This window comes from Pseudoalteromonas luteoviolacea (genome assembly GCF_018100925.1).
In the GTDB taxonomy this organism is placed as follows: Bacteria; Pseudomonadota; Gammaproteobacteria; order Enterobacterales; family Alteromonadaceae; genus Pseudoalteromonas; species Pseudoalteromonas obscura.
Genome location: NZ_JAGJEH010000009.1, coordinates 1 through 115,343 on the forward strand (window position 1 = coordinate 1; position 115,343 = coordinate 115,343).

General features: G+C 40.0%; 105 protein-coding genes and 1 pseudogene (1 of these 106 running past the window's edge). 43 read left to right on the plus strand and 63 right to left on the minus strand.

Annotation, left to right across the window (positions count from 1 at the left end):
- Window positions 1-263: 263 nt before the first annotated feature.
- From J8M00_RS19210 to J8M00_RS19225, 4 genes are read right to left on the minus strand one after another with little or no spacing between them, the layout of a single operon-like run.
- Window positions 264-1,904 carry a hypothetical protein gene (locus J8M00_RS19210; RefSeq protein WP_247687477.1) on the minus strand — a complete coding sequence of 547 codons (1,641 nt, stop codon included), beginning with the start codon at window positions 1,902-1,904 and terminating at the stop codon, window positions 264-266.
- Entirely contained in the window at window positions 1,904-2,404 is a 501-nt protein-coding gene (locus J8M00_RS19215) for a DUF1804 family protein (RefSeq protein WP_211012118.1), read from the minus strand. The genes J8M00_RS19210 and J8M00_RS19215 overlap by 1 nt, the downstream gene beginning before the upstream one ends.
- Window positions 2,404-2,655: a hypothetical protein gene (locus J8M00_RS19220; RefSeq protein ID WP_211012119.1), complete on the minus strand. Its 252-nt coding sequence runs from the start codon at window positions 2,653-2,655 to the stop codon at window positions 2,404-2,406. Before J8M00_RS19220 ends, J8M00_RS19215 begins: the two co-directional genes overlap by 1 nt.
- Complete coding sequence (locus J8M00_RS19225) at window positions 2,645-3,061, minus strand: glycoside hydrolase family protein (RefSeq protein WP_211012120.1); 417 nt, start codon at window positions 3,059-3,061, stop codon at window positions 2,645-2,647. Before J8M00_RS19225 ends, J8M00_RS19220 begins: the two co-directional genes overlap by 11 nt.
- Before the next feature lie 203 nt (window positions 3,062-3,264).
- Here J8M00_RS19225 and J8M00_RS19230 point away from each other — a divergent pair, with 203 nt between their 5' ends.
- The 3 genes from J8M00_RS19230 (at window position 3,265) to J8M00_RS19240 (ending at window position 4,607) form a co-directional block, all read left to right on the plus strand.
- Window positions 3,265-3,669, plus strand: a complete 405-nt coding sequence (locus J8M00_RS19230; protein WP_211012121.1) for a type II secretion system protein GspG — start codon at window positions 3,265-3,267, stop codon at window positions 3,667-3,669.
- A 112-nt stretch (window positions 3,670-3,781) separates the two neighbouring features.
- Window positions 3,782-4,267 carry a hypothetical protein gene (locus J8M00_RS19235; protein ID WP_211012122.1) on the plus strand — a complete coding sequence of 162 codons (486 nt, stop codon included), beginning with the start codon at window positions 3,782-3,784 and terminating at the stop codon, window positions 4,265-4,267.
- Window positions 4,268-4,271: 4 nt separating this feature from the next.
- A complete protein-coding gene (locus tag J8M00_RS19240; RefSeq protein WP_211012123.1) occupies window positions 4,272-4,607 on the plus strand; it encodes a hypothetical protein in 336 nt (111 codons plus the stop codon).
- 49 nt (window positions 4,608-4,656) lie between these two features.
- Here J8M00_RS19240 and J8M00_RS19245 read toward each other — a convergent pair.
- Window positions 4,657-4,848, minus strand: a pseudogene (locus J8M00_RS19245) (hypothetical protein); the annotation flags it as partial.
- A 135-nt stretch (window positions 4,849-4,983) separates the two neighbouring features.
- On the opposite strand from J8M00_RS19245, the gene J8M00_RS19250 reads away from it, so the two are divergent.
- Window positions 4,984-5,415, plus strand: coding sequence for a hypothetical protein (locus J8M00_RS19250; RefSeq protein ID WP_211012125.1), 432 nt, complete (start codon window positions 4,984-4,986; stop codon window positions 5,413-5,415).
- Window positions 5,416-5,541: 126 nt separating this feature from the next.
- Window positions 5,542-5,904 (plus strand): hypothetical protein, encoded by a 363-nt coding sequence (locus tag J8M00_RS19255; RefSeq protein WP_211012126.1) that lies wholly within the window; start codon window positions 5,542-5,544, stop codon window positions 5,902-5,904.
- A gap of 204 nt (window positions 5,905-6,108) precedes the next feature.
- Here the strand turns inward: J8M00_RS19255 and J8M00_RS19260 are convergent, their stop codons facing one another.
- Window positions 6,109-6,525, minus strand: coding sequence for a Mor transcription activator family protein (locus J8M00_RS19260; protein ID WP_211012127.1), 417 nt, complete (start codon window positions 6,523-6,525; stop codon window positions 6,109-6,111).
- A complete protein-coding gene (locus tag J8M00_RS19265; RefSeq protein ID WP_211012128.1) occupies window positions 6,518-6,709 on the minus strand; it encodes a hypothetical protein in 192 nt (63 codons plus the stop codon). Before J8M00_RS19265 ends, J8M00_RS19260 begins: the two co-directional genes overlap by 8 nt.
- A gap of 97 nt (window positions 6,710-6,806) precedes the next feature.
- Between J8M00_RS19265 and J8M00_RS19270 the strand changes: the two genes are divergently transcribed.
- A protein-coding gene (locus J8M00_RS19270; RefSeq protein ID WP_211012129.1) for an IS3 family transposase occupies window positions 6,807-7,885 on the plus strand; the annotation gives its coding sequence in 2 pieces (ribosomal slippage) (window positions 6,807-7,059 and window positions 7,059-7,885; 1,080 coding nt in all).
- A gap of 105 nt (window positions 7,886-7,990) precedes the next feature.
- Here J8M00_RS19270 and J8M00_RS19275 read toward each other — a convergent pair.
- On the minus strand, window positions 7,991-8,707 hold the full coding sequence (locus tag J8M00_RS19275; RefSeq protein WP_211012130.1) for a hypothetical protein: 717 nt from the start codon (window positions 8,705-8,707) through the stop codon (window positions 7,991-7,993).
- 171 nt (window positions 8,708-8,878) lie between these two features.
- Complete coding sequence (locus J8M00_RS19280; RefSeq protein ID WP_211012131.1) at window positions 8,879-9,331, minus strand: hypothetical protein; 453 nt, start codon at window positions 9,329-9,331, stop codon at window positions 8,879-8,881.
- Window positions 9,332-9,478: 147 nt separating this feature from the next.
- On the opposite strand from J8M00_RS19280, the gene J8M00_RS19285 reads away from it, so the two are divergent.
- From J8M00_RS19285 to J8M00_RS19300, 5 genes are all read left to right on the plus strand, one after another.
- Complete coding sequence (locus J8M00_RS19285; RefSeq protein ID WP_211012132.1) at window positions 9,479-9,976, plus strand: hypothetical protein; 498 nt, start codon at window positions 9,479-9,481, stop codon at window positions 9,974-9,976.
- Between the two features lie 225 nt (window positions 9,977-10,201).
- Window positions 10,202-10,702: a type II secretion system protein GspG gene (locus tag J8M00_RS19290; protein WP_211012133.1), complete on the plus strand. Its 501-nt coding sequence runs from the start codon at window positions 10,202-10,204 to the stop codon at window positions 10,700-10,702.
- Between the two features lie 371 nt (window positions 10,703-11,073).
- A complete protein-coding gene (locus tag J8M00_RS28495; protein ID WP_282099831.1) occupies window positions 11,074-11,208 on the plus strand; it encodes a hypothetical protein in 135 nt (44 codons plus the stop codon).
- Window positions 11,209-11,384: 176 nt separating this feature from the next.
- A complete protein-coding gene (locus J8M00_RS19295) occupies window positions 11,385-11,711 on the plus strand; it encodes a hypothetical protein (RefSeq protein ID WP_211012134.1) in 327 nt (108 codons plus the stop codon).
- Window positions 11,712-12,132: 421 nt separating this feature from the next.
- Entirely contained in the window at window positions 12,133-12,654 is a 522-nt protein-coding gene (locus tag J8M00_RS19300) for a YcxB family protein (RefSeq protein ID WP_211012135.1), read from the plus strand.
- On the opposite strand, the gene J8M00_RS19305 is transcribed toward J8M00_RS19300, so the two are convergent.
- Together J8M00_RS19305 and J8M00_RS19310 are read right to left on the minus strand one after the other, a co-directional pair.
- The gene (locus J8M00_RS19305; protein WP_211012136.1) at window positions 12,625-12,996 is read right to left on the minus strand and encodes a hypothetical protein; all 372 of its coding nucleotides are present in this window, start codon (window positions 12,994-12,996) and stop codon (window positions 12,625-12,627) included. The genes J8M00_RS19300 and J8M00_RS19305 overlap by 30 nt on opposite strands.
- Entirely contained in the window at window positions 12,993-13,232 is a 240-nt protein-coding gene (locus tag J8M00_RS19310; protein ID WP_211012137.1) for a hypothetical protein, read from the minus strand. Before J8M00_RS19310 ends, J8M00_RS19305 begins: the two co-directional genes overlap by 4 nt.
- 62 nt (window positions 13,233-13,294) lie before the next feature.
- On the opposite strand from J8M00_RS19310, the gene J8M00_RS19315 reads away from it, so the two are divergent.
- The gene (locus J8M00_RS19315; RefSeq protein ID WP_211012138.1) at window positions 13,295-13,630 is read left to right on the plus strand and encodes a hypothetical protein; all 336 of its coding nucleotides are present in this window, start codon (window positions 13,295-13,297) and stop codon (window positions 13,628-13,630) included.
- Window positions 13,631-13,663: 33 nt separating this feature from the next.
- Here the strand turns inward: J8M00_RS19315 and J8M00_RS19320 are convergent, their stop codons facing one another.
- The 4 genes from J8M00_RS19320 to J8M00_RS19335 form a co-directional block, all read right to left on the minus strand.
- Window positions 13,664-13,873, minus strand: coding sequence for a hypothetical protein (locus J8M00_RS19320; protein WP_211012139.1), 210 nt, complete (start codon window positions 13,871-13,873; stop codon window positions 13,664-13,666).
- Entirely contained in the window at window positions 13,866-15,476 is a 1,611-nt protein-coding gene (locus tag J8M00_RS19325; RefSeq protein WP_211012140.1) for a tetratricopeptide repeat protein, read from the minus strand. Before J8M00_RS19325 ends, J8M00_RS19320 begins: the two co-directional genes overlap by 8 nt.
- Before the next feature lie 328 nt (window positions 15,477-15,804).
- Window positions 15,805-16,728, minus strand: coding sequence for a GGDEF domain-containing protein (locus tag J8M00_RS19330; protein WP_211012141.1), 924 nt, complete (start codon window positions 16,726-16,728; stop codon window positions 15,805-15,807).
- 464 nt (window positions 16,729-17,192) lie between these two features.
- Window positions 17,193-17,393 carry a DUF1737 domain-containing protein gene (locus J8M00_RS19335; RefSeq protein WP_211012142.1) on the minus strand — a complete coding sequence of 67 codons (201 nt, stop codon included), beginning with the start codon at window positions 17,391-17,393 and terminating at the stop codon, window positions 17,193-17,195.
- A 348-nt stretch (window positions 17,394-17,741) separates the two neighbouring features.
- Here J8M00_RS19335 and J8M00_RS19340 point away from each other — a divergent pair, with 348 nt between their 5' ends.
- The 3 genes from J8M00_RS19340 (at window position 17,742) to J8M00_RS19350 (ending at window position 20,500) form a co-directional block, all read left to right on the plus strand.
- Entirely contained in the window at window positions 17,742-19,439 is a 1,698-nt protein-coding gene (locus J8M00_RS19340; protein ID WP_211012143.1) for a BBE domain-containing protein, read from the plus strand.
- Between the two features lie 215 nt (window positions 19,440-19,654).
- Complete coding sequence (locus J8M00_RS19345; RefSeq protein WP_211012144.1) at window positions 19,655-19,870, plus strand: hypothetical protein; 216 nt, start codon at window positions 19,655-19,657, stop codon at window positions 19,868-19,870.
- A 273-nt stretch (window positions 19,871-20,143) separates the two neighbouring features.
- Window positions 20,144-20,500, plus strand: coding sequence for a DUF1428 domain-containing protein (locus tag J8M00_RS19350; RefSeq protein ID WP_211012145.1), 357 nt, complete (start codon window positions 20,144-20,146; stop codon window positions 20,498-20,500).
- 64 nt (window positions 20,501-20,564) lie between these two features.
- Here the strand turns inward: J8M00_RS19350 and J8M00_RS19355 are convergent, their stop codons facing one another.
- The 4 genes from J8M00_RS19355 to J8M00_RS19370 all read right to left on the minus strand — a co-directional run bounded on the left by J8M00_RS19355 (window position 20,565) and on the right by J8M00_RS19370 (window position 24,737).
- The gene (locus tag J8M00_RS19355; RefSeq protein ID WP_211012146.1) at window positions 20,565-20,960 is read right to left on the minus strand and encodes a hypothetical protein; all 396 of its coding nucleotides are present in this window, start codon (window positions 20,958-20,960) and stop codon (window positions 20,565-20,567) included.
- Between the two features lie 499 nt (window positions 20,961-21,459).
- Window positions 21,460-22,008, minus strand: coding sequence for a DinB family protein (locus tag J8M00_RS19360; RefSeq protein ID WP_211012147.1), 549 nt, complete (start codon window positions 22,006-22,008; stop codon window positions 21,460-21,462).
- Between the two features lie 250 nt (window positions 22,009-22,258).
- Window positions 22,259-24,259 (minus strand): hypothetical protein, encoded by a 2,001-nt coding sequence (locus tag J8M00_RS19365; protein ID WP_211012148.1) that lies wholly within the window; start codon window positions 24,257-24,259, stop codon window positions 22,259-22,261.
- Between the two features lie 139 nt (window positions 24,260-24,398).
- Window positions 24,399-24,737 (minus strand): hypothetical protein, encoded by a 339-nt coding sequence (locus J8M00_RS19370; RefSeq protein WP_023398774.1) that lies wholly within the window; start codon window positions 24,735-24,737, stop codon window positions 24,399-24,401.
- A 700-nt stretch (window positions 24,738-25,437) separates the two neighbouring features.
- Between J8M00_RS19370 and J8M00_RS19375 the strand changes: the two genes are divergently transcribed.
- Entirely contained in the window at window positions 25,438-25,755 is a 318-nt protein-coding gene (locus J8M00_RS19375) for a hypothetical protein (RefSeq protein ID WP_211012149.1), read from the plus strand.
- A 555-nt stretch (window positions 25,756-26,310) separates the two neighbouring features.
- Window positions 26,311-26,652 (plus strand): hypothetical protein, encoded by a 342-nt coding sequence (locus tag J8M00_RS19380; protein WP_211012150.1) that lies wholly within the window; start codon window positions 26,311-26,313, stop codon window positions 26,650-26,652.
- A gap of 289 nt (window positions 26,653-26,941) precedes the next feature.
- Here the strand turns inward: J8M00_RS19380 and J8M00_RS19385 are convergent, their stop codons facing one another.
- On the minus strand, window positions 26,942-27,454 hold the full coding sequence (locus J8M00_RS19385; RefSeq protein WP_284136005.1) for a peptide-methionine (S)-S-oxide reductase: 513 nt from the start codon (window positions 27,452-27,454) through the stop codon (window positions 26,942-26,944).
- A gap of 173 nt (window positions 27,455-27,627) precedes the next feature.
- On the opposite strand from J8M00_RS19385, the gene yddG reads away from it, so the two are divergent.
- Window positions 27,628-28,563: an aromatic amino acid DMT transporter YddG gene (gene yddG, locus J8M00_RS19390; protein ID WP_211012151.1), complete on the plus strand. Its 936-nt coding sequence runs from the start codon at window positions 27,628-27,630 to the stop codon at window positions 28,561-28,563.
- Window positions 28,564-28,609: 46 nt separating this feature from the next.
- Window positions 28,610-29,818: a tyrosine-type recombinase/integrase gene (locus J8M00_RS19395; protein ID WP_211012152.1), complete on the plus strand. Its 1,209-nt coding sequence runs from the start codon at window positions 28,610-28,612 to the stop codon at window positions 29,816-29,818.
- A 291-nt stretch (window positions 29,819-30,109) separates the two neighbouring features.
- On the opposite strand, the gene J8M00_RS19400 is transcribed toward J8M00_RS19395, so the two are convergent.
- Window positions 30,110-31,660 (minus strand): methyl-accepting chemotaxis protein, encoded by a 1,551-nt coding sequence (locus J8M00_RS19400; protein ID WP_211012153.1) that lies wholly within the window; start codon window positions 31,658-31,660, stop codon window positions 30,110-30,112.
- A gap of 226 nt (window positions 31,661-31,886) precedes the next feature.
- Here J8M00_RS19400 and hemH point away from each other — a divergent pair, with 226 nt between their 5' ends.
- Window positions 31,887-32,906, plus strand: a complete 1,020-nt coding sequence (gene hemH, locus J8M00_RS19405) for a ferrochelatase (protein WP_211012154.1) — start codon at window positions 31,887-31,889, stop codon at window positions 32,904-32,906.
- Window positions 32,907-32,942: 36 nt separating this feature from the next.
- On the opposite strand, the gene J8M00_RS19410 is transcribed toward hemH, so the two are convergent.
- The 3 genes from J8M00_RS19410 to J8M00_RS19420 form a co-directional block, all read right to left on the minus strand.
- A complete protein-coding gene (locus J8M00_RS19410; RefSeq protein ID WP_211012155.1) occupies window positions 32,943-35,507 on the minus strand; it encodes a putative bifunctional diguanylate cyclase/phosphodiesterase in 2,565 nt (854 codons plus the stop codon).
- A gap of 273 nt (window positions 35,508-35,780) precedes the next feature.
- Window positions 35,781-37,187, minus strand: a complete 1,407-nt coding sequence (locus J8M00_RS19415; RefSeq protein WP_211012156.1) for a YfcC family protein — start codon at window positions 37,185-37,187, stop codon at window positions 35,781-35,783.
- Window positions 37,188-37,308: 121 nt separating this feature from the next.
- Window positions 37,309-38,823: a diguanylate cyclase gene (locus tag J8M00_RS19420; RefSeq protein ID WP_211012157.1), complete on the minus strand. Its 1,515-nt coding sequence runs from the start codon at window positions 38,821-38,823 to the stop codon at window positions 37,309-37,311.
- A 187-nt stretch (window positions 38,824-39,010) separates the two neighbouring features.
- On the opposite strand from J8M00_RS19420, the gene J8M00_RS28355 reads away from it, so the two are divergent.
- From J8M00_RS28355 to yfaE, 5 genes are all read left to right on the plus strand, one after another.
- Window positions 39,011-39,316, plus strand: a complete 306-nt coding sequence (locus tag J8M00_RS28355; protein ID WP_247687479.1) for a hypothetical protein — start codon at window positions 39,011-39,013, stop codon at window positions 39,314-39,316.
- A 41-nt stretch (window positions 39,317-39,357) separates the two neighbouring features.
- On the plus strand, window positions 39,358-39,825 hold the full coding sequence (locus J8M00_RS19430) for a nuclear transport factor 2 family protein (protein WP_211012158.1): 468 nt from the start codon (window positions 39,358-39,360) through the stop codon (window positions 39,823-39,825).
- A gap of 182 nt (window positions 39,826-40,007) precedes the next feature.
- Window positions 40,008-41,987: a hypothetical protein gene (locus J8M00_RS19435; RefSeq protein WP_211012159.1), complete on the plus strand. Its 1,980-nt coding sequence runs from the start codon at window positions 40,008-40,010 to the stop codon at window positions 41,985-41,987.
- Between the two features lie 631 nt (window positions 41,988-42,618).
- Complete coding sequence (nrdB, locus tag J8M00_RS19440; protein ID WP_211012160.1) at window positions 42,619-43,749, plus strand: class Ia ribonucleoside-diphosphate reductase subunit beta; 1,131 nt, start codon at window positions 42,619-42,621, stop codon at window positions 43,747-43,749.
- Window positions 43,749-44,021, plus strand: coding sequence for a class I ribonucleotide reductase maintenance protein YfaE (gene yfaE, locus J8M00_RS19445; RefSeq protein WP_211012161.1), 273 nt, complete (start codon window positions 43,749-43,751; stop codon window positions 44,019-44,021). Before nrdB ends, yfaE begins: the two co-directional genes overlap by 1 nt.
- Here the strand turns inward: yfaE and J8M00_RS19450 are convergent.
- Window positions 44,013-44,537 (minus strand): YaeQ family protein, encoded by a 525-nt coding sequence (locus J8M00_RS19450; RefSeq protein WP_211012162.1) that lies wholly within the window; start codon window positions 44,535-44,537, stop codon window positions 44,013-44,015. The two genes, yfaE and J8M00_RS19450, sit on opposite strands and share 9 nt — an antisense overlap.
- A 149-nt stretch (window positions 44,538-44,686) precedes the next feature.
- Between J8M00_RS19450 and J8M00_RS19455 the strand changes: the two genes are divergently transcribed.
- Window positions 44,687-47,251, plus strand: coding sequence for a TonB-dependent receptor (locus J8M00_RS19455; RefSeq protein ID WP_211012163.1), 2,565 nt, complete (start codon window positions 44,687-44,689; stop codon window positions 47,249-47,251).
- 259 nt (window positions 47,252-47,510) lie between these two features.
- On the opposite strand, the gene J8M00_RS19460 is transcribed toward J8M00_RS19455, so the two are convergent.
- The 4 genes from J8M00_RS19460 to J8M00_RS19475 form a co-directional block, all read right to left on the minus strand.
- The gene (locus J8M00_RS19460) at window positions 47,511-47,696 is read right to left on the minus strand and encodes a YqaE/Pmp3 family membrane protein (RefSeq protein WP_211012164.1); all 186 of its coding nucleotides are present in this window, start codon (window positions 47,694-47,696) and stop codon (window positions 47,511-47,513) included.
- A 316-nt stretch (window positions 47,697-48,012) separates the two neighbouring features.
- Window positions 48,013-48,906 carry a hypothetical protein gene (locus J8M00_RS19465; RefSeq protein ID WP_211012165.1) on the minus strand — a complete coding sequence of 298 codons (894 nt, stop codon included), beginning with the start codon at window positions 48,904-48,906 and terminating at the stop codon, window positions 48,013-48,015.
- A 174-nt stretch (window positions 48,907-49,080) separates the two neighbouring features.
- A complete protein-coding gene (locus tag J8M00_RS19470; RefSeq protein ID WP_247687480.1) occupies window positions 49,081-50,010 on the minus strand; it encodes an alpha/beta hydrolase in 930 nt (309 codons plus the stop codon).
- Window positions 50,011-50,270: 260 nt separating this feature from the next.
- Window positions 50,271-52,736 carry an FAD-dependent oxidoreductase gene (locus J8M00_RS19475; RefSeq protein WP_211012166.1) on the minus strand — a complete coding sequence of 822 codons (2,466 nt, stop codon included), beginning with the start codon at window positions 52,734-52,736 and terminating at the stop codon, window positions 50,271-50,273.
- A 408-nt stretch (window positions 52,737-53,144) separates the two neighbouring features.
- Here J8M00_RS19475 and J8M00_RS19480 point away from each other — a divergent pair, with 408 nt between their 5' ends.
- Window positions 53,145-54,356 (plus strand): serine hydrolase domain-containing protein, encoded by a 1,212-nt coding sequence (locus tag J8M00_RS19480; protein WP_211012167.1) that lies wholly within the window; start codon window positions 53,145-53,147, stop codon window positions 54,354-54,356.
- Window positions 54,357-54,480: 124 nt separating this feature from the next.
- On the opposite strand, the gene J8M00_RS19485 is transcribed toward J8M00_RS19480, so the two are convergent.
- From J8M00_RS19485 to J8M00_RS19555, 15 genes are all read right to left on the minus strand, one after another.
- Complete coding sequence (locus J8M00_RS19485) at window positions 54,481-54,804, minus strand: DUF5992 family protein (protein ID WP_211012168.1); 324 nt, start codon at window positions 54,802-54,804, stop codon at window positions 54,481-54,483.
- Between the two features lie 516 nt (window positions 54,805-55,320).
- Entirely contained in the window at window positions 55,321-56,097 is a 777-nt protein-coding gene (locus J8M00_RS19490) for an HTH domain-containing protein (RefSeq protein ID WP_211012169.1), read from the minus strand.
- Between the two features lie 853 nt (window positions 56,098-56,950).
- Window positions 56,951-57,124 (minus strand): hypothetical protein, encoded by a 174-nt coding sequence (locus tag J8M00_RS19495; protein WP_211012170.1) that lies wholly within the window; start codon window positions 57,122-57,124, stop codon window positions 56,951-56,953.
- 243 nt (window positions 57,125-57,367) lie between these two features.
- Window positions 57,368-58,384 carry a hypothetical protein gene (locus J8M00_RS19500; protein WP_211012171.1) on the minus strand — a complete coding sequence of 339 codons (1,017 nt, stop codon included), beginning with the start codon at window positions 58,382-58,384 and terminating at the stop codon, window positions 57,368-57,370.
- A 5-nt stretch (window positions 58,385-58,389) separates the two neighbouring features.
- On the minus strand, window positions 58,390-59,316 hold the full coding sequence (locus J8M00_RS19505) for a hypothetical protein (RefSeq protein ID WP_211012172.1): 927 nt from the start codon (window positions 59,314-59,316) through the stop codon (window positions 58,390-58,392).
- A gap of 54 nt (window positions 59,317-59,370) precedes the next feature.
- On the minus strand, window positions 59,371-61,065 hold the full coding sequence (locus J8M00_RS19510) for a thiamine pyrophosphate-binding protein (protein ID WP_211012173.1): 1,695 nt from the start codon (window positions 61,063-61,065) through the stop codon (window positions 59,371-59,373).
- A gap of 36 nt (window positions 61,066-61,101) precedes the next feature.
- Window positions 61,102-62,595, minus strand: coding sequence for a flavin monoamine oxidase family protein (locus tag J8M00_RS19515; protein ID WP_211012174.1), 1,494 nt, complete (start codon window positions 62,593-62,595; stop codon window positions 61,102-61,104).
- Window positions 62,596-62,635: 40 nt separating this feature from the next.
- Window positions 62,636-63,478 carry an alpha/beta hydrolase gene (locus tag J8M00_RS19520; RefSeq protein ID WP_211012175.1) on the minus strand — a complete coding sequence of 281 codons (843 nt, stop codon included), beginning with the start codon at window positions 63,476-63,478 and terminating at the stop codon, window positions 62,636-62,638.
- A gap of 794 nt (window positions 63,479-64,272) precedes the next feature.
- A complete protein-coding gene (locus tag J8M00_RS19525; RefSeq protein ID WP_211012176.1) occupies window positions 64,273-65,265 on the minus strand; it encodes a transposase in 993 nt (330 codons plus the stop codon).
- A 99-nt stretch (window positions 65,266-65,364) separates the two neighbouring features.
- A complete protein-coding gene (locus tag J8M00_RS19530; RefSeq protein ID WP_211012177.1) occupies window positions 65,365-65,781 on the minus strand; it encodes a DoxX family membrane protein in 417 nt (138 codons plus the stop codon).
- Window positions 65,782-65,847: 66 nt separating this feature from the next.
- A complete protein-coding gene (locus J8M00_RS19535; RefSeq protein ID WP_211012178.1) occupies window positions 65,848-66,345 on the minus strand; it encodes an RrF2 family transcriptional regulator in 498 nt (165 codons plus the stop codon).
- Window positions 66,346-66,783: 438 nt separating this feature from the next.
- Window positions 66,784-66,954: a hypothetical protein gene (locus tag J8M00_RS19540; protein WP_211012179.1), complete on the minus strand. Its 171-nt coding sequence runs from the start codon at window positions 66,952-66,954 to the stop codon at window positions 66,784-66,786.
- 134 nt (window positions 66,955-67,088) lie between these two features.
- On the minus strand, window positions 67,089-67,571 hold the full coding sequence (locus J8M00_RS19545; protein ID WP_211012180.1) for a hypothetical protein: 483 nt from the start codon (window positions 67,569-67,571) through the stop codon (window positions 67,089-67,091).
- Between the two features lie 126 nt (window positions 67,572-67,697).
- Window positions 67,698-68,210 carry a hypothetical protein gene (locus J8M00_RS19550; RefSeq protein WP_211012181.1) on the minus strand — a complete coding sequence of 171 codons (513 nt, stop codon included), beginning with the start codon at window positions 68,208-68,210 and terminating at the stop codon, window positions 67,698-67,700.
- Window positions 68,211-68,827: 617 nt separating this feature from the next.
- Window positions 68,828-69,916: a S1 family peptidase gene (locus J8M00_RS19555; RefSeq protein WP_211012182.1), complete on the minus strand. Its 1,089-nt coding sequence runs from the start codon at window positions 69,914-69,916 to the stop codon at window positions 68,828-68,830.
- Between the two features lie 335 nt (window positions 69,917-70,251).
- Between J8M00_RS19555 and J8M00_RS19560 the strand changes: the two genes are divergently transcribed.
- The gene (locus J8M00_RS19560; RefSeq protein WP_211012183.1) at window positions 70,252-71,190 is read left to right on the plus strand and encodes an integron integrase; all 939 of its coding nucleotides are present in this window, start codon (window positions 70,252-70,254) and stop codon (window positions 71,188-71,190) included.
- A 1-nt stretch (window position 71,191) separates the two neighbouring features.
- On the opposite strand, the gene J8M00_RS19565 is transcribed toward J8M00_RS19560, so the two are convergent.
- Window positions 71,192-71,401 (minus strand): hypothetical protein, encoded by a 210-nt coding sequence (locus J8M00_RS19565; RefSeq protein ID WP_282099833.1) that lies wholly within the window; start codon window positions 71,399-71,401, stop codon window positions 71,192-71,194.
- Window positions 71,402-71,962: 561 nt separating this feature from the next.
- Here J8M00_RS19565 and J8M00_RS19570 point away from each other — a divergent pair.
- Window positions 71,963-72,484 carry a flagellar protein FlhE gene (locus J8M00_RS19570; protein WP_211012184.1) on the plus strand — a complete coding sequence of 174 codons (522 nt, stop codon included), beginning with the start codon at window positions 71,963-71,965 and terminating at the stop codon, window positions 72,482-72,484.
- 41 nt (window positions 72,485-72,525) lie between these two features.
- On the opposite strand, the gene J8M00_RS19575 is transcribed toward J8M00_RS19570, so the two are convergent.
- The 5 genes from J8M00_RS19575 to J8M00_RS19595 form a co-directional block, all read right to left on the minus strand.
- Window positions 72,526-72,993: a hypothetical protein gene (locus J8M00_RS19575; protein ID WP_211012185.1), complete on the minus strand. Its 468-nt coding sequence runs from the start codon at window positions 72,991-72,993 to the stop codon at window positions 72,526-72,528.
- A gap of 522 nt (window positions 72,994-73,515) precedes the next feature.
- Window positions 73,516-74,430, minus strand: coding sequence for a phosphatidylinositol-specific phospholipase C (locus J8M00_RS19580; RefSeq protein ID WP_211012186.1), 915 nt, complete (start codon window positions 74,428-74,430; stop codon window positions 73,516-73,518).
- A 111-nt stretch (window positions 74,431-74,541) separates the two neighbouring features.
- A complete protein-coding gene (locus J8M00_RS19585) occupies window positions 74,542-75,192 on the minus strand; it encodes a hypothetical protein (protein WP_211012187.1) in 651 nt (216 codons plus the stop codon).
- A 1,153-nt stretch (window positions 75,193-76,345) separates the two neighbouring features.
- Entirely contained in the window at window positions 76,346-76,657 is a 312-nt protein-coding gene (locus J8M00_RS19590) for a hypothetical protein (protein ID WP_211012188.1), read from the minus strand.
- A 496-nt stretch (window positions 76,658-77,153) separates the two neighbouring features.
- Window positions 77,154-77,672, minus strand: a complete 519-nt coding sequence (locus J8M00_RS19595; RefSeq protein WP_211012189.1) for a Crp/Fnr family transcriptional regulator — start codon at window positions 77,670-77,672, stop codon at window positions 77,154-77,156.
- A 193-nt stretch (window positions 77,673-77,865) separates the two neighbouring features.
- Between J8M00_RS19595 and J8M00_RS19600 the strand changes: the two genes are divergently transcribed.
- Genes J8M00_RS19600 through J8M00_RS19610 form a run of 3 tightly spaced genes read left to right on the plus strand, consistent with a single transcriptional unit; the run spans window position 77,866 to window position 79,725 of the window.
- A complete protein-coding gene (locus J8M00_RS19600) occupies window positions 77,866-78,600 on the plus strand; it encodes an SDR family oxidoreductase (protein WP_211012190.1) in 735 nt (244 codons plus the stop codon).
- Between the two features lie 47 nt (window positions 78,601-78,647).
- Window positions 78,648-79,043 (plus strand): DUF2141 domain-containing protein, encoded by a 396-nt coding sequence (locus J8M00_RS19605; RefSeq protein ID WP_211012191.1) that lies wholly within the window; start codon window positions 78,648-78,650, stop codon window positions 79,041-79,043.
- Between the two features lie 22 nt (window positions 79,044-79,065).
- Entirely contained in the window at window positions 79,066-79,725 is a 660-nt protein-coding gene (locus tag J8M00_RS19610; RefSeq protein WP_211012192.1) for a TVP38/TMEM64 family protein, read from the plus strand.
- A gap of 54 nt (window positions 79,726-79,779) precedes the next feature.
- Here J8M00_RS19610 and upp read toward each other — a convergent pair whose 3' ends face one another.
- The 4 genes from upp to J8M00_RS19630 all read right to left on the minus strand — a co-directional run bounded on the left by upp (window position 79,780) and on the right by J8M00_RS19630 (window position 83,827).
- Entirely contained in the window at window positions 79,780-80,412 is a 633-nt protein-coding gene (gene upp, locus J8M00_RS19615; protein WP_211012193.1) for a uracil phosphoribosyltransferase, read from the minus strand.
- 19 nt (window positions 80,413-80,431) lie between these two features.
- Entirely contained in the window at window positions 80,432-80,980 is a 549-nt protein-coding gene (locus J8M00_RS19620) for an NAD(P)H nitroreductase (protein ID WP_211012194.1), read from the minus strand.
- A gap of 81 nt (window positions 80,981-81,061) precedes the next feature.
- Entirely contained in the window at window positions 81,062-81,751 is a 690-nt protein-coding gene (locus J8M00_RS19625) for an HvfX family Cu-binding RiPP maturation protein (RefSeq protein ID WP_211012195.1), read from the minus strand.
- Between the two features lie 114 nt (window positions 81,752-81,865).
- Window positions 81,866-83,827: an NADPH-dependent 2,4-dienoyl-CoA reductase gene (locus J8M00_RS19630; protein WP_211012196.1), complete on the minus strand. Its 1,962-nt coding sequence runs from the start codon at window positions 83,825-83,827 to the stop codon at window positions 81,866-81,868.
- Window positions 83,828-84,066: 239 nt separating this feature from the next.
- On the opposite strand from J8M00_RS19630, the gene sppA reads away from it, so the two are divergent.
- Together sppA and ansA are read left to right on the plus strand one after the other, a co-directional pair.
- Complete coding sequence (sppA, locus tag J8M00_RS19635) at window positions 84,067-85,935, plus strand: signal peptide peptidase SppA (protein ID WP_211012312.1); 1,869 nt, start codon at window positions 84,067-84,069, stop codon at window positions 85,933-85,935.
- Window positions 85,936-86,019: 84 nt separating this feature from the next.
- A complete protein-coding gene (gene ansA / locus J8M00_RS19640) occupies window positions 86,020-87,030 on the plus strand; it encodes an asparaginase (protein WP_036975831.1) in 1,011 nt (336 codons plus the stop codon).
- A 41-nt stretch (window positions 87,031-87,071) separates the two neighbouring features.
- Here the strand turns inward: ansA and gndA are convergent, their stop codons facing one another.
- Window positions 87,072-88,445 carry an NADP-dependent phosphogluconate dehydrogenase gene (gene gndA, locus J8M00_RS19645; RefSeq protein ID WP_211012197.1) on the minus strand — a complete coding sequence of 458 codons (1,374 nt, stop codon included), beginning with the start codon at window positions 88,443-88,445 and terminating at the stop codon, window positions 87,072-87,074.
- 436 nt (window positions 88,446-88,881) lie between these two features.
- On the opposite strand from gndA, the gene pyk reads away from it, so the two are divergent.
- Window positions 88,882-90,315, plus strand: a complete 1,434-nt coding sequence (gene pyk / locus J8M00_RS19650) for a pyruvate kinase (protein WP_211012198.1) — start codon at window positions 88,882-88,884, stop codon at window positions 90,313-90,315.
- Between the two features lie 90 nt (window positions 90,316-90,405).
- Here the strand turns inward: pyk and J8M00_RS19655 are convergent, their stop codons facing one another.
- Both J8M00_RS19655 and J8M00_RS19660 read right to left on the minus strand, forming a co-directional pair.
- The gene (locus J8M00_RS19655) at window positions 90,406-91,230 is read right to left on the minus strand and encodes a LytR/AlgR family response regulator transcription factor (protein WP_211012199.1); all 825 of its coding nucleotides are present in this window, start codon (window positions 91,228-91,230) and stop codon (window positions 90,406-90,408) included.
- Window positions 91,231-91,234: 4 nt separating this feature from the next.
- A complete protein-coding gene (locus J8M00_RS19660) occupies window positions 91,235-92,305 on the minus strand; it encodes a sensor histidine kinase (protein WP_211012200.1) in 1,071 nt (356 codons plus the stop codon).
- A gap of 380 nt (window positions 92,306-92,685) precedes the next feature.
- Here J8M00_RS19660 and J8M00_RS19665 point away from each other — a divergent pair, with 380 nt between their 5' ends.
- Entirely contained in the window at window positions 92,686-94,923 is a 2,238-nt protein-coding gene (locus J8M00_RS19665; RefSeq protein ID WP_211012201.1) for a TonB-dependent siderophore receptor, read from the plus strand.
- On the opposite strand, the gene J8M00_RS19670 is transcribed toward J8M00_RS19665, so the two are convergent.
- The gene (locus J8M00_RS19670) at window positions 94,920-98,081 is read right to left on the minus strand and encodes a PAS domain S-box protein (protein WP_211012202.1); all 3,162 of its coding nucleotides are present in this window, start codon (window positions 98,079-98,081) and stop codon (window positions 94,920-94,922) included. The two genes, J8M00_RS19665 and J8M00_RS19670, sit on opposite strands and share 4 nt — an antisense overlap.
- Entirely contained in the window at window positions 98,078-99,028 is a 951-nt protein-coding gene (locus tag J8M00_RS19675) for an ABC transporter substrate-binding protein (protein ID WP_211012203.1), read from the minus strand. Before J8M00_RS19675 ends, J8M00_RS19670 begins: the two co-directional genes overlap by 4 nt.
- A 230-nt stretch (window positions 99,029-99,258) precedes the next feature.
- Here J8M00_RS19675 and J8M00_RS19680 point away from each other — a divergent pair, with 230 nt between their 5' ends.
- Window positions 99,259-100,461, plus strand: a complete 1,203-nt coding sequence (locus J8M00_RS19680) for an EAL domain-containing response regulator (RefSeq protein WP_211012204.1) — start codon at window positions 99,259-99,261, stop codon at window positions 100,459-100,461.
- Window positions 100,462-100,465: 4 nt separating this feature from the next.
- Window positions 100,466-101,533, plus strand: coding sequence for a response regulator (locus tag J8M00_RS19685; protein ID WP_211012205.1), 1,068 nt, complete (start codon window positions 100,466-100,468; stop codon window positions 101,531-101,533).
- A 131-nt stretch (window positions 101,534-101,664) separates the two neighbouring features.
- Here J8M00_RS19685 and J8M00_RS19690 read toward each other — a convergent pair whose 3' ends face one another.
- Together J8M00_RS19690 and J8M00_RS28630 are read right to left on the minus strand one after the other, a co-directional pair.
- A complete protein-coding gene (locus tag J8M00_RS19690) occupies window positions 101,665-102,654 on the minus strand; it encodes a CHASE3 domain-containing protein (RefSeq protein ID WP_247687484.1) in 990 nt (329 codons plus the stop codon).
- 246 nt (window positions 102,655-102,900) lie between these two features.
- Window positions 102,901-103,596 (minus strand): response regulator transcription factor, encoded by a 696-nt coding sequence (locus J8M00_RS28630; protein WP_211012207.1) that lies wholly within the window; start codon window positions 103,594-103,596, stop codon window positions 102,901-102,903.
- A 152-nt stretch (window positions 103,597-103,748) separates the two neighbouring features.
- Here J8M00_RS28630 and J8M00_RS19700 point away from each other — a divergent pair, with 152 nt between their 5' ends.
- Together J8M00_RS19700 and J8M00_RS19705 are read left to right on the plus strand one after the other, a co-directional pair.
- On the plus strand, window positions 103,749-104,843 hold the full coding sequence (locus J8M00_RS19700) for a response regulator (RefSeq protein WP_211012208.1): 1,095 nt from the start codon (window positions 103,749-103,751) through the stop codon (window positions 104,841-104,843).
- 203 nt (window positions 104,844-105,046) lie between these two features.
- The gene (locus J8M00_RS19705) at window positions 105,047-108,415 is read left to right on the plus strand and encodes a hybrid sensor histidine kinase/response regulator (RefSeq protein ID WP_211012209.1); all 3,369 of its coding nucleotides are present in this window, start codon (window positions 105,047-105,049) and stop codon (window positions 108,413-108,415) included.
- A 61-nt stretch (window positions 108,416-108,476) separates the two neighbouring features.
- Here J8M00_RS19705 and J8M00_RS28510 read toward each other — a convergent pair whose 3' ends face one another.
- Entirely contained in the window at window positions 108,477-110,477 is a 2,001-nt protein-coding gene (locus J8M00_RS28510; protein ID WP_211012210.1) for a S8 family serine peptidase, read from the minus strand.
- A 676-nt stretch (window positions 110,478-111,153) separates the two neighbouring features.
- On the opposite strand from J8M00_RS28510, the gene azu reads away from it, so the two are divergent.
- The 3 genes from azu (at window position 111,154) to J8M00_RS19725 (ending at window position 114,226) form a co-directional block, all read left to right on the plus strand.
- A complete protein-coding gene (azu, locus tag J8M00_RS19715; RefSeq protein ID WP_211012211.1) occupies window positions 111,154-111,603 on the plus strand; it encodes an azurin in 450 nt (149 codons plus the stop codon).
- 183 nt (window positions 111,604-111,786) lie between these two features.
- Window positions 111,787-113,730, plus strand: coding sequence for a S41 family peptidase (locus J8M00_RS19720; RefSeq protein ID WP_211012212.1), 1,944 nt, complete (start codon window positions 111,787-111,789; stop codon window positions 113,728-113,730).
- A 145-nt stretch (window positions 113,731-113,875) separates the two neighbouring features.
- Complete coding sequence (locus tag J8M00_RS19725; protein WP_211012213.1) at window positions 113,876-114,226, plus strand: hypothetical protein; 351 nt, start codon at window positions 113,876-113,878, stop codon at window positions 114,224-114,226.
- Window positions 114,227-114,347: 121 nt separating this feature from the next.
- Here J8M00_RS19725 and J8M00_RS19730 read toward each other — a convergent pair whose 3' ends face one another.
- Window positions 114,348-115,343, minus strand: the 3' portion of a protein-coding gene (locus J8M00_RS19730) for a CHASE3 domain-containing protein (protein ID WP_211012214.1). Its footprint extends 48 nt past the window's final position; 996 of the gene's 1,044 nt are visible here — the last part of the coding sequence; its start codon lies beyond the right edge, outside the window; it ends in the stop codon at window positions 114,348-114,350.

Sequence of the window (115,343 nt, forward strand, 5' to 3'; positions counted from 1 at the left end):
ATCATTGATGACAATATCACCCGAATTATCCCCTGCAATTTGAATCACAGTTGAGTTATCAGTGCGTGCTGTTTGGAATACGCCGCTTAATTTTTTGAATAGAGATACTATCAACGTTATATCCTTGTATTGCTTTACAATACAACTCTACTCAACTGGATACTAAAAGCAATGCAAACATGAAAGATTTAATGCGGAAAGGTTTCAACTCACTTTGGAATGTCTAAAAGCAAATGTATTTTTGTCCAAATACGAAACGCGCGTTACATTAAATCGTAATGGTGGTTGCTTTGTTTCTCGGGCCAGTTTTCTAACTCATCCATAAGTAATCGACTTCGACGGGTATGAAAAAGAATCTGTGAGGGTTCGTTGATCACAAAGGGCTCTAAGCCCTCGATGCGCTCTTCTTGTGGTACGGTTGCCGTGATACCTCTCAGCGGTAGCGCCACGCCCTCGTCTAGTGCATCTTTGATGTAGGTTTGGCGCATAAAATCAAAGGCGTTGTTGTTCTCAAAGCCCCACACCAAACAGTTGTATTCAAGCTGCAGCTTAATCAAATCTTTCAACAGGCGGCTTGGGCCGCGAACTTTTCGGCTTTCATATTCTAGGTGCAATTGCCCTAACTCTTTGGCCCAAAAACCAACGAGTAAAGCACTGGGGTCGGCGCTGGCTGTTTTGCCCATACTCGGGTCACATGCCCCATACGGTGTCCACAGATTTAAACGGTTAACCCAAGTCTCAAAGCGATAAAAGATCTGCTCTTCGTCAGACTTGGCTATGCCTTGCATCTCGCGGTTAAATTCACGTTTGTTCGATGCTCGCATCGCCATCAAATCATAGAGAGAACGCACGCTTGGCCAGCTGGTTTTTGCGCCTTTAGACATGCGCTTTTTGTTCTTAATCCAAAATTTAAAGCTGGGTTTATCTTCAAGGGCGACTGCTCTCCCTTTACCTGCGGCTTGCTTCTCAAACTCTTTGTCTTTATACAGCATGAGCTCACGACATTGCTCCCATAGCTCCATGTTTTCAGGGAGCTGTGATATGGCTTTAAAGCGATGCACGATATGGCCTGCGGCGTGCTCAGCTCTTGATATTGGGTCATCATTGTTAAGTACGGTATTTACGCCAAGGAATTTAACCCCTTTACCTGGCGGGCCAAGGTATTGCACGGCAGCTTCTAAAAATGCCCAGCGATTGTCCCTTTCGGTTGCAGATTTGGCCTCTTTATCGGTGATGATGTCATCAGACAAAAGTAACTTTGGACGGCTTGCACCGTGGAATGCGCCTCGAACTGATTGTTCCGACCCACGGCTTTCAAAGCGCACGCCTTGAGGTGTCGCAAATTCACCTATTTTCCAAAGTGGTGACTTTGCGCAGACTTCAGGAAAGTCCAACATCAGGTTGCCATTGCTCAATAACTCAGTTTTAACCACTTCTAGTGTCTTGGCGGGCATCTTTGCTTCAGCACCAAACAGAATGACAAAGTCGATGTAAATATTGGGTTTGGTCATGCCCAGTTCTTCACATACGGCTTCATCCTGTAGCAGTGCCAAAACCGCGATATATACCGGTGCGATTTTTACAGCTAGAGTGGATTTACCTTCACCACGGGGGGCAACAAACCAATGCTTCCAGTAGTTGTCGAGGTCAATGGCCTGAGGAAACCAATCCATAAAATACTGCTGGAATTCACTTGGCTTTTGTCCTTCATCAAGCCACATATGATGGGGGAAATAGGTATAAACAAAGAACTCAAAGTCGCCGCCTAATACGCGTTGTCTTCGCTCTAATATGGCCTCGGGGCTTGGGTCAATATCACGTTGCTTGGCTTCGATATCAATTCTCAGCGCTGACGTGATTTGCTCTAATTCTTCTAAGAACTCTTTGTTACTGATATCAGCCATTAGTCATCCAGCATGCTGCTTAATTGAGGGCCGAAGGCGGTTAGAATCTCTACTAACTGCGGTGCATAGTCAGGGTGATATTTAGATACAAAGGCCGCTAGTTTTTTCATGACATCAGCGGCAATGGCACGCTTTTCAATGGACTTATTACCGCCACTGAGCTTCATGATTTTTGTGTACATATCGCTAAGTTGATTGAGTACTTTGATACGACCATCAATAGATAGCCCTTCGTCTTGTTTGATGAGCTCAAAGGCCGCATTGGTCTGTATGGTAAATTCTTCTATAAAGTCTTGGGTAAATTCACCTGCCGGGCCAGTCGCTTTGCGTGCGGCTGCCCGGGCTAAATCCCAATCATCGCCGGTCGCTTTGGCTTCGCTTTTCCAGCGCCTCGCTGTGCTGTCTGCGACTGTGTGTTTAATAGCAGCTACAGACAGTGCCAAAAGCTCAATCACATAGCTGTGCCGCACCGCGTTCTTTTTATCTTCCGGGTGTGCCATTAAGCGCCTCCACCCAGTTTTAGCACTTCAGCAGCCATAGCTACAATGAGTCCCGCGCCACCACCCAAAGTCGCGATTTTAATTCGGTTATGTGTGACCTTTTCTTCAACCTTTTCGACACGCACTTCAATGCTATCGACGCGCTTTGTCAGGTCGGTTTTGATATCTGTCACTTCTTTTAAAATCGCAGCTTGGGTCGCTTGAATTTGACCTATGGACTGAAACAACTGATTCTCTTGTTCAGGCGTCATACCATTCCCCCGTCTTCATCTGCTCAGCCAACTGGTCTGCGCGTTCACCAACTTGCACAGCCCAGCGGCTATCAAACATTTCAATTGCAGCGGTATCCCAATGTCCTCGCTCTACGGCGGCTAGTGTCTTCTTGAAGTTGAGCAGTCCATGAATACCGAGGTTAAAGGCCATATTGATGAGTACGGCTTTGCGGGCGGGGTTACATTTTGAGGTATCGATATGCTTTTCAACTTGGTCAGTAAAATAAGCGATGTCGTTGTTGAGTAAATATTGGATCTCGTCGTCAGTCAGGCCTCTTTGCTCAAGGTTCCTGCCAACGCCTATCGATTGGTAGCCACCAGGGCAAACATACACTTTATGCTCGCAACCTTCATGGCCAATCAGTTGTTGTTTTAGTTTTTCCATGCCATTTCCACATGTGGTTAATCACATGGCTAGTCTGGCAAATTAGGAGTGGGAAATTAGGTGTAAAATGTTTTACGGTGCTTCATTATCGAAGCGATATATTAGGCTAAATCAAAACTTAGTTTTGTTCAATCACTTCATTTTCAGTTCAGGAGGCTCTAATTAATGTACCGTTGGCTTTTAACTAGGAGTAACAGGTACTCATGAAAGTACTACTGATAGGATTCTTTATATTTATTTTTTGGTTTTTATTTTCGATTATTTACTCAGGAAGGTGTGCCCACCATACATCAGCTGTGTACAAGACCTCTCTAGATATTACAATTTTATCTGAGGCGGTTAAGTTATACAGGCTTGAAAATAACTCGCTACCAAAATCTCTCCAAGACCTTGCGCCAAAGTACGCTTCAGAAATACCAATTGATGTCTGGGATCAAGACTACATTTATGAATCCACTTCTGATGACTACAAAATATCTTCACTTGGGTCAGACGCTGTTAAAGGTGGAATAGGTGCATCTACAGATATCCATTCAGATATGACAGAGGAAGAACTTGAAAAAATAGTAGAGAGTATAGACAGACCAATTTGGGGCTGTAATGATTAACTTGTTACGGTGAATTGTGCAGGGAAATTAGGTGTCTTTATTTTTTTAATCCTTTATCGTACTTTAAATCGGTAAAACACCAACAAAGGACATATTTTAAATGAGGTTTAAAATGCTTAGATTAGTTAGCTTTTTTCTACTATTTTCATGCAGTTTAAGTGCTAAGGAATCGAAGCTGATAGGTTCGGGCTCTAGCTCATATCATGTACAGCACTATATTGCCAGCCCGATTAGTTTAAATGATCTACTTTTAAATGAAAGTGAAGGTGGTTTGCATAGTGTACGACTATTGTGTTGTTTCGGTGAGGAGAGTTTTATTGGTGAAGTGGTTAAGTATTATGAAGATCACATTCCCAGTGAACTAGAAGTAGCATTAAAATCCTCAGGTAATTTGCACAACCCAGCTCTATCCCCCTTAAAAGAACACTTCAAAAATGCAATTAGGTCTACTTCAGAGTACCGTCTAATAGATAAAGCCTTAAAACAATACAAATATGAAATAAAGTCGATATGGTTTGAGAAGTTTACTTTTCGCAAGGGCGAACTGTATGCAGATATTAACTTTGAAATTTTATATGTCGACAGTAAGGAAGATTAAACTTGTGATCAACTTAAGCCGCGACTACCCCGTGCTACCACTGATTATTTTGCTAAGTATCGTATTCGTAATTAGCTTTTCAGAATTTTGGGCCATTGCCATAATTCAAAGCCCTGAAGTTTTAAAAAACTATAATTTTGGTTCAGAAGCGATGGTATATTATGGAGGTGAAAAATATCGTTCAGCTTCTACCTATTCTGAACATCATCTCGCACTTGCTTTGATTACTCTATCGTGTATTGCAGCAATAGTGGGTGTAATGGAAAAGTGTAATTCTCACAAAGTATTCAAGTCTTACTTATTGGTAGCTGTATTTTCAGCTATTTGGTTATTGGTATGATAACAATGAAACCAGCCCCCACACCTAACAACGAAGGCTGATCACAAACCTACAACGTCAACTCCATTTGCTTATGCGCATCGCCAACTAATATCGGTGCGCCGTTCGCTTCGGAGGTCACTATTATGTTGATCATTTGTCTGGTCAACTTATAGCGGCGAACCAAATCTTGGACAGAAGCGCCCTGCTTAAATTCCTCTCTCAATTTAATGTTCCGCAGCTGAATCATTATTTTGTCTAGCTTTGGGAAATGGTGATATGTAGCAACATGTTATTATTTATGTTAAAACTGGACCAATCAGATAAACGACCCAGCTAGTGTAGAAAAACGACCAATTGGGTCGATATTAAATTGTTGTGCTCTTCGGGAATTCGGATGAAATATTTAAAAGGGTTTTTTCTACTTGTTATTATTAATCTTGCTTACGCAGGTGAGCTAGATGAAAACAACGGACCATCGGAATATTATCATCAGAAGCTTCATGCGGCTGAAGAAGCTTATCTAGTTCGATATGAGCGAGTTAATTACACACCCAGTGTAAGTAATGGTATTTATCATTCTAAAGATAAGCTAGAAATATCGGCAGTCATTGAACTGGTTTTCAAAGGACAGAAGGCAAAAAATGAAAAAATTCAGTTTTATCGGATTTATGACTCAGATGCCAGTAAAAACTTACCAGCTAAAGGTCAACGGTTTATAGTGTTTTTTGATAAATTCAATGGAAAATCATCAATAAACCCACAGGATCCAGCTTCGGTATGGGTTCACTCAAAAAAGATAATTAAGTTCCTAAGTGAACATAAATAGAATAAGAACATAACAAGTACCTAAACCAAGGGACGCAAAACAGCAGGCTTGCGCTCCTTCGTCGCTAATTTTAGCCTGCTATTTTGCGCCGGCTAGGCAAGCGTTATATGCTTTTTAAGGGCTAGGATGATAAACAAAAGTTCCGTGGTTGCTTTCTTGTCTACAATGATTGTTAGCTTATCTGTAAATGCTAAACAGGTTGAGCAAGAAATGCAGTTAAAAAGGTCAAGCGAAAATAAAAATGAGTTTATATTTAGTTGCGGTGCTCCTGGCCTGTGTAAAGCTTGCTTCGAATTTGACGACGATTCCTCTAAGTTGCTATCTGAACTCACGGATACAAAAGTTAAAACTACAATTGATGTAAGTTACACTTTTGGGTTTGCATCAGGGGCAATGCTAACGCACGTAAATGGAAATAAAGTAAAAATTGTTAAGCCCGTTTGTATTTCCAAATATTGTGACGTTGCCTTATTGTGTAAAAAAACATGACAATCGCATCAAGTGCGGACGTAAATAACTACCGTTTCTGGTACACAGCTGCCCTTCATCTCTAACGCGTTTATGTCCAAAATGAGTTAGAGCGGGAGTTTGCTTTCGAACATTTTTATCTACGCGAAAATAAGATCTGATAGGCCATATTCAAGAATCAATAAAACCAGCCCCCACACCTAACAACGAAGGCTGATCACAAACCTACAACTTCAACTCCATTTGCTTATGCGCATCGCCTACTAATATCGGTGCACCATTGGCTTCGGAGGTCACTATTAAGTTGATCATTTGTCTGGTCAACTTATAGCGGCGAACCAAATCTTGGACTGAAGCGCCCTGCTTAAATTCCTCTCTCAATTTAATGTTCCGCAGCTGAATCATTATTTTATCTAGCTTTGGGATTTGGTAAGTACTGCCAGCATGATTACTAAGCGCCCTTGCCATATCCACGCTAAACCGCTTACAAAATTCGTGATTAGGCGTTGGTTTGTCGGGAATAAAAAACAAGTTGCCCTGCTCTTCACTTAAGGCGTTTACTGCGTCATCCAGCCCCATAATTTCCACAAACAACCGCAAACCATGTGGTAGCAAAGATGCATCCAATTCATCCTCAGCCATCGTCTAATTCCTCTAAAAGTTGCTCAATGCTGAACTCATTTGATGCGGCCTGCATTTCTCTTGTTTCATCCCATTTAGTCCTAAGCTTGCCAATACGCTTAATACTTGGCGGTAAGTTGTCGTACTCGGCCTCTTCATATAGCGGTCTGTCGGGGTTGATCACGATAGATTCACCTCTAGGCATGATTCGTCTCCTTACGATGTAGCCATTGTGTAACTCCCCCATAAACTGAAACAGTTCATAAGTAGAATTTCTCTTAATATAAGAAGGAAATTTTACGATGCGAAAAAGTAAGTTCACCGAAACACAGATAGTCAGCATGATCAAAGAAGCTGAATCAGGTGTGCCTGTACCGGAAATATGCCGTAAACATGGCGTTGGTCAAAGTACATTTTATAAGTGGCGTTCTAAATATGGCGGGATGGAAGCTTCTGATGTGAAACGTTTAAAAGAGCTTGAAGATGAAAATCGCAAGCTAAAAGATATGTTTGCGACTCTCAGTTTAAAACACTCAATGCTCGAGGAAATCATCTCAAAAAAGCTGTGAAAACAAGCAGACGCAGAGCTTGGGTCGAACACTTACGAGCGCGGTTTGAGGTTAGCGTAGCATTTGCTTATGACGTAGCGGGTTTAGGTCGAAGCGTTTATTACTATAAATGTAAGCGACCATCAGATGATGATGTGATTGATGCTTTGTTAGCGCTTGTTGAGCGGCACCCTAGGTGGGGCATGCCAAAACTGTTTAAACGACATAGGCATCAAGGCAAAGTATGGAATAAAAAGCGCGTTGAGCGAGTGTATAACATGCTTAAACTTAACCTTAGACGAAAAGGAAAGCGCCGTGTACCAACACGTACACCGGAGCCATTAAGCGCACCGAGCAAACACAATGACTCGTGGTCGATGGATTTTATGAGCGATGCGCTCAACTATGGACTTCGCTTTAGAACACTGAATATACTGGATGATTACAACCGCCAAGCGTTAGCGATTGAGGTCGATACAAGCCTCACGGCTGAACGCGTTATTCGAGTGTTGGAACGGGTCATTGCATGGCGCGGAAAACCGAAACAAATTCGAGTGGATAATGGTCCTGAATTTACATCGAGCGTTTTGGAAAATTGGGCTGCTGAAAAGTGCATAAAACTTGAGTTTATTAAACCTGGTAGTCCATATCAGAACGGTTTTGTTGAGCGATTTAATCGCAGCTATCGAGAAGAAGTATTGGATTTATATCTGTTTGAATCACTTCAGCAAGTTCGTGACATTACAGATGAATGGTTAGATATTTATAATTATGAACGGCCTCACGATGCACTAGGAGATCAAACTACAATGAGCTATCTTAAGGCAGCATAATTCTACTAATGAGCTGTACTAAAACTGGGGTAGTTACATATTTTTAATACTCTATTATAACGTGAAATGTAACGAATGTTCGTATTTACAATAGGAGTTAGAAGTTCATAAAATGCTCTTGATTATATCGCCAAGCTCTTCGAGCTCAATATTTGCAACTAAGTTTCGCCCTAGGAATGGACAGATTATGAGAGTAGGTAACCTCCTAGCTTTAAAGATATAGATTTCGTTTTTACCTTTAGATAACTTAAAACGCTCATCACTGAGCATTTCAGGCTCGCCGTTACCCCAAAACGCCATCTTGTACTCTTCTAGAAAGCGGGTTCCAAAACATACGATTACACTAGGTTTATATTGTTTAACTAGTGAAGCAAAAAGCTTAAATCGATTGTTCGAGCAATGAGTCTGGTAATGGTACTTTATTTTGGTATTTGTAATTGCTATGTGCTCTTTGTCCCAACTTTGAAGGTCATTGCAGGGTAGAGGAAATAAATTCAGCTTAAACTCATTAGAGTTACTATTACAATAATGGTCTTGCATGTATTCTTTGTAAGCCCCTTTGTAGTCTAAGACTCTACAAATTATCTTCGCAATTTTTTGGTCGAACTGCCATTTATAAAAGTTAGGGTTTTTCCTTTTCCAATCTGGAGATAAGTAAGGTACTGATAAAGTGTTCTCACTATATGTTGGACGAGTTACCTCTAAAGTTATAGCTTCATCTTTACCTGCCCATTCTAACCCTGAAAACCACAGTTTTGCGTTTATGTTTCCGCCATCCATACCTGCTAGAGACGTTTCTAACCGTTTATAAAAGCAGTTCATTTTTCATCCATTCTTATTTTGTCTTCATGTGTACTTTTGTGATTGATAAAACCATAAAGCGCCTCTAGGAGCATAAGGCTTATGTTAGGCTGCTGTTTGTTTAAACAAACTTCGTGATTTTTAAAACGCTCTCAACCTGCTTTAAAGCCATAGTAAAAGTTACCAACACAATTACTTTAGGCCCTGAAGGAGTTGATGTGATAAGGCTTCCAGTTCGTCGATTTCCCAAGTCTGTTTTTCGTTAAGACCAAAATGTTTGCAGGTTGTATTAAGCTCTTTGATCACTTGTTGCTCCCTGTCGTTTAGGTTGTCCTTTTCTACATTTTCAATTGGGTAATGTTTTATTTCCCAGTTTTGTTTGTGTGCTAGGGCTAACACTAGGTGCACGTATCGATAGCGCAAATTGCTAGGCGATTGAGGTTCACCATTGCGTTTTGTCTTTGGTCGCCTAGCTTTGCCATCTAAGATTTTGGCGACATTTCTGCGATACTCATTTAAGCGAGACTTTTTAGATGCTTTACCAATGTAATTAAACTCTGCTTGTCCAGTATTGATACAAATATGGTAAAGAAATGGGTGCTGAAGATTGACTTTTTTGGGGTTAGTCCATTTGTAGATTTTCATATCACGTATTGAATTCTTATTTGTGCTAAGCATAATAGTTACACAAGTTAGAAGCTTTAACCAACTAATATGTAAAACCTTTTACGCCTAATTTTCTACTCCTCCCCCGCTATTCTGAGCTCATTGATTCAACGATGAGCACCCACAATGGAAAACACTGAGTTTGACTGGTACGAGATTTTTACTGCTGGCACCCACACCGACTCAAATGGCAATACACAGGAGTTTACTGCCGCAGATTTAGACTCTGTGGTCACAAACTTTATACCTAAGACTAGCCCTTTGGTGATTGGCCACCCTAAAACCAATGACCCTGCTTGGGGTTGGGTCAGTGACCTAAAAGTCGAAGACGGTAAGTTGTTTGCCAAAGCCGAATATGTTGCCACTGAGTTTGCAGAAGCTGTCGAAGCAAAGCGCTACCCAAACCGCAGCGTGCGTTTAGAAGGCGAACCAGGTAACTACTTTTTAGGTCATGTTGGCTATTTGGGCGGCAAGCCCCCTGCTGTTGCTGGCATGCCTTGGCAATTCAATGAAGAGTCCAAAGGCGCAGTTTTTGAGTTTGCTGCCAGTAAACGACGTGTATACCTATCGATTAACCACCAGGGCACATATAAACTTTTCGTTCATACCCTTCATGGCCAATGAACTGTTGTTTTAGTTTTTCCATGCCATTTCTACATTTGGTTGATCACGTGGCTAGTTTGGCAAATTAAGGTCGGGAAATTAGGTGTAAAATGTTTTACGTGGCTTCATTATTGAGGCGATACATTAGGCTAAATCAAAACTTGGTTTTGTTCAATCACTTCATTTTCAGTTCAGGGGGCCCTAATTAATGTACCGTTGGCTTTTAACTAGGAGTAACAGGTACTCATGAAAGTACTACTGATAGGATTCTTTATATTTATTTTTTGGTTTTTATTTTCGATTATTTACCCAGGAAGATGTGCCTACCATACATCAGCTGTGTACAAGACCTCTCTAGATATTACAATTTTATCTGAGGCGGTTAAGTTATACAGGCTTGAAAATAACTCGCTACCAAAATCTCTCCAAGACCTTGTGCCAAAGTACGCTTCAGAAATACCAATTGATGTCTGGGATCAAGACTACATTTATGAATCCACTTCTGATGACTACAAAATATCTTCATTTGGGTCAGACGCTGTTAAAGGTGGAATAGGAGCATCTGCAGATATCCATTCAGATATGACAGAGGAAGAACTTGAAAAAATAGTAGAGAGTATAGAAAGACCAATTTGGGGCTGTAATGATTATTTTGTTACGGTGATCAAGGTTGCTGCAAACGCCTATCGATTTATAGCCTCCAGGGCAAACATAAACTGTATGCTCGCATCCTTCATGCCCGATTAGTTGTTGTTTTAGATTTTCCATGCCATTTCCACATGTGGTTGATCACATGGCTAGTTTGGAAAATTAGGGGGAGGAAATTAGGTGTAAAATGTTTTACGGTGCTTTGAAGTAAAGCCGATATATTAGGCTAAAGTAAAAATCTGGCAGCCGCAACCCTCGTTTTTTGAGAACGTTGCTTTCCAGCTCCCCCTGTAGTCATGGAAACGACCAAATGGGTCGTTTTATATATTTAGTAAAACACCATGACCATAAAATGGTGATATATAGCAACATGTTATTATTTATGTTAAAACTGGACCAATCAGATAAACGACCCATAGGGTCGATATTAAATTGTTATGTCCACCGTATAATCAAATAAAGGAAGTATTATGAAAGCAAAAACTAAAAAAATAGTGGCATACGCAGCCGTAGTTGTCGTACTAGGAAGTTTGGGGTTCTATGCGTCAATGGAAGACTACCAAAAACAGAATATGGCTAAACTATTCAGCCAAACGTTTTCTTAAATTCGAAATTGATAGTTGTTGAAAATGATAGTTTCAACTTCATTCAGAAGGTTCTCTTTTGAAGTGAGTGAACATAACAAGGCGCTAAACTCGCTCACTTCGTTCGCTGGTGCAATAACACTGCGGTGCTTCGCACTTTACCGCAGTATTATTGCCCGTTAGCTGTACAGGGAAACATGGTTAATTCATCGAACTTCAGAGACAAAATCATTACTGAAATCTCAATTAAATATGATTGGGATGGAGCATTGCATTCGGCAATGATCACAGTAAGAGAACGAAACGGTCTCGAAGAAACTTATAGATTAAATGGCCTACTTGAGTTCAATATATATGACGACTTTGGCACCATGGATATTTCTCAAGTAAAAATAATTAATCTTGGTGAACAAATCTATCTTTCTCTAGATCCATTTGATGAATTAAGTAGAAATGCTGATTACGATAAAGACAATATGTGGTACCTTTTTACAAGTATCGAAATTTGTGAAAGGTACAGCTAACAAGTCAATCAAGTCGGACGCCTAACAGTTGGCTTTGTTCATGCCTCACAAATTTTAGCCAACTATAGCCAGCAATTTTACGCCGCTTAGCAATGCGTTAAGAGCGACCGCTTCAGGCACACAGCTGTCCTTCATCTTTCAAGAATGAAAGAAACCAGCCCCAACACCATCGCAAACCTACAACTTCAACTCCATTTGCTTCTGCGCATCGCGTACTAAAATCGGTGCGCCATTGGCTTCAGAGGTTACTATTAAGTTGATCATTTGTCTGGTCAACTCCATTGCAAACTAAAATTCAGAGTAAATGCAAATAACAAGTTAATTGAGGCATAAAATAATAGGCTTGCCGCAAGGCGGCAGTGTAGCCTATAATTTTATGCCTATTATTAAAGCGATATACATATATGGATATTCTCTGCTAATGATTAAAACTGTAACTATTACAAAGCAAGATTACTTAGGTTACTCAGACTTTGTTGTAAAGAGGCTTTGCACTCCTAAAAATCAAAAAAGCTCTGGCTTTCTCAGAAATATGATTATTTGGTTTCTTTTGACTGTAATTTTTTTAGCAGTTTTCCAAATCAAGTCAGTTAGCTTTTCTGATTTTCATTGGCAATCTGCATTGATCACAGCGATTCCATTTTCAATATTCCTTGTTGTGTTTCTCTACAACATTAATAAAATAAAAAAACTCTCAATCCCAAATGAAAATGGCGTAATGATTGGTGAAAAAACAATAGAGTTCCAATCAGGTGGCATAAATGAAATACACCATCTAGGTAGTTGCTTCTATAAGTGGGATGCAGTTGAGGCAATTGAAGAAAATAAAGGTGACCTATACATCTTTGTTGATAAATTGATGGCCCTAATTATTCCGGCAAATTCATTTGAAAGTGAAGCCGAAAAAGACGAATTAAAGGCTCTTGTTCAAAAATATGTATAACAAGTTGCTCAATTTCGTTCGTCTACTCACTTGGACGCTTCGCGCAAGTAGCGTTACCATTGTCCGATTTCTGGCACTTCGGCGACTGTCAGATGAAAACTCATTCAAGTAAGAATCAAAGAAAACAGCCCCCGCACCTAACAACGAAGGCTGAGCACAAACCTGCAACTTCAACTCCATTTGCTTGTGCGCATCGCCAACTACTATCGGTGCGCCATTGGCTTCGGAGGTCACGATTAAGTTGATCAATTGTCTGGTCAACTTATAGCGTCGAACCAAATCTTGGATAGAAGCGCCTTGCTTAAATTCCTCTCTTAGTTTAATGTTCCGCAGCTGAATCAAATCTTGTCTAGCTTCGGGGTTTGGCAAGTACTGCCAGCATGGTGACTAAGTGCCCTTTCAATATCAACGCTAAACCGCTTACAAAATTCGTGATTAGGCGTTGGCTTGTCGGGAATAAAAAACAAGTTGCCCTGCTCTTCGCTTAGTGCTTTTACCGCGTCATCCAGTCCCATAATTTCTACAAACAACCGCACACCATGTGGTAGCAAAGATGCATCCAATTCATACTCAGCCATCGTCTAATTCCTCTAATGACTCTCATTCTGGGCGCTACTTACTGTATTCGCTGACGAATTCAGTGGGCACATCTACAACGGCGCATAATAAAGCGATTGATTATGCCATTACCTGCATGCCTCTAGGCCCCTCATCTAGTATCACCCACACTACGATTAGCCATACCGCGCCGAGCAATAACAGCAAAGGCGTCAAAGCGCTCCTCTACTTTGTGGTGCGAAACAATCAGGTGTTTATCAACTTTGCGTACACCCAACTCATTCACAACGGTTCTAATTGGGGCGACGACAACACGGTTCTTATGATTGATGGCCAACAAACACGGTTAGATGCTAATGGCCAAGAGGTTTTATATGGTACAGCTCAGTTAGTAGAGCCATTAGGCTGGATTAAGTGAAAAACAGTTTGATTTAACATAAAATGGTGGCTGCTACTTTTTCGGCAGCCCACCTTTATTATCCCCACCTATTTGTACGACGTTTTTAATATTGTTACCCGATATGCTCTGGTTAACGGATTTTTGCGGCTCAATGCGCCCTGACTTTTTAAAAATAGCGACAAGTACCCCGATAATTGTCACTAACAGCGTCAAGGCACCAATTTGCTCTCCAATACCTAGTGAGGTAAACCATTCAATCATTATTCTCTTCCTTTATTTCCTCTAGTTTTGTAAGCCAGTTAGACACTTGCGCTATTTGAGGTTTCGCGCCCACTTGCTCGTACAATGCCAAGGATTGTTTCAAATGTGCTTTTGCTTGATTGAGTTCATCCTGTTGTTCAGATAATACGCCCATATTGGCATACTGATTTGCCATGCCTTGTTTACTGCCTAGAGACTTATTGAGTTCGAGGCTCCTTTGGTAATACTCAAGCGCCTTATCCAATTCGCCTTTTATTTGGTAAACACTTCCCATATAACCATACTGGTTTGCCATGCCTTCTTTGCTTCCTAGAGATTCATTAATCTCTAGGCTCTTTTGGAAATACTCAAGCGCCTTATCCAGCTCACCTTTTATTTGGTAAACGTTCCCTATATTGCCATAATCACTGGCTATACCTTCTTTGCGACCAAGAGATTCATTGATTTCAAGGCTATTTTGGTAATACTCAAGCGCCTTATCCAGCTCGCCTTGTATTTGGTGTACATTCCCTATACTTCCATACTGGATCGCCATACCTTCTTTGCGACCAAGAGATTCATTAATTTCAAGGCTCTTTTGGTAATATTCAAGCGCTTTATCCAGCTCGCCTTGTATGTGGTAAACATTCCCCATATTGCCATACTGATTGGCCATACCTTCTTTGCGACCTAGAGATTCATTGATTTTTAAGCTCTTTTGGTAATATTCAAGCGCCTTATCTAGCTTGCCTTGTGTTTGATAAACGTTCCCCATATTGCCATACTGATTGGCCATACCTTCTTTGCGACCTAGAGACTCTTCAATTTCAAGGCTTTTTTGACAATACTCAAGTGTCTTATCTAGCTCGCCTTGTGTGTTGTAAACAATCCCCATATTGCCATACTGATTGGCCATACCTTCTTTGCAACCTAGAGATTCATTAATTTCAAGGCTTTTTTGGTAATATTCAAGCGCCTTATCTAGCTCGCCTTGTATTTGGTAAACATTCCCCATATTTCCATACGATACAGATTTACCGTCATCATTACCGACCTTTTCAGCCAAGCTTAAAACATGTTGATAAGCTTGCAATGCGCTGCTTAACTCACCAATGCGCTTATATATATGCCCAGCCCTAGTCCAAGCATTTATATGCTCAGGGTTTAATTGCGTCGCCCTGACAAAATCCTTAAGTGTTTGTGTAGACTCGTGAAGATAAGACAACGAACCGCGCTGATAATAATATTCTGCCTGTTTGAGAATGATGTCTTCGTTTTCATCAATCAGCTGTGATAGTAGCGCGCGTGCTTTATCGACGTCGCCACTATCTATGATTGCTTGTAATGCGGCATCTACATCTTCGGCGGGCAATTCGTTATTTTGTTTGCTTTCACTCAAATTCAAGATGATATGTCGGTAAGTTTGAAGCTGCTGCTTGTATTCAGAAATTTCAATTTGCTTTTTATCTAATTCAGCTTTTAAAGCCTCGAATGCTTTCACTGCTATCGGATCATTGATGACAATATCACCCGAATTATCCCCTGCAATTTGGATCACAGTTGAGTTATCAGTGCGTGCTGTTTGGAATACGCCGCTTAATTTTTTGAATAGAGATGCTATCAACGTTATATCCTTGTATTGCTTCACAATACAACTCTACTTAACTGGATACTAAAAGCAATGTAAACATTAAAGATTTAATGCAGAAATGAAATGGTAAATGGGAGAAGACTTTAACTCACTTTGGGATGTCTAAAAACAAATGTATTTCTATCCAAACTCAAAACGCGCGTTACCATAAAAATTACTCTGCGGCATTTGAATCTGAGTATCTACTTCCTGATGAATGCCAATGATAATTAATTTAACATAACTTTAATTTAGTGAGTTGCGCACAGCTTTACTGGCTCACTATGTACAGCAAATAGCAAGGCATTAAACAACCGACGAATCAATCAGGTTTGTTGAATGGTGACAAAAATCGCGAATAGAAACAGTTTTTGCCCAAATACTTTGCTTCCTCCAAGCATTTATTCGCACACTCTAAGAGAGTATACTCACTGATGGTTTTGTAGCACGACAAAGTTACAATACCGACGCTTATGGTAATTTTTCTATAACTTGAGTTGGTATTGCGTATATCAAGCCGCTCTACTTTATTTAATATTTCATCACCACACAACTCCGCCTCTTCTATTCCACTTTCAGTAAGAAGAGCGACAAGTTGGGCTCCTGAATATCTATATATATCCCCTGCCATTCCAATCATCGATAACTGCGTACAGCGCGCAACTTTTCTAATAACTTGATCTCCTTCACGGTATCCATATGTATAGTTAAATGCCATAAAGTCATCAATATCAATGAGCAAAAGAGAAAATGGATCATCGAAAGTTTCAGACTGTTTAATCAGTTTTCCTAATTCAATTTTCAGTACATCTTTGTTGTTAAGAGATGTGAGTGTATCAATATAGTCACTTTGTGTAGGTAATGCTCGCGTGTTACTTGAAGATAAATACCTCCCAACCATTTTATTCAAAGATTTGAAGCATAAAGGGTTTGGCGCAAACCCGACCAATGGGAGTTTTAATAATTTTCGTCGGCTTGATATTTCAGAGCTAGTAATGATGATGGGAATTCGACTGAGTTTTTGCGTCCCCTTAATGTAGGACAATGTATTGTAATCGTTATCTGCAAGTATACTGTTGTCTACAAGGATAATATCTGGGGTAAAAACGAAGGTGTGTTCAACTATTGCACTGATACTGTCTACCCGCATCGCATTCATTGAGTCAAGTGCTGAGCAAATAAGATCATATGTTTCAAGGCATTTTACCGCTACCAAAGCATGATACCTTTGCTTGATATGGTTCATTCAGAATCCCTTACCAATAATAATGACCTAAATTTACTTCTTTAATTCGATACGATGTCGCTGGAAATTAGTGAAGGTAGGCAAATTTACCATGTTCATTTAACCCCTTAATTTTAAAACGGATGAATTTCAATTATGAGTAAATATTACAGATAGAAAAGCTAAACTCTTTAACCTTTGAATTTACCAACAAAGCATTGCACACGCCTAGTTAGCCAAATAGATTAACTGTTAAAATTTCACTATTCTCAATAACAAAATTATTATAAATGCAGCACCACTCCAATATGCGGCTCGCTGCATTCAGTGTGCTTTGTAAAGCCTTGTTTATAAAATTAGTCTATTTTTATTAAATTTCTAGTCCATCTTTCTTCAAGTGAGGCTTATTCAATACAAGGTTTACTGGTTGATGCAAACTATTTGGCGAAGATGGGCGTTATTTAACCAGTGGATGAAACATCGATTCAGTATGACCTTAAATTGATCCCATCATGAAATTCTTCATCAGGTACATCTTTGACTAAAGCCTGACCTGCTATCGGGGTTTTTCCGTTGAATGTTATGGTCGGACTACCGTGCAACTGCCAACCGTCATTCAGTGACTTTGATACGCGCATACAAAATACTTCGTCATCAGGGCCTGTAACGAATCTATATAGTTTCATATGTAACTTTCCTATTCCTATGATTTTTTTGCTCACTCTACAGGAGTGACAGTTGAAGCGCTCTTTATGTATATTGTATGCAAAAAAGTTAAAAATCAACCCATATAGTAATAGTATGTGCAAAAAGTCGCTTATCGCTCTCAAGTTTTGTACAAATTCGATGCCAATAACGCAGGTTTGCTAAGATACATATATTTCTTGCTTTATTTTTATCTGGAAACGGAACGGACAATAGAAGGTAACCAAGCTTGTAATCTCAGTGTAATAGACTCCAACGCTCCTCCGCCTATTCTAGAGTTTTGTATGGTTTATAAACAACTTAAATCATTAGCTCACGAAGGAGACGTTATGAACAAAAATGGTCAAATGGCTCAACCAACTCTTAGTGACCGACAAGGTTTTAACCGTCGTTGGTTTGCAAATAACGCAGATTTGAAGGTTTATAGACCGGCAAATCGTGCGGATGTCGTACTTGCTTTTCAAGATATTATTGACGCTAAGGAAATTAAGCCACATGAAGTTCAAATCACTTGCGGCCGTCACTGTTATGAAAGTTTCGTATATAACGGTGAAACCAAAGCTATTATAGATGTAGGGAGCCTAAACGGTTTCGACTACTCTAAAAAGTCCGATACTATTGAAATGGAAATTGGCCTCAGCAATTGGGAAATGTATCGCATACTAAACAATATTTATAAGCGTACCCTACCCGCTGGAAGCTGCTATTCCGTTGGTCTAGGGGGCCACGTTACAGATGGTGGTTACGGTTTATTGTCTCGAGTGTATGGTCTTGCAATGGATTACTTGATTGGCGTTTACATTGTTGTACAAAACTCGCGCGGTGTTGCCGAAGAAATATATTGTGACCAAGATCAGCATTGTGACCTATTTTGGGGCGTTAAAGGCGGTGGCGGAGGACAATTTGGTATTATCACAAAATTGATATTTAAAGATGCACCGCCTTCACCAGAGAGAATGTACACAATAAATTTTTCATGGGATTGGCAGGACGAAAACGGCGACTATTTATCGCAAGAACAGTTCACACAAATAATTCGCTTATTTGAAGAGTCTTTTTGTGACCAAGACCCGAAAACTTGGCATGTTTGGGCCAATATGCTTCTCAATCACAAAGATGCAAAAAATATATCAATCACAGCTTTTGTTTATTACATTCCACAGTTTCATGGTGATTGGGCAGCATTTGAATTAAAAGAGCGCAATGAGTTTAGCGCAATCCTCAAAAAAGCGAATCAGATAAAGTTATTATCAAAAGGCGACTTTACACTATTTGGCCATCCCCATATTCCAAGTTCGAGAGGGTTAAATAGTTATGCGAACAACTTAAAAGACAACTTTAACTATACTTTAAGAGATTACACCTATCTCAATGGTACGCAGCAAGTTAGTCCTTCTGGCCCCAATAGCTTTGGCAAATATAAATCAGCCTATCTAACCAAATGTTGGACCAAAGACATGATCAACAGTGCCTACGCATTTTTAAGAAAACCTATCTCCTATCAAGATGGCGAACATGTTACACGAGCAGATATGGCTCGCTCTTTAATACAGGTAGACAGTTATGGCGGAAAAATAAACACGGTAGCGTCAAAAGATTCCGCTATTGCTCAGCGCTCTTCTATTATGAAGCTGCAATATCAAACCTACTGGGATAACAAAATGCCACCTGGTTTGGATAATACAGCGCAAGCTGATGCCCACATCAATTGGCTAAACACTATGTATAAAACGATATATGCCGTTTCTGGTGGTGTGCCAGATCCGAGGCTCACAGATGGTGTGGACGGTTGTTATTACAATTATCCTGATGTGGATTTGGGGTCAATTAAAAAAGGTCCAGAGAGTTTAGAGCATGCGTTAATGTTGTACTTTGGAGATAACTTATCGCGCTTAAAACAGGTCAAAGCAAGATACAACCCCAAGGGGGGGTTTGGCAATGTGCAAAGTGTCCAAACTTATTGCCAAGAGATAACAACCGAAAATGCTAAAAGCAAATCTCAAAGTCAAGCTAAAAACAACAAGTAAACAAAGGGTTAATGACAGTTAGGGGCATTAACCCTTTGAATGTTTGGTTATCTGCTTCAGGTGTTATGAGTGGTCAAGTGTAATTGCTCTGATTTATACTAGGTCCTTTATTTGCAGAGTTGTTTACTATAGGATCCCCACTCTCTCGTGTGGGCCTAATAAAACGGCTTGCTCATCATTGCGAATAAGCTCAAAGCTATTAAGAGGATTACCCAGTGTCACCTGAATCGATGACAGATTTAACCATAACTTTAGTTTTACTTTTGGTTTCAGTAGGCATGGCATTTCAAGGCAAAGTTTTGAAGGCAAACATGGCCGATAAAGACGCAGAAATCGCGAAGAAAATTGAAAAAAAAGCAAACCTGCTTATCATGTGTGGGTCATTAGTTGCAATCATTCAAGTTATTAAACTTGGTTCTTTTTTGCTATAGATATACCGCTGAAAAACAAGGTTGCCGGAAAAAGTAAAGTCCGGCGCCTATTACCACCCATCCATTATCGCTATTTATATTTATAATGATTGCGCAACCGGTCAATCTACGTTCACCCCCCTCTCCTAATAACCTGTGAAATTATTTGTGCGGATTATGGTGTATTGATGTTAACTGGAAAATGCTTAGGTCACTTTAAATGCATGGTATGGCAAAACAGGTGATTTGCACTACGATTAGTTAACCTATAAATAAAAATTAATTGGAATGAAAATGGCCTATGTAGATGGATTTGTCTTGGCAGTACCTAATCAAAATAAAAGTGAATACCTGCGCATGGCGCAGCTTTCTGCTGAGATATTCAAAGAGTATGGTGCGCTTAGTGTAGTTGAATGTTGGGGAGATGATGTACCAGATGGCGAGCAGACATCATTCGGGCTAGCAGTTAAGTGCGAAGCCGAAGAAACGGTGTGTTTCTCTTGGGTCTTTTGGCCGTCAAAAGAAATCAGAGATGAGGGTATGGCAAAGTGTCACAATGACGACCGAATGAAAGCCATGTGTGAAGGTGCAATGCCATTTGATGGTAAAAGGCTGATTTATGGTGGGTTTGAGGTAATTTTGAATGCTTGAGCCGTTTGTCGGATTTAAGACCCGAACTCGGTTCTAAACTAAGTTCGGGAAAAGCACCAATATCCTAGGAAACTTCCACTTCTTTAAACTCGCCGCAATTACTAATAATCTCGTGAAAAAATGTAAAACATGGATCTGTCAGGCACATTTTATTTTGGCCAAAAAGCTTTTGTTTTAAACTTCGATGTTTATCAATTTGGAACACCCACTCTAGCTCTTGAACGGAGTCTTCTTCAGGTGAATAAAACACACTTGCACCAATCAAATAGCGATTGTCTTCAAACGTTAGTGTACTATACCACCCCCAGTCTTCAGCGGCTGGCTCGGAGATATCTAACTGTCCTTTTAATTTACTTTTTAACCAAATTAATAAGGACTCTCCATAATTTGGGTTAATAGGGTTTACCTGCTCTTTTGCAACATCAAACTTGTCGGTTTTAAAGTGTATTGCCAGATTCATTAAGTAACCTTACTAAAAGTTGGACAAAAAATAGCATCATGCTAGGAATTAATATTGCCAATGGCCCTGCAAGCTTTGTGCTAGATAATTTTTGTATGCGAGCTTTTTCTGAGCGAGTAATAAAATTATAGATATGCTCAGAACTAAACAATACAAACAGAGCACCTATAGCTAATGCGAATAAACTTGCACTGCTAAATATAACCCAACCAAATAATATCAGCATTACTAAGGCGATAAGTGTATTTGCATATTTGCTAAATAGACGATTGATGATGAACCTCCGAGGTTTGTAAAAATAAGCGTAGCGGTAAATAGCAATTCCGCGCCAAACTTAACCGTAGATACACTTTTTTGACTAGCGCTATTCTTATTACCTAATAATATTCAAAGCCCTATCGCACGTAAAAGCTCTTTGCCTTCTTTGTTTTTCTGAACTGGAACAATACATAAAGGCTGTAGACGAGACAGCTATTAATACTACAAATGCTCGTCAGACTCAGTTTTTAAGTTGTGCATCAGGAATATCAATCAAAAAGTCTGTGATACCTATGTCTATCCCAAGTTGGCTAAATAATGTCGAAAGTTGACCTCTATGGTGGGTTTGGTGATTGAATAAATGAGCTACTAGTTCACTAAACTCTCTCTCACTTGTTTGGCCTCTTGTATCACTATAAACCAATGTTTTGTGGAAATCAGATTCTTCAACTTCATCATTGATCCAACACAGAATTGCGTTATCGATGCGGCTTCGAACCGGTGAATACAGCGCAAAGTCTTTATATAGAGTATCATCAAGTTTTGTTGGAATTGGCAAATCACTCAAATCTAAAAGTGAATGATAGCGTTTATCGTGCTGAGCAAATCGTAACAGCCAAATTATATCAGCAATTATGATATGATTAAGAGTGGCCAATATAGAGCCAAAGTATGCCCCCCTGTCTGATGTTAATTGTTCATGGCTTATCATACTTGCTGCTTCAATGAGCTGTTTATTCATGCGAAGATTATATTGCGCCATTAATTTAAAGTGTGATAGATAATTCATTTTTTACCCCTATTTTGTTTACGACATTACATCTGCTACTAGATTGCTACTTTTATAAATTATCGCTAGTACAAAATATATCAAACAATTTTTATCGTCTAATGAATGTTAGGTAGATGAATTTTGGGGAGCATATCGCGAATAAAGCTGATGTATTAACTTCAATAGGCGGTTCAGTTTCAATATAAATTGCTGAGTGCCTCTCACTCAGCAATTTAAATGTCCTGCAATGACTTAGGGGAGCTTCTTTCTAAATTACGTCATCATTGATAAATGCCGCTAATACATTTTTTAATGTGCTCGCGTTATCGGCAATAGCCCATGCCCACATCTGCGACAAAGCATTCGACTCTTTTGGCTCTAAACCTATTTTCAAAAAGGTACTATAGTAAGGAAAGTTCGCAAAAGGCATTGCCGGTTGCTTCAATAATGCCAAAGCCTTTTTTTCCAATGCAGGGTCTGAGTCCCAATACAAGCCAGACATTGCTTCGGCAAACAGTTTGGCATCATCTAAATCAGACGAAAAAGTATCTAGGCCTTTTTGCCCTGCTAAAATCTGACTCTTAAGCGTTGCGTCTTGTAAGCTGTTTTGCCAATCTAGCATTTTCGCATTTTGCACATACAGAATTTCAACCTGTCGCCCTGAACTTATGCTTGCCAGTGTGTTTTCTACCGTAGTTAACGTCATTTGATGAAATGCAGGCTGCGAGTTTGCTATATTGCTTTTCCCTGTGTTTGTCTGATAAAGACCACTAACAAGCTGTGAAAATGCCGTGTCTCCCTCTCCATTGTCGCTATTCTCAAATACCTGTAATAAGCTTGTCGCCTTGAAAGCTGGGTGAGTTGGGTCTTTTTGACTGTCATTGAATACTTGGTGATCTCCAGACTTGTTGTCGTAGTCAATACCAAATAGAGGGGCCGCTTGCCCGCCAGCAATGACTTTACCTTTTTTTACAAGCGGTGTACTGGTGTTGTCAAAAACGACCAGTTTTAACGGCACTTGTTCGGGGGCACCAGTGTCAGTTTGAGAGAGAATACCAATTATGCCTGTGTTATCTAATGTACCGCCATCCGTGTAAAGCGTGTTAGGGTAATTTTGGCTATTCACCCCAATTGGCCAATAGTTATTCCTTGGAATAAAATCTGCGATATCATTTAATTTATTGTTTGCTATAAAACCTTTAAACTTATTGGAAATTGCCTTAGCCAGATCTGTCGCAGCGTCCTTTTCAAGATTGCTTTCTAGTTCACCAAGTAAATTCTGTTGATCTGAGTCGGATAGCAGTGGCATAACCTTATCAATTAGCTCGGCCAAGCTTACAGGGTCGTTTACCTTTGCAGAAAAAGCACTCGCTATTGTATTTGCAAAGAATGAACTCGACGTACTTACAATATCTATCAAAGCATAACGCTCAGATATTGTGACTTTAACAGGTGACTCTGATGCACTGTCTTGTTGCAAGGTAGACGCGTACGCATAGGATTCAACTTGCCCTCCACCGACTAATGCGCCATCAGGTGTTTGCCCCTTCGCACCAGCCGAAATAGCCGTTGCTTGATTTGGTAGTTGCACGATATTGGATTTATTCCCGTCCACAGAGGTTACAGGGAGCATTATATTATTATTCATAATGATAAATGGTCGCTCTGCTCGCAAATAAAAAAAGTTTTCGTCGCTAGGCACTAGATCTGGAAACGATTGCTGAGCATAACTCTCAGATAAAGAAAATGACTTGGTAGAGGTCCAAGTTTTCTCCCCTTGCGCCCGAAGATTGAATACCGATAATACATGCTGGCCAACAATATCAGTCCACAACCATTGATGGTCTTCGGCTTTATTTTTAGCGATAAACGCTCCAGCGGTCACCAATAAGTTATCAATTCCCATCCCCGCAGGTACGTTACCAAAACTATGCTCTGTGAGCTGATTAATATTGAACTTGCCAGTTTGCTCACTGACAGACAGGTTTGCGGGGGTAATATATTCACCCAGCAACCCCTCATCCGAGTACTTTTGTGGTAAGAACGAGTATATTGATGACGCCCACGTCCCACCTGATACTGAGGAAATATAACGCGCTTTTTTCAGCAAGTTTAAGGTGTCTAGACCTAGCATCTGTCCCCAAGCACAGGTTAATGCTCGCGAACCGCCTCCGGAAAAACATATGCCTAAATTAGCTCTATTTGAATCAGAATGTTCAAGTGTCGGGTTACTTTTACCGTTTGGATATATCTTAACTTGTTGAACCATGGAGTCGTCCTCAGATCCGTATGAAGTTTGTCAGTGGGTGGTAAGCATATTGCACGAGGTGGGCGTTTCCCATTACGCCACTTTTACATAACATCAGATTGATTTTGAGCCTCAATGGCGTGATCGAGACTCAAAAAACTCAAGCTAACTCAACGGGACCGTGATCATCACAGTGATCACCATGTTGATGTTGCAGGCGACCATTGACGAGATAATCAACGTGATCGCCATGTTGAATTGCTTCATGGCCGCATCCTGGGCCATGAACATGACCATTTCCTGAAACAGCATGATTGCATTCATTTGGGTTAGCATCGTTAACTTCAATCACGTGCTCATCGCAATGATCGCCATGTGGGTGGTGCAGTTTCCCTTCAACTAAATAGTCGACATGACCGCCATGTCGAATTGCGGTGTGTCCACAGTTTGGGCCGTGAGTATGGTGATCAGCATGTTTGTGGGATTGTGAGCAAGACATGTGTCTATTCCTTCTGTTTATAAAGTCCGATATAAATCTAGCTCAGCCTAGTGCCAATGCAAACTCTATTGGGTCATGAAGTGACTCAACCAAGATAGCGGCAAACTCTATCAATATATGAGTATGTGGTTAGCCCATATGTTACCTGTGACGTGTTGGGGGCTTACAAGTACTTAGATAAACAAACTGCTTAACGCTGCTACTTCCTATTTTTGGTTTAGGAATATTGGCCATATACCTGCGAATTGTATTTAAAAACGTATCGACAATGTGACCAGAGTAAAGGCTAGAAAATCAGCTGGTTTGATAGGTAAGCGCTTAAAATTACAGAATAATTAATGTATATCCTTGTATAAATTTCAGTAGTAGCACGTGCTCCCAGTCAAGTTAAGTTTCGTGCACCGATATTTTATATACCAATCAAAAGGTTATAGTTTATTAACTTGTGATTACCATTAATATTTCCGCATAAAATAGCCCTGCATTGAAGGTTACCCCATCGTCATAAATTAAATTATACATATGAAATTACTAAAATCATAAGATACAAATATCTTCATAAATTGCTTCAAAATTATTGACCTAGTCACAAATAGAATTATGTTTCTTAAACTTTATTATACTGAACTGTCATACAGAAGTTGTATGTTATCTATGCACTTATTACGGTGCTTTTGAACAATAAATAAGGATATCAAAAATGAAAAAAATAGCCCTACTATCTCTTTTATTAATGACGAGCTTTGTACAAGCAAAACAAGTAACTTGCTCTGACAAAATTGACAGTATCAGTTTGCAATCTAGTGGTTCTGTTTGGATTTGGCCTGACAGACATGAAACAATTGAACTTAAGCCAACTCATCCAAAATTTTACGAATTTCTTGGCATCATGTTTTACGCAATGAAGTCCGGCAAGACTGTTGTATATAAGTCTGACAACGGCGAGCGTTACTCAAATAAGTGCCATGATACGGAAAATACACTTTACCCGCTTTATGAAATTTTAAGAGTAAACTAAGCAACATTTGATTACACCCAATGCACTTACTTAGTGAGTGCATTCTTTGCTAGGCTAAAGAGTAGATATAAACAATGCTATCTAATTAAATCCCATAATTTATTAAATTCCTTTTCATAAAAAATGTAAAAATTAGCAATAAACACTCGAAATATTGTTATTTATTAATAGTTAATTTTGTGTTCTTATATTGCTTCCTCTGCTGACCCTTCTATATTTACTATATGTCTATCAAAAGGGTTAATATCTAATATGGCTTGCATTTTAGCTGTTGCTGGCAACGCTGAATCTTGTTTAAGGTAAAATCTCCAGTATCAAGAATTGAAGGATTAATGTTTATTGTAGTTACAACTCTACCGTAAGCCAATGCTAGAGAATCAAGAGATTGTACTCCCAAAGCTATTATGTAATGCTCCTTGCCCCTGTTAATTGGCACAATGCATATGTTAAAAAACATATATACAGTCCTTAGCTTTCTTCAGCACGCAAACAAGGTTGCTAAAATGTTAATTTCATTCTAGTTTAGTATCTGATACTCACAATCGGAGAAACTCTATGAAGGAAATTATTTTGGTTCTATCGCTAAGTTTGAGTGGCTTAGCAATCGCTGATGAACATAAGTCGCATGATAAGCATGAACATAAACATGGATACAACTGCGGTCATGCCGCTGAGTGGCATGGAGATCATTTTGACTATAATCATAGCGGTCATGACCATCACATCCATGCAGGTGAAGTTCATGAAGCGAAAGTCAAAGTACATAACAAGCACAAACACGGGCATGGATTAGACTGTGGTCACAAACGGCGAATTGAGCAAGGGCGCGTTGAATACAATCATGATGGTCACTGGCACCATCAACATGGTGAACATTTTCACGAAAATCATGGTTAGGGTTAAATAACTAAATAAAGCGAGCTGCCCTTCCCTAATAAGAGGTGATGTCAGGGTAACAACAAAACCCAGTCTTGTTTATTTCCTTGATTGGGTTTTTACTGATTCTTTTTAAAAGTCGCAACAACCCCTGAAATAAATAATAAAAAGACCAATTTAACATAATTTAAATCTAATAATGTTTTGATATTCAACCTGAACAAGATTCACACTAACCTTTCTAATTATAAGAATGTATGTATAGATAATTACGGGATTTTAAATCTTAAAATTCTCATAAATAGAATATTTACTTATCTAGCGCTTTATTGATGATTTTATGGTCGACTTTGTCATTGAATTGCTCTATCAATTTAAGTAACTTGGGTGTTATTTGATTTTGACAAAACGGTTTTGTCGGATCGCTGTAGTAGTAATTTTGGTATTGCTCTGGAGATAAGCTGAATTCGTTTAGTAGTAGCGGTTGTGTAATTATCGCTTTGTCAAAATCGTCTTGTAAACGAGCTATAATAGATTTTGCTTCCTCAATTTTTGCCATACTCTCACAATAAACCGCACTACGATATTTATCCCGACGACTATGGTTTGATGTAGCACTGTGGGTGTTCAAGTGAATTTCAATCAGCTCATCTAACCTAATTAATTGGGTGTCAAACTGCAGTAAAATTCCCTCAGAAAACCATGCCTGATCATCGAAGCTATTCAACCAACCCTGCTGTACGTTTTTCACTCCAGTCAATGAGCAAAATATAGCTTCAGTACACCAATAGCAGCTCCCGCCTAGACCTATTTGTTCCAGCACTGTTGTTCACCATTTTTCAAATTACAACCTGAATAATCTTTATCATAGTTATGGATTTTTAAGTTTAACGAAGAAAAGATAATTTATTTGTTTTTTAGCCTATTTATTGACTAAATATGATGCATGAAACAGCAAACTCTATATAATTGGTCGTTTTTTGTGGAGCCTAAAATTTGCAAACTCAGGTCAAGTTTACAGTATTTGGTGTACTCGCCGTGCTACTATGGAGCGCTGTATTGCATGTCGTACGTATTGTTAGCGAAGACTTTGGGCCAATTGGAGGAGCCGCACTTGTGTACTCATATGCAGCACTCTTTCTAGTCGCGTTTTCGGGCCTGCCAAAAATCAAAAACTATCCCAAACGTTATATAGTCATAGGCGGCACACTGTTTGTTTGCTACGAACTATGTTTATCCCTTTCTCTTGGCTTTGCCAATTCTAGAACCCAGTCCGCCCAAGCGCTAATCGTCAACTACTTATGGCCACTTTTTACCATAATTGGTGCGCTACTAAGTAAACAAGCTAATGCCAAACCGATATTACTTGTTCCTGGCAGCCTTTTGGCTTTCATCGGTGTATGTTTGGTCGTATCTGGTGATTTAAGTTACTTGTTCAATGGTGTGTTAGCAAACGTCATTAGCAATCCACTTGCTTTCTTTCTTGCATTTAGCGGCGCAATCATTTGGGCCGTATATTGTAATCTAACCAAGTCGATGGCCAACGGTGAAAATGCAATCAGCCTGTTTTTTATATTTACCGCTTGCACATTGTGGCTTAAATGGCATTTACTCGACGCGGGGTTTGCCTCCGGTTTTTCATTTAGCAGCGTATTTTTATTAGCACTAGCGGGCGGAGGAATGGCCTTGGGCTATGGGCTATGGAATAAGGCCATTATCGGTGGGAATATGATTTTACTTGCTGCAATTTCTTACTTTACGCCTGTTTTCTCAGGTGTGTTTGCAGCCTTAATTTTAGGTGTCAATTTACAGCAAGGGTTTTGGCTTGGGGTTGTCTCAGTCACAATCGGCTCACTTTTGTGTTGGCAGTCGACATGCCTTAAAGATCAACAACCTAATTCGGTACAATCAGTGCTAGACAATACTGAATAAATATACATATAATTTGCTACAAACATGCCGATTGGATCAACAATATATGACGCCGCTAGTCGATACATTAAGACAACTTAGGTATCTCATTGCACATTTGGATGACGATACATTACATAGCGAATACCCTGCTATGTCTGAGTTTTTAAATAGCAACCGACTTGGTGGTCAGATATGTTTAGACGAACTGAAGTTTTTGTATCAGTTTCTTTATGTGTATGGCCGAAAGTCTGAAGCAACATTCAACCGCTTTAGGAATGAAATCGAACGTTTCCACCTTTGGAGCTGGTTAGTCCAAGAAAAGTCTGTCTTTGAGCTTAAACGTGAAGACATTGAGGCATACGTGGACTTTGTTGTTGAACCTGATAAAACATGGCTTGCAGACTCGGTGCAGTGGCGCTTTAAAAATCACCAGGGTACGCGGCAAGTTAACCCCAATTGGCGGCCATTTGTTCACAAGGAAAACGGTGTTAGCCAACAAACACTTGCTTCTATGTTCACAGCCCTAAACGTATTTTACAAGTTTGCGATATTAGAGGAGAAATCCTTTGCAAATTTTGTCCCGGTGGTAAAAAAGAATTGCCCTTATTTGGTTGTACAATCACAAATAAAGTTACCAGATACACTCAGCGATCTTCAGTGGGAATATGTGTTTGGCGTAACGAAAGATCTGTGTGAGGAAAACCCAAAGCTGGAAAGAAATCTATTTACACTCGCATGCTTAAAAGGGTTATATCTGAGGATTTCTGAGCTTTCAGAGCGACCTCAGTGGTCTCCAGTCATGAGTCATTTTTGGCAAGATCAAGACGGCTTCTGGTTTTTAAGAATTATGGGTAAGGGAAATAAACTACGCGATGTCACGCTTAGTGATGATTTTGTTGAGTATTTGAAACGTTATCGTCAATCCCGCGGCCTCACTTCCCTGCCCCGTGTCGATGAACCTCACCCCATCATTCACAAATTGAGAGGGCAAGGAGGCATGAATGTACGTCAGCTAAGACGAATTGTTCAAGAAAGCTTTGATTTGGCCATTGATAAACTCAAACAAGATGGCTTTAGCGAAGAGTCTGAAAACTTAGAAGCAGCAACCAGCCATTGGCTAAGGCATACTGGCGCAACCCACGATGCGCAGACTAGACCGTTAAAGCATTTGTCAGAAGATTTAGGTCATTCAAAAATTGCAACAACAGACCAAATCTATATTCAAACCAATATTAAAGAGCGCGCAAAATCAGGTGTTAAAAGAAAGCTCTAGCTGGTGCTCGTAACCTGGAGCCTAACATTTATGAAGTAGGTTAGGCCCAACTAAACTTAGACTATCCACTACCCCCACTAAATATCATTTATAAAATGGCTGCAACTGCTATTGTGTTTGAACGTGTTTTAAGGAAAATGCCCCTTAGAAGAACGTCACACAGCACCACTTTCGGTAAAAAAATATATAAAACACACAATAAAAGCTGAATACAGTTAGCTCAATCCCGTGTATGATGTGTTCCTTATAGTATCTATGAAAGGGCCGTCTAGGCCCTTTATGAAAATTCAGTTATCTTTTGAATCTTACCACTAATTCATGCATATCATTAGCAACGCGTGTTAGCTCCTCGCTGATCTCTTGGCTTTCTAACGAGCTAGTAACGCTAGAGTTAGCCAATGAAGCTATGTTCACCACCTGCTTGTTAATGTCTTCCGAAACGGTAGCCTGCTCTTCAACCGCGGCCGCTATCTGCATGCTGTTCACACTCATAGTCTCTATCAAAGAGTAAATATGCTCTATTTTTTGTGTTGAAGCGTTCAGTTTTTCAATACCAAGTTGGGATTCAGTTTCACCACGTTGAGCAATCACCTCTGACTCTTGGGTGCTTTGTGTCAACTCATCAATAATGGCGTGGATCTCTTTTGTCGACTCCTGCGTGCGTTGCGCTAAGTGTCTTACTTCATCAGCTACAACAGCAAACCCTCGACCTTGCTCGCCGGCTCTTGCAGCTTCAATCGCAGCGTTTAGGGCTAATAAATTAGTTTGCTCTGCAATCTGTTCAATAATTTGAGCTGCATCTGCGATTTTACTCGTTTGCCTTGCAACCCCTAAAACAGAGTCTTTAATATCGATAACCGTTGAACCTAGACTTTCTATTGATGTCTTAGTTTCCTCCGAACTCTTTGCTCCCTCTTTCGCCAACTCAAGGGCGTCAGTTGCATCCGCAGATGTCGATTGCACATTTTGTGAGACTTCATGAATAGTTGCAGCCATTTCATTCATGGCTGTGGCAACTAGTTCCGTTTCTTGCTGTTGTTGAGTTAATTGTTCAGTGGTCGAACGACTCTTATCAGCCGTTTGTCCCGCGCCGAATGTAACTTGCTTAGAAGCATGTTCAATTCGCGTGATCACAGTATCCAAATGAGCGTGCTCACTTAGTAGCTTCACGTGCAGTTCGGCCATTTTACCCTGCCATGGAGAATAAACCTGTTTAGACACTTCATCACAAAAACTATGCTTTAGGATTTGGTTTATTCGCTCTAACTGTTCATGGTCTCGGTATCGATTGTAACCAAAAATGGCGACGCTATTCACCATCAACCAAGCAAATGCAGAAGTCTCAGAGCCGAATGCATACAACCCTAAAGCACTTGCAAAAGCAGCTATTGGCCAGATGGTTCTAAGCTTTGGCAATTTAAAATTGCTTTTGCCACCACTTTGAATCGAGCCATAAAGCGCTTCAGCTCGCGCAATATTTTCTCGGCTTGGACAAGTTCGAACAGACTCATAGCCAATCACTTGGCCATTTTCTGTCATTGGGGTTACATACGCATCAACCCAATAAAAGTCACCGTTCTTACAACGGTTTTTAACCATGCCCATCCAAGGCTTACCAGCCTTAAGCTGGGTCCACATAGTTTTAAAAGCAAGTTCAGGCATATCAGGATGCCTAACTAAATTATGCGGCTGGCCTATTAGTTCTTCTTTTGAATAGCCGCTTATATTCTCGAAGTGCTCATTACAGTCAGTAATTATTCCTTTTAAATCAGTGACTGAAATGAGTTTATCTTCTGGTGCAAATCGTTGTTCACGATTTGTAACTGGTTGATTAACCCGCATTTAACTAAAACTCTCTGCAAATTACATTAAAACTCGACGCTGGATAGTGGAACATACGACTTCTATCGCGTTTAAGCAACTTATTTTCATCATATCGCTACAATTTTAAGACGTATAAGCATGATATAAGTTAAAAATATACAAGTTAGATCTAAATATTGATTTTGTACGTATACTCTTTACTGTAAAATATTGCCCGTATAAAAATGCCATCAAGGAGCGCTAAGTGTCCAGATTTTCAGCAATTACTGATAACCCCCATGAAAATCGATTTAACAACAGAGTCGGTGTATTAGTTACCAACTTAGGCAGCCCAGATGCCGCTACTGCAAAAGCACTTAGAGTGTATTTACGAGAGTTTCTCTCCGATCCGCGCATTGTAGAAATCCCTAGATTCATTTGGATGTTGATACTGCATGGCATAATTCTAAGGGTCAGACCAAGCAAGTCAGCTAAGGCTTATCAAAGCATTTGGACCGAACAAGGGTCTCCCTTAATCGACATAACTAAAAAGCAATGTCAAAAATTGCGAGAATACCTAGCAAAACATAATCATGATGATGTAGAAGTCGTTATGGCCATGCGTTATGGCAACCCATCTATTGAAGCGGGTCTAGAAGCATTGCGTGAACAAGGTATCACTAAAATCGTCGTATTACCGTTGTACCCACAATATTCGAGTGCAACAACAGGGTCGACGTATGACGCTATCTCTCGTGTACTTACTAAATGGCGCTGGGTACCCGAATTGCATTTTATAAGCGGTTATCACGGTAATGCAAAGTATATCGAAGCATTGAGTAACTCTGTACAAGAGTATCTTGATAATAACCCCACGCCAGAAAAAATCTTATTTTCATACCACGGAACCCCAAAAAAGTTTCTAACAGATGGCGACCCATATCATTGTTTTTGCCACGCCACCACTAATGCCGTAGTGTCTAAGTTGGGGTTAGATACGGATAAAGTTATCACAACATTTCAAAGCCGCTTTGGGCGCGCTGAATGGCTAAAACCTTATACCGACTTCACTTTGAAAGAACTAGCACAGTCAGGTACAAAGCATGTAGCGATATTAAGTCCCGCATTTAGTGCAGACTGTTTAGAAACGCTCGAAGAACTTGAGGAAGAAAACCGCGAATATTTCATTGAAGCTGGCGGTGAGCAATACGACTATATCCCTGCGCTCAATGACAGAGATGACCACATAGTGGCGTTCTACGATATTTTGAAGTCTCATCTTTGATATAGAAAAGCCACCTACTAGGTGGCTTTTTACTCATTATATTCTACTTTCCTTCACGGCAGATAATTCATAATCAGCTTTTTTTTCACTGTTGAACTCTTCAAGTAATTGAATACAAGCCCCTATGGGCCTAGCTGGACTGTAGTAGTAACCTTGGATGTGATCACAGCCAAGATCATTTAATACGTTTAGCTGAGTCTCTGACTCAACACCCTCAGCGATGACTTTTATGCCAAGCTGTTTTGCCATTTCAACCAAGCATGAAATCATTATTTGCTTACTTTTATCTTGCAGCAAACTGTCAACAAAAGACTTGTCAATTTTTAAGTAATCTACTTGGTTTTCTATCAAGTGACTTAGTGAAGAATAGCCTGTACAAAAATCATCTAGTGCAATTTTTACGCCTTTCCCCCTTAAATCCCTCAGCAGTTGCCACGTGTAATGGTTTGTGGCCATAGACTCAGTCACTTCAACCGTAATGCTGCTATATGGGATATCATATTTTTCAATCGCTTCCGAGATCAGGTCAAACTGATTGTTACTGACCTTAAACTCATTGACTGATCTGTTTACAGAAATACTGATATCTGTATACCCGACTGATTGCACCTTTTTTAAATCCATACAAGCGCGTTCTAATACAAACTGGCCGATCTGTTGTATCAAGCCGAACTCTTCAGCAATTGGAATAAAGGCGCCAGGTGAGATCATGCCCTGCTCTTCATCAAACCAACGCACTAACGCCTCAAACTTAACAATTCTACCACTCGATTGATCGACGATTGGCTGATAGTAGACACTTAACAATTCATATTTGATTGCATGTCTTAGCTTGTCCCTCAGAGCGATTTTATTGAGATAAGCATTTTGGATTGCTTGGTTATGCAGCGCAACAGACCCTCTGTTAGTCTTTTTAGCACTTTCCAATGCGTGTGCTGCATTTCGGATAAATTTCGCCGCAGTCACTCGTGATTTGCAATCCAATTGAGCAACCCCTACGCTGGCTGTCAGCTCAATTGTTAGTTCATTAAACACATAGGGTTGTTTGAGTTTATCGCATAGTTTTGAGGCGATATCATGAGCACTCTGTTGGTTTGTTGCATCTAGTAATATTGCAAATTCATCCCCGCCGTAACGAGAAATGGTATCAGCCCTTCTTAGCCCATTTTTGAGCCGCTTTGCGACCGATATGAGTACTTTATCGCCTATTTCGGGGCCATAAATGTCATTCACTTCTTTAAAATGGTCAAGGCCAATAAAGAGCAATGAACAAGGCTGCAAAGTGCTTCGAGTTTGCGAAATTCTGGTTTCCAAAATATCCATAAAGCATCGACGATTAATAAGGGCTGTCAACGGCTCATGGTTTGCATAAAATGTGAGCTGCGCTTCATTTCTCTTCCAGTCCGTGATGTCGCGAAAGATGGCCACATAGTTGACGATATCACCTTCTTCGTCGCGTACTATATTCAACGTTAGCTCTTCGGGGAAGATTTGACCGTTTTTTCTACGGTTATAAATCTCCCCTTTCCAAGTGCCTTCTTTACATAGCTTTGTCCACATTTTGTCGTAAAATTCAGAGCTGTGTTTCCCCGAAGAAAGCACTGACGGGTTTCTGCCAAGTAGTTCAGTATCTGAGTATCCAGTCAACCGTTCAAATGCTCTATTTACCATCACAACTCGATTTTTGTGATCGGTTATCATGATGGCCTCAGTAGCGTGTTCAAATACGACATTGGTAAGTTCTAATTGCTTGTTCAGTGCATATATATACGAAATGTCCTGCACCGACGCGCAGAAAATACGCTCATCTTCTTGCTCATCTGAGCGTTCAACATGCCCGATAACTCGAAAAAGTCCTTTGAATTGGCTTCTGTCACTGTGAGAGACATTAATATCGATATGACTTATTTGTCCATTGCGGATTTTTTGCATTAAAACACGAAGTGACTTTTGGTCTTTTTCTTTTAGGCTATCGCAAAATACTTCAAATCCAATTTCCTGATCAGGTAGATTTATTAAGGTTTGCATTTCTTGGCTAAAGCTATGTATATTCCTGCTGATATTCCAAGACCATGAACTTAGTCTCGCAATACGCTCCCCTTTTGCCAACTGCCTAACTAGAATTTCCTGCGCGCTTAGCTCTAAATTGTGATTCAGCTCAGCGCCCACTAGTAAACTTAGTTCCCTAAACCAGTGTTTATCGTCACTAGATATCTCTATTTTTTCGTCGAAAAGACACACCATAATACCGATTGGAGTATGATCTAGCGCACGTAAGGTCACGCCCAGGTAACCATCTATATCGAATATCTTTAATATTTCGTCTTCAGCATACATCTGTTGTAAATTACAACTAATAGAACAAACACTTTGGCTGTCTTTAGCGTCTTTACAAGGCGTCCCTTCTAAATCATATATGATGTAGTTGGACTTTTCTCCATTGACTGAATAAGCCACGGTTTTTACTCGCGTATCTGAGTCAATGAATTTACCAATTAAACAATGAGCAGGCTGAAACTTCTCGTAAATCAAGTTTAATGCCAATTCATAGCGGGCTTCGCTGCTTGGCAAATTATAAAAAGTACTGAATGATAGCGTCATCGTTTAACAATCTTGTAATAATTATAGTTATTAATATGAACCGGAATGAATTCAACTAGCAATGATAATTAATCACCATTTAGGAATATGAAGATAGATCAATAAAATATCAATAACAAGAATCAGAAATATATAATCAACAATATCTCAACACTTTTATTCCAGCTTTACCACTTATAGACACAGACAATATTATGTCTGACATAAAAATGCCATTTAAAAAAACAAAAAAGCCGTCTATTAAAGACGGCTTTTTGTAACTAAAAGTCTAGTTTATTCAATAATTGGCTGAACATCTAGCCCGTAACCGAAGCTAACAGCAAGGACTAAAACAACAGATGCAGCTAATAATAGCTTACCAATCAATGGCAAACAGAACCTGAACCAATGTGTATAAGGTACCCCAGCCATGCCCAGAATACCCATTAATACTGCATTAGTCGGGATAATCATATTAGAGAAACCATCACCAAACTGGTACGCTAATACTGCAACTTGCCTTGGTACACCTACCAAGTCCCCAACCGGGACCATTAATGGCATAGTCACATATGCTTGACCTGAGCCTGATGGAATAAAGGTATTCAAGAAAGTTTGAATCACTAACATGCCTACAGCTGAAATCTCTGCAGCAACATGAGACAGTGGTGAAGAAAGACTATATACCAATGTGTGTAAAATCTGCCCGTCTTCTAGAATCAACGCAATACCACGCGCTACACCGATTAATACAGCCGTTGTCACAAGCTCTGATACACCATCAATAAAACGCTCTGCCGTTTCATCTGCTGATAGTTTACCAATAATTGCAATAACAACACCCCAGGCAACAAACAAACCGCCTAGCTCATATAAATACCAACCTTTCGTCGCAATACCCCACACAGCAATACACAGCGTGATGATAAAGCTAAATAAAACCGTTTGATGACGCTTATTCAACTTTGGATAGTTAGGTTTTGCTTGCCCTTCTAGCGGGCACGGCACACCAATCATCATGGACTGGCTAGGATCGTTTGAAACTTTTTTAGCGTAGCTCCATACATGGTGGAAACCGATTAGCACGAAGGGGACAAATATAGCCAATCTTAATTCAATGCCAGAGTAAACTGGAATATCAGCAATTTGTTGTGCAATTAACACCGTAAATGGATTAAATGCGGATACACCGTAACCAATACCATAACCGGCTACGATCATACCAACTGCCGTCATGGCATCTAGTTTCATCGCTTTACAAAGTGCAACCAAAATCAGTACAAAAGGGATATATTCGCCAGCTGTGCCTATCGTGCTAGACGCTAAGGCAAAGCAGAATACAACCATAAAAATCAAACGTTGTGGTTTAGTACCGTGTTTTTCAAGCAGACGTCCGATCAACGCATCAACTGTACCTGTTGCACGCGCAATACTCAGTACACCACCTACAATTAATACGAAGAAAATAACATCTTGGGCTTGTGCGAACGCTTTAGGAATTGCAGTGAGGAGATCCCACGGAGTAAGAAACTCTTTTTGCTCAACAAGTTGGTACGTACCTGCGACCACCATTTGTCTGCCGCTGTCGGTAACGCTAGTCTCAAAAAAGCCCTGAGGCACCACCCATGTGGCTAACAAGGCCACCACCATCATGCCGAGCAACAGCACGAGCGTGTGTGGTACTTTCAAAGTTTGTCCCATTTACTGCTCCAAATCAATAATATTATAATTTGGCGCGCATATTACCCACATTTAAGACAAAGATCATTGCCTAAGCTAAAAGTTTGTAAACGATATGCGTTTTTATGCACAAAAAGTATGCTTATGCCGCTTCGAAACAACAACTTTTGTTTCTTCCAGTTCGTTTTGCTTCGTAAAGCGCTTTATCTGCCATCTCGATGGCAGTGTCTATCCGCATTGCATTACTGCGCCATTGAGAGACCCCGATTGACACAGTTATATTAATTCCTGCTGGCATAACATGGTGGGATACCAACTTTCGTAAACGCTCCGCTGTATGCATGGCCTCATTCAGTGTTTGGCCTGGCATAAAGACCAAAAACTCCTCCCCACCAACGCGACAACAAAAATCGTTCACTCTGGCGTTTTGCCTCATTAATTTTGCGAGCTCTTTTAATACCTTGTCACCAGTGCAATGTCCATAACGGTCATTTATCGTTTTAAAATGATCGATGTCAATTGCCAATACCGAAAAGCCAGCTTCTGAATGTATACTTGATTCTAACCAATGCTCTAACGACAAGCGGTTATGTAAAGATGTAAGTTGATCTGTTTTTCTATCCATATCCAAAGATTTAATTACCTGCCTAACAGCTCGATTGCTTTGCAATAACGCATATTTGAGATTGGCAACTTCGTAATACCAAGCACTTACATTAGTCGCTTCAAAATTTGGCTTGTCTAGGGCTGCAAGTTGTTTGGCCAGCAGTGCTAAAGGCTTTGCGATCAAAATTCCGGCGCTCAGGATTAAGCCTAAAATCACCACCGTAAATGGGATGCTAGAATACACAACAGATCTATATGTCAGCGCCAGTTGTTCCAATATTGAATTGAGAGGCCTTTGGCTCACTACGCCCCAGCCAGTCATAGGAATAGACGCATAACCCGCCAACATTGGCTTGCCAACACTGTTGACTAGTTCTGTAGAGCCAGCTTTGCCACTCAATACCAGGTCTATGGCAATGTTATTTTGTATTTTTTCACCAATCCGTTCAGAATTTGGGTGGTAAAGTATCTTTTTGTTGTTATCTATCACATAGGAATATGAATCATCCGCATAGTGATGTTTGCCTAAGAGCGTGTTCAGTATCGTTTCACCATGAAGATAAATCCCACCAGCGACAAATCCTAAATACTGACCTTGGTTAGAAAAAAGCGGATATGTTGGGCTTATCATCAAATTGCCCGCTGGGGAGATAAAAGGCTCTAATACCACAGGTTTTTGAAGGCGAACCTGATCTAGCTGCGGAGTTGATATACGTTTGCCAATGATCGGTAAGCTCGGCTCGACCGCAACTATCGTACCTGTTGCATCAACAACAGCCAGCGAATCAAAACTATTTGTTTGCGATAATAAACGTTTCAACTCACTGTTTACGTTTGTTCCTTCTTGTATGTGTCCAGCTATATGATAAGAACTGACATTCAGCTGGCTATTAACTGACTGTAAAAACAGTTCGGTCACATCAGCAAGCTTTGTCGCATAAACCCTATTTGCATGCAACGTATCTTGAATGAACACGTTTCTGTGCACATTGTAGCTGGCAATCAAGGTATTAATGGAGGTTAAAACGACGCCACAAGTCGCTAATGCCAATATTAATTTTTTTAAATCAATTCTAAAAAGGCGTTTTAGTAATTTCGATAAATTTGCTTTAACCATATAAAGTTATATGTTTTCCCTGCAATTGCTATATTTTAGATCTGCAGCTGAGGTAAAAATTTAACCTAAGTCAAGAAGCCCACAAATAGTTCAATTCAATACAAAATACCCAGAAACAGCAATGGCTATATTTTCTGACAAGACTCCGAATGTAAAAGTGAGCCAAATTCTGGTTAATGCTATGCTTTCACTTTATAATGAGCCTTCATTTTCGGTTTTGGGACCTTTGATGGCTAAAAAGAGTAAAACGAACCCTCTAGTCACACGCATCACACTTGCCGCCGTTGCGCTCTCCTTTTTGTGGTTGTTTGCAGAGGATAAAGATGTATTGGTGCTCGGTAATTCTTTGGTATTGGTGTATGTTGTGTACGCACTTGCTTCTAGCTTTGTCGCCATTAAGAAAAAAAGTAAACATACTTCTAAATAAAGGCGACAAGGAAGCCAAAATAGAAAAACAAGGACTATTCAATGAAACAACTTATCGCACTCCCAGTAATTTTATTAGCTGGCTGCTCTGCAACTCCATCATTAGATCTAAAAACGCACCAACTTTGCGAACAAACACTCTATCAATACACAAAAATTAGAGACAAAGGAACAACCAAACAGTACACAGATTTGTTTACTCAAGATGCCACATTTAACGTTGAAGCGCTGAATGTGTCACTTTCGGGCCACCAAGAGTTAGCGCAACGCTTTGACTCTGCTAGGGCCAAAAACAAATCTATCCATTTACTTACCAGCAGCCGTATATTTACTGATGCGGATCAAAAACTAAGTGCATACTCAAACTTCATTTTATATTTGCAAAACAAGTCGAGTGATAGCGAAACTAAAGTACTTGCAGGTCGCTATTTAGATACATTAGAGGCGACTGACTCTACTTGTAAATTTAAACACCGCGAGGTGCTGGTTGACCGTGTAGACATTCTTTAGAGACATGTTTTCTTCACATTACTTCTAAAATAGCAATTTTAGGCTACATTCTATTAAGCTATTGGATCGCGCAGTCAACATTGGCCGGGAGCAAACAGTGGTTGTAAAAGTATATTACAAGGATTTGGCAGATTGTTAGATGCAATAGCAAAACTGTTTTAAATAACCTTGTAGGCAATGCTATGAACATGTATAAACCACTCCAAGGATTGTGCTTGGGTTTGGCCCTGTTGTCACTTTCTGGCTGTTTAGATAATGACGATGACGATCCAGTTACCACTCCACCCCCAACCGATCAAAGTACTAAAGTCACCGTTACACCCTCATTAGGTTTGATAAAAAATGCGGATGTTCAGCTACTTACACTTGCAAATAAGCAAGCTGTAGAAGGCGCAACAGGCTCGACCGGCGAATCCGGTAGCGCAACAATAACAGTGCCAAACGGAACCTCAGGACCATTCATTGTTGAAGTTAAACCAACATCAGAGTCTGAGTATTTTGATGAATCAAAAGGCCAATTCATGGCGCTTCCAGCGTCGACTACATTGCGCGCTGTTATGGCGACACTACAAGAACAAGTTGGCGTAACCACATTAACTGAAATTGCAGCCAACTCGATTATCTCAGCCAACGTAAGCGATGCTGATTCAGTCAATGCCGTCAATGAACAGATCAAAAAAGCGCTCGCACCGGCATTGGATAACATTTTACAAGTGCCACAATTGGTCTCAGAAAATGCAGCTGGATCAATTAACAATGATCAAGCTGGGATCTATGCCGCGACACTCGCGGGGCTTGCTAAACTTGGTGAAAGCCAAGACAATCCGGCCATTGCTATACTCAATAGCTTAAAAGCGGATTTCTTAGACAATGTGCTAGACGGTAAAGTTGGCGATAAAGCATTTGAAAATCCAATCTACAATGCTGATACATTTGTAGCGGATTTGTCTAGCCAAATCACGGCATATGCAAATAGTTTTGGGGTATCTGCCCTATCCGCGGATATAGCTGGAATATTTTCACTTGATGAAATAAAGAAAACACTAGAAGGTCTTGACGATATTTTAAAAGACCTTGATTTAGACGATTTAAACTTTGATTTCATACCTGGCGGATTATTACCTGGTGGCGGAGATGATGATGACGATGATCAAGACAATGATGACACAACACCAACTTTAACGATTACTGGTACATCCACTACAGCGGGAATTTCTGTGAATTTACCTGAAATTAAGCTTGAAAATATCCCAGCACCTAACCCTGAAGATTTAGCTGAGATTGAAAAACAAATTAAATCACAAATAGAATCCCAAGGTATTACTGTTTCTGATTTCTCTTTCAAGCTTGTGAGTGCAGATGAAACCAAAGTCGTAGTCAGTGTACAATATACCATCTCAACACAAGGCGTGACTTCAACATCAGATCTTACTTACACTTGGATGCCTGGATATTCTGGAGACAACGATGACTCAGATGACGATGGCAGTGACTCATTACCCGATGCCCTTAAAAGCAAATCCTTTACCCTGACCTTTACTATGAGTGAAAGTGGCTCGTCGTATAGCGATGGACAAGTTGTACAGTTTACCTTCTCAGGTTCTGGTGCTCTATTTATTGACCCGGACCCAGACGCAAATAATGGCTCTGAAATTACAATTGATGAGTTTGAAAAAGACGGTGAAAAGTATATCTATGAAGATGAGGAACGAGGGTTTAAATATGAAGTTTCTGTCCTCGATGGAAAATTCCACGAAATCAATTTAAGTACTCTGGAAGGTGGCACCTTCTTAGGTCAGTTTACAGAGAAAGCGACTGACGGCAGTATCCCTAATCTTGAGCTTGTGACTGCATTTGCAAATACTTATGCTGTGACTGGTGATGGCCATAGTCGCAATACGGTGATTATTGAATCAGATGGTACGATAGATTTTGATTCCGGCGTTAGTTTTGCTCCCTCGATGATTGTCGAAATTTTTGATAGAAGATCAATTGAAAATGAACCTAGGATTCAAATTAACTACGGCAACGACGATGACGGACCCGTTATTATGTTATTCCTAAATTCGGATCAACAATCCATTAAGATGATCCAGTACAGAAATAACGGCGAAAATATCGATATAGTAACCACGGTAGTTTCCGCGACTGGTGCTAATTAGCTTAGGCCAACTGTAAAGATTGCAAAAGGCCTTAGTGCCCTTTTGCAATCTTTCACTTCAGAAAAAGTCATTGCACAGTGCCTTCACTTACATACACGCATAAAAACGCAATTTTGCCTATGCTCTAACAAAGAGCAAACGTTTTATTCAATTGGATTAGAGTATGGCGTTATTAATGAAATTGATATTTATAGCTTCATAACCAAACGGAGCTGGACTGCATGCGAAACCTCACTTTCTTTCAATTTGAAATAAAGTTTCGCCTGACCGAACAATACACCTAGATGCCAAAAATAAAAACATAACCCACTGTAATTAAAAGCTATATTTAAACCCACTTGCCATGAACGATACATTGTTACACTTATCAATGCTCTTTTGTCAAGACACATAAGCGTCAATTGTCTGAAATATATTTGCGGTGAAAAATCTATTTCTGTGATACATTCGTATATTGAAAAACACGCTCTGGGTTTAATGACATGAAGTGGTAAGGAGCTGATTTGGGTGCAGTATCAAAATCATCGCTTTGACCGATTCACACTACTTCAGGTCATGATAAATTGTAAACTTTTCCGCGGTTCTAGCTAACTTTAGCTGCCGCCATATTTTTTGGTGTCGAGTATTATTTATGTCGTATTCTACGTTTAACAGAAAACATAATGACCAACTAAAAGAGCCAATGTTCTTTGGCCAATCTGTTAATGTATCTCGCTATGATCAACAGAAATATCCGATTTTTGAGAAGCTAATCGAGAAGCAGCTCTCTTTCTTTTGGCGTCCAGAAGAAGTCGATGTAAGTAAAGATAGATTAGACTTTCAGGCACTGCCTGAGCACGAAAAACATATCTTTTTGAGCAACCTAAAATATCAAACATTGCTAGACAGTGTTCAAGGTCGCTCTCCTAATGTTGCGTTATTACCAATAGTCTCTATTCCAGAATTAGAAACTTGGATCGAAACTTGGGCTTTCAGTGAGACGATCCATAGTCGCTCATATACGCATATCATTAGAAATGTAACGAAGCAGCCAGAGCTTATTTTCGACGACATAGTTGAAAACGAGAAGATCAGTGAGCGAGCTGATTCTGTTACTAAATACTATGATGAGCTAATCGAGAAAGTCTCAATATACAACATGTACGGCGAAGGCAAACACCAGATCAACGGTGAAACAGTGCACATTAACTTGTTCGAACTGAAAAAGTTACTATACCTTTGCATTATGTCAGTAAACATTCTTGAAGCGATCAGATTCTATGTCAGTTTTGCATGTTCTTTCGCTTTTGCAGAGCGTGAATTAATGGAAGGTAACGCCAAAATCATCAAGCTGATTGCACGCGATGAAGCACTCCACCTTTCTGGTACACAGCACATGCTAAACATCATGCAAGAAGGCAAAGACGACCCAGAAATGTCGATCGTTGCAGCTCAGTGTGAGCAAGAAGCAATTAAGATGTTTGTTGAAGCAGCAGAGCAAGAAAAAGAGTGGGCAGAATATTTATTCAAAGACGGTTCAATGATCGGTCTTAATAAAGATATTTTGTGTCAATATGTTGAATACATCACAAATGTTCGAATGACTGCGGTAGGCTTACCGGCTCAATTTGAAAGTAAGAGCAACCCTATCCCTTGGATCAATGCTTGGTTGGTATCAGACAATGTACAAGTCGCACCACAGGAAGCAGAGATCAGTTCATACCTTGTAGGTCAGATTGATTCTGAAGTCAGCGCTTCTGATTTTGGTGATTTCGACCTGTAATGGAAGAAAGGCCACAGCTAAAAATTTCAATAGAAGACCATGATGAGCCGCTTAATTTTGCGGCTCAGTCACCTTCGCTACTTTGTACGTTAGAAAAAAACAATATTGAAGTACCCTATCAATGCCGAGAAGGTTATTGTGGGGCCTGTCGCGCTAAACTACTTGAAGGTCAAGTCGCCTATAATCAAGAGCCGTTGGCATTTGTGAGAGATGGTGAGGTGCTATTATGCTGCTCAAAGCCACTGACTAATATTGTGATCAAACTAACGTAATCTCACGACATCGCTTTGAAAATACTCGTCGCCGTTACTGATGCTAATGGCGCCATTTTCAATAATTACATCCCAATGTAAGCTGCCGGTTAACGCATCAACTAGCTCATCAACGAAGCGTGCTTTGATAGCAAATATTTTAACGTTATTAAATGCGACTAGATGAGGCTCGATATCTTGAAACCACTCTGTATTCTCTACATTGAAAATAATCGTTTTCGAATAAAGCTTAGTGTACTTTTGTAGCTCACCGAGATCTGGCAGTTCGACAAATAGTGCATTTTCAATCTCGCCGTTTTCCAGTTCATGCCACACATCTGGGTGATGTTTCTCCCGGCTATTAAGCCATCGCACTTCATCTTTATATGACAATGCACAATAGCCTATTAACTTGAGCACAAAGTGCTGCAAGGTCTCGGTTTTTTGTAATGCGGTCGTAAAAGACTCCAAATGATTCGCCTGATGGAACAAATCAGCAATCTTCAACCGTACTTTAAAGACAAATGGCCCTGTCATATCACCGTCTTATAAACACCATATTATTTTAAATATAGGAACAGACAACCATAATTCAAATATAAAGTTATAGTATAACATCATTGTTTTATGCTTTTTGCAGTGTTATATTATTACACGTTCACAATCATATAAAGAAAAGAAGTATAATGTTTAAGCAATCTTTGATTTCTCTAAGCGTCAGCGCAATTATGCTGTCAACATCAGCTCATGCTGGTGAGTTAAGCGGTAAAGTCGTCGATAAAAACAATCTCCCTGTCGGCAATGCAAGCGTACATCTGCACGGTAAGTCTCAAACCATCAAAACAGATGAAAATGGCAACTTCACCATTTCGGTAGACGCTGCTTCTGAGCTTCATGTTTCAAAAAACAATTTTATCGATGAACGTTTAAGCGTTAATCCAGATTCTCCTTTCGTTACTGTAACGCTTACACCTAGTTCTATTGAAAGTATTGTTGTGTACGCTTCAGCGCTTCACAAAAGCAATATGGAGATGGCGTCTCCGGTTACTGTAATCAGCGGTGATAAGCTAAAAAATTCTGCAAAGCCAACGCTTGGCGAAACGTTAAAGGACCTTCCTGGCATCAATGCGAGTTACTTTGGTCCAGTATCATCAAGCCCAATCATTCGTGGCTTGGACGGCCCTCGCGTAAAAATCACACAAAATGGCCTAGACAGTAGCGATGCTTCACGCATCGGCCCTGACCATGCAAATACAAACGATGCCCTAAGTGCAGAACAAATAGAAGTTCTACGCGGTCCAGCAACACTGCTATACGGCTCAGGCGCTATTGGCGGCGTTGTTAACGTGGTTGATAATCGTATTCCAACAGATATCGTTGAAACACCAAATGGTGCTGTCGATTACAGTCATGACACTAACTCAAATACCAACACGGTTGCTGCATTATTTGAAGCTGGCCATGACGGGTTCAACTTCCACTTTGACGGTGTAAAACGCAAAGGTGGCGATTACGATACGCCAAACTTTAAACTGCCAGGCGATCATGATGAGCATCATGAAGATGAACATGGACACGAAGGCGAGGAACACGGCCATGACGAGCATGAAGGTGAAGAGCACCCAGCTGAGTATGCTGAGAAAGTAGACAATACATTCATTGATTCTGAAGTATTCAACATTGGCACAAGCTATGTGTCAGACCACATGACTGTTGGTTTTTCTTACGGTAGCATCGAAACAGACTATGGTATTCCAGCTCACAGTCACGATCATGGACATGATCATGATCACGGCGATGAGCACGATCACGATGATGAACATGGCCATGACGAACACGGACATGATGAAGATGGTCACGATGACCATGGTGATGAAGATGCACACGGCCATGACGAAGAAAATCACAACGTGTTTGCACGCGTTAAACAAGACCGTTGGCAGGCGTTATTCAACTACGCGCTTCACAATAACTGGTTAGAATCGATTCAAATTCGTGCTGGATACACAGATTACGAACACGCGGAGATTGAAGCCGGCGCAGTTGGTACAGTTTTCAAAAACGAAACTACAGAACTAAGAACTAACTTCGAACACCGTATCGGCCAGTGGCATGGTATCTTTGGATATCACTACTCTGATAGCGACTATGAAGCGCAAGGCGCGGAAGCGTTTACTCCAGCGACTAACACCACAACACACGCATTCTACGTACTAGAAGAGCGTGAGTTTGGTGACTTTACGCTCGAGTTAGGTGCACGTGTTGAAAACTACGAATTAAGTAGTCAGATCACAGAAACGCATATTGGTCACGATGATGATCATGATGAGCACGGTCATGACGAAGACGAGCACGGCCACGACCATGATCACGAAGAAGAGTTAGTCAAAACTACTCGAATTTCTGATTACACGTTAGACATGACCAATGTTAGTGCGTCTGTGGGTGGCGTATATACCTATGCTCCAGGTCACAATGTCGCAGTGAGTTTGTCTCGCTCTGAGCGTGCACCACTTACGGCAGAATTGTTATCTAATGGCTTGCACATCGCAACTAGCACATATGAGTTAGGTCTAGGTTACCATATCGAAGGCACTGAAATTCATTTCGAACCTACTGACATCGAAAAAGAAACAGCGACTAACTTAGACATTAGCTTCCGTCGTTTTGTTGGTGATTTTGGATACACAGTAAACTTCTTCTACAACGATATTGCAGATTTCTACTACCAAGAAAAAACTGACTACTTCTTCACATCAGAACACGGATTAGAGGTAGCTGATCACGAGCACGAAGGCGCACGTGATGTTTATCAGTTTGTTAGCCAAGACGCAAAACTATACGGTTTAGAGTTTGACGTACACTATCAAATCAACGAATTGAACCGAGTCAAGGTATTTGGTGATCACCTACGTGCCAAGTTAGACAACGGACAAAACTTACCACGTATTCCAAGTAATAAACTTGGTGTGAGTTATGCGTATGAGAGAGGCTCGTTCTCAGCTGATATGACAATCACACGCTACCTAGAGCAAGACGAGATTGCATCATACGAAACCGTTACTAAAGGTTATACACTGGTCGATGCTAGCATGAGCTACGATTTCGATGTACAAGGCGTCGATATGGTCGGTTACTTGAATTTAGAGAATCTTACTGATGAGTTGGGCTTTGTACATAGCTCATTCATCAAAGAACAAGCGCCTCTGCCTGGGCGTAATGTGAAGCTTGGTATTAGAGCTTACTTCTAACCAGTTCCTTTCTTTTATAGAGACCCAAAATGCTGTCCTTCGTGGCAGCATTTTTATTTGTAACCCCCCTACTTAACTGAGCTGCCCTCTTAGTAAAATTCAGTTTTATCTCAAAGACTTTAAGCACTATCTAGATAAATTAAAACGGAATGCTTTAGTGAGTGGTAAAACCGATTAGTTTATATAGCGCACTGTCGATAAAAACGTATTTGGCGAGTTGGGTTTTAAACCTGACTCGCCAATTTTAGAAAAAGTTATTTTAATCACCTGTTTTATTCGTAACGACTAACCAAATGGCATGGATCATACCAGGTAGGCCGCCTAGTAGCGTAAGCACAATATTGATAAAAAAGTGCGCACTAAATCCGACTTGTAAAAAAGCGCCAATTGGTGGTAGAAAAATAGCAAAAATTAGATTCACAATACTTACGTTGTTTGAACTCATGTCTACTCTCTATTTTCAATATAGTTATCATGACTGGAGTACATCCAAACCAGCCATATGTCATCTCTCCAACTAGAGTAGCTGTAAACTATGACTTTATTTCAAGCGCCCAATATAGAGCCCAATGAATACTCACAGCTACCGTTATAAAAGATAGCTAAAAACGCCAAAAGTACTAACCTTTAAATTTCAAATAAATTACGATATGTATACATCACTACATACCAAATAACGAGATAACACACGACTCCCCGTCACACCATTGATTTGACTAGATAGCACAAGACACACGTAAGCATGCAATTTGCTGAAAAGCTTATATGGCGCAGAGACTACCAAGATTCTTGATATTCACCCAGTTCCCACCTTCAGACCAACTCGCTTTATTGGACGCAATATACTGAAATTCTATTTTTGATGGTGGAATATGCTGTGTTACGGCCATGAACGCATTGCCTTGAGCTTCATCTAGTATCACCTCTTCTTTTTTAAGATCTACTTTCAGTATTACAATGTCGTTTTCAAACTTTCGAAGCCTTTTGATGTAATCTGTTCCTTCATTTTCAGCTCTGTGACGGTCGAAAAAATAAATGTGCGTAGAGCATACTATCTCCTCGGAGTCGTAATAGAACTTTGTATACGCCACAGCCAGCGCTTTTATCCACTTGTAGAGATGATTGTCCGATTTTAAGAATAGCCCTGCTAACTCCTGTTTGGTTTGGGGTTTAAGTGTGAAACGCTTGGTGCTGGCGACCATGTCTTTTTTGAATAGTGATGAATGAGATATCTTGTCTACCACTTCAATTTTTAGTAACAATAATGCCAACTCCCTAGCCATGTTTTTTGCAGGAGCAGACGTGTGATACACCTGTCCTAGCAAGCACTCGAGATTCATTAAATACTGTTTATGTAGTTGAACAGGGTCTAATGCCAAGCTGCTTTCTAATAGTTCAGCTTGCTCTTTTGCTAGTCGTATCAGCGCCGCGTGTAGCCCCTTTGGATCATTACTCTGTGTTTCTCGAGCAATAAAGCTTGCAAAATCGTTTAGTTGGCTAGAAACCCGTTTGTCATAGTTCTGTGCCTTATCAATGTCAAAGCTGCCACCGGCCGTCGCTCTTTTTTTATTGGTCCGAAAATAGTTGGTGGACAAACCGCCGTCTTTAATTTTTTCTGCAAGACTAAGTGTCGTATAGTGATAATAAGCCGTCATTCAATAACCTCTTAAAATTAGTTGCTACAAAAGCTGTGTTCAGCTTACAGATTAAGAAGTTACGGCGTACAAAACTCGCCCGTTTTTACTCGATTATAAGTTAAAGCGATTGTAAATTTCGGTGAATTCATAGCATGCTAACTAGGAATTCACCGGTGAATGACAATACACCTACTAGCGTGCTTGTTCCTCGGTTTTAATTTGGTTTGCAACTTCTAAAATACAGCTTTGTGCGGATCTACTCACACCACAAAGCTGGAAAAAACCGTGGATAACACCCGGATAGCACTCACAATACGCTTCAACTCCATGGGAGCGCATTAACTTGTGAAGCTTTTCCCCTTCATCACGCAAAGGGTCAAACTCAGCGGTGATAATAGTTGTACTCGGCAATCCACTAAAGTTGCAACCTAGTAAGTTTAGCTCGGTCTCATCGTTCAACTCTTCTTCACTATTTGCGTATAAATGGAAACCAGATAACAGCATGTTTGCTGTGATAATATAATCTGCTCCATTTTCTCTGTAGCTATCCGAACTCCCCTTGGGGTCTAACATAGGGTAAATGAGAATTTGACGACGTGGTAACCACTGTTGATTTTGCTTGAGCCTAAGCGTTGTGGCTAATGCCAATTGTCCACCAGCACTATCACCAACAAACACTATTTGCGCCGAATCACCACCATATTTTTGTCCAAACTCTTTAATACCGAGCGCAGCTTGGTAAACATCATCATGAGCCGCAGGGTATGTATGCTCTGGTGCTAGCCTATATTTGATACAGATAACAATAGAATTGGACAAATGTGCTATTTGTCTCAACTGAATATCGTGAGTTTCAAAACCGCCACTAATAAAACATCCACCATGAAAATATACGGTTATTGGTAAATTAACCTGATCATTCGGTTTGTATACCTTAACCTGAACGCCATTAATAACATCTATAAATTCATCTCCTATTCTAGGGCTTTCACCCGCCAACGCTGTGCTCGCTATATAGCCCGTACGTCTTTCTGAGATGGTTTGCGTTGAAGGGCATGGCTTTCCATTGGCATGAAATTCGTCGACTAGCTCTCTAATCCCTGCTTCAAGAAAATTGGTCATTATTTAACTCATTTATTAATATAATCAATAAATAATATACCATTTTGGCTAAGCACATTGATAGTTAAAGTATTATTTTAAACTGTGTTCAGTGCATTATATAAATATATTACTTTTATCTATTACAAGGGTTCCTAACTTCAATATCATCGAAGCAGCTTAACTAATACACCCTATCCAAATTTAGTTGAGAAGCATTTTAAGTGAGCACTTTGACGGCCGCCGCTAAGGGTTGGCCGTCAAAATGAGCGTTAGATGATTTAAGGCACAGGCATGAAGCTGACGTCACCATGGATCGAGAGGTTGTTCTCATTTTTTGAAGTATCATTGGTATTTACGGCCAAAGGCCAATGCGCTACCAGCCCATCTCCAGCAATTACATTACCTTGGTTATATTGAATAGAAACTTCTCGACTGTTAAGCCCACGACTCCAAAGTCTCACTTGTGAAATGTCGCCCGTATAGTGAGCATAAGGTTCTTGCGCTTGCTGCACAGATCCTACAAATACGTCTAGAGAATTTGAAACGTTTAAGGGGCTTTGCTCTGCGGCACCTGAGGGGGTTGATTTAAGAACTTTTCCATCCAAGTATAGCTTTAAATCTCCCTGTACTCGAACCGCCACGATTTGGTGCCAACCTCCATCATTTGCTTTTGCAGGTTCGCTAATAGTCTGATAGAAGGTTTCACCATTATCGGTGGCAAATTTAATAGCGCCATTGGGCTGCACAACCAATAGATATCCGCCGCTTCCACCTTGTGTCGACTTACTACCAACTAAAGTGCCAGCGCTAGAAGTGCGAATTGTTGCTTCAATACTGAAGTCACCTTGCCCAAACCTGTATGCAGAGATAGAGGAAGCCCCCAGATATCCCCTCTCTTTCAATGTGCAAAACCCAGTATTGTCGCCTGGTGCATAGTCATACATATCTTTGGAAATACCTGTTAGTGGCGAGTTTTCAATGATTGTTGCGCCAACGAATTGAGCCGCGGCGCATGCTGCATTAATTCCCGTCGGCATCGCTCCTTCAAGCCATCCTCCCGCCCAAGAGATGCTATCCCCAGCAAGAAATAGGCCTTGTTCTTTTTGCTGATATTGGAAAAATGCATCTTTGTTGCTTTGTTCCTGACCCGGATAGTTCAGTTTGAAGGCTCCATAAATATAAGGCGTGCTTTCCCAGTCAATACAAGATACTTTTTGCGCTTGTTTTTCAAGCAACGCTGCAAATTCAGGGTTCACAGCATAAATAGCAGGCAAGAACTGTTGAAAACGCTCTTCTGGAGTTAGCGCAAGCAATTTCGAAGAATCATCACCCCACACGTAGCTAATTAGCACCACGCCTTTGCCTTTTGTGTTTGGTTCTCCATCAATATCTTCATCGTAATTAAGGCAATATAGACCGCGCATCAGTTCGTCTGTCTGAATATTGAAGGGCAACTCTTTTCCTTCTGGGTTATTGTCTGCATACCAAAACTTACGCTCTGTCGTAACAAATAGTTTTGATGAGTTCATTAAATGAAGGTTTCTAATTGCAACTTTTGCGTTTTGAGGAATAAGGTCTTGTGATTGACCGGCCTGCAGCGAACTCATACTATTCGGGACAGTGAGCCCCATGTACTCCATTGCTCTTGTCGTTGTCGCAACAACCACTGAATCGAATTGAGATATGTCAATCCGACCACCATTGTTACTCACCGACAGTTCATATTTGTCAGCTGATTTAGCGATGCTTTTTATCTTAGCATTTAACTCAATCGATACCTTTGGAATTCCGTCTGCTGTTTTAGCATCTAGCAATGCAAATTCAAACGCTTGCGTTAGTGCACCAATTCCATCTAATAATAGCTCTTGGTTATCTTCCCAACCATTCGCAAACAGCCTGAGTATCTCGACAAAGTCAACGCCATACAATGGTCCAAACCCTCCTGCCCCTACACCCAAAGCACCGAACTTGTTCATATCTTCTTGTGTCCATGGAGGTGTAGCGAGTGCCCTATTTTGTGCTAACTCAAAAACCGCATCAAAATAGGTAACGCCAGCATATTGAGTAATAATTTTTTGCCATGCATCGACCACTTTTTGTTTAGTTTGCTCAGAAGGATCCGACTGATATATTGCCCAGTAATCAAAAAGCTTACTCGGATTCTCTACATTAGGAGCCGATACATCACCTAACAAGTAGTTGATAATACGACCGAAATCATCACCAATTCTTTTAAAATCGTCGCTATCTGGCGTCGGCTCGTCTTTGGGCCAGTTGATTACCTGATTTTCATATAATAATTTGGTCGGTACTTTCCCTGGATCTGGAAAGTTAGGCGTTGCTTTTAGGCCAAACTTATCGAGGTAGTGATACAAGGTATATGAAGTAGGTGGAAAACGCATGCATCCAAGCTCAAAAACCTTTTGATTCAAGTCACCATCTTCAATGTAAACCGAATCCATGCGCCCGCCTAGGCGGTCCGCTGCTTCGTACAAGGTAACGTGAATATTTTCGATTTTTGACAGTTCATAAGCGGTGACCAAGCCAGAGGCCCCTCCACCAATGACAGCCACTTTTTTCTGTTGTTTTGGTGCGCTTGATACAATCGAGCCATTTGCGTCTGAACGGTCTAAAAACGCTTTGTAATCGAAAAGCGTATCTATCATTGAGTTAGGTACAAACTCCTGATTATCAGCAGTAATTGTTTTAGAACGTAAACTTCTTGGCATTGAAATAAAAGGCATGATTTCACTCCTTGTAGGTTAAGTTAACACTATAGGAAAGGTAGTTTTTTATGCCTATTACAAAGTATTACATGCGTCATTCTACAAATTGAGCCCTGAACTCCAGATCATCGCGCTATCAATACCTCGTTCAAATGCTGTCCAACCAAGTAACTATTTTCATGATTTAACGATATCACCAAGAAAAAGCGTAAAGCATTTATAGTTAATTACCCCCCTATATTTTTGATAAGTATGGAAATAATAAAATATCAGTTCGAGGTAATCTAAAAGTCATAGGAAACACAAGCAATAAATTTTTGCTCGGCTACAGTGACAGTCAGTAGATAACTTGAATTGGTTCCTATCTGAATAGATTAGCTGAGTCCATTTCATGTATTGATTATAAACATAACAATAGGAATACCTATGGCGATCAGATTAACAGTGACAAGCTTAGTAGTTGCCGCTTTCGTTTCCAGTTACAGCAGCTTCGCTTCTGAAAATACCGAACAAAGTAAAGATCATGCACCCGAAATTTCAGCTGCTGGAGCAAAGCTAACTTATACAGAGATCCCTTACCTCGAAAATGCTTTTATCGATGCTTCTCCTGCGAATAGACAAGATGGAATACGCGTAGGTAAATTAGGCGCTGATGGAAGTAATAAAAAAATGATAGTTCAATTTGCTAAAGAGATTGCAGCCTACAAACATGGGACTTTCGACAGTTTACTCATTGCTCACAAAGGAAAGCTTGTTTTTGAATCCTATTACGGAAAAGGCCGCGTAAACTTACCTCATTACCAAGCATCTGCGACCAAAACTTACTCGGGCTTAGCCCTTGGCCGTGCTATTCAACTTGGTTACCTTTCAATGGATGATTTGGACAAGCCGTTTATTGACTTTCTTAAGCAATTAGACAAAAGCAAATTAGTTAAAGGTGCAGATAAAATAACACTGCGCCACGCGTTAACGATGACTTCTGGTATTCGAGTTAGTGATGAGCAAAAAACTAAGATTTACAAACTTCCAAATCAATTAAAGGGTCAAGGAGAAATTCAAACAATTCTTGAAAATAGCGCGCCGATCACTAAACAATCTCAAACGTTCAAATATGGCTACGGTCCAGCCCTTGTGATGCAAGTTGTCGAGGCCGTAGTTCCCGGATCTGCAGAAAGCTTTATCAAAAATGAACTACTTAGCAAAATGGGGATCACCAATTATAAATGGCGCACAAATGGCTCTACCGGCCTACCTGAAGCAGGTTGGCGCAGTAGCATAACATCACGCGATATGATTAAGTTTGGTATCCTAGCGATGGACAAGGGTAAATGGCAAGGCGAGCAACTTATTCCTGCAGAGTTCATTACAGATGGTACCAGCAGGCTTTTATTCACGGGAGATGATGACGTACATTGGGGCGGAAAAGACATTTCAAAACAGGGGTATGGATATTTTTGGTGGGGTGTCGACATGAAAGTAGGCGATAAAAGTTATTTAGGTATGTCGGCTCAAGGTGGCAATGGCCAAATCATCATGATTGTTGATGAACTAGATCTGTTAATCGTACATACAGCGCACGACAACAAACCCCAGTACAAACAGATTATCGCCGAAAGGCTCTTACCTGCTTTTATTTGAGTAAAATATTGATAAACATGGATCGTGATACAAAGTAGTATGTAAAAAAGCCCTTTCTTTAATGCAAGGGCTTTTCTTAATTGTGTCAGTGCCGCTTCAGGAAACTGCGGCAAATAAGCATATGTTATTTAGTCAATTCTATGTAGGATGCTTTTTTACATTCGTCTGCATCTGCATATGCATAAATTCGAACTTTCAATCCTGTGGTCAATGCAGTTAATGCTGACGCGTAAGCCCTTGCATGAGTTTCTTTATTAGGCGCTGCTGAGCTAGGAAATGCAATCACATTACCGAAGCAATTCTTTACGTTTTTATCGAGCACTACCTCAAACGTATCTGAGTTATTTGACGTGTTTCTGACTTTTAAAACAGTGGAATCCAAAGCTAACTCTCCAGCAAAAGAGCTAAGTGGCGATGCCAATAAAGCTAGAAACATAATTTTCTTCATTATAAATCCTCGTTAAGAATATACTGCATATAAACAGCTGAACCATTTGGTAGGGTTTTAAAGGCGTTTAAAAATACACTTTACATTCATAATTATACATCGAATTCATTTTCTAAAAAACAATATAAATAAAAACACACCTTCTTCAATTAATTTGAGTCTAAAAAACCAATGGCACACAAATAAATAAACATACAAATCACAAAACAAAAACCTTTTGTAACTTTTCAAGCAAGTTATTAACCTACCAAATTTATTTAATCAACATAAAAGATGTAAGGAGTATAGACCACCTAAAGTCAGGAGCAGGCTTAATAAGACTCTTTATTCATGCTTAAGACCTTGCGTATTCATAGGTTAATTCCATCCTCCTGTATTAGGTGCGCTAAATAAACGTTTTTAGCCACTGGGTCAGACCTTTACTATAGCCATTTTAGCTAGAATAAATTGAATCTGTACTTTTATCACCAAACACGTCAATAATGCGCTCTCGTATCTATACAAAATAAGTAATATTTAAGACAGTAGGTTTGTTCTCATTTGACTTAAAATAGCCAGTTTTCTATTTTTTTCTATCTCAGGGTCTTCAGTTTGAATAAACTCTATGCCTGAAAAATCATCGCCTCTTTTTCTATTTTGTCCGGGTTCCATTGCTTCTATTAGCACAGCCTCAAGCATTGCAATAAATACATCAGGAGCAACATGATAACGCTCTGTGTCCATGGTTCCATTTTCTAGAATTTCATGTATTCCAAACCATGAAAAGCGATTCCATCTAGCACGTAATCTATCTTGAGTGTGCTCATACAGCCTTTGCCCAATCGGCCTATCTACAGATCGGCCTACATAAATAACATCACGCCCATCAAAAAGAATATATATTCCAAACTGCTGGCCCATATCAACTGGCGTCGCACCGAGTTGTTGTTGCCCCAACAGTAGCGGATTATTTTTCCATGACACTAGGTCTCGTGACCAAAACATGCCAAACGCATTTATTGCGCCACTTTTTTCAGTTTTAGACTGCTTCTTCTCTGGCTCCGCTGAAGAGCAAGACTCTACAAGTTCTCTTAAGGCATATTCTCCACGCCCGACTCTCAAAAATGGAGACTTAGCACCTTCTTTAGACATGGAAGTGCTAATATATGACACTACGGTGTTTGCCGGAGTTGACCCTACGTCTTCACGCAAACCTTCTGAAACAATTGACTCCGCAATTTCAGTTCTAGTCATAGCAACACCCGAATTTTTGAGTACTTCGATTATCGCTTTTTTCCACGGCTTGTTAGTCATTTACTACCCTAATTTCTCTCTATATCCTACACAAATGTCGCTTGGTAACGGTCACTTGTTTACACAATTTAATACGCATAACAATAACAAGAATTCAATAGATTGTCACCATATTGAGTACAATCTGACTATCCCAAAACACCGCAAGGCCATGATGTGGTAGAGCTTTCGAAAGCTGTATTCATAAAACCGTGAGCAACAATGAAGCTTATATTCTCTTCAAAGCCGTCATTGCCTATCTTCACTCGCAATATTATTCTGTGTCCACTTTTCGATGTTTAAGAGAACCGACCTTAAATCCTATGTAGACGGAGAGAAGTCATTCAAATCTCACTTATTAATTCAGCGCAATGTTGGCGGCAACCTCAATTTGACAATAAAAATATTTCACATATTTAACTGAATACAGACGAAAATGAGTGATATTTTCTAACTCTAAAACTAAAGTGTTATTTTCATTCCTATAGTACAAACTATCGTCCTTAAACTCATGACCGCGAGATTTAAGGGTTTCTTTCGACTTCACTACCAGCTGTATGAATATTCTGCACTTTTATAAAATATAATGCCTCTTTTAGAGTAGTATTTATTGGTAGATTAAGAGAAAACTCAGAACACGTAGATTTTAGCATGGGTACCGAATACTTTTAAAAAAAAGCAAAGCCTCTCAACTTCAAAGGCCTATTTACAGTTTTATAAGAAATTTGTGAACTTCGACAAGACTTCGACAAGGTAATCTGAACATTAGCCAGATACCTGACTTTTTAGTGAAATACAGCCTGTTTTATGTCAATTAGCCTGGTTGTTTTAATGTTGAAATGGGGCATATTGCGTGCCCCATTTGCCACCTAAATTATCGAGGGTAGCAAGTGTTTACAGGAAAGTATGAGAAATAAGGGCAACCCTTTTGAACTCTGGTTGGAGGGATAGCGCTGCCACCACCTGCGATCAATGGCGTTTGCTCTGAGTCTACTACTTTCTTGTTACATAAGTTTTTTAGATTCTTTTTATTGAGGTGTAATTTCATTTTAGTTTCCTTCACATGATTAAAAAGTGTTCAGCTATATTTTTCACACAAAGCGCTTTGTGTGTAAATTGAAAGAATCTAAAGTAACCAATGTAGCTGCTTCAATTGTACAAAGCGTTTCTGCAATAGACGCTTCAAGCGAGACATAAACAGAGCTAAGGGAATGGCGACCTACATTATGAGTGTCGGTCGCTTTTCAGTGAAATCATATAAAAGCAATAACTTATCGTAACAGCCAATGGCTTATACAAGCTCTAATTTGCTTAAAGAAGCACCTGATTTACGTATCGTCTTTTCTATATGCGCTATGGTCATAGGGTCACGACTTGCTCCAGATTGAAACCAAGTAAGCTCTTGAGCGCTATATTTCGACTCTGGTGTTGTATTTAGTACGCTATGCAGATAGTTTTCAGCAAATAATTGATGGCTTTTTACATCATTTGATATCGCGAGCATGCCTGGATGGACATGGTGTATTTGTACATCAGACCCATTCGATTTAGCGATGAAGCGTGATGTGTTATAAGCAAGTAAACGTACCTTTTTCGAGATCGCATTATGTATTTCGTTCATATTAAACAAGTCTTCATACTGATTGCTATATTTGCTAAATGACTGAGAGTCGAATAATACCTTAGCTAATCCTTTTAATGGACAGTTTATCGAGCCATGTTTATCAGTTAGTTGATCTAAGAAAATAATGTGATCAGCGCTTTGAGCCTGCTCCAGTATTTTCACTTTTGGTAATGATTTCGGCATTTCGACTGTTAACCAAGCATCGCTATTAGCTACGTTAACGAGCTGAGCCTTATGAAGCCTGCTGTCTTCTTCAGGCGGTGCGATAGCCCTGACTAAAGGAGAATTGCTGGCTAGTGTATTCGGAGCGTGATAAGCAATAGCTATGTCCTGGCTATTGCAACCTTTTTCTAGCAAGTGTGCCAAACAAGCACTGACTAACTTATGATCAACGCTGTGCGGAAATGCCTGAGTACTAACTTGCCCTAGTACTACGAGTACTTTCTCACCTTTAGACTGTTTAAAGTTGAGCGCGGTAGTCAATTGGGTGAACAGTGAATTAGTTTGCGTTTGTTCTAACAGACCTGCATTTTTTAATTGACCAGTGGCAACTGCACCATTGTGATTATTAAAAACGTTTTCAAACGCAAGACTTGGCATACTACTGGCCAAGATCCCCATACCAGCGCCTGTACCTTTTAAAAATGAGCGTCTTGATAATCCTTTGTTATCTAATGATTCCATTATGTTTAAACCTTTTCGTAAATGCTGAGATATTCAGGAAGCATGGTGTTTTCTTCGACCGGAATAACGGTATGTACTTTATAGCCATACACCATCATTTCTTTATGCCAAGCAGCCACAGATTGCAGCCGATTTCTTTGAGCTTGAGCAGCGTGCCATGAACGGCCATGCAACAAGTTTTTCCAATCATTAAACACTGATACCACATGTTTATGTGTTGTTTGTTGCACATTAAAGAGCGGCATTACTAACTTACCACCTGAGGGCATGACCTGTTTAATACGTAGCATCATGCTCATAAATTCAGCGCTTGAATAGCTGTGAGGGCCATCGTAAATAGCGGCCAGCTCCACACTTGAAGCGTTGATTTTTGGTGTGTTTCCAATTAACTCTGTTGGTTGAACTACGCCAGAGAAATCAGTCCTCTGTAATGGAGAATATGACTCATTTAGTGCGTGTGTCATGGTATACGTTTGGCCATTAAAAAACGGTAGATGATTAATGGGATCAAACTCGCTATCAGGTAATCCAAAACTGAGATACCCTGAGAGGTTTTGCATTTGCGTAAACTCGGTTAAATATTGACTGAAACGCACTTGCAGATCTTGCAAACGATGCATATTCAGTAGCTGCATGTTGAGCTTACTATTGGCTAAAATAGCTGATAAGCGCTGATAAATTACCTCTTCATTCTGCATTTTAGATACACATTCAAGCGCTTGAATGTGTACATCAGAGTCTTGATATAGGTGCAGTTGTTTCGCTAGTAAAGCAGTTAACTCGTTAAATAAATATTTATTGAGATATAACGCATGGTAACTATTTGACTCATTAAGCAGCGCCCTTATCCAAGGCGAAGCAAATGCATCAACACTAGTCAGACCAGCAACAGCAAAACCGCTTTTTAAAAAAGCGCGTCGCGACAATGTCATTATTATACCCTTGTGTTAACGAGGCCGGCTGTATGTTTTGCCGGCCAATTTTGGTTAAATACCCAAAAAGGCACGGTTTTCTGCGGGGAGATCTTTCATTGGGATCTGTGCCGCAATCACACAAGGTTGATCAGATCGCGCATGCGCGTGCTGTAAAGCACCTAGCAGGTCTTCATAGGTGTTTACTCTTAACCCTATACCGCCGTTGTATACATGAGGCATATTTTCGTACTTCCAACCGTTAAGCATTACATAGTCCAGCGGGGCTTTACCCGGCTCAGTAAAGAATGTGCCATCAATCAAGAATTGCTCAATCGCATATGAACCGTTGTCGACAATAACGATAATTGCAGGAATATTGTTCTGTACAAACGAAGAGAATGCCTGAGAGACCATCTGGAACCCACCGTCACCTGTGACAATGAGCGGTCGTTTACCCGTAGCAAAATAGCTTCCAATCGCTGCAGGTGTGCCTTGTCCGATAGAAAGCCAAATTGGGTTTGCTAAGAAGCATTGAGTGTCCATAACGGGAATATCCGCTCCCGGAAAGCTCGCCAAACAGGTATCTAAACTGATGTAGTATGGAGATTGAGTGGTATTTAAAAAATCTCCGATGGCTGCAAAAATACCGTCATGACCTAAAGTACCTGAATATGGGTCATTTTCGAATTTTGATTGCCATTGTTCACGTCGTTGTTGATAGCTCAAGCCGGCGACACTTGGTATGGAATTTTGTTGCGTATTGAGTCTAGGGAGAGCATTGATGGCTTCTAATGCTGTGCCTAAAGAGAGTTTACGTAGTACATTATTGCCCACCATCGCTTTATTAAATGCAACACGGATCAATTTATCTTTTAGGGAAACTACCATGAAGCGATGATCAATCCCAAACAAACAACCAAGTGCAATTACGCAATCCGATGACTCGACGCCTTGTGTAATGGTTGAAGGTGCCAAATCACTGTCATATACGCCGCAAAATAGCGGATGTGACTCACTAACTAAAGATTTCGAAAGTAGCGTTGTATAAAATGGCAGTCCTTGCGACTCAACAAACTGCATCGCTTCATCAATTAATCCAAAGCGGACGAGCTCAGCGCCAAGCAATACGACGGGCTTGTTGGCATCAGTCAGTGTGTTTTTAATAGCACGAACAAATTGGCGTCTACCTGCCCTATGGCGTCTTGCTGTGTAATTTAAATTTGCAGAAAAGTGTCCGATTGGTTTTTTCCATAAATCTTGAGGGATTTCGATATAGACCGGACCAGACTGTTCTAATGCTGTAATGAGCAATTGGTCAATACGATCAGCAGCACCGTCTAAATCACGAATTTCCTCAGCAGCAAGAGTCAACTCTTTGAAGACATGTAAATCGGTTTTACCAAACCCCGTTGAATGGGAAAATAAAACATCATACTCGGCCTCAAGGCTGAGATCTTTGTCAGTTGGACCACCATTAATAACCGCCAATGGCACGCGCTCAGTTAAAGCGCTGGCAATGCCATTTGCCATGCTCAATGTACCTACGCCATAAGCAACAGACACAGCGCCAAGTGCACCTTGTCGACCATATCCGTCTGCAGCATAACCAGCTTCTAGCTCGTTGACAGTATTGATAAAGTGCATATCCGGATCGGCGACCAAACTGTCGATAAAATCAGAACAAGAAGTACCTGGCACACCAAAAACATGGTGGCAACCTAACTGTTTAAGTCTGAGCGTAATAAACTCTGCGACTGTATAAGACATCATATTTCCTTATTACAAAAGTCAAATTTTAAAATTTTAAGCTTGTTTGTGAATGTATTGAACGGCTTCAAGCGCTGAAACCAATGCGCCTTGGATCCAAGAGTGATATACAGAGCAATGCTCCCCGGCAAAACATAGGCGATGCTCGGGCTCGCTCATTAGCGCGTAGTAGTCTTGATGGTCCCTTGGGTTGAAAAACGCGTAAGCACCTGCTGAATGAGTATGGTTGCTCCAGCTCCAGCGCAATACACTTAAAATGTCATCCCGTTCAATATAGGGATGCACTTTCTTAAGTTCCGTAAAAAGTAGCTCTTTGAGTTCAAAGTTGTTAAGGGTATCAACACGTCGTGCGTGTTGGCCCCAAGTATAGGAGGCTAATAGATAGCTCGCGGCATTCGATATGGCTTTATCTTTTGCTACCGCATTGTCGGCTGGGTACCAAGTATGACCAAGGCCTGCATCATATATGGTACTGCCACCATATATCTTTTCTTTAAGCTCCCAAAAGCGGTTTTTGGTCCTGATCAACACCTTAGTTGCAGAGTCATAGTGCACCTGTGCAAATGCGCGTGCTTTTTTAGGGTTTATGCTGTTGTGAAAGTCGATTTTACCCAACACACCAAATGGGAGGGTACAAATTGCGTAATCAGACTCTATAGTGTGTTTGCTTCTATCTCTCAACTGATAACAAATAGACACCTTGTCTGTCAGGTTTTTAACTTCTACCGCTTTAGCTCCGGCCAAAAAGTCCACTTGACCCGCAATACGTTGGTGTAGGTGTTTTGCCAATAGATCAGTGCCACCCACTACTTCGTCAAAACCTTCGAACCACACACGCTCAAGTTGCTCTCTTAAATGCTCTGAAAAAGCGGTATGCAGCAAAGTTGAAACACCATAAATAGAAGATACATATTCGAGTGCTTCTGAGCTTAACCCAGCCTGCTTAAACGCATCTTTAAGTGACATTGCATCAAGCTCTTTGAGTTTTTTAGTAGTTAACTTTTTTTCATATAGGGCCTGTTTTTCATTATCAGATAATGAATTCAACACCTCAGTGACCGCAAGGTCCCACATATTATCTGCGCTCATGCTACGCTCTTTAGCCGTTAGTTCAAAAGCACTTTTTAAAAGTTCAAAGCCTTCTGGACTGCGCGCTACTTTTTTCCCACGGATCATGGCATGAGTGCGCACATTATCTTGCACAAACGGACGCAAATTTAAGCCCATTTCAGCAATATACTTGCGCGTAACTTGATGGTGCGTTGGAATACGCATGGCACCCAACTCGGCATATAGAGTGTCAGACTCGCGCAAAGTTCTTACGCGGCCTCCAATATGACCAGGATCTGCTTCTAGAATAGTCACTTTTGCACCGAGTCTAACTAATTCGTATGCACTAGTTAAACCTGCAATGCCAGCCCCTATAATGGTTACAGATGGTGCACCCTTTAAACTGTTGGCAGTAAGTGCCCTGACACTATTTAATAGCGTCATTGGCTTGCCACTATGGGCAAGAGTATTGTTCTTCATTAAAAAGTCCTTTTAACGATAGATAAAATTTCTATGAAAATTAATGTCTTAAAGCAGATTTTATTGCATCAGCTAAAGCTACTGGCTGTGTGATCATAGGTAAGTGGCCAGACTCAATGCTATAGGTTTTTGTCGCACCAATAGACTGAGCAATTTTTTGCTGTGTCGCATACGAAATGATCTTGTCCTCTTTTGCAAACACATACACTTTCGGAATGGTACCTAGCTTGTCTTTATTTAGATGCACTTTACCTTCGCCCGTCACGGCTGGTTCATCAACAGATTGTGTCCAAACCTTTGCTTGTAAAGATTTTGATTTGGTGTTGGTAAATGAAGCAACGTACTCCGATTGATTAGTGATTTTCATCCAACCATCTTCGTAAGTCACGCCTTTAAAATAGTTGCTTTCATCATCTTTATTTAATAACGCAAAAGGTTTAGCACCTTCGAATGGGGCAACTGCACTGACATAAATTAAGTGACTCACTTCAGCTCGATTGCATGAGGCGAGTGCTTCATGAGCAACGGCTCCACCTTGACTATGCATAACCCAAACCTGCGGTTGTGGTAAGCCATTTGTGCGCTTACACAATGCCTCAGCTGCATGGCTTAAGGTTATGGTTTTTGGTGCGACCTTATTGTCACGGCCAGGCAAGTCTAAGATATGTGGTACGATTTGAGCATTTTTTAATTCAGTTGCAACAGGTTGCCAAGCTGAGCCTCGTAAATGTGCACCATGAATAAATACCACAGTTGATTCAGTTTCAGCTCGTTCAGTTGAAAGACTTCCTGCAGAAAGTGGTTTTGAGTCTGAAGAGACACTATTACAAGCAACCAAACTTGCAACAGTACATAGAGATATGAATGTATTTTTTAACTTCATCCTAAGTCCTTCCTAATTCTGTAAGTAAAAAACGGGGGCATCTTAGCAAGAAAAAATACGAAAAATAACATCAAAAAAACGAGGGAAATCAAAGCTTGCAACTCATTAATTAAAAAAACAAAAAAGTCGCTGAAAGCCGCAAAAGCAGGCGTGAATTTTTATTCAAAATAACAGATTAAAAACCCAAAAATATACAAAGGACTGGTTTGTTATACTTTTGTAGAATAAACACGACAATTTCCTTCACTATGCCACTTTGGCAATCGGTTTATTCATTAAAAAATTGCATAAAACCTTAAACAGGGGCGATTCATTGCTGAAATTATAATTATTCCAGCTCTGTCAACTATTAGTTTTTCTCAATTTACACTAAAAAATTATGCAGCATTTAATATTTAAACCTCAAAAGACTATTGAATGAGTCTAAATAGTTTTTTTATAAAAAATTTTATTTCCAATTGAATTTTTTGGGTTTAACCGATTAAAAAATGCACATTCTAATTCTTTTCCTCATCTGACATGTTGGTCTTTAATAAAAAACGGATAAACTTTGTATTAGATAAGTTGTAATAAGTTGGACAGACACATTTGAAAAAAGGAATAAAGTGGACAGGCACATTATTTTGCATTTTTGAAAGCCAATCGTATTACAGCTATATATTCCTATGTGTTACCGCCAGTACTAGGAAAAACTATCAAGTGCTTTTAATGCTAGAAATAAAGTTCCATTAGGAATATTTTCATCTTACTAAACAGATGAAGGCTTAGAGTGGAGAAAGAGAGACTTAAACTAACTACCCAACCCCCTTATACCAATTAACGTCATTTTTTGCCGCATGCACTCTCAATACGGTTTGAGAACCTACAAAATTACCATAGCGCGTTCCATAGTTTTTTACCTTATCCAACCAAGTCGCTTCTTCAATTCTCAGTGATGCAAGAATACAGGGCATGCCTTTTTGTATGTAACCTCTCTTTTCGGAGCACACATGGCGGCCCGTCCATTCAACAAGTTCAAGGTAACCCAATAGTGAGATCGGTAATGTATGTTCTTGATCTCTTTTGCCAAACGGTATTAATGATACGGGTTGTTTGGTTTTACGTTTCGTCTCATTTTTATTTAACTGATTGACGTTTGTTTTGGAACTTTTGAGTTGCTTTATTCGCTCTTGAATCGATGTAAAATCGCTATCCTCTAGCTTATTTGCCATATTCGCTCGGATTGGATTTAAATCCACATATGCCATACAACTTAGCAGTGCTGCTTCATCTAATAAAGCCTGTGATTTATATCGCCCTTCCCAGTACTTACCCGTGCAGTTATCTTCCTTGTTTGCTCTCTTTGCTATGTATTCATTGAGGTTTTTCATAAACCAACTAATGTCGTACAGTCTGGCGCGCCACTTTTCAATCAGCTCAGATTTAAGTAATTCCTCAGCCTCGTTCAATGTTTCACCGTGTCGGTATCTATCAATGAGTGGACTACCTTTGTATAGCTTGTACCACCTCGTTATCACCTCTGCCTCTGTCCAACCTAGAGCTTGCTGCCTATTCACTTTTACAACCAAATGATAGTGATTACTCATGATGGCATACGCAGCTATTTCAATGGTATAAACACCACTTAACAGTTTTATTCTATCTACTATCCATGTCCGTCTATGGTCAAAGTTTTTACCTGTGTACTTATCCTCTCCGCACAAAAAAGCACGGCGTACACACCGTGCTATTAAGTGGTAATAAGACGTCGACGACAAATCTATTAACCCCTTCCTTGCCCTTGTCATTCCCTTCAGCTCAATTTAAAACTGGATATTTAAACAGTAGTCAAAGAGCCTAGTTTAAGCAATGAATTTGTGTCTGTTTCATTGCGATTACAAACAAGTCTATTTATTTTGCTCTTTTTGAGATACTCCAACCTGAGTAACTAACAAAGCCGCACCAATTAGTGAAAAGCCTTTGAGGAAATGCGCCTGTTGCAATGCGCGGATAGTTTCATGTTCTGCATACAGCATCTCATATCCGTGCACAACAACTGTTACCGGAAGTAAAAAAAGCACCAGCAACCACCCACCAAGTTTAGGTTTCCAGTTAAATAAAATCATTAATGCACCAGCCAACTCCACAATGCCAGAAGCCCAAATTAAGGCTACTTTATATGGTATTACTTCGGGCATTAAGCTCAAATAATAAGGTACATTAGTAAAGTGAGTAATGCCGGACAGCAAAAATAACGATGTGAAAAGAAAGCGAGCGCAGATATTAATTGAGATATGATGAGGTAAACGGTAGTCGGCAAACATTAAAATGTTCCTATTTTTTCAGGTGATTTATTTGTATATATTTAAAGGCTAGATTTTTACTTAACCTCAAGTAGAAAATGCGGCATTTTGCTCGATCCATGTTTTAATTCGAGATTTTCGTTGATCACTGACATCTTGTGCGATCCCAGCGACTAATTCTGGAAGCTTGACATTATTTAGCTCTTGCCTAAATTTATCTTCAGCATGTTTAAAAGAGGCTGCAATTTTACAGGCTGTAAGCACTTCGTCAGAAGAAGCGCCACATGAACCCTTTTGCCTTATTTCTGTACAGCGAAAACTAGGAGTTGTACCGTCGATTGCCCCTGTTATATCCCACAAAGAAATAGTTTCAGGTAGTCGCGCCAATTTATACCCACCGGCTACACCTCGTTTTGCCTTTACTATTCCTGCTTTACTCAATAACTGCATCTGTTTCGCCAAATAAGGCGAAGGCACCCCAATAAAATCTGCAAGTGCTTCCAAAGCTAATGCTGCATTTGCAGGCAATAAAGCTAACAGCGCACAACTATGCGCTGCCCATTCAACGCCTTTTCCTATTTTCATATCGCTAAAATCTGCCCTTGTCATTTATGGACAAAATTTATCTTTAATTGTAATAGATATCAAGCCGCATTATGGATATTTTTTATCTTTAATTAAGATTGTTGTGTGCCCATAGCGTGTAGGGCTTGTTTAATGGGACACAGTTGACATGAAATAGGCACGATTTGATAGGTAAAATGAATTTGTGTCTGTCCGACAGTGCTCATGATGGCGTACACTGCAACTTATATCGTAAATACACTGCTTATACGCTCTACCAGCCACGTTCGTCTGTGGTCAAAGCTTTTGCCTATGTACTCACCCTCTGCGCATAAAAAGGCACATCGTACGCTCCGTGCCAATGAATGATATAAGGCATTGAAGACAAATCTATTAGTGCCTTTCGTGCTCTTGTCACCCCTCTTCACCACCACTTAAAACCTAGATATTTAAACAGTGTTAAATAGCACAATGTAAACAATTGATTTGTGTCTGTCCCATAATGCTGTTTCCTGACTTTTCGGCTTGCGCTGCAATAGCCTCTAATCGAGATGCTAACCAACGAAGCTTTTCTGGTGAGGCATGGATGAACACCTGCTCGGCTTTTTCATCTTTTTCTAAAGTTAACATCCGAATCCTTTTGGCATATAACGCCGCTATCACTGGACAGCTGGCTGTAGTTGTAATTTATGTTAACGGAGCGGCAGCGTAGTGCATAAATTGCAACGAAGGACTGCTGTTCCGGTGAATAGCTTTGTTAGTTGCTACCCGCCGTAAGCACGATCAAAGTAGTCTTTTGCGTTAGTTCTATTTAGCTCATCTCGGTTTATTGAGTGCATAAGTTCTAATGGTTTACAATTTGCCGACTTGGAAATACAAAATTCGAAGTCACAATACGCATCATCTTCTAAATCAATACACCAACGCATAAGCCAGTTATTACTTTCAGAATATACCGCTGTACGAACTTCGTAATCTCCATGCGTACTAGCTTTCAAGGCCTCACTACTGTTAATTTTTGACTTCAAAACATCGACAGACAATATTTTACTGTTGGTAATAAATCCATCATGCTCGTGCCAGTCATCATATAGAAATATCTTCTCTGACGGATCAACAACCATATCCATGAAGTATTTCATTACTTTTAATAGCGTTTCCATACTACTGTCTGTAGCAGATGTGAGTATTTCTCCATCGAATGGTTTGTCACCGGCCTTCCATCTTTTTTCTAGGTCTGGAGTCATCCTAATACTCGCAACTAACGCCGTGCTAAGCGGCTAAAAAAGTTTGGCTAAAATTAGCGAGGAACGAGCACAAGCCAAACTTTTGTGTCCGTTTGAGCACCTTGTTATATATACAAACGCTGATAATCACGTTTTACTTTTTACCCAACTTTCAAACGAAGGAATGACCATTAATGATTTTTGATTAAGTTCATTCGCATGCTCAGTAATTTGAGGTAACACAGCTGATATTTTTGAAGAGAGTAGGTTTCTGTCTATTGCATCAGGGTCTAACTCTGGCTCAGGTTCAAACCATTCTCCGTAGCCAAAATCACAACCTGAAGCTAAATATCGCATGTAAAAGCTTAATGTTGGAGCAACATTATATGTTTCTCCCTCAGAGCCTAAAAAGACAACTGCTGGTGGAAAATCCTCGGCATATTGCCATAGTAAGTATGAAGAACCTGAGCCATCTTGGCCAAATTTAATGAATTTATCATTCTCTGTTTTCCAATTAGCGATAAGTCCCCAAGAAGACAACTCTTCATCTGCAGCAACTTCTGATAAAGCAGATAGCTCAAAGTCTATTGGCCAACCAATAATTCCTTGCTTGCATAAGTCTGATAACAATTCATATGAAGATAAAGTTTCTGCATCCATTTAGGTTTAACTCCAATAGTGATTTTGTATATATAACGCCTCAGTTAAAAGGCAAAATTTGGTTGGCTATAATATGAAGCGGAGCGAAACCAGCCAACTGAATTTTGTCCGCTTTTTAACTGTTTGTTATGTATGCTTTTTGTAGGACAAAAACCAACTGTTACCCCAAATAGAATAATAAGTCCGATAAACACCTTGTACACTACATGAGTTAGACGATATTGAACGATTATCCCAATTGCAGTTTTTACCGCTGTATGAAATATCTATACGTACCCCACCAAGGAGAAATTCTGTAATCCAGATATCCATATTAGAGGCTTTAGCCCACTTTTGATTGGGAGTGCCTAAAATACTGTGAACCTGACCTCTACTAAGGTTTTTACCAACCCCTAATGATTTGTTCCAGAGGTTACATGATGGCACAGCTAATATAACTAATGCTATCAAAGAGAATGATATGATTGTTATCACCATTTTTTTCATCATACTCAATGTCCGAAGCATACATAACGCCCTCATTAAGCGGACTAAAATTGTTGGCTAAAATTTGTGAGGAACGAACAATAGCCAACTGTTTTAGTTCCGTTTAAATTGCTTGTTAAATTTCGTTATAACTATTCATGATTAGTTAACTGCCAATAACTCTCTTTACTTGAAACTTCAACATAACCTTCATTTATGAAAATGTCTTTTGCTGATAACGCTGCCGCTTTGAGTGTTTCTGCTGAGCCTGAAGGAGAGAATGCGTATAATGTATTACTTGAAAACTCGTCTATTTTCGATACTGGACTTACAGTATCAAATGCTGATATAGCTTTAGTTAATAAATCAATATCTTCGCATTCAATCTGCCCATATACGTCCCTGTCATCATCATAAACATGTATAACAACATCAGAGCTTCGTGCATTAAGTTCATTCACACGTAACTTAGGGTTTCTAAGTTTTATTTCGTAAAGCACATCAGATTCCCACCATATACCATGGGCATCCAAATCAAATTCGTAATGCTTTTGTATTTCTTTAATAACTGCTTCTGCGCATAATACACTCATATATCCATTTTCTGTTGGATTTCCATTTTGCACCAAGCTTTCAGTAACAATACCCATTACTTGTCCGTATTCAGTTATAACAGGACCACCACTAAAACCACCCCTAGCCATTGCGGAAACTATATAATGGGGATGTTTAGAATGCCATACATCAACAACCGCATTGACCTTCGCTAATGAAGCAACTTGGATTGGCATTGTAGAAAAAGGAATTGGAGGATAACCAATAATAAGTGCATCACCAAGAAGATATGAATTGTCATCTATATCATGGGATGTCAGCGAATCAAGTCGAAGACTTGGGAGTTTTTGATTGCCAATATCTACTTTGAATACTGCGACATCCACGCCGTCTTCTTGAGAAAAATGTGGTCCATCGATGACATGCAATTTACGCGGGCTTACATAATCCGCAGTTTGGTTTGAGTGCACACCTCTATTAATTTTTTCCACAGCACGCTTTGTTGTAGCTACAGACTCAATGACTTTTCCTTCCACTACGTGTTTTGCTGTTACAAATAATCCACCGCCAATATGAAATGCGGTGCCAATGCCATTGTCTTCCGTTTCTTTATCCACAACAGCTACAAACGCTACAGCACCAGCAGATTCAATATATCTTTCTTTAAGGCTATTGCCACTTAACATCGAGTATCCCTTCATTAAAGCTATTAACAACCGATTTATATTTTTTGTTTTTAAAAATTACTTACTATGCATAAGTTAAACAACAAATGCTGAGTGACAGAGAAATTTAACATTTTTATCTACGACAAATGTCGCATAACAACAGCGTAATGTCTGCCGCATAACAACAGCTTTTCAAATACGCACTTTAATACCCTCAACCATAACAATAAGTTAAGCAAATGTCACCAAACTAGAAATGGTTAATATATGTCACTTGTCGTATAACAGTGATATTTGACAAATACCAAGCACTGTATATATATACATATAAATAATTTAAAATGGAACTGCATATGAAATCACCATTTTTATCCATGATTCAGGAACATATGTATACGCAAAGATATGCCAAAAGTACTATTTCATGTTATCTCTATTGGATAACTGCCTTTATTCGATTTCATAATTTATTGCACCCAAAAACACTTGATGAGGAAGCGGTAGAACAGTTTTTAAGTCACCTAGCCAACCAACAAAACGTGGCTGCAAATACACAAGCTCAGGCGCTCAATGCACTAGTGTATATGTATAAAGAGATCATCAAACAACCATTGAGCCTATCGCTCAAGTTTAATAAAAGCCACCGCCAACAAAAGCTACCCATTGTATTGACTGAACGGGAAATCGCAGCACTGCTAACACACTGCCCTCATCAACATTTACTGGCAGTATCTTTGCTTTATGGCAGTGGTTTAAGGCTGATGGAAGTACTGAGGTTACGAGTACAAGATATTGATTTTGATTACCATTGTATTCGCATATGGCAGAGTAAAGGAGGAAAAAACCGAGTGGTTACACTTGCCGCTCACCTCATAGAGCCACTTTATCAACAAATCAAAGTCGTCAGTGCGTATTTACAAAGAGATATTCAAAACAAGCAATATGCTGGAGTCTGGTTGCCACACAAACTCAGAGATAAATATAAAAGCGCAAACAAACAACTTCGCCGTCACCATTTGGACCCACGGCAAATTCAAAGAGCGGTAAAAACGTCAGCAACAAGGGGAAAGATCACAAAACCTGTCACTCCACACACTCTTAGGCATTCTTTTGCCACTCACCTACTCCAAAATGGTGCGGATATCCGAACTGTGCAAGCTCAACTTGGACATACAGATGTTAGAACAACACAAATTTATACTCATGTTATCCAACAAGGCGCGCAAGGAGTAACAAGCCCATTGAGTAAAGTTGCCACAGATCAAATAACGCCCTTTAGCAAAGTAAAATAACTCACTCCACCAAAGCCTTACTTGGATCTAAATAAAACATCTTTTTCCAGCCTTGGGTTTCAAGTGTTACAAGCCAAGGTAGCGGGACAAGTGACAAGATAGAATAATGCACATGAGCGGGTTTTCCTTTGGCGTTGCCTGTATCGCCCGAAGTCCCAATGGGTTGACCTGAACTTAACCACTGACCAGAAATGATTTGTGTCTGTCCCATAATGCTGTATTGCATGATGCGCTAGAAGCTAAGAGGTGCCTATTTCTATCTCGTTTTTATATGTGGTGCGCTTGCATGTTGAATTCGGGGTTTTAAATTTTTGATACCTTACAGTTATCGCTCTAAGTGCATTTAATAGCGCATTTGGGTTGCAGAAAATTACTGAACATAAATAATAACCAGCATTAAGCTTACCCTTTATCAAAATTATTAGCATGATCAAAGAACTTGATTTTGCATCTTACGCATTTCTTTATTTTTGATGCCTAGATCTTAATTTATCTATGCCACACTTAGCTTTGGCTTGTGTTTAAGACGTTTCAGCACACTTTTTATTCACGCGTTGGTTCTTTTAAAGCTGTATCGAGATCATTCAGTCACATTTACACACGCACTCAACATTTAATCTTTTCTGCTTATAATTTTAGGGAATCACTTTTTGACCGCTATATATGTAATGCTTTAACAATTTCTAAATAATATATTGTATACATTAATATTGACACAGCTTTCTTTGATTGATAAAAATTAAACGAATTTACGGAAAATAGGAAAAGGAAAATGTTTAAAAAAACCGCTAAATGCTTTACGACCTGTTTGGCTTCTTCAGTCCTTTTATGGACTGGCATCTCCAGTGCCGAAGTACAACAAGAAGAACTTCTCACCCCGACAATCTCTGTTTCAACTGAGCAAATACCACCTAGTAATGTGGAAAGCCCAATCACAATAAGTGGTGGCGCTTGGGTAAGCAGTGGTACAGCACCAACAATCAGAAACTCAGGGTTGTTATACACATTAAATTTACCTGTGGTGGGCTCTGTACCTTTCGGGTCTAAGATAAATGTTGTGAATTATTCTTGGAGCTTTTCAAAAGTTCCGCCCGGTATGATTGTATATCTTTGTTGGAATTCGACATCAGCGTGCGTCGATGTTACGTCGAACAAATCAGGTAGATTAACGAACTTTGCTGGTTTAGACGCAAATAAAAAGTTCATTTTCGCCTACGGCGTTCGTGGTAATGGCAGCGCAATTTCTCCGCCAGCATATGGGCAAAGAAGCCAAGTAATCGTTAATTACGATTAATGAAATATTTGGGCCTTTTGACAAGGCCCAATACCATATCTTCATGCATATTGGTCTACACTTAACATCCCAGATTTAGCTTGATAGTCCATTGGAAGAGACTTGTTAAAGGAGATAATTTCTTTAAATATCTCTGCATCTGATGCCCCTTCTCCCTTCATCCTATTAAATATTTCGATTCGCTGCTCTGTCACTTGCGCGGCAACTTTATCAAATTCAACTGAGCGATCGGCCCAATTTTTAAATGCAATCGGATCTGTAAGAGGTGGTGCTTCGTTTAAGTTGACCATCATCTTATTGGGGATAAATGTGATTGCTTCGGCCATTTCTTCTGCAAATTTAGGCTCATCTTCTACCTTCTTTGTGAATGTGTCCCAACCATGATTTATCTGTGAAGAGTGAGCATTTTGAGTGTCATGTGTTGAGGGCCTAGCCGTGTTTGACGTTTTGGCTGATGAATATTGTGATGAGTAGTTTGATACGTTTTTGGGGTTAGTGTTTAAAATCATGACTTATCTCCTTATGTCTGATGATAAACACTGCAAGCTTTAAGCCAGCATTTGGACGTACTTATTAATTGAGCGCAACAAGCTAAAATGTTAACTAGGCTGCATTTTTGTGAAATTTAATGCCGCCTCATGGGCGTGCTTTTGCCGCTTTTTAATCGATAGAGCAGTTAACATAGATATTTTAGTTTGCTTAGCGTTGGCCTACCCTCCGATTCTTTAAACACTATAGTTAACTTAGTGGTGAGCTTTAACTTTTTTCCGGTTGGATATTAAGTCTGGATAAGATTAGCTGGGAGCCTGTGATAAATCCGCACCTGACTTCGGGAATACGCGGCTGCATCAAATAAAGTGAGAATGTCGAATTCTTCGCACCTTTTTTTCAGTGATAAAGACAAGAGTACTTGGATGTGTTCTTGAGAAAAACAAATTGGTTCTTTGCTCAAAGCCTATGATAGTTAAAATGAGACTTGTCACAAGCCTCTAGCGCTTGTGAATTTGTGTCTGTCTCATTTTGTTGATTTCCTAAGTGGCTTCCATACCACTTAGACTAACATTATGATTTGTATTGATAATAAGTCTTACATTTTCGTTATCAATATTGCCAGTTTCATTATTATAAAAATCGAAAACAATAATGCCCAGCCTGCTGCCTTGGCATTTATCTTTTAGATATTTTGTTAGGCCGGGATTCATTTTGGGGCTCACTTTACCAGCTCCTCCCCCCCATGCATATTGATAAGGAGTATGTGAAGCAAATGCGATGCTATTGTAAGTAATATACATTTCGCCATTCTCTGGTGCATTAGCCGCGCTGTTAATTGAAGATTGAACAGCTGCCATTTTTTTATGCGTATTGTGCTCTTTATATTGATCCTCAATCCTAAACACTTGTTCTTCTGGTGTAATTAGGGTAAATGTTGCATTATCTTTCCAACCTTTGGATAAATCTATGCCAAGGTTGCCTGAAAACCTTCTAAACAAGATGATTTTCCCTCGAGATTCACGCAATGTGGGTATCTTAGTCTCCAAGTAAAATAAATTTTTAAAAGCGTCTTCTTGTAGATAAAAATTAAACTTTTCCTGTACATGTCTAACACCGCTTGTTGCCGCATTGATTAACATGACGATGGTTTCATCTGTATTTTCTGAAAGAAAGCTCTTACATTCTTTGAGGACAGTGCCGAATGTAAGGTCACAATCTGAATAACTATGATAAATATTTAGTGGATCTTGTTTGTTTCCGTTTGTTTTTACACGGATATCGAGAAAACGAATACCATCTTTTAGCTGGGTAGAAATATCAAAATTTTGTGTTCTAGCTCCTCCTGGCGGGGCTTTTTGAGTACCCGAATCATGTGTGCCTGGCATGGATATTTTATCTAATGTTAAATTATTACTCAGGGTACTCATCCAATTCTTTGTACTTACAGATGCCATAAAATACTCCGTTCCCGCTGTTATTTGGGAGTTGTTTACAAGGTAAATATTACTCTGAATTAAAGCCTTGTATTGACTACTTCAACGTCAGGCTTTTTTTTAAGACAAGACTTAAGGCCGTTTATAGAAACCTGTCATATTGATATCTGTGTCAGAATTGTCCATCTGGAATAAGAATAACTCGACAGCAGTTGTTGATTCACTTGTTCGCGCCGCAATTGAGCCTGAGCCGACTTGACGATTACTTAAAATATCAACAATGAGTTTAGCACTATCGATGACTGAACCTACTGGATCATCTGTAATGATGTCGGCTTCGAGGCTCAAAGTGTCTGAGACTAAATTGACTGCATACTGTTGATCTACATTGGTCCATGTTACGCCGACCATGTATTTAGAGCCAATCCACCAGTTATTGTTACCTGAATAATGGCCCTGACCTAAAACGAAGTCATCAAACGTATAGGTGACACCATTTTTCATGTTGAATACTAAGGTGCCAGTTACAGCAAAGTTAAGACTTGATGGCGAGTGGCTGCTGTATGTTTTAGCAATGCCTCCAATGTTAATTCTTTCGTTAAACCAAACAGCTACCTCACTTGAATTGTGGCGTCCGGCTTTTACAGTGATAGTTCTACCGTCACAAGTAACACCGTCATATGGTTGCCCTTCGGTGACTTTATGCTCTTTAACTACGAAAGAAATGCTGGAAAGCCCCTCAAGATTGAAAGTAAATTCATTATCATGCGACTTCTTTTTCATGTCCACTTATCCTTATTTTGTAATGCGGTTATACTCATGAGTAAATGTGTATAACTACCCTCGAGTTACTATACATCTAGGATTATTAGCTAGGAGTAAGACAAACACCATTACACTTTATTACCCCATGTTCTAAAAGGAAGTGCGCCATTGATATTCTAAACCAGCGCTGATAGGCGCGTACTCTTGATCGAAAATATCCTCCAATTGCGTCACACAGAGCTGAAGTTCATTTTTAACCGGTTTAGTTGCCAAGATAAAATTACCCGTAAAATTGCAAAGGCACTTTTACGCTCCCATTCCATTTTTACCCAAGAACTGAAAGAAAAACCTATGATTATTACGTACCAACATATTGTCTAAATCCTGCTTGGGACACCAACAAAGCCAGAATATAACAGGAAAATTGAAAACAACGGTTGCTCGTTCATAAACATACGGTACGCTTTGGTTAATAGTGGTCTACCAAGCGACTCAGGACGCCCAAATCTGATAGGAGTTTCACTATGGCATATATGGATAGATGAGAGTAAAGGACAGACACTTTTTCGGGATGTTTAAACCGCGCTCAAAAAGCCTAGTTTGTTTAGTAAAGAGTCAGACCTCATTAAAATTAAATCTGCTTCTTCAGAATCAATTGTTTTCCCATGAGCAGCTGTAACTCCCCCATACGCTCTGACCCCAGCTTTGAACGAATGTTTATTGCTGTTTTTTGGGTTTCTCATCTTTTGATATGTTCGGCATCAAAGTTGTGACAACCGTCAATCTCTATGTGAACTGATCATCGTCTTTATACAAGAACTCAGTTTTAACTTTGAGCCTTTCAAAGTTCAATCCTACCAAATGCTGTCGTCTAGACATGTCAAACAAGCTAGGTAATTACCGCAGCCTTGGTGAATGAAAACTGTATAAATAATCAATGTGCATAAAGCTAATTTAAACTAAAAATTTTTAGGTCTAATGAAATAGATTCTATTTTTTCTTACCCTATGGACCAGTCGGTTCAGACAATAAAAAAGCACGGTATCAAAACCGTGCTTTCAGTTTAAAGTAAGGTTTAAAGGCAAGTCTACTTGCACCTTCCCGCTCATTATACATCACGAAATGTAGAGTATTTAAGCAGCAATTATTAAATTCAAACAGCTACTTTAATTTAACCTTGGATAGAAATAATTCTTACGTCACTGTATTTGCTGCCAGTGTGATCCCAGTACCTTACCCAAACTTCTGCATTCGATAACTTAGCAGCAAGCGCTGTAGAATACATCATTTCAGCTCGCTTATTTCCCACTTTACCAATTAACATCCACTCATCGCTAGAGTCAATTCTCATTAGCAGCTCATCAGATGAGTTAATGTAGACACGTGTAATTTTTGTCGAGTAGTCATCTTTTTGTGCGGCTGATGCTTGGAAAGTTGGCAGAGCTAAAGCAAATATTAAACCGGTAATTACTTTTTTAAACATTAATTCTATTCCTTTAATTATTAGGTAGTAGTTATTTTTTTCTTATAATGGTGCCATTCGCCCATCGAGTTAAGAAATTAACCTTTGAGCTTAATGCGATAAGATCATACACAACAACTGAAGTATTTCTCAAGCTAAAATTTAATTTTCCATATTCGATGGCAAGAATAATAGTGAGATTTTATGACATCCCCATTACCACACAAGCTAATTAAAGCTTAATCGAAATTAAGTTATAGCTAATGATTACACGCACACGCAACAGTTAATAAAAGCTAGCAATGTCCTTACCAAATTTTAAATCCTGAAAAAACATTCAAAAATACGAAGTTAGCTGTCAACTTTTAGCTCAAAATAGTTCGACAACCATAAGCTAATAAAGAGAATAGTTAGTGACATTTACATTTTAATTAATAGAAGTACATCCATATATTTTAATATTAATAAGCAAATTAAGGTTAAAAATGGAAATGAGAAGCAAGAGCTAGCTAGTAAGCTACTTATTCTTAATTCTACTCAATGCCACAGGTGTTATCCCTAAGTACTTGGCTATATCATTCTGAGTTAGGTTTTTTACAAGCTCAGGTTCGGCGCTACATAAATTTTCATACCGTTGCGTTGCAGATAAAGTGAGTAACTCGAATTCCCTGCGCTCTTTTTTAAGTGATAAAGACAAGAGTATTTGGATGAGCTCTTGGGAAATCGAAATTGATTCTTTACTCAAAGTAAGTAACGCTTTAAATGGAACTTGGATAAGTTTACACGCTTCGATTGCTTGCAAACTGAATGTACTTGGGACGTGGCAATGCGCGGCGTTCAAGCTGCCAATGATTGTGCCAGATTGAACAAATGACTTTATGGTTTCTTTACCATTCTCGGTCAAGTAGAACGCTTTTAATAAACCTGTTTTAACAAGGTATACATAATCACACAGTTCACCTTGAGCAAAGACCTGCTCCCCTTTTTCAATTTGGATCAGGGTGCCATTTGTCTCAATAAATTTTTGCAATTCCATTTCAGCTCCTTTTTATTTGTTGGTACGAAGTGATCAGCCCACGGGATCTTGTTTTCCTCGTAATAGTGCCCTACTAACTTCTACGAAATTGTCATAAACACCAAAATTTATTGTCAGTTTTAACATAGGTTAATGCTCACCATGCATTTGAACTTTTAAAGTATCAACCAGATTCACTACTGGAGATACATACGTGAACTTAGTCAATAAAGTGATAGTCATTACAGGCGGCACGTCAGGTATAGGCCGCCAAATTGTAGAACAATTGCACGCACAAAATAAAATTGTTGTCATTGCACGAAATAGTGATCGGCTCGAACAATTAAAAAAAGGATACAAAAATGTGATATGTGTTGCAGCGGATCTCTCTGATCCCAACTGCTACAAATCGCTGTCAGAACGAATACAGGCTGAGTTTCCAAAGATAGACGTTTTAATTAATAATGCGGCTATCCAGAACGAGCCCCTTTTTACTGACACAAATTTCGAATATGAGCAAATTGTACGAGAGATCAATATCAACTTCACAGCTGTATGTTCGCTTTCATATTTGCTTATACCTGCGCTAAACGAGAGCGGCCCCACTGCTGCGATCTTAAACATAAACTCTGGCTTGTCTTTTGTTGCGAAAAAAAGTGCATCCGTTTACTGCGCGTCAAAAGCAGCCATTAATCTGTTTTCACAAAGTTTAAACTACCAGTTAGAACACACAAATATCAAAGTATTGCAGGCATTTATCCCACTTGTGGATACTCCTATGACCCAAGGTAGAGGAGACAACAAAATATCTGCTGAGGCAGCGGCCAGAGCCATTATTGATGGTTTGAAGCGTCAAAAATCTCAGCATGATATCGGTAAAATAAAGCTTCTACGCGTGTTGAATGCCCTCACCCCAGCACTGGCCAAGCGCCTGTTAAAAGGATCTTAATCATGATGCACACCTTAATTAAATTAAGCACTTTAGGAATAATGTTAATGGCAACTAAAAGCATAGCTGCAAGCAACGTACAGATAAAAATAACTGACATTGATACCAATCGCCCCGGACAAATTATGGTGATGTTATTTGAAAAAGAAGGGTTCCCAGTCAAACATGACAAAGCAGTGCAAACGCAGTTCCATAGCCCTACCGAAGCATCATTACTTGTCGAGTTTACAACCACCAAACCAGAGTTCGCTATCAAGGTTTTACATGACGAAGACAACTCGCAAAAGACTTCTAAAAATTGGACTGGGATTATCCCATCGGAAGGTCTTGGGTTTTCAAATGGAGCCAAAATTAGCTGGCGTGGCCCGCCAAAATTTAACGATGCAAAACTCACTCTTGCAGACATACAAAGGCCTATTTCAATCCCAATAAGTTACCCATAATACACTTGATGGAGTCATTGTTATGAAGCCCCTTTTAAAAATCATGTTGATATTGTTTTGTTTCTTTGCCTCGACTTTTTTTGTGCTTAAAGTGAGTGGATTACTCGGTATTGATGAGATTAAAACCTGGCTAAATACAGCTAGTCAACTCAATGTATATCTGGTGGCATTCACAGTGATTGGTTTGCTTTTTTTAGATTTGTTTATTGCTATACCGACGCTTACCCTCATTTTATTAGCTGGCTATTTCCTTGGGGCAATCATTGGTGGCATCAGTGCTATTGTGGGATTATTACTCGCAGGCATAACAGGCTACGCCATCAGTTACAAATACGGCAATAAGCTCTTTGATAAACTCGTAACGAATCCTGCTGAGCGAGCTGATGCAATTGCACTATTTCAAAAACGAGGTCCAGTGGTTATCCTACTTTCCAGAGCAACACCTATCTTGCCTGAAATCTCCGCATGCATGGCTGGAATGACTAAAATGCCATTTAAACATTTTATTTCGTATTGGCTGATCAGCACCTTGCCGTATGCTTTAATTGCAGCTTATGCAGGGTCAATTAGTACCCTCGAAAACCCAAAGCCAGCTATTTACACTGCAATTGGATTAACCGGATTTTTCTGGAGTTGTTGGTGGGTTTTTAACAAAAAAGTTGTTCAACCTAGACAAATTTGACAACGGGGTTTATCTATCAAGGCTGACAAACATTGGTTTGTCAGCCAAAGAGTCTTAGGCCTGAGTGCCAAATATTTTATCACCAGCATCTCCTAGACCTGGCACAATGTAGCCATTTTCGTTGAGGTGACTATCAAGGGCCGCTGTATACACATCTACGTCTGGGTGTGCCTTTTCAACAGCTGCAACCCCTTCTGGTGCTGCGACTAAAACAATGGCCGTAATGTTTTTACAACCGGACTTTTTGAGCAAATCAATTGTCGCAATTAATGAGCCGCCTGTTGCTAACATGGGATCGACGACTAACGCTCTTCTCGATTCTAAATTACCTACTAATTTTTCGAAATATGATACTGGCTCAAGTGTTTCTTCATTTCTCTGCAATCCGACAACACTGATTTTCGCAGCTGGCAATAACTGCATGACGCCATCTAACATACCCAGGCCAGCTCTTAGAATAGGCACTAGCGTGATTTTTTTGCCTTTGATCTCTTGCACATCTAAATCATCACCCGTCCAACTTTTTATCGTTGTAGTCTCTGTTGGTAAATCTCTTGTCGCTTCATAAGTTAGCAAATTGCCAACTTCCGACACCAACTCGCGAAACTTTTTAGTTGAGATGCCATGTTCTCTCAATAAGCCAATTTTGTGTTGTAATAATGGGTGCTCAACAACATGTAGTGCCATAGGTTGCCTCGTAAGTAATTTATAAATCAGTAAAAAATGTGTTTGGTTCGTGACGAACCGGTTTAGTACACTGAACCGTAGGAGTACCTAAATATAAATAGCCGACTATTTCGTCTTTTTCATTTAAACCAAGCTCACGTTTCACGGCTGGGCTCTGTGCAAAATAACCTGTTCTCCAAACACCTGACAGGTGCTGTGCAAACGCGGCCTGTTGCATTGCAAAACACGCACATGCAGCACTTTCAATTTGTTCAACACGGGGAACTTTCGGGTGTTCTTGGTGAGGAGAGATTGCAATAATTAACATAGGAGCACGATGAGGCAACTCTTTAGCGCGCGAGACGGTGCGCTCATTTTGCTGCTCTTCGACTGCTGCGTTGTAATAGATTTCCCCCAATTTGTCACGGGCATCTTCATTAACAACGATAAACTTCCATGGTGCAAGCCCGCCATGATCAGGTACTTTTAACGCTGCTTTTTTTATGATTTCTAGTTGAGATTCGTTCGGACCTGGAAAGGATAAATTGCTGTCAGATTGACGTGTCAGCAAAAGCTCGATGGCATCCATATAAATTCCTTAATAATAAACAAACACTTATTATTGTAACGTGAAGTGTCAGGGAAAGTTTAGCACTTTCCCTGATATTTTTTAGGTCTTTGTCGAAAGCCTTTTCGCTATCCAATAATCAACGCTAAAGAAGCGTCCTCCTCCGGTAAAAAATAAACTTAAAAACATTACAAAATAGATAGCCGCAAATTCTATTCCGTTGTTTAAAATCACTATGTTACCTTTTTCATAGAGATACTCAGGAAATCCATGGGAAGATACAATTGACTTGATACGCTCAAGACGCTCAGATACTTCAAGGCTATTTTCTAAGCTTTGTTGAGCAGTCTCACTCCCTAACCACGCAAAGACCTGAGCTGCACTGGTATCTGGATTAGCTGGTGCGACCGAAAACCAGCCGTTGTGCCAATGGACTTGCGTCGCTGCAATGAACATAGTCACCATTAAGGGAATGGATACTAGGCGCGTTAACAGCCCGAGTAAAATAAGCCAGCCACCCAAAAACTCAGTCCAACCAGCTAAAAATGCGAGAAAATCAGGAAATGGTAAACCCAGTCCCCAGTCAGGGTTACCAAACCACGCAACAACGTTTTCATCTGCCATTAAACTTTCGAAAAAACCTGCGTCTGCTTTACCTAAATTCAGCTTGTTGTATCCTGCAATGATCATAACAGGCGCAACAATTAGCCTTATTAGAAGTGGTGCCAAGCCACTCATAATATCGACCTTTTCAATGCTAGTTTGATATATGGATTGAATTTTATTAATCATAGAACGATTTACACCTTTGATAGTATTCATACAGTGTAGACCGAACCACGTGAAGTTTTATTACAGCATAAAAAAATCGGCGCTTTGGCGCCGATTTATTCAGTCTATTGTATTTTATATCTTTCTAGCGACTTGCAACGCTTCATAAATAGCGCGCTTAGCATCTATGGCACTTGCCAGCAACGCGCCGCCAATCACGTGATGATTACTTGGAAGGCCCTCTCGGTCAAAATGGTTTTCATTAGACGTTTGACCAATACATGCAATTACTGTATCAACGTCAAGCGTTTGCTCTTTGCCGTCAATTTTAACTACCAACCCAGCATTGGAAAAAGATACATATTCACAACCAGCGATTTGCTCCACTTGGTGATGTTTGGCAACCGCTCTATGGATCCAACCTGTCGTTTTTCCTAATCCTGAACCGAACCGTCCAGCGCTTCGTTTTAGCATATATATTTTTCGCTTCTCTGAAGATGGTACAACGTCTTGCTCAATGCCCCATTGACCCTTAAAGTCGTCGATAGACTGGTTTTCTGGCTCGGTTAAAAAGGCGACCATATCAAAACCAATCCCACCAGCACCTAGAATAGCAATTTTATCGCCAAGTTGGACCTCTTTGCGGATCACTTCATCGTATGCCAAAACACGTTTACCGTCACTACATTCAATTTTTGACATACGCGGACTCACACCTGTTGCAAAAACAACATCATCAAAGTTGGTCGCCATATCATCGTTATAAGCTTGCCCTAATTCCATCTTGACGCCCAGCCGCTCTACTTCGTTTAAAAAATATTTGAGTGCCAGCTTAAAGTCTTCTTTTCCCGGGATCCGCATAGCCAGATTGAATTGGCCACCGGCATGTTCGTTTTTATCAATGAGGGTGACGTTGTGACCTTTTTTGGCTAAATAACAGCTAACTGATAATCCTGCGGGGCCCGCTCCCACAACTAACACATTTTTAGCTTTTTGTGTTTTATCTAATGGATAATCCAACTCAAACCCAGCCTGTGGGTTTACTAGACACGTTGCACGTTTACCTTTAAAAACGTGATCAAGGCAGCCTTGGTTGCAACCTATACAAATGTTGATTTGCTCAGATTTGTTTTCAGCATATTTGTTAAAAAAGTCCGGATCTGCTAACAATGGCCTTGCCATGGATATTAAATCAGCTTCGCCATTATCCAAGATATTGTTAGCAAGTTCAGGGGTATTAATTCGATTCACCGCGACCACAGGGATATCGACGACATCTTTGAGTCGTTTAGACGCCTCTCTAAACGCGCCCGGCGGAACCATACTAGCAATGGTTGGTACTCGTGCTTCATGCCAACCGATACCCGTATTGAGTATATCCACACCAGCAGCTTCAAGTGCCTGAGCCTGCACTGTGACTTCCTCACTGGTTGACCCGTTCGGCACTAAGTCCATCACTGATAACCGAAATACAATGATAAATTGAGCTGATACACGCGCTCTTACTGCTTTTACTATCTCAATCGCTAAACGCATGCGATTATCGAGTGTACCACCATATTCATCATTGCGATGATTAGTATGCGGCGCCATAAATTCGTTAATCAAATATCCCTCGGATCCCATGATTTCAACACCATCGTAGCCTGCTTTTTCTGCCATATAAGCTGACTTAGCAAAATCTTTTACAGTGCTTTTAATCATGCCAATAGACATAGATTTTGGAGTGTACGGGTTGATCGGCGCTTTTAGTTGACTCGGGCCGACATTAAACGGATGGTAAGCGTATCGGCCAGCATGTAACAATTGTAGGCAAATTTTCCCTTGATGCTGGTGGACTGCCTCAGTATACGCTTTGTGCTTAATCACGTCATAGCGGGAGTTAAAGGAAGACGCAATAGGTGTCAACTTTCCTCGAATATTAGGGCTATATCCGCCAGTTATGATCAATCCGACGCCCCCTTTTGCCCTTTGCTCATAAAACGCTCTTAGTCTTTTGCGATTATGCCAACCCTCTTCTAACCCCGTGTGCATTGATCCCATTACCAAGCGGTTACGTAGCTCAGAATTTTTAAGTTGTAGTTTTTGTTCTAACATTGCTCGCCCCAATGTAACTGGTCTTACCTGTGAACATTAACCAATTTATAGATTTTGGCAAGTAAAAAGCACAAATTATTTATTCAAAACCGGATAAATTTATAATATTTATGGTATTTTGCGACTAAAGTGAACGAAGTAATACTTAGTTACGTTTTATAGTTAACACTCATTGCACAACTAAGTTATGATACTAATGAGAGCATTTCGGTACTAGAACCAGAGGAATAACATTGAAGCTGATCGCAAAACTATTTAAAGGCTTATGGCATGCGTTGAACTTCTCACGCAGGCTACTTGTAAACTTGGTATTTGTTGTACTTATCATTGGCCTCGTCGTGGCTATGATGACATCTGAAGAGGAAATCCTCGTCCCTCAGGATAGCGTGTTAAGGCTAAACCTATCGGGTAAGCTGGTAGAGCAACTGACCTATGTTGATCCAATTGATGCCGCATTGGATGACACATTCGGTTCAAAAGAAAAACCGATGGAAATACTTGTTGACGATGTAATTAAAGTCATTAACAACGCATCCCGCGATAATCGTATTAAGGCGATTCATCTAGATCTAAGAAACTTATATCACGGTCACCTAGATAAGCTGCGTGATATAACAACTGCTATCGAAGCGTTTAAAGCATCAGGCAAACCTGTATATGCTCACGGTCCCTACTTCACTCAGACTCAGTATTATTTAGCGTCTACAGCCAATGAAGTCTCCATGCATCCGTATGGCGGTGTAAGTATTAAAGGTTTTGGAACCTATCCAATGTACTTCAAAGATGCGCTAGAAAAATTACAAGTTACTCAACACATTTTCCGTGTTGGTACATACAAGTCAGCAGTTGAACCTTTTATCCGAAATGATATGTCTGACGCAGCAAAAGAAGCTAACAAGCTATGGCTATCAAGCCTTTGGGAGCAATATAAAGAAGATGTTGCAGCAAGACGTCCGTTTAACACGGACAATTTTGATGAAACCCTAACCCAGCTTGGCGAGAAAATGGCTTCAGTTTCAGGTGATTCAGCGCAATTTGCGATGAAATATGGTTGGGTTGACGCGCTTGAGACTGATCAAGAGTTCAATGATAAACTCGTTCAGTTGGTTGGTACTCAGAACAAAGGCAACAAATACAAGCAAGTTAAGTACAGCGAATACTTGGCTTCAATTACAAGTTTCCAAGCCATTCCAAACCCGCTCTCGGATAAAGTTGCTGTAGTTGTAGCCAAAGGCCATATTGTTGACGGCAAGCGCAAAGCAGGCGTGATTGGAGGAGACTCCACAGCTGCTTTACTACGAAAAGCACGCATTGACGAAAATGTTAAAGCTGTTGTACTACGTATTGACTCAGGCGGTGGTAGCGTATTCGCTTCAGAGCAGATCCGCAATGAAGTGTTGGCGATTAAAGCTGCTGGCAAACCAATTGTTGCATCTATGGGCTCTGTTGCTGCTTCTGGTGGCTACTGGATAGCTGCATCGGCCAATGAAATTTGGGCATCTCCCAGTACTATCACAGGTTCAATTGGTATCTTTGGCACTATCTTTACATTCGAAAACTCTTTAAAAGAGCTTGGGGTGTATTCAGATGGCGTGGCAACCACAGAGCTTAAATCTTCTTCAATTTCACGTGGTATCGACCCTCAGTACGCCGACATCATTCAAATGGGTGTCGAAGATGCGTATGACAAATTCCTCTCTGTTATTTCTGAAGCTAGAAACTTGAATAAAGAAGATGTCAATGAAGTTGCTCAGGGTCGCGTTTGGTTAGCTCCTCAAGCATTGGAGTTTGGCCTGATTGACAAGCTAGGTACGAAAGAACAAGCCATTGAATCAGCTGCTGCACTTGCGAGCCTTGAGCACTATGACGTCATTAATGTTGAGCAGACTCTGACCGATAAAGAACGCTTAATGCAACAAATCTTTGGTGCAAAAGTCACTCAATCTTTACTGCCTACGGCATCTCAAACAGATACGTTACAAAAAGTGTCGCAGCAAAGTATTGGTAACTTAATATATAAAGTTCAGCAAAGTGCCAACATGATTGAACTATATAATGACCCAAATAGTCTATATAGCGTGTGCACCATGTGTGATGTGGCACAATAATTCAATACCATAAGGTTAATGAATAAACTGCAATGTGATGCTGCAGTTGGTATACTAAGCCCAGATTCGTATCTGGGCTTTTTTATGAAAAGAAAAAAAATCTACATTGCCTATACTGGCGGCACCATTGGGATGAAGCAATCGAGCAAAGGCTATGTGCCCGTTGCCGGTTATTTGACAGAAACAGTAAAAAATAACGCCGAATTCACGCGTGAAGAAATGCCGCTGTTCGATATTCACGAATATTGTCCGCTCATCGATTCTTCAGATATGTCGCCACAGCATTGGCAGCTTATCGCTGAAGATATTAAAGCAAAATACAATGACTATGATGGCTTCGTTGTGTTGCATGGTACTGACACCATGGCGTACACGGCATCCGCCTTATCTTTCATGTTCGAAAACTTAACCAAGCCTGTCATTGTTACAGGCTCTCAAATTCCACTTTCTCAATTGCGATCTGATGGTCAAGTAAATCTGCTAAATGCTATGTATTTAGCTGCCAACTACCCTATTGCTGAAGTGAGCTTGTTCTTTAACAATAAACTATTCCGCGGCAATCGCGCACTTAAAGCACATGCAGATGGTTTTGACGCATTCGCTTCTCCTAATTTGGCGCCTTTAGCTCAAGTTGGTATCAATATCCAACTACAAGAAGGCAAGCTGAGCCCTTATGTTGACCAAGAGCTGGACGTAACCTCTATTCAATCCCAGCAAATAGCTGTATTGCACCTCTACCCTGGGATAAGCGCAGCTATGGTTGATAATGTTTTGTCAGATGATGTAAAAGCACTTATTTTACTTAGTTTTGGCGTAGGCAATGCACCTCAACAAGACGATATTTTGAGTACTTTGAAATCAGCATCAGATCGTGGTGTTGTCATTGTCAATCTAACACAATGTATTCAAGGTCAGGTTAATATGGGTGGTTATGCTACAGGAAATGCACTGCTGAACTGTGGTGTGATTAGCGGCTATGATATGACGTTAGAAGCATGCTTAACCAAACTACATTATCTCTTTAGCCAAGAGTTAGAATTAGAAACGATACGCCACCTAATGCAAGATAACTTGCGGGGCGAACTAACTCGCTAAACAATAAAAAAGGCCACAATGTGTGGCCTTTTCTTTTTCTGTTAACGTACCTTTTCAGGTAGATCAACCAAATCAGTTAGGTGAGAAGTTTCACCACTGTGTGTCTTAATTCCGTGTTCACCAAAGTAATCACGTTGTGCCTGTACAAGGTGTCCGTTACTAGGTGTACTTAGCGTAGCAATATAAGTTTGTGTTGAAGCAAGCACAGGAAATGCAAGACCAGTTTGAATTGCTTGACCTGTTATACTGCGCAGCGCTTTTGCTTCATTCTCTAAGGTGTCGATAAAATCAACGCCTTTGGCGATATCATCTAGATAATCTGCACGAATAATGCAGCCTGCTCGCCATGTTTGTAACGTTTTAGCAAGATCTACTTTCCACTGATGCGAGCGCGAAGCGCCTTTGATCAGTGCAAGGCCTTGGCGATAACACAGCAAGCTTGCAAAGTAGAACGCCGATTTGAGCTCTTCCAAATCAATATCAATCTTTTGCGTTTCTTTCGCTTGGTATGTCATTTCTTTTGCAGCTAGCGTACTAATTGTATTGGTAAGGTGACGGGCTTGTACCGCTGCAACCAACGATGGTACCGCAATACCTAGCTCGAGTGCATTTTGTGCAGTCCAAAGACCAGTGCCTTTAGCACCTACTTTATTGTCAATTAGGTCAACCAATGGCGTCTGATTGTTATCTTCGAGACTCAAAATATGACGAGAAATCGATAATAAGTAGCTGTTTAATTCACCTTCAGACCAAGATTCAAAGATCTCAGCAACTTCTTTAGGAGAACGACCAGTACCAATGCGAAGTAAATGATAAACTTCCGCGATTAATTGCATCAGCGCATATTCAATGCCATTGTGTACCATTTTAACAAAATGGCCGCTAGCAGACTGACCAACACGCGCAAAACAAGATTCACTATTGTAGCTTGCAGCTACTTTTTCGAACCAAGGCACTAGGCGCTCCCAGCCACCTTCAGAACCACTGGCCATCATTGCTGGGCCATGTCTAGCACCTTCTGCGCCACCAGATATACCCATAGTGGCAAATTCAAATTTATTTTGGTATTTAAGTTTCCGTGCAATACCATCTTTGTAGTTACTATTTCCACAATCAACAATGATGTCGCCTTTTGACACGCCGGCTTCAATCAACTCATTGCAAACAGCATCTACAAGCTCGCCTGCAGGTACTAATAATAATACCGAACGAGGAGGCTCTAGCCTTCTTACCATATCACCGAGATCCGATACGATATGGAGACGCTCTTCTACACCCAAAGACTGTGCACAACTTAGTAATTCAGCACCTGCGTCTGGGTTTTTATCATAGGCGACTAACGTCATACCTTTCTCAATTAAGTTTAGTGCAAGGTTTTTGCCCATTACACCTAAACCAACTAATGCAACTTGCATTAAGTTTCCTCCTCGGTAACAACCACACTTAAATTCGTCTACACGATGTCCGCTACATTATACCTGAGCAATCAATAATATTCTGCTCGGGCCACCTCAAGCACCAAATAAACTGAAGTTTAGTACTTTTTACTCATAACGTCGTTTAACACAAGCAAAAGATTGCTTTACACACAGGTTAAATACATTATCAGTCAAGGTGTTAAATCCAATCTTAATTTCACTCTTGGATTGACGACCACTGACACCGGTGTCATAATCACGTCATACAGATCATATAATTTAATTTGTGTATGAAAAAGGGTTTAGGGGCAAAACTTTACATAAAAGCGTAATTATCTGAGAATATTTACTTAATTAGGCTTTAAAAGACCACTATTTAACCACTTTTTTGATAAAGAAAGATGCTAGCAAGAACAGCCTACAGGAGAATCTGATGCTAAGACGCACAAAAATAGTTGCCACATTGGGACCAGCTACAGATAGAGATAATAATTTAGAAAAAATCATTCGCGCCGGTGCTAATGTAGTACGACTAAACTTTTCCCACGGTGTAGCGCAAGATCACAAAGACAGAGCAGAAGCTGTTCGAGAAATCGCTAAAAAATTGGATACACATGTATCTATTCTTGCAGACTTGCAAGGTCCAAAAATTCGAGTGTCTACTTTTGCTGAAGGCAAAGTTGACCTAGTTGTAGGTGCAAAGTTCACGTTAGACGCAGAACTTGGTTTAGGTGAAGGCACCATTGACTCAGTAGGTATTGACTATAAAGAACTACCTCAAGACGTTCATACAGGTGACCTGTTACTTCTAAATGATGGCCTTATCCAACTTACAGTTGACGAAGTTGTTGGCAAAAAAGTTATTTGTACTGTCACCGTTGGCGGTATCTTATCTAACAATAAAGGTATCAACCGCCTAGGTGGTGGACTAACCGCTCCAGCTTTTACTGACAAAGATAAAGAAGATTTAATCACCGCGACAGAAATTGGCGTTGACTATATTGCAGTATCTTTCCCTCGCAGTGGCGACGATATGCGATACGTTAGAGGCCTTGCTGAAAAGGCGGGCTCAAATGCTCAATTACTTGCAAAAATTGAACGTGCTGAAGCTGTAGAAACAGTAGAAGCAATTGATGACATCGTATTAGCATCTGATGCTGTGATGGTTGCGCGTGGTGATCTAGGTGTTGAAATTGGCGATGCTGCACTTGTTGGCAAGCAGAAACAAATTATTAGCCGCGCTCGTTCATTAAACAGAACAGTTGTTACTGCTACACAAATGATGGAGTCAATGATTGACAACCCAATGCCAACACGTGCAGAAGTTATGGACGTTGCAAACGCAGTCCTTGATGGCACTGATGCTGTAATGCTTTCAGCCGAGACAGCTGCTGGAGATTACCCTGAAGAAACAGTTGCGACCATGGCACGTGTTTGTTTAGGTGCAGAATCACAACCTGAGACTCACATTTCTAAGCACAGACTAGACAGCATGTTTGCAGACACGTCAGAAACTCTTGCTTTGTCTGCCATGTATGCCGCTAACCACTTAGATTCAGTCAAAGCCATTGTTGCCCTCACTGAGTCAGGCAACACTTCAAAACTTATGTCTAGGATCAGCTCGGGATTGCCAATCTTTTCACTTTCTCGTCACGCTAACACACTAGGCCAAACAGCTCTATATCGTGGTGTATATCCGGTGTATTTTGACTCAACAAGCTGCACAGCAGATTCGCTGGTTAAAGATGCACTAAATACACTTGTTGAGAGCGGCGCACTTGAGAGAGGCGATACAGTTATTCTTACTCACGGTGACTTAATGGAAACCATTGGTGCAACCAATACATTGAAAATTGTCACCGTATAATCGTTAAATCACTAGTACAACTAAGCCCGACTCAATCAGTTGGGCTTTTTTTACCAGAGCTCCAGACAAAACGATTTAAAGTGCTACCTATTAGCTCGCCAGTGCAGACTTAACTTTATCTCTATAGCTGCGGCTTACTTTCAACTCTTGACCGTTATCCAAAACCAATAAATACTCGCCGCTACTTTGTGTAACTAGCTTACTAATCTGGCCTGTGTTTACGATAGCTGAACGGTGAACTCGTACAAATAACTTTGGATCAAGCTCTTGTTCCAGCTCTTTCATTGTTTTGCGCAGAATATGCGTCTGACCATCTGCACAGTGAAGACACATGTAATCACCTGCTGCATCGATCCACTGGATTGTCGCTGTCGACACGCGAATAATTTCACCCTGCTCTTTTACAGCTAATGACTCAGGAAACTTTTTATCTTCAATAGCGTCGCCTGTGGCGAGTTTCTTAAGTATTTCTTCACAATTATTGCCTGTGATCCCTGCAACAAAGCTCGCGAGCTTTTTCTTGTGGGCGTTATCTTGTTGGTTCTTTAAATAGCTTTGCACTTTTTCAATCGCCTGTTTTAGTCTGTTGTCATCTACTGGTTTAAGGATGTAATCCAGAGCGTGGATTTCAAACGCCTTAACTGCATAGTGATCGAACGCTGTGACAAAGACAATGGCAGGTAAAGGCTTAACACTTTCACTTAAAATCCGCGCAACCTCGAAACCATTTAAGCCAGGCATTTGGATATCTAAAAAGACCAAATCAATATCCTGTTGCTGACAAATATCTATGGCTTTTTGTCCACTGTTACAAAGTTCGATAACTTCTATTTCTTCAAATTCTCTCAATCTGACAGCCAAGCCTTTTCTCGCTAGCGGCTCATCATCAACAATTATCGTTTTAATCTTGCTCATTACTTCACTTCTCGGCCTTTTCAAACGGAACCCGTATATTTGCCTTCAGTCCTGAAGGCGTATTATTTGATAACACAAATGAGTAATTATTCTCATACAGTGTTTTTAATCTGTCTTGTGTATTGGCAATACCAACACCACCAGCATTAGTCAACTGACCATCGGACAACTCTGCGCCAGGGCCATTGTCACCAACTTCTAACAATAGTTCATTGGCGAAAACTTGCGCTTTAATTTCGATTTTCCCACCCTCGTCCATATGTGCGATGGCATATTTAATCGAGTTCTCGATCAACGGTTGCAATATTAAGCTGGGCACTAATGCATGCTTAGCTTGCTCAGTGACATCTAGTTCAATAGCGAGTCGCTCATCAAAACGCACCTTCTCTATTTCTAGATACAACTTAAGCGCATGAAGTTCCTGCTCCAACGGAACTTTTTTAATTGGATCTGTATTTAACGTATAACGCAAAAAGTCACTCAACCTTGACACCATCTGGTTTGCGTCTTTATTTTCCTCTACCAAAATGAGTGTTGAAATCGCATTCAGCGTATTAAATAGAAAATGAGGGTTGAGCTGGTAGCGCAGCATTTTTAATTGAGCTTCATGGGCCATTGTATTTGCTTTGAGTGCTTTTTGACGCTCGCTTTGTAATAGTTGGTAATATTTGATCCCAAAATATAGACCACTCCAACATAAAACAATGTATACCGAATCCAAGCCCTGTTGAAGATAGTAAAACCATTCATCTGGCCGGTAACCGTGTCGGTATATTTCCCATAAATTGTATTTTTGGACCACTGACCACAAAGTACCAGTGATATAAGACACGCTAAATACAACAAATATCAACACCCATGGCTTCGCATTCCAAACCCGTCGATAAAGATATCTAAGAGGTACCGTCATCAAACAGCCAGCATAAGCATTGAGTACGATGACAAAAACATAGATGTCTCGCATTTCAAATACCTTTGAGCCTATATAGTTGACTAGTGCATAACCTATCCAACCAGAAATCTGTAGTACCCAAAAAAATCGTTGTCGATTATCGACTAAAGCTTGCCAATTCAAATTTATACTTACCTCTCATAACTTAACTTCGATTATATCCCATAGAAAACCCGATAAGCACTACCAATAGTCTTGTATTTCCAACAATTAACCGCAAACCTTTCGCGAATGGGATCTTCATGAAATAGTGTTAAATACATCCAAAGTAAATTCACTGTACGGCTTGAATTACCAGCTATGAGCCTCGGCTCTATGCTAGGACAAAAAACCCTAAAAATCACGATAAAAGGTACATTTGTGAATCATTTATAAATTATCACATACATGATTTATATCACTTTTTACATAAATGTATCTGAGTGAAAAAACACCTCAACATTATTGATAATCATTTTCAGTTGCAATAATATTCGCGCGTTTATTTTTAATTAGGGAAAATCATGCGCTCATTCAAAACCAAATATCCAATGCTTGTCTCAGCACTCGCAATCGCCTTCTCTGGGGCTTCGCTTGCTGATGACGCACAAAAAAAGAGCAATGAATTAGAAGTTATTGAAGTAAGCCCTAAGGGTCTTATTTCCTATGTCAGTGCCAGTGCATCCAAATCAGATGTACCAATCACAAAAACCCCGGTTTCTGTGTCAGTTTTAACATCAAAGCGTATTTCTGACTTAGGCGCAGAGACATTACAAGATGCGATTGGCTATGTTGCAGGTGTTTATAATGGACCTTATGGCGTAGACACTCGTGGCGATTGGTCTAAAATCCGCGGTGTAGACCCATTAACATACATTGATGGTCTTCAGATGCAATTTGGCCATTACAACAATACTCGTACTAACCCTTATACGTTGGAACGTGTTGAAATTTTAAAAGGCCCTTCTTCTGTATTGTACGGACAAGGTTCAACTGGCGGTATTATTAACTCAGTATCAAAACGTCCACACAGCGAGACACAAGGCGAAATTTGGGCGCAGTTAGGCAACTATGATCGAGCACAAATTGCTGGTGACTACAACACAGCCTTTGGTCAAGATGAGCAATATCAAGCACGTTTTGTTGGTGTATATCGCAACAGTGATACTCAAACAGATTTTGTTGAAGACAACACTTTGGTGTTTGCACCAAGTTTTGCTTGGGATATCAGCCAAGATACGCGCTTTACACTTTTAACTAATTTCCAAGAAAATGAGTCTGGCTCTTCAACTCAATTTTTCCCACACGAAGGAACATTGCTACCTGCCAAATACGGCCAAATCCCAAGTGAACGTTTTGTCAGTGAGCCTGGTTGGGATAGATACGATACCGAGCAAATGGCCCTAACAGCGATTTTAGAGCACAGTATATCTGATGACACTCAGGTTCGTTGGTCAACTCGTTACAGCGATAGCTCATCTGAATACCGTACAATCTTTTCATGGCCACCTAAGTTTGAAGCCGATAAGCGCAGCGTAAATCGTATTTTTAGCATGTCTGATGGTGAATCAAAGAGCTTCTTAAGCGATATTCAAGTTCATCAATATGTTGAATTCAGTGATATCGAAATCAATATCGTAGCCGGGATTGATTTTCAAGATGCTGAAACACGTACTAGCCGCTTACGTGGTGCAGTCTCATCTCCATTAGATCTCTACAATCCTGTTTATGGCCAGAACGCCCCATTACCGCAAGAAATAGCGGTTATTGCACCAGAACAAACTGATACTCAGCTTGGTGGTTACATTCAAGCGACATTTGAATACCAAGGGTTTATTTTAAATACCGCTCTTCGTCATGATGATGTTGAGCAATCAAACTGGGAAAATACAGGCAACACTGCAGCATTGACAAAAGTTGAAAAATCTCAGAGTGCTTTAACTGGGCGAGTTGGTGCACTTTATCAATTCGAAAATGGGCTATCCCCTTATGCTAGCTACTCAGAATCTTTCCAACCGCTATATGGTTCCAAGCCTCAAGGCGGCGGTTATGAGCCAAAAGAAGGTCAGCAGTTCGAATACGGTGTTAAATACCAGCCGGAGGGCACTGAACACTTAATCACTGCAAGCGTTTTCCATATCACGGATAAAAACCATGTTCGCCAAATATCACCCATTGAACATGTACAAGATGGTGAAGTATCAGTAGACGGATTCGAATTAGAAGCGCAGCTAGAGTGGGATAACCTCGATATTTATGCTTCATATGCGTATACAACATCAGAGCAAGATACGACTCCATTATCTGCTGATCAGATCATGACACAAGCAGGTTTACTCGCACAACAAACGCAAGATCCTGCGCAAAAGCAAGCAATCATCGGTGGAGCTGTATTAGCAATTGGTACTGATGACGTTCCTTTATCTGCAACGCCAGAGCATTTGGCTTCTGTATGGGCAACGTATCGCGCAGATAACTTATTGGAAGGCTTGAAGTTTGGCGCTGGCATACGCTATGTAGGTAAAACATTTGATGGTAGCCGCTCTGTCTCAGCCGGTGGCTTTGACTATCACAAAGCACTAACTACCGACAGCTTTACTCTCTATGACATGATGGTTGGCTATCAATTTAACGACTATGAATTAAGCTTGAACATAGATAATTTGACGGACAAAACTGTAATAACGAGTTGTTTATATCGCGGTGACTGTTTCTACGGCCAGCGTCGTACAATTACAGCAAACCTAAAGTATCGCTTTTAATCTGTAAAATATGAATTAGCCTCATTGATTGAGTGAGTGATCAATGAGGCCGCTTTAGTCACATCTAGCTCAATTTCAAGCCAACCTTGTATTTTTGGCAACTCCCCTTCTAAAACAGCAGCCTGTTTCGAAACTGACATAAATCCCAGGTATGCAGCCTGACCTTTCAAAGTGTGCGCTTCTCTCTTCGCTTCTTCAAATTCCGCTTGCTCAATTAGACATTTCAGACGCTGTGCAAAGTTAGACTGTTTTACTCGAAACTTTTCAATCATTTTTTTAAAAAAGTCTACATCACCATTTACTTGCCTAAGACCTAGCTCAAAATTAATGTGTGAATCTGTCATTTCTGCTAAGACCGCATTGCTATCAGCTGGCTGTTCAGTTGTCGGACGCAGTCCGTCAAATACAAGTTTAAAAAGTTTATCTACATCAAGCGGTTTTGCTAAATAGCCATCCATGCCGCTTGATTCAATTTTTTTAATGTCTTCAGTCATTACATTCGCAGTGAGCGCGATGATCGGGAGCTGCTTAAACCTTTCGTCTTTTCGTATCAATTCAGTTGCTTTGTATCCATCCATAATCGGCATTTGGCAATCCATTATAACCAAACCAATATTTTGATTGTGATTTAACGTTTTAATAGCTTCGCTTCCATTAGTAGCTGTAACTACTTTGAGACCAACTCCCTGTAATAACTCTACAGCAATCTCCAAATTAATATCGTTATCTTCAACGAGCAATACCTCAATGTTTTTCAACAAGTGTGCTTTATTCAGATACAAACTTTTATCGATAGATTTAACTTTTGGTTCCCGTGGCGAAGGCTCCCCCTTTTGAAGTAAGAAGCTAACAGTAAAGTAAAAACGGCTGCCCACTCCTTCCTCACTTTCAAAATCAATCTCGCCCCCCATCATTGACACAAGGTTGCTACAAATTGCCAGCCCTAGGCCTGTCCCTCCAAATTGCCTTGTTGTAGAAATATCAGCCTGAGTAAAAACTGAAAATAGCTTACTCTGTTGCTCTTTTGCGACCCCAATTCCCGTATCTGTTACTGATATTTCAATAGCAACGTCGTCTTTCGATATTATCTTTGCCTTAAGCGCTAAGGTAATTTCCCCCCCGTTAGGTGTGAATTTCACTGCATTGCCCAACAAATTAATGAGTATTTGCCCTAAACGCAGAGGATCCCCTACTAGAGCCGTAGGTATCGAGCTAGGTAAATCCACATTAAAGTCTATACACTTTTCATGGGCCTTATAAGCAATAATATCGCTTGCTAACTCAACAACATCTTCCAAACGAAACGACGTTTTTTCTATTTCAAGTTTACCGGACTCAATCTTTGATATATCCAAAATATCATTGATAATATTGAGCAGATTATCTGATGATTGGGTTAATTTATTTAAATAGCCACGCTGCTTTTGTGACAGTTGAGTACCTGACATTAAGCTACACAAACCTACAATAGCATTCATAGGTGTGCGAATTTCGTGGGACATGTTTGCCAAAAATGTAGACTTCGCAACGGTTGCACTTTGCGCCGCTTTCATTGCTTCTAATAGCACTTCCTCGGCTTCCTTTCGCTGCGTTATATCTCTAATAATTGCGGTGTAATATGCCTTCCCAGCGATTTTAGTCTCGGAGACGGCCAAATCTATTGGAAATTTTTCTCCACTTTTTCTTTGAGCAATAACTTCCCGTTTATTTCCAATAACTTTTCGTATACCCGTCTTTGCATAGCTAGCAAGGAACCCATCATGTTCGCTTCGAGTCGGTTCTGGCATGAGTATTTTTAGATTGGAGCCCAAGACTTCTGCCTTACTGAAGCCAAAAACTCGACTTGCAGAAGGGCTAAACTCCTGAATAATTCCCTCTGTGTTGATGACAATAATTGGATCTGCAGCGGTATTTACAATAGCCCGCATCTTAGCCTCACTTTCTAATAGAGAAAGTTCTTTTTGTCTCAGTTCGGTAACGTCTTGAACGATACCTGTAATTTTCGTTTGCTTACTTTGGGAATCATACACATGCTCTGCAACGAGGCGTATATAGCGTAAATCGCCTTTAACTTTAATGCTGTAGTTAAAGTCTCGGCAATCTTTCTTTGGGTTTAGGAGGTTTTGCAACAATTCGCGTTTTTCTTCATGTATATTTTCTATGCCGCCAAATAACCACTCTGCATAACCAGTTGTATCGGGTTCATCTAAACCGAGAATGCGCTTTGCTTCATTAGAATACTCACAAATACCGCTTGACAATTCGAGAGACCAATGGCCTAACATAGCCATGTTTTGTGCATATTTGTAATTTAAATTTGCGTTGTTCAGCTCGAAAGTTCTCTGTTGAACCCGTTTTTCAAGCTGTGCTCTTATTTCATCCAACTCTCCAATATGTAACGATACTGCTGACCGCATTTGGATAAAAGCTTTCGCTAGCATTTGTATCTCTTTTGCCCCTTGCACTTCAATTTGTTTGCTGTAGTCCCCCTCTGCAAGTGCTGTGGCTTGAAAGATAAGCTGTTTGATAGGGTCAACAAAAAAATTACGCAACAGCACCATCATAAGTACTATAAGCATCAACCCTAATAAACCGATAAACATGAGTTGGTTTGACACAAACTCAGAAAGGTGAAATCTGTCGTAACTAAAATCATATTTCAAGTAAATTATGCCTCTGCGACTAGACCTTACCTCTCTATTGGATGGCCAAATAAAACTCAGTGTGGCTTCTACAACTTCCTTGTCTGGCGAATAATGCATCTGTATGGATTTATGCATTTGAGTATTTTTCAAGTCTTCATCTGTTAAAAAAGAGGCACTATCAGTTAACAGTTTCCCTCTCATACTGTAGTGATTCGAAGCCCACACAACCCCCGCATCATCGGTCACCGCAACATCATTTACGGCTGGAATAGTGCCTATGATCGAGGCTTCATGATTTAGTACATTCCCACCTTCTCTAAACACTTCTTGTTCAGCCTTATTTTTTAAAGAGAGTAATATATAGCTGATTTGCGATAGGCTGTTCTCTTGTGCGACTTTTAAGCTCCCCAAGTAAGTTAAGCTTGCCCCTGTGGCGATAGAAATGACAAATATCAAGGCTGTAAATAATGGGACCCAAATGATTATTGAGTTTGTTGAAATCGGAATTTTCATGGCTTCACATATGTGTCATCAATCAAGATTTTTGCGTCTACAGGCTTGGGAATTATACTTGCTTTATGCAAGATGCGATTTAAACGTTTAATGGTTTTATTTAACGTCCCTCCCCGCTCCAGTAGCTGTTGATTTTCTTGCATACTCGGGTAGTGAATACCTGCCATTGCAGTATTGAGTTCCTCTTTGGATATGCCCATACGTTGCGACATAACTTCCAAACTTTCATATCTCTTTTCATCTATTGCTTTTAAGGCTTCAGATTGTCCATTAACCAATATTTTAATTAATTGACTGTGCTCTTTAAGTGTATTGTCTCTAGCAACTAACACATCAACGATCATATTTGGTATTTTTGAACTATCAAAAATAACGTTACTATCAAGTTGAAGTAATTTAGTTGCAACAGGTTCAAACGTAATCACTGCATCTATGGAGCCATCCTTAAATGCTTCTATTTGTTGGTGAATTTTTAAGTGAACAAGCTTTACATCGTCAATATTTAACCCGCCAGCCTGCATTGCTTCATGGAGCATCAGTGCTCCCAATGCAGTTTGCTCATACGCTATTGTTTTCCCTTTTAACTCCGATAAGTCAGAAATTGTTGATCGTGAGATAACCATGTCGCCTCCATGTGACACATCCATAACCAAAAAGATCTTTAGATTTATACCTTCAGATACAAGCGTCATGGCTTCATCCAGTGTCAGTGCAGCTATCTCAAGCCGCCCTAAACGAAAAGCCTCCATGACATCAGTGGCGGACATTAACTCAATTAATTTTATATTGTGTGGAATATGCCCTAGATGCTTAGCAAGATGTAAAGTTTCATAACCGGGCCATACGTTCGAGCCCACTCTAATTGTTTTTTTATCAAAATCAGAACAGCCAAGTTGAATTACCATAGTGAAAATAAGTAAAGACAATAAAAAATACTTAGTTTTCATATCTCTTCACCCTTGCCTTCGTTTCTGGCGTCAACAAGCACCGTTTCAAAAGTCTACTTGCCGTAACGCCCTGATATTTAAATCTAGTGTAGACCAACGAAATCACACCTGACTTATTTTCGGCAATTTGGAAAAATCAAGTGCTGTGTCCTAGTCTTAATGATACTTGCCGTAGACATATCGCCTGTTTTGCAACAAGCCAAACCAACATTTAATAGGAACACTGATAATTGACTCTTAACAATCAACTAAAAACGCTCAGTGTTCTTGTGATCGACGATGACGACTTCATTCATGACATGCTTAAACACGAGTTTGCTCAGCTCGGTGTTTATAATGTCAAGACGGAATCTACTGGTAAAAATGCCGTTGAAAGAATTCAAAACGGAGAAAGCTTCGATCTAATTATTATTGATTTAATCATGCCTGACATGGACGGCGTGGAAGTACTCAGGCACCTTTCTGAATATCATTTTAAGGGGGCTGTTTTACTTTTAAGTGCACAAGATCAACGTATATTAGACACTACGGCAACTCTGGCTGGAGCTCAACATATTAAAGTATTGGGCGCGATACCTAAACCAATTACAATAGACGTATTGACCCAAAAACTTCAGAAGCTTTTTACAGAATCACAGCCTAATACTTTGCAAGTTAAAGACAAAATTAGCTTGGAAGAATTAAAAGTAGCGATCGCCAATGATGAGATTGTGCCTTTCTATCAACCTCAAGTTGCATTTACAACTAAGCAAGTCAAATCTGTTGAAGTGCTTGCCAGATGGGTACACCCGGAAAGAGGCACGATTAACCCTGCTGCATTTATCTCTCTAGCCGAAGAGTCAGGCATGATAGATGCCATCACACGCAGTATATTTCGCCAAGCTTTACCTCAATCTAAAGAGCTAGCCAACATTCTTGGTGGTCATCTGAATATATCCATAAACCTATCAACTGACAGTCTATGTGCTATCGATTTGCCGGAACAAATAGAAGATCTCGCTAACATGCATGATATTCCTTGCAGCAGTATCACACTAGAACTAACAGAAAGTCGATTAATACAAAACCTTATTTCAACGTTAGATGTGTTATTGCGCCTCAGGTTAAAAGGGTTTGGATTAAGCATTGATGACTTTGGAACTGGATATTCGAGCTTGGAGCAATTAAAGAAAATCCCCTTCACTGAATTGAAAATCGACAGACAATTTATTTGCGACGCCACAAACAACAACACAAGTAAAGCTATTATAGAGTCGAGTGTTAATCTAGCGAAAACGTTGAATATGTTAGTTGTTGCAGAGGGAGTAGAAACAGCGGCTGATTGGGATCTCGCGAAAAGCCTACAATGTGATTTAGCTCAGGGGTACTTAGTGTCTAAACCTATGCCTTTAGACGATCTCATTATCTGGCTAAATGACAAACAATCATGGTGACTATATGAACAAAATACTTATCGTCGATGACGACGATTTTGCCCTCGAATACCAAGTAAATACTTTATCAAATTATTTTGATGTTGAAACAGCTGCCAGCGGCGAACTTGCCTTAAGCTACTTAGAGAAGCACCAACCTGATTTAATCGTAATGGACATACAAATGCCAGGCATAAGTGGCTACGAAGCAACTTATTTAATTCGTCAAGCAGGACACCAAATGCCCATTCTTTTTCTTTCAAATTTGTGCTCAATAGAAGAAAGGTTAAAAGCTTATGATTCTGGAGGAAATGACTTTATTGCAAAGCCTGCAGAGCCTACCGAACTAATTAAAAAAATTAATACACTTCTTTCGTATGCACAACAGTCTTGCAATGACGCAGAAGATATCGCGATTCAAGCGCTTTCTGACATAGCATCCCTTGGAACAATCATTCAGTTTTATAAACAAACCCAGCAATGTAGAACATATAGCCAACTTGCCAGTGCCATTTTTGAAACAACTCGCTCTTTTGGGCTACGTACCTCGCTGGTTTTTAGAGTAAACCGAGAAGAGATTGTCTTTTTCGACAACAAAGTGTTTAACAATATCGACGTTAGCTTACTTAGTTCTCTTAAAAATGCCCAGCGCATCATGGAGTTCGGTAGCAGTCGAGCTGCGTTTAATTGGCAATATTGTAGTTTGTTGATAAAAAACATGCCACGCAATGACAGTCGCAGTGGCGTTATGAAAGACTATCTCGCTTATTTAATGGATGGAATTGAGAGTTGTATTTTAAGAATAAAGACGGAGATTAGCCTAGGTAATACCCTTGACACTTATAAAAACCAAAATGCCGTGATAAAAACCGGTATCGTCGAGATCATAGAACACCTTGAGACTGAGCTAAATCAGCTATTTGCGTCTTTTGAACTGGGCCATGAACTTTCCCAGCAAACAGAAACCCAGCTACTGTCTTTGACAACCAACGCTCAAAACAAAGCTGATACATTGATGGAGGCTGGCTATGGGATCGAATCAGACTTACAAGAAATACTTGAGCAGTTTAACAGTCCAAAACACCAACTTTGATATCTTGATTAAAATCTTAATTATCCAATAAGCGGTCATTGCGCATTGCGATGGGTATTTAACTCTGACTACTATTTCGATTCTTTATAACCCATGGTGGGTAACGGGAAAAGCAGTTTTGCTTTTCTAACTCAATTGGAATTTTGGCGACTTGTTTTTAAGTAAATATCAAGGTCCTTCGTCAAGTCTAAGAGCTGGTTCACTAACCTAACCATACTTTCAATTTCTTGCTTGCTAATCGAACCCAAACCGTCAGTTTTATGCTTGTGCAGTGCTGCAAATAGGTTTTGTAACGAAGTTTTGATTGCATCATTGTATTCAGCTACTCCCCGAAGGTTTAGTCGCTGTTTTTCAACTGCCTCTTTTTCGCTTTTTTGAAGCGTCGAGATCACTGCTTCAGATTCTGAGCAACGACTTTTAATGCCGCGCGCCAACTCACTTACCTCTTCACAATTGTCTTGCTGAGCTATTTCAAACTTGGTTACCTCTGGATAGTGTTTTATATACGATACCAGCACACTTATCGGTTTAAGAACTTTATACCAAATTGAATAGATTAACCAAATTATCAAAATGGCATACACAAGCTCTAACATCACGATGGACGAAGAGAGTAATCTTTTCGCATCTTGATATTCTCTTGTGCGTTTACTAAGTAAATTTCTTTCCTCTTGTTCAAAAGCAAACAGAACCAACTCTATCTCTTCCATTAGGTGTTTACCTAAGTCAGTTTTTACTAAATCAACGGCTTCTTGCTTCGTAGCATGCTGTAATAGCTCGATTGTTTGCTCCAGTTCTGAAAACTTTTTATTAAGAATGACATCGAGCTCAGCGAGCCGTTTTTGTTGTGTCGGATTGTCAGCCGTTTTGCGCACTAATACCTCAAAAGTGCTTAAGCTTAAATTTGTTCCCTTTCTAAACGGTTCTAGGTAATCCATATTTTGAGTGAGCAAAAACCCTCGCTGACCCGTTTCTGCATTTTTAACATGTACTTTGAGCTGGCTAATTAAATCGATGACTTCATACGTATGTATTAACCAATATTCATGTTCATTTTTATTTGCATGACTACTCACTATGATAGATAGGTTCACGCCTGCTGCGACAAGGCTAAAAATCATAAAAATCAAAAGAACACTTTTTAAACTATAACCCAAAGCTCTATCCACCTTTTATTAACTCAATAAATTGTAGACCGAATAAGATAGGATGTAACTGGCTTCAATTTGACTTAAAACACTTTGTACAAACTAGTAAACTAAAACTTAAAATACAGTGACAACAAATAAGCTCTCAGTCCTATTTTTAAAAAGACTCTGATCACCCTAAAATTTATAGCTAGAGCATGAAGTTGAAGCTCCCAACGGCTATATGCGTGCGTTAACAATGATTTTATATCCAACGCCCACTTTTGTTTTTATTACTTGAGGTTTTCTTGGGTTAATTTCGATTTTTTTCCTTAGTCTGCAAATAATTGTATCGACAGCTCGAATAGATTCAGGGCCTTCACCTAGTCGAGTCGCATCTATTATCTCCTCTCGCGAATATGTGCGCGGCGCGTTTTTTGCCAGCAAAAACAGAACTGCTTGTTCATGGTATGTCAATTCGATCTCTTCACCGGAGTGTGCCAATAACATTTGATTGTCGATATCTAGCTTTTTGTCCGCAAGATACATTAATCCCTTTGTTATGGCCTGCATAGAAGTTGCGTCAATTAAGAGGTTAATTCGTAACAACAACTCCTTAACCGTATACGGTTTTGCTAGATAGTCACTGGCACCGAACTCTAAACCAGCAATTCTATCTTCATCACTTCCCCGGCCAGATGAAATAATGATAGGTGTCGAAATATTATTGCTTTTCAATTTACGCAGCAAAACTAAACCATCTTCGTCTGGTAAACCTAAATCGAGTATCATTAGCGCGTAGCTTTTTGTTTGTAAAACATCCCAACAAGTTTTTGCACTGTTGACCACATCTACCTTGAATCCAGTTAATTCCAAGTATGCACAAGTCACCTCGGCCAGTTGTTCATCATCCTCAATTAGGAGTAAAGAGTGCACTAAGCTTCCTCATTTAATCAATTTTGTGTACAGAGATATTTCAGAAACATGTTAGACAAAGTATAGACACATATGGACGCTATAAATGTTAACGATACAAACGTTTTCATAAGCAACGTCCTATACAACCATACTCCCTTCGAGGTATCTCTATGAAACAGTTAGCAGGCAAAGTCATGATTGTAGAAGACGATTTAGAGTATTTAAATCTCTACAGGGAGGTATTAAACACCCACTTCGATGTGCATTTTTTTACATGTGCACGGGATGCGCTCGGGGCAGTGAACACATTAAACCCGCAGGCAATTATACTCGATCTACATTTGCCAGATATTTCGGGAATAGAACTCTGCAATGAACTCAACCAACAAAAACGAGAACTAACGGATGTCGAGATAATATTTGTCTCGGGTGAAACTGACATAGCACAAAAACTAAAAGCTTATGAACTAGGTGCCGCAGACTTTTTAGGCAAGCCTTTTGAAATAGAAGAGCTCAAACATAAAATCGCATCAAGCATTCAACGTCATATCACCAAGCAGAAGTTGCGTGAAGAACCTCTAAAAAACACCTACTCTCTCAATCATTACAATACACAAACGCCGCTATGCAACCAAATTATGCACTTTTACAACTATTTATCTGGATGCACCAACCTGCAGAATATTGCCGATGCGTTTTTTTCATTAATGTCAAATTTTGGTTTACAGACATCAATTTGTTTCAGGCTACCCAATGTTAAATGCTTACGCGACGACCATATTCGCCCGACACCAATCGAAGAAGAAATCTTTCAGATACTTCGACATACAGGGCAAATACATGAATTCGCGAACAGAATGCTCGTAAACGAAGAGCAAGTTTCCTTTTTAATCAAAAATATAGAGTGCGAAAATCTAAGCTTTAAGGAAATTAAACATTCCGTTTCAGACATAGCTCAAGCGATGAATGCAAAAATAATCGCGCTTTCTGCCTTAGAGGAAAGAACATCAACATCGTGCGACCTTTCTAGAAAGCTTGATGAGCTATGTTTCAATATATCTGACTATCAAAACGATACAAATAGATTGCTCACCATCATGACTTATAAAATCACCGAGCATTTACAGTCTTTAAACATTCCGAATGAACAAAACCTCAGACTGAATGAATTAATACAAAACACCATTCAAGAGATTGACGCAGCAAGTGAAAATATTTTAGTCACTACATCAAAATTGTCAGAGCTATTGAAATATTCAAAGTAATTTCAAAGTGTCTCCTGCTTGCATATGCTCAATAGTTACAGATTACCTCATGCATTACGCATTTAATCCTTTATACATAGCCCGCATACTTCACACGTTTTGACTATACTTTCATTAACTTTATGCCGTTCACGCTACCAACAGAACACAGTGGTAGCCAAGTTTAATACCCCACTAACTTTTAGCTGGTTTGAGACAATTTAATGAAGCTGAGAACATTAATTTTTTTGGTTATGCTGTCTTGCACGACGGTGCCTTTAATCATTTTTCACCTGTTAAACATAACAAGCGAAAAACAGCTTCTACTTAACGAAACCATCGCAAAACTGCAAGATGTTGCAGACATTAACCACAAACGAATTACGAGCCTACTAGCGAACAAAAAAAATTCAGTGGCCCTAATAAAGAGTCGAACTCAACTCAGACAACTATTAAAACGATCTAACCACGATCCAGCTCAAGAGGATGTAGCACGAATAGATAAGATTATAAGTCACGCGATTTCTTCGAGTGAAAGCATCTATGGCATCGCCATTTACAATCATGGCAAAGAGCTTGTTTATGCTTCGAGAGAAGGTTTACGCTCTCTCATCAATGTAAGTGACTTAAAACAAGACAGTTCACGTTACAACGTAAAAATACTGTTTTCAGACCAATTACAATTACTCCTTTTTATCGAACCAATCGAATTGGATGGACAACTAATTGGCTATATTGAAGTTGCATTTAAAAATGATGAACTGAGAGCCATTGTCAGTGACTACACAGGCTTAGGTAAAAGTGGAGAAATAGTTCTGGCTTCGCGCGATGTGAATGGTGATGCTTTCTTTCTTACTCCAACAAGAAACGACCCAACAGTTGCCCTCTCCCTTACTGTGCCTAAAAGCAACTTAGAAATCCCGATAACACACGCGATCAATGGTACTAATGACATATTTCCGGACTATGTGGATTATAGAGAGGTCCCCGTATTGGCCATTTCACATCACATCCCAGAAACTGATTGGGGTATGGTTGTAAAAATTGACAAAGCTGAGGCATTTAAACGAGTTGAAGAACTAAATTTGCAGTCAATAGAAGTTGTAATTGGCGCACTTTGCTTGGTTTCTTTACTTTCTTTTATATTGATCAGTTGGATCACCAAACCCTTTTTGATTATTCACGAGGTTTTAGCAAAAGCGGTTAATGAAAAACGCATAGCGATCACAGAGCATCATACAATCCATGAGATCCAGGAGGTCGTGCAGTCCCTTAATTTTCTGCTTCAACAACGCAATCAAAATGAAGAAGCCCTGTATAACAGCATCAAGGAGCTCACCAAACTAAACCATCAACTAGACTCTGAGGCTGAGCGCTTTAAACGGTGGAAAGAATCAAACTTCATTGGCATTATTCATTCAGATGCAAAAGGGAATATCCTCGATGCTAACTCAACTCTGCTTGAAATGATTGGCTATACACAAGACGAATTAATTGATGGCAAAATAGATTGGAAGAACCTGACACCAGAAAAGTATTTGCCGCTTGATCTGCGTGCTGTAGAGGAAGCAAATGATAAAGGATACTGGACCCCATTCGAAAAGGTTTATCTCCACAAATCTGGTCTAGAAGTTCCGATATTAATTGGTGGATCTATTTTCAATAAAGACAGTCAAGAATTCATCGTTTTTGTGGTTAGTCTAGCGGATAAATATAAGCAAATGAGAGAGCTCGAACAATACAAAGGAATTATTGAGAATTCGAGTGATATGTTCGCATTCCTTGATTTGACGTATACATTTAAAACAGTTAATCAAGCTTATTTAAAATTGCATGGAAAAAAACGTGAAGAAGTTGTTGGCCATACCGTCTCTGACATTTTAGGCAACACCCTTTTTAAAAAACTAAAGAGCAAAATCGACCATGCTATAAAAGGTAATTCAGTCACGTTTAAAGAAAGTTTGTTTGTCGGGACACCACAAGAGCGCACACTAAGAGTCTCCTATATTCCCTACCACTCAAGTGAAAAGGAAATTATCGGCTTTATTTTCAAAGGCGAAGACATTACCGAGCTCGAATCCAAACAGAAATTGATTGAGCTAAAAGAAGCTGAGCAAAAGCGTATTATAGAGTCACTGCTAGAAGGCATATTTACCACAGATTCACATGGCACAATTCTTTCTTTTAACCCCGAAGCCGAAAATATATTCGGTTATCAAGAGGATGAAATTGTTGGACACAATATTGATGAATTAACCGATGGCATAGATCAGCATAGCGCAAAGCTAGCTAACTACATCAAGTCAGGAAAGTCTCAAATTATCAATAACCGTCTAGGAAGAGACGTAAAGGCAAAACACAAAACTGGTTATATTTTCCCTATTCGTATTTCAGTCGCAAGTATGCCGTTAACGGAACAAGGCGAACTGCATTTTATCGCTAACTTTCAAGACATGAGTGAGCATGAACAACAGGCAAAATTAATCAACCGCAGTTCAAAACTAGAGTCTCTAGGTAATATTGCAGGTGGCGTTGCGCATGATTTTAACAATATCCTAGGCATCATTTTGGGCTACACTAATCTTATTTCAGATCACGATAAAGACCCTACTTCATGTGTCCAAGCTATTGAAAGAGCTTGCTATCGAGGGCAAAAGCTCACTGGCAATTTGCTTACTTTTGCAAAGAAGAACCCCAGTACGCCTGTATATACCGATCTCAATGAGCTAATAAAGAAAAATAAAAAATTACTTGAAGCTGCAATGACTTCGAAAATTAGACTCACATTGGAACTCAACCCCTTGATTAGCCGTGCTCATATTGAAGAGAACCTATTTGAAGACCTCCTATTAAACTTATCAATCAATGCCATGCACGCGATGCCTAATGGTGGAGAGTTTAAAATATCAACTCAGCAAGTCACGTTATCTGATGAACAAATGGCAGCACTCGAACTTAAAACAGAAAAAACGATAAGAGTCAGCTTTAAAGACACAGGTGAAGGAATTTTGCCGGAAAATATTGATAAAGTGTTCGACCCTTTCTTTACAACCAAAAAAGAGACAGGAAATGGTTTAGGACTTTCACAGTGTTATGGATTTGTAAAAGCTTCAAATGGCGCAATCGATGTTTCATCTGAAATCGGGATCGGTACAGTATTTACAGTCTATTTTCCGGCTGTGATTGAAAAATCAGCCAATGGAACATTAACTCACCAGAAGCAGTTATTGTCCCTCCCCCAACAGATTGAAAATATACTCGTAGTAGACGATGAAGAAGATATTCGCTTTTTAATTCAATCTTTTTTAACAGGAACTAAGGTTAATGTCGTCGAAGCAAGCAATGCCGTTGATGGCCTATCAATACTGAAAGAACAAAGCATTGATTTGGTGATCAGTGATGTCATCATGCCTAAGATTGACGGACTAGAGTTTATTCAGGCGGCTTTGAAAAACAATAAAGAATTAAAATATATGTTTATATCAGGCTTTATAGGCAATGAAGATATAGAGCACTTAACAACAAATTGTATTCTTTATAAACCTTTCAACAAGCAACAGCTTATTGAAAAAATTATCGATATCTTCAATTGAAAAACTAAAAAAGGCGACATTAAATGTCGCCTTGCACCTTTAATCTCAAGGTTTTAAGGAATTAGTTACACTTACCTAAGTCAGTCCATACTTTCCATGCGTTACCAATGTTGGAGTTTTGTGCTGGGTTTGCACCACGGTTCCACCAGTTACTGCGGTACTTGCTACCATTGTATGACACCTCTATACCAGCTACGTAAACTTGACCGCTGTTCCACTCAGTCAGACCTACACAACCTGTATTATCAACACCATCTGTCACTGTTACAGATTTAGTTACGCTGTGCGTTGCGCCAGCATCGTCTGTGACAGTTACAGAAACTTGGTATGTGCCAGCATTTGCAAACGCATGCGCTACTGTTGCACCCGTTGTATTAAATCCACCAACATTCCAGTCATAACTCACTACTTGACCATCTGAATCGCGGCTTGAGCTTGCATCAAAGTCACACGCTAGTGCAGAACAGCTAAATGTAAAGTCAGCAACAGGCGCTTGGTTGTCTTGTGCACCGCTACAGCCATTTGTCGCGATATAGTCTGAAGCAGCTTTAGCTTGAACTAGGCCGTAACCATATTCATCATCACGACCAGCTGTGCCTAAATCAATCGCGGTTGCATTTAGTGCATTACGGATATCTACGTTTGTACAACTTGGGTGCTGAGACCACACTAGTGCAGCAACACCTGCAACATGTGGGCTTGCCATTGAAGTACCCGTCTTAAGGCCGTAATCTAGCACGGCGTTCAACTCAACTTTTACGCTGCTGCCAACTGACGCTTTCAATGCAGTACCTGACTCTTGAGACAAAGACAGTACTGGAATTGTCAAACCATGATTTGCATCACCTAAAGTGCCGCCGAATGTACCTGGTGCATTATTGTATACGATTGCAGCAACACCACCACCAGCTTCACAATTAGCAGCTTTATCTTTAAACGAAGCACCACCGCGCTCTATCAAGCAAATACTTTGTGTTGCCGCACACGCTGTTAGGCCTTGACCACAATCAACTAGATTTGCACTGACAGTACCTTCAACTGAATGAGTCATGCCACCAGCTTCCACAAAATTACCGCCCGCAGTGATACCAGCTAGGATCCCTGAACTTCTTGGTACAGTAGACAACACGTCTGTACCTGGCGCTGCAATTTCAACCTGTACGTTATATTGAGAAGATGGGTTTTTCACGCGGTTTTCGTCGATATTAGCGACTGAAACAACCGTATCGTAACTTGCCGGGTAGCTCATCGTTGCATTGCCATCGTTACCCGCTGCGGCAATGAGTAGGACTCCTTTGTCATATGCGGCTTGCAGACGCTCTTGGAAATATTGACTTGGACTACCGCCACCCAAACTCATATTGATGACTTTTGCGCCATTTTCTACACAGTTATCTACGGCGCGAGCAATACGAGAAGTCAGACCTTGTTTACCGTCGTTATCAAATACTCGAACGTTGTGGATCCCTACTCTATCGTTAGGAAGTACACCTACAACGCCTTTGCCATTTTTAAGCGCGACGATAGTACCCGCTACGTGTGTGCCGTGGCCTGAACCGTCTTGGTACCAAGTTAATCCACCAGGCAAGTCGGTGAAACCTGTCGCGTTTTGAGGTAAATCAGGGTGTCCTAAATCATAACCAGAGTCGATAACACAGACTTTGAACAGATCCGCGTTGGTGTCTTGCAACAAGTTTGCTTGCACTTCAGCTAAACCGTATGGCGATGCCTCACCCGTAAAGTCTTGAGTGAAAGGTTTATATTCAATGTCTTCTTCGATATAAGCATATTGACCAGATGCTTTAAGTTTTGCAACCTGCTCTGGTGTTAGCTCCATAGTCACAACCGTACCCTGAGAATCCGCAGATAATACCTCTGCTGTTGGTTCCGCGCTAAAGCTCTCTGCAATATTTGCTCTAGAAAAACGGCTCGTCTCAGGAGCAAAAATACTCAGATCACTCTGTTTCAGAATGTACTGTTTTGTCTCTTGAGCTTGAGCAACCGTTGCAGAAAGCGCAGCAACTGCGAATGCGACCGATGTTAACTTAAATGTTTTTTTCATGTTGATTCCTAATTATTATTCTTATCCGCATCCAATGCGGTGGTGTCCTGTTTAATATTTAACCGTGTACCTTGTTTAAAAACAAACTACACAAACAAAATTATAATTACAACCTTTTATTTACACTTTTTAATTTTTTTGTCATTAAATACAAAAAAGCAATAAAAAAGTATTTAAGCAACTGCCATTCTGGCAAGAAAAAGCAGGGTTTAAGGCGAATTATTTAGTTATTACACTTAAATACAAACTGGCAACATATAGAAAAATAACACCAAGATTAAAAAATCTTATCGCGTCACCATCTAAGGAAAAGTTTGCGCGTTGTCGTATTTATTAGTCTGGCTACTTGTCGCTAGCCTTTACGCGTTACGCTGTATATAACCAACCTCGGGCAATAAAAACCAATTTAACTTGTGGTGACCTACCCCCTACTTCAAAACTCGCCCAAGTTTTCTAATGCGCTTCGACTTTACTCGTTAATTTATCGGCCTAAGGGAGCGATTTAACAGTGCCTTTATTAAGCAATTCACATAGGAGAAATGTTGGCAAAATATATAGTTGGGTGATCCAAATCACTTAAATTTGATTAAAGTTACCGTTTTTAGGTATCCAACAATTTACTAATAGACCGAATTGCACGATAATGCGAATAATTTCCATTTAAGGAGTAACATCAATGAAGGTTATAAACAAAGTAGCAGTTGCCGCACTGTGCATTTCAGCATTTCAAGCTTCAGCAAATGACTGTGAATTAACCATAGAATCCAATGACATGATGCAGTTTTCTGAAAAAGCTTTGTCTGTTCCAAGTAAATGTAAAGAAGTAAAGCTCACGCTCGTTCATACGGGAAAATTACCTGCTGCTGCCATGGGCCACAATTGGGTTTTAACTGAGAAAAAGAATGTAAAGGCCGTCGCATCTGATGGTATGCGAGCTGGCGTAAAAAATAGCTATGTAAAGCCAAATGACCCTCGAGTATTTGCGTATACCAAAGTGATCGGTGGTGGAGAGTCTACTTCAATCACTTTTTCGACTAAAAGTATGAGCAAAGATTTGGAATATAATTTTTTCTGTTCTTTCCCAGGCCACTTTGCAATTATGAAAGGTTCATTCAAAATAGTGTAACCCCCTCTTTTTTGCCAGTGTGATTCTTACTACACTGGCTTTAATTAATTTTTTATTTGTCATGCCTCCCCCTACAAACCTATCTGATGTTTCTTTTGTGTAAATTTTAGGTCCATTTTTGTTATTTCTTAGAAAAATTTCGGTTTTTATACCTGACTACAACAAAACCGTAAGGATATATAAATGAGAAAGTCATTACTGGCTAGTACATTAGCACTTGTTTTTAGTTCAGCAACTTTGGCAAACAATTACGCGCCACTAGCTGAAGTGAGAGATCAAATTAAGTCTCCTGAATATACACAACAAGAAAAAGAACGCGTTGTAGAGCAAGCAAGAATTTTCTTAGAAGATCTATACGTACATCAATACGCAAAAGACATATATTATGGCATTTCTCCGACAGGACATGTAAATGCTGTTTCAGAAATTCATAAAGTCATTGCTGAGCTAGATAACCTTAGTACTGATCAATTGCACTCGCGCTTAACAAAAATCTTTAAAGCTCAGCGTGATTTACACTTAGTTTATGTGCACCCTCAGCCTGTGAGAAGCTATGCATCTTACCTACCATTTGAATTCGATAAAACACTAGATGTGTTTGGTAATTCTGAAGTGCGTGTTTCAAATATTCTTGAAAATATTACGCCATATGTAACCGACAGCCGTTTGCCAGAAGTTGGTGACAAGGTTGTGTCTTATAATGGCGTATCTATTCACAAAGTCGTAGAGCAAAACCTTAACGTAGGTTACGGCGCAAATGAAGATGCGGGCTTTATTCGAGCACTGAGCGCCATCACACGTAAAAGACACTCTGTTTCTCTAGTACCTGAACAAAATGATGTTACTATCGAGTTTGTATCTCACATAACTGGCGAAACATATACCACTACTATTCCTTGGATCACAAGGCTTCCTGCTAACTCTGCTGCTTCAAATAACAATGAAACAGCCATTGCAGATTTACTTGCAGAAAGTACAAATATTGAAGCTGCTGAACATGAATTAGTAAAAGCTGAATTAGACAGCGATTCAGGCACCCCATTTGTGACGAACCCGACGGCAGACCCTGAAGTGTCGTGGGCTATTCGTGAAGTTGACGGTAAACAAGTCGGTTATATCAAACTTGATAGCTTTAGCGTGGTTGGTTCAATCGATTACTCACTATGGCTGCTTATCGACCTTCTTCAAAATCAGCTAGCAGATACAGATGCATTGGTATTTGACGTACGAAATAACCCTGGTGGATTGATCACCTATGCCGATAGACTCGTGCAATTGTTTGCTAACAAATCAGCTAAACCAACAGAACTCAGATTTATCAATACTCAGCTGAACTATGACATCCTTCACGATACAATTTTCAGCACATTCGGCCCACACTGGCAAAAAGTACTTGCCGATGTTGTTGGTACAAATGCAAGGTACACTGCTAACGCGTCTTATATAACTGTTCCAGAAAACAATGTGTTTGGTCAAAACTATTACAAACCAGTCGGTGTGTGGTCTAATGCTAAAACTTACTCGTCAGGTGACGTATTCACTTGTGCGGTTCAAGATAACGGCGTAGCTAAGGTTTACGGTGAGCACACACGCACAGGTGCAGGTGGTGCAAACGTTATGAGACACTCTGTTTTTGCACAGTATATTGGCGCGCCTTATTTTGAAGCGCTTCCTCACGGTCAAGAAATGACAGTATCTTGGAGACAAATGGTTCGCCACGGCCACAATAAAAATGCGCTAATAGAAGATTTTGGCTGCGTATCAGACAAAGTAGTACCTCAAACACTTGATAGCCTACTTGATAACGGTGTTGGCAACTTTGATACGATTGCAAGAGATCTACTTGACCAAAGCCAAAGTAAATCAACGGTGACGTTCTTGCAACCACACGTTTCAGACCTAAGTGGTACAGATAGAACACTCTCTATCGAAGTCACTAATACAGAGTTTGTAGATGTGTACTTTAACGGCCAAAAAATGCAGCGGATCCAAGCGAGCGCTTACGGCAATTCAGGTAAAACTATCGAGTATGTAATTCCAGACGACGCGATTGAAGGACAAATCAAATTTGTCGGTCTAGACGGCGGCAACACACCATTATGGAATGGTGCTAGATACTTTTACTAATTCAATGCTCTCTAGCAACAAACACATCATTTAACTAAATGATACAAATGCACAGACTCACACAAATTGTGAGGCTGTGCATTAATGTTTAGCAACGATAAAACTTATAGAAGACATGATTAAAAAGATGCACCAATAGATCAGTTTGTGGTTACGCGAATACGTACACAACCAACCACTGATTGAAAAGACACAAAGCGCAACAAATAAAACCGTTTCTTTTGATGGGTTATCAAATACCGTAAAGACAAAAATAACACCACCAAACCCAAACCAGCAGGCTGTAGAGAAATGCCATGCAGACAACAGCACCGTTTTAGTACACACGCGACCAAACAAGCGTTTTGGTTTGACCCGGTCCAATACCTTTTTATTTAAAATAAGCTTGTATCCGATCCAATGGTGCAATGTGCCAATTAACAATATTAAGAAAAATACAGAACTCGGCATCTACTACCCAAAATCGCCACTGAAACACTTAAATGAAGAAAACTAACGTGAGTTTTTGTTTCCATTTTGGCAATTATATACTGAATACGGTAAAATTACTTCACATTTTTGGAACATTCCAAATAATGAAAAACTTTCATGCTCTTTGGAATAAAAAACAATAGATATCAATCGGCGACATTACTGTTTGTATCGCTTTGCTTCGCATTATTTACGAAGTTATCTATCTCTTCAGGGGCTTCAACCAGCTTATGCGCAATTGATATTAGCTCACTAAGTTCATCGCTTTTATTGAGTGATGCTGAATCACTCTTAAACTTTTTAAGAGAAGTGTACACCTTGTGTGCTGGTAATTTGGTCTTCAGACTCAAATCGACTAAAAATTGGTTTTGAGCTTTGATTAGATTAACGTCGAGTGTATGAGCTTGTTGCAATTTAACAATAGTTGCTTCGCTGTCTGCACAGCGCTTTTTTATGTCGCTAGCTAATTGCTCTACTTCGCGACAACTATCTCCCTGGGCAATCAAAATCGGGTTATCTGAGAAATCGCTGTTGATATATTTATTTAGGCAGTGAAGTGGCTCCATGACCTTATATTTTATCGTGTAAATTACCCAAATAATCAAGATCAAGTACATGGCTTCAAGCAACCAGATTGAGATATGATACAGTGTTTTTGCCTCTTTATATTCTGATGTTCTCGCTTCAAGTAATACCCTCTCCTCTTTTTCAAATACCAGCAACGTATTTTCAATCTCTCCCATTAAATGACGTCCAAGATCTGTTCTGACAAGCTCTAATGCTTCCTGCTCTTGGCCACTTTTGACAAGTTGAATTGTTTGCTCCAATTCAGAAAACTTATCGTTTAGCACAACAATCAACTCTGACAACCTGTTTTGTTGATTTGGATTGTCTCGTGTATTTGTTTTTAGCGCTTCAAAAAGTTTGGAAGTTAATTTGGTACCCGTGTTGTATGGTTGTAGATAAAGAACATTGCGAGTAAGTATGAAGCCACGCTGTCCTGTTTCAGCATTTTTAATTTGTGTTCTGAGTTGGTTTACTAAATCAATCACTTCATGCGTATGGATAACCCAATACTCATGTTTGTCTTTAACGCTTTGGCTACTATTGAGTATGATCAGATTGACCAATGCAGTGATCAA

Coding starts and splice junctions, on each gene's coding strand:
- J8M00_RS19210 (WP_247687477.1), bottom strand. CDS start 1,904: ATGGCTGATATCAGTAACAAAGAGTTCTTAGAAGAATTAGAGCAAATC.
- J8M00_RS19215 (WP_211012118.1), bottom strand. CDS start 2,404: ATGGCACACCCGGAAGATAAAAAGAACGCGGTGCGGCACAGCTATGTG.
- J8M00_RS19220 (WP_211012119.1), bottom strand. CDS start 2,655: ATGACGCCTGAACAAGAGAATCAGTTGTTTCAGTCCATAGGTCAAATT.
- J8M00_RS19225 (WP_211012120.1), bottom strand. CDS start 3,061: ATGGAAAAACTAAAACAACAACTGATTGGCCATGAAGGTTGCGAGCAT.
- J8M00_RS19230 (WP_211012121.1), top strand. CDS start 3,265: ATGAAAGTACTACTGATAGGATTCTTTATATTTATTTTTTGGTTTTTA.
- J8M00_RS19235 (WP_211012122.1), top strand. CDS start 3,782: ATGCTTAGATTAGTTAGCTTTTTTCTACTATTTTCATGCAGTTTAAGT.
- J8M00_RS19250 (WP_211012125.1), top strand. CDS start 4,984: ATGAAATATTTAAAAGGGTTTTTTCTACTTGTTATTATTAATCTTGCT.
- J8M00_RS19255 (WP_211012126.1), top strand. CDS start 5,542: ATGATAAACAAAAGTTCCGTGGTTGCTTTCTTGTCTACAATGATTGTT.
- J8M00_RS19260 (WP_211012127.1), bottom strand. CDS start 6,525: ATGGCTGAGGATGAATTGGATGCATCTTTGCTACCACATGGTTTGCGG.
- J8M00_RS19265 (WP_211012128.1), bottom strand. CDS start 6,709: ATGCCTAGAGGTGAATCTATCGTGATCAACCCCGACAGACCGCTATAT.
- J8M00_RS19275 (WP_211012130.1), bottom strand. CDS start 8,707: ATGAACTGCTTTTATAAACGGTTAGAAACGTCTCTAGCAGGTATGGAT.
- J8M00_RS19280 (WP_211012131.1), bottom strand. CDS start 9,331: ATGAAAATCTACAAATGGACTAACCCCAAAAAAGTCAATCTTCAGCAC.
- J8M00_RS19285 (WP_211012132.1), top strand. CDS start 9,479: ATGGAAAACACTGAGTTTGACTGGTACGAGATTTTTACTGCTGGCACC.
- J8M00_RS19290 (WP_211012133.1), top strand. CDS start 10,202: ATGAAAGTACTACTGATAGGATTCTTTATATTTATTTTTTGGTTTTTA.
- J8M00_RS28495 (WP_282099831.1), top strand. CDS start 11,074: ATGAAAGCAAAAACTAAAAAAATAGTGGCATACGCAGCCGTAGTTGTC.
- J8M00_RS19295 (WP_211012134.1), top strand. CDS start 11,385: ATGGTTAATTCATCGAACTTCAGAGACAAAATCATTACTGAAATCTCA.
- J8M00_RS19300 (WP_211012135.1), top strand. CDS start 12,133: ATGATTAAAACTGTAACTATTACAAAGCAAGATTACTTAGGTTACTCA.
- J8M00_RS19310 (WP_211012137.1), bottom strand. CDS start 13,232: ATGGCTGAGTATGAATTGGATGCATCTTTGCTACCACATGGTGTGCGG.
- J8M00_RS19320 (WP_211012139.1), bottom strand. CDS start 13,873: ATGATTGAATGGTTTACCTCACTAGGTATTGGAGAGCAAATTGGTGCC.
- J8M00_RS19330 (WP_211012141.1), bottom strand. CDS start 16,728: ATGAACCATATCAAGCAAAGGTATCATGCTTTGGTAGCGGTAAAATGC.
- J8M00_RS19335 (WP_211012142.1), bottom strand. CDS start 17,393: ATGAAACTATATAGATTCGTTACAGGCCCTGATGACGAAGTATTTTGT.
- J8M00_RS19340 (WP_211012143.1), top strand. CDS start 17,742: ATGAACAAAAATGGTCAAATGGCTCAACCAACTCTTAGTGACCGACAA.
- J8M00_RS19350 (WP_211012145.1), top strand. CDS start 20,144: ATGGCCTATGTAGATGGATTTGTCTTGGCAGTACCTAATCAAAATAAA.
- J8M00_RS19355 (WP_211012146.1), bottom strand. CDS start 20,960: ATGAATCTGGCAATACACTTTAAAACCGACAAGTTTGATGTTGCAAAA.
- J8M00_RS19360 (WP_211012147.1), bottom strand. CDS start 22,008: ATGAATTATCTATCACACTTTAAATTAATGGCGCAATATAATCTTCGC.
- J8M00_RS19365 (WP_211012148.1), bottom strand. CDS start 24,259: ATGGTTCAACAAGTTAAGATATATCCAAACGGTAAAAGTAACCCGACA.
- J8M00_RS19370 (WP_023398774.1), bottom strand. CDS start 24,737: ATGTCTTGCTCACAATCCCACAAACATGCTGATCACCATACTCACGGC.
- J8M00_RS19375 (WP_211012149.1), top strand. CDS start 25,438: ATGAAAAAAATAGCCCTACTATCTCTTTTATTAATGACGAGCTTTGTA.
- J8M00_RS19380 (WP_211012150.1), top strand. CDS start 26,311: ATGAAGGAAATTATTTTGGTTCTATCGCTAAGTTTGAGTGGCTTAGCA.
- J8M00_RS19395 (WP_211012152.1), top strand. CDS start 28,610: ATGACGCCGCTAGTCGATACATTAAGACAACTTAGGTATCTCATTGCA.
- J8M00_RS19400 (WP_211012153.1), bottom strand. CDS start 31,660: ATGCGGGTTAATCAACCAGTTACAAATCGTGAACAACGATTTGCACCA.
- J8M00_RS19410 (WP_211012155.1), bottom strand. CDS start 35,507: ATGACGCTATCATTCAGTACTTTTTATAATTTGCCAAGCAGCGAAGCC.
- J8M00_RS19415 (WP_211012156.1), bottom strand. CDS start 37,187: ATGGGACAAACTTTGAAAGTACCACACACGCTCGTGCTGTTGCTCGGC.
- J8M00_RS28355 (WP_247687479.1), top strand. CDS start 39,011: ATGGCTATATTTTCTGACAAGACTCCGAATGTAAAAGTGAGCCAAATT.
- J8M00_RS19430 (WP_211012158.1), top strand. CDS start 39,358: ATGAAACAACTTATCGCACTCCCAGTAATTTTATTAGCTGGCTGCTCT.
- J8M00_RS19435 (WP_211012159.1), top strand. CDS start 40,008: ATGAACATGTATAAACCACTCCAAGGATTGTGCTTGGGTTTGGCCCTG.
- nrdB (WP_211012160.1), top strand. CDS start 42,619: ATGTCGTATTCTACGTTTAACAGAAAACATAATGACCAACTAAAAGAG.
- yfaE (WP_211012161.1), top strand. CDS start 43,749: ATGGAAGAAAGGCCACAGCTAAAAATTTCAATAGAAGACCATGATGAG.
- J8M00_RS19450 (WP_211012162.1), bottom strand. CDS start 44,537: ATGACAGGGCCATTTGTCTTTAAAGTACGGTTGAAGATTGCTGATTTG.
- J8M00_RS19455 (WP_211012163.1), top strand. CDS start 44,687: ATGTTTAAGCAATCTTTGATTTCTCTAAGCGTCAGCGCAATTATGCTG.
- J8M00_RS19460 (WP_211012164.1), bottom strand. CDS start 47,696: ATGAGTTCAAACAACGTAAGTATTGTGAATCTAATTTTTGCTATTTTT.
- J8M00_RS19465 (WP_211012165.1), bottom strand. CDS start 48,906: ATGACGGCTTATTATCACTATACGACACTTAGTCTTGCAGAAAAAATT.
- J8M00_RS19470 (WP_247687480.1), bottom strand. CDS start 50,010: ATGACCAATTTTCTTGAAGCAGGGATTAGAGAGCTAGTCGACGAATTT.
- J8M00_RS19475 (WP_211012166.1), bottom strand. CDS start 52,736: ATGCCTTTTATTTCAATGCCAAGAAGTTTACGTTCTAAAACAATTACT.
- J8M00_RS19480 (WP_211012167.1), top strand. CDS start 53,145: ATGGCGATCAGATTAACAGTGACAAGCTTAGTAGTTGCCGCTTTCGTT.
- J8M00_RS19485 (WP_211012168.1), bottom strand. CDS start 54,804: ATGAAGAAAATTATGTTTCTAGCTTTATTGGCATCGCCACTTAGCTCT.
- J8M00_RS19490 (WP_211012169.1), bottom strand. CDS start 56,097: ATGACTAACAAGCCGTGGAAAAAAGCGATAATCGAAGTACTCAAAAAT.
- J8M00_RS19495 (WP_211012170.1), bottom strand. CDS start 57,124: ATGAAATTACACCTCAATAAAAAGAATCTAAAAAACTTATGTAACAAG.
- J8M00_RS19500 (WP_211012171.1), bottom strand. CDS start 58,384: ATGGAATCATTAGATAACAAAGGATTATCAAGACGCTCATTTTTAAAA.
- J8M00_RS19505 (WP_211012172.1), bottom strand. CDS start 59,316: ATGACATTGTCGCGACGCGCTTTTTTAAAAAGCGGTTTTGCTGTTGCT.
- J8M00_RS19510 (WP_211012173.1), bottom strand. CDS start 61,065: ATGTCTTATACAGTCGCAGAGTTTATTACGCTCAGACTTAAACAGTTA.
- J8M00_RS19515 (WP_211012174.1), bottom strand. CDS start 62,595: ATGAAGAACAATACTCTTGCCCATAGTGGCAAGCCAATGACGCTATTA.
- J8M00_RS19520 (WP_211012175.1), bottom strand. CDS start 63,478: ATGAAGTTAAAAAATACATTCATATCTCTATGTACTGTTGCAAGTTTG.
- J8M00_RS19525 (WP_211012176.1), bottom strand. CDS start 65,265: ATGACAAGGGCAAGGAAGGGGTTAATAGATTTGTCGTCGACGTCTTAT.
- J8M00_RS19530 (WP_211012177.1), bottom strand. CDS start 65,781: ATGTTTGCCGACTACCGTTTACCTCATCATATCTCAATTAATATCTGC.
- J8M00_RS19535 (WP_211012178.1), bottom strand. CDS start 66,345: ATGAAAATAGGAAAAGGCGTTGAATGGGCAGCGCATAGTTGTGCGCTG.
- J8M00_RS19540 (WP_211012179.1), bottom strand. CDS start 66,954: ATGTTAACTTTAGAAAAAGATGAAAAAGCCGAGCAGGTGTTCATCCAT.
- J8M00_RS19545 (WP_211012180.1), bottom strand. CDS start 67,571: ATGACTCCAGACCTAGAAAAAAGATGGAAGGCCGGTGACAAACCATTC.
- J8M00_RS19550 (WP_211012181.1), bottom strand. CDS start 68,210: ATGGATGCAGAAACTTTATCTTCATATGAATTGTTATCAGACTTATGC.
- J8M00_RS19555 (WP_211012182.1), bottom strand. CDS start 69,916: ATGTTAAGTGGCAATAGCCTTAAAGAAAGATATATTGAATCTGCTGGT.
- J8M00_RS19560 (WP_211012183.1), top strand. CDS start 70,252: ATGAAATCACCATTTTTATCCATGATTCAGGAACATATGTATACGCAA.
- J8M00_RS19565 (WP_282099833.1), bottom strand. CDS start 71,401: ATGGGACAGACACAAATCATTTCTGGTCAGTGGTTAAGTTCAGGTCAA.
- J8M00_RS19570 (WP_211012184.1), top strand. CDS start 71,963: ATGTTTAAAAAAACCGCTAAATGCTTTACGACCTGTTTGGCTTCTTCA.
- J8M00_RS19575 (WP_211012185.1), bottom strand. CDS start 72,993: ATGATTTTAAACACTAACCCCAAAAACGTATCAAACTACTCATCACAA.
- J8M00_RS19580 (WP_211012186.1), bottom strand. CDS start 74,430: ATGGCATCTGTAAGTACAAAGAATTGGATGAGTACCCTGAGTAATAAT.
- J8M00_RS19585 (WP_211012187.1), bottom strand. CDS start 75,192: ATGAAAAAGAAGTCGCATGATAATGAATTTACTTTCAATCTTGAGGGG.
- J8M00_RS19590 (WP_211012188.1), bottom strand. CDS start 76,657: ATGTTTAAAAAAGTAATTACCGGTTTAATATTTGCTTTAGCTCTGCCA.
- J8M00_RS19595 (WP_211012189.1), bottom strand. CDS start 77,672: ATGGAATTGCAAAAATTTATTGAGACAAATGGCACCCTGATCCAAATT.
- J8M00_RS19605 (WP_211012191.1), top strand. CDS start 78,648: ATGGCAACTAAAAGCATAGCTGCAAGCAACGTACAGATAAAAATAACT.
- J8M00_RS19610 (WP_211012192.1), top strand. CDS start 79,066: ATGAAGCCCCTTTTAAAAATCATGTTGATATTGTTTTGTTTCTTTGCC.
- upp (WP_211012193.1), bottom strand. CDS start 80,412: ATGGCACTACATGTTGTTGAGCACCCATTATTACAACACAAAATTGGC.
- J8M00_RS19620 (WP_211012194.1), bottom strand. CDS start 80,980: ATGGATGCCATCGAGCTTTTGCTGACACGTCAATCTGACAGCAATTTA.
- J8M00_RS19625 (WP_211012195.1), bottom strand. CDS start 81,751: ATGATTAATAAAATTCAATCCATATATCAAACTAGCATTGAAAAGGTC.
- J8M00_RS19630 (WP_211012196.1), bottom strand. CDS start 83,827: ATGTTAGAACAAAAACTACAACTTAAAAATTCTGAGCTACGTAACCGC.
- ansA (WP_036975831.1), top strand. CDS start 86,020: ATGAAAAGAAAAAAAATCTACATTGCCTATACTGGCGGCACCATTGGG.
- gndA (WP_211012197.1), bottom strand. CDS start 88,445: ATGCAAGTTGCATTAGTTGGTTTAGGTGTAATGGGCAAAAACCTTGCA.
- pyk (WP_211012198.1), top strand. CDS start 88,882: ATGCTAAGACGCACAAAAATAGTTGCCACATTGGGACCAGCTACAGAT.
- J8M00_RS19655 (WP_211012199.1), bottom strand. CDS start 91,230: ATGAGCAAGATTAAAACGATAATTGTTGATGATGAGCCGCTAGCGAGA.
- J8M00_RS19665 (WP_211012201.1), top strand. CDS start 92,686: ATGCGCTCATTCAAAACCAAATATCCAATGCTTGTCTCAGCACTCGCA.
- J8M00_RS19670 (WP_211012202.1), bottom strand. CDS start 98,081: ATGAAAATTCCGATTTCAACAAACTCAATAATCATTTGGGTCCCATTA.
- J8M00_RS19675 (WP_211012203.1), bottom strand. CDS start 99,028: ATGAAAACTAAGTATTTTTTATTGTCTTTACTTATTTTCACTATGGTA.
- J8M00_RS19685 (WP_211012205.1), top strand. CDS start 100,466: ATGAACAAAATACTTATCGTCGATGACGACGATTTTGCCCTCGAATAC.
- J8M00_RS19690 (WP_247687484.1), bottom strand. CDS start 102,654: ATGATTTTTAGCCTTGTCGCAGCAGGCGTGAACCTATCTATCATAGTG.
- J8M00_RS19700 (WP_211012208.1), top strand. CDS start 103,749: ATGAAACAGTTAGCAGGCAAAGTCATGATTGTAGAAGACGATTTAGAG.
- J8M00_RS19705 (WP_211012209.1), top strand. CDS start 105,047: ATGAAGCTGAGAACATTAATTTTTTTGGTTATGCTGTCTTGCACGACG.
- J8M00_RS28510 (WP_211012210.1), bottom strand. CDS start 110,477: ATGAAAAAAACATTTAAGTTAACATCGGTCGCATTCGCAGTTGCTGCG.
- azu (WP_211012211.1), top strand. CDS start 111,154: ATGAAGGTTATAAACAAAGTAGCAGTTGCCGCACTGTGCATTTCAGCA.
- J8M00_RS19720 (WP_211012212.1), top strand. CDS start 111,787: ATGAGAAAGTCATTACTGGCTAGTACATTAGCACTTGTTTTTAGTTCA.